Origin of the sequence: Burkholderia cepacia (genome assembly GCF_029962485.1) — a bacterium.
GTDB lineage: Bacteria > Pseudomonadota > Gammaproteobacteria > Burkholderiales > Burkholderiaceae > Burkholderia.
Map to the genome: position 1 here is coordinate 570192 of NZ_CP073638.1, position 109962 is coordinate 680153.

The window sequence follows — 109962 nt, forward strand, 5'->3', positions numbered from 1 at the left end:
AGTCGTCGAAGCCGTCCGACGTTGCCTATACGCTCGATTTCTTCGTCGGCGCGCTGCATGCGCAGCTGGCCGCGCTCGGAATCGGGCCGGCCGTGCTGCTCGGCAACTCGCTTGGCGGCGCGATCGCGCTGAAATATGCGCTCGACTACCCGGACGAAGTCGACGGGCTGATCATGATGGCGCCGGGCGGCGTCGAGGATCGCGACACCTATTTCCGGATGGAAGGGATCCAGCGGATGGTGAAGCTGTTCACCAATCGCCAGATGAATGACGACACGATGCGCGAACTGCTGACGTTGCTCGTGCACGATCCGGCGATCGTCACCGACGCGCTCGTCGCCGAGCGGATGAAGGTGTGCGTCGAGCAGCCGACCGAAGTGCTGTCGACGATGAGCGTGCCGAACCTGACCGGTGCGCTCGGCGACCTGCGCTGCCCGATTCTCGGTTTCTGGGGCACGGACGATCGCTTCAACCCGGTCGGCGGCGCGCTGAAATTCCTCGAACACTGTCGCGACGCGCGCTTCGTGCTGATGAACCGGTGCGGCCACTGGGTGATGGTGGAACACGCCGATTATTTCAATCGGGAATGCCTCGATTTTCTCGCGACGCGGAATACGCGATAACGCAGGATGCCCTTGAAGGCCGCCGCACATGCGAGCGGCCCATCTGAATCTACGGAGACACCATGAAACTCATCGAAGAACTGTTCGACCTGCGCGGCAAGGTGGCCGCGATCACCGGCGGCGCGCGCGGCATCGGCGCGGAGACGGCACGTACGCTGGCCGCGGCCGGCGCAAGCGTGGCCATTCTCGACGTACTGTCGCAGCCGGCCGAAGCGCTGGTCGAGGAAATTCGCGCGCAGGGCGGCCAGGCCGCGTTCTGGTCGCTCGACGTGACGCAGGAAGCCGACGTGGGACGCGTGTTCGGCGAGATCGTCGCGCGCTTCGGGCGCCTCGACGTGCTCGTGAACAACGCGGGCATCGAAGGCCACAACGTGCCGACGCACGAGCTCACGCTCGCGCAGTGGCAGCGCGTGCAGGACGTGAACGTGAACGGCGTGTTCCTGTGCACGCGTGCGGCGATTCCGCATATCGATGCGGCCGGCGGCGGCTCGATCGTGAACCTGTCGTCGATGTACGGGATCGTCGGCGGCCCCGACGTGCCCGCGTATCACGCATCGAAGGCCGCGGTGCGGATGATGGCGAAGGTCGACGCGATGCTGTACGCGGCGAAGAACATCCGCGCGAACTCGGTGCATCCCGGCTATATCCGCACGCCGATGCTCGAGGACGCGTTCCGCCAGATGGGGCAAGACCCCGACAATGTTTTCGGCTATCTGCAGACGCACGTGCCGATGGCCAAGATCGGCAGCCCGCGCGACATCGCGGCCGGCATCCTGTATCTCGTGTCGCCGGCAGGCCGTTACGTGACGGGCGCGGAGCTCGTGATCGACGGCGGTTATACCGCGCGCTGACGCGGCTTTCGCACTACAAGGGAGACGCGCAGTTGAAAGTGCTCGTGGCAGTGAAACGCGTGGTCGACGCGAACGTGAAGGTCGGCGTGAAATCCGACCGGACCGGCGTCGACATCGCGAACGTGAAGATGTCGATGAACCCGTTCGACGAGATCGCGGTGGAAGAGGCCGTGCGGTTGAAGGAAGCCGGCATCGTGACCGAGGTGGTCGCCGTATCGGTCGGCGTGGCGCAAGCGCAGGAAACGCTGCGCACGGCGCTCGCGATCGGCGCGGATCGCGCGATCCTCGTCGAATCGAATGCCGGCGTCGAGCCGCTGGGCGTCGCGAAGGTGCTGAAGGCGCTGGTCGACAAGGAGCAGCCGCAGCTGGTGATCCTCGGCAAGCAGGCGATCGACGACGATTCGAACCAGACCGGGCAGATGCTGGCCGCGCTGGCGGGGTTGCCGCAGGCGACGTTCGCGTCGAAGGTAGTGATTGCCGACGGCCGTGCGACGGTCGCGCGCGAAGTCGACGGTGGTGCGGAAACGCTGTCGCTGCAATTGCCCGCGGTCGTGACGACGGACCTGCGCCTGAACGAGCCGCGCTACGTGACGTTGCCGAACATCATGAAGGCGAAGAAGAAGCCGCTGGAAACCGTGAAGCCGGAAGACCTTGGTGTGGACGTGACGCCGCGTTTGAAGGTGCTCAGCGTGAACGAGCCGCCGAAGCGCGCGGCCGGCGTGAAGGTGCCGGACGTGCAGACGCTGGTCGCGAAGCTGAAGACCGAAGCCAAGGTGCTGTAACAGGGAGCGCAACGAAATGACGATTCTGGTAATTGCGGAACACGACAACGCATCGATCAAGGCTGCGACACTCAATGCGGTGGCGGCAGCGCAGGCGCTCGGCGCAGCTGGCGGTGGCGACGTGCATGTTCTGGTCGCCGGGCACGGCGCGCAAGCGGCTGCGGACGCAGCGGCGACGATTGCAGGTGTGTCGAAGGTGCTGCTGGCCGATGCGCCGCACCTGGCAGACGGTCTGGCCGAGAACGTCGAAGCGACCGTGATGAACATCGCGAAGGACTACTCGCACATCCTCGCGCCGGCGACTGCCTACGGCAAGAACATCGCGCCGCGTATCGCCGCGAAGCTGGACGTCGCGCAGATTTCCGAGATCACGGCCGTGGTTTCGGCCGACACGTTCGAGCGCCCGATCTACGCCGGCAACGCGATCGCGACGGTTCAGTCGAGCGACGCGATCAAGGTCGTCACGGTGCGTGCGACGGGGTTCGATCCGGTGGCGGCCGAAGGCGGCAGCGCGGCGGTCGAGAAGATCGAAGCGGCAGCCGACGCAGGTAAGTCGCAATTCGTGAGCCGTGAAGTGACGAAGCTCGACCGGCCGGAACTCACCAGCGCGAACATCATCGTGTCGGGCGGCCGCGGTCTGGGCAGCGGCGAGAACTACACGAAGGTGCTGGAGCCGCTGGCCGACAAGCTGCAGGCCGCACTCGGCGCATCGCGCGCAGCGGTCGACGCCGGCTATGTGCCGAACGACTATCAGGTCGGCCAGACCGGCAAGATCGTCGCACCGCAGTTGTACATCGCGGTCGGCATTTCCGGCGCGATCCAGCATCTGGCCGGCATGAAGGATTCGAAGGTGATCGTCGCGATCAACAAGGATCCGGAAGCGCCGATCTTCAGCGTGGCCGACTATGGCGTGGTCGGCGACCTGTTCTCGCTCGTGCCGGACGCGGTCGCGGCGCTCTGACGATGCCGCTGTTCGAATTCAACGGGATGCGGCCGCGCATCGATCCGTCCGCGTATGTCGATCCGACCGCGGTCGTGATCGGCGACGTGACGATCGGCGCGCGCTGCTACATCGGCCCGCATGCGAGCCTGCGCGGCGACTTCGGTGCGATCGTCGTCGAGGACGGCAGCAATGTGCAGGACGGCTGCGTGCTGCACGTCGGGATCGGCGAAACATGCCGGCTCGGCGTGAACAGCCACATCGGCCATGGCGCGATCGTGCATGGCGCGACCCTCGAACCCGACACGATGATCGGGATGAACGCGGTCGTGATGGACGGCGCGACGATCGGTGCGACGACGATCGTCGCGGCATGCGCGTTCGTGAAGGCCGGTTACGACGTGCCGGGCGGCGTGCTGCTCGCGGGCATGCCGGGCCGCGTCGTACGGCGGCTGAGCGACGCGGAGATCGAAGCAAAGGCGAACGGCACGCGGATCTATCAACAACTGGCGGCGGATTGCCTGAGGACGATCAGGCAGATTGACGGGTGAGCGGAAGGTGCATCTTTCGCGCACGCCGGTCAATCGGGACGATACCCGATCAATTGCGTGACACGTCGCCATTGGCTTAAGATCGGCAGGAGTTCACCACACGCGTCCAGCACCAATGAAAAAGAGCATGAGCCTGCGGGTCGCCGTCATCGCCTCTGCCGTTGCGGCATTCAGCATCTACATGCACATCGACCAACTGATCAGCGGCTGCATGTGGGTCAGGGGCCGTCAGCGCTGCAGTTTCGAAAACAGCGCGAATTTCGAAGGCTGGATGAATCTCGACCTGCTGGTCACGTGTTGCTGGGTCGCCACCGCGGTGGTCGGATGGATGACGTTCGCGCAGTCGGGGAAGCAGCAGGATTCGTGATCGGCGAGGGTGCCCGGAACGGCGGCGCTGTCAATCCGTGACAACGATCGTCAACGCCGCGCAACGGCGCACGGCCGGCGGCGGCCGTGCAACCGGAGCCGTCAGAACCGCGTGCGGATTCCCGCGCCGTAGGTGCAACCGGCGGACAGGTTCGACACGTGGTCGTACAGATATCCCGCATACACGTCGGTGCGCTTCGACAGCGGATAGTCGTAGCTGACCGTCGCCGTGCTGCGTGCCTGGTCGAGCGCACTGTTGTCGCGCGAATACGCGTAAGACACGAGGATCCGACCGAGACCGACCGGAATCGTCACGCCACCCTGCAGCATGTTCACGTGGAAATTGCCGCCCGCGAGCGTGTTGCCGAGGTACGTGTACTCGCCGAACAGCTTCACGAAGCGCAGGTCGTACGATGCGCCGAGCTGCGCGGCCGTCTGGCTCCGGAAGCCCTTCAGCAGCTTGCCGAGATCGCCCGGCGCTGAACTGAAGTTCAGGTACTGGTAGACGGCCCCGATTGCCAGTGCACCGCGCGTGAATTGCGCCTGCGCCGCGAATTTCTTTGCGCCGTTTTCGCCCGGCTGGTTGCCGAGCGCGTACATGGCCGCGCCGCTCAGTCCACCGAAATCCGGCGTCGAGTACTGCACGGCGTTGCTCCATGACGTGCCGCCTGGAATGCCCTGGCCGGTCGGGAAGCCGGGATAGGTGCCGAGGCTGGAATACAGCTGCACGATCGTCGGCGAGAATGTGAACGACGCATAGAACGGATTGAACTTCGCCGATTGCAGATAGAGCAGACTGCTCTGCCGCCCGAGCGCGAGCGCGCCATACGGCGACGCGATACCGAGGTACGCGTTGCGGGAAAACGTCGGGTCGCCGTCGAACGAGCCGAACCGGCCGTTCTGCGGGCGGAAGAAGCCCTCGATCGCGAACACGGCCTTGTAGCCGCCGCCGAGATCCTCCTGGCCGCCGAATCCCCAGAACGAAGTCGACAGCCCGCCGCCACCCAGTTGCGCGGCGCCCGAGTTGCCGGGCACGCGCTGATAGCCGGCCCAGGCGTCGACGATGCCGTACAGCTGCACGGTCGACTGCGCATGTGAGTTGGCGCCGGTTACCAGCGCGGCGACGGGGGCGGCGAGGCGGACCATCCGGTTCAGCTTGGCGATACAGGTGCGTTTGATCGGCATGATGGATTCTCTTCACTCTTTCTGACGGCGAGCGGAAGCCGGCGCCGCGAACGAAGCGTCGGTGCCGGGATGCAAGGGGGGAGAGGCGCGGAAGCCGCGCGGGAACCGGTGTGCGGCCAAGCCGCGACACCGGCCGAAGCAAGGGCGCTAGTTGGCGCGGTGCTCCAGCGAACGGCGTTGCAGCGATGCCGTCATGCCCTTGGCCTTCCTGAACAGGAAGAAATAGAGCTTGATGTACTGCCCGACCAGGATCGCGTTCATGAACGTGCCTTCCCGGATGAATTCGGGCTTGCCGAGGAAAGCCAGGCCGATCGCCGCGCTGACGAGCAGCAACGTGCAGTCGAAGCTCGTCTTGATGTCGCCCCAGCGCCAGCCGGTGCGCTCGAAGATCGCGTTGACGAACATGTCGATCGGCATCAGCACGAGGTTCGCGCGGATCATCAGGAACAGGCCGAACGCGAGCAGCGCATCAGCGAACGCGAGCAGGCCCAGTTTCGGCAGGTAGTCCTGGAAGCCGATCGAGCGCGTCAGCATCAGGTTCAGGTCGAGGCAGCTGGCCAGCACGAACGCGGGAATCAGCGACGCGAAGTGCTTCGCGCGGAAATCCTTGCGCAGGACCAGGAACGTGAGGAACAGCATGAACAGCTCGAGCATGAAGTTGTAAGTGCCCTGGCTCAGCGGCCGGTAGACGAGCGTCATCGTCCGGGTGAGACTGCTTTGCGGCGAGATGCCGATGCCGGCACGGATCGCGAAGCTGATGCCGAGCGTGAGGATGTAGATACCGACGACATAGGTGATCCAGCGCCGGGTGAGGCTGCCGGTATCGATGACTTCCGCTTCCCTTGCATGGTGCGCCATGGTGGTCCCTTGGTTGTCTTCGTGTTGCCGCGCGTGTCGGTGCGCCGGGGTGGCGGCGGTGCGATGCGCTGTCGTGGGGAATGCACGAAGGTATACCGGGCGAAGGTGCCCGTGCCATCCGCGCTTCCCATAGCCGGCGGGGCTCGTGGGCGCCCGCCGGTCGTCTCCTCCTGCCGGCCCGCGTCAGGCCATGAAGCCGAAGCGGTCGAGCGAGATGAACAGCGTCAGCAGCTTGTTCACCACGGGTTCGCCCTCGTTGCGGTTGCCCAGCGCTTCGAGTGCCTGGTCGATCGAACGCGTCGCGCCGAGCAGGTCGGCGAGGCTCATGTTCGCCATCACGCCGTAGATGTCGAGCGGCAGCACGGCCTTCACGGTCTTGTCGTCAGTAACGATGCAGCCGCCCACATACGAATCGACTTGCCGCAGGCAATGACACATCTCGTCGCTGTCGTTCCCGACCACGACGAAGTACGCCTTCGGCGCCGGCCAGAACGTTGCCACCGCGCCGCGCTCGATCGACACGCCCTTGAACAGCCCGTTGACGACGTGACGCTTGCCGTTCGCGTAGCGCTGCACGACCGCGATGCGGTTGAGCGTGACGCCGGCCACCTCGGGCACGACCTTGCCGTCGCGCAACGGCACCCACACTTCCTGGAAGAACTTCTCGTGGCCGCGCCCGTACACGTCGAACAGGTAGACCTTCGCCTGCGTGCCGTCGTCGGACACTTCGAGCGGCACGAGATCCAGTTGAGCGGGCGTCAGGTCGCCGAGACCGGGCACCGGTTGCTTCACCATGCCCGAGTAGTCGACGTTGGCCTGCTTCAGCAGCTTGCGGTCGCGAGCGACCAGTTCGCCATCCTTGAACACGTAGCGGGGGTTGATCTTCGACAGGCTGTCGGTCAGCACGATATCGGCGAAGCGGCCCGGCGTCAGCGACCCGAAGCGATTGTCCATCCGGAATGCGCGCGCCGTGTAGAGCGTCGCCATCTTGATCGCCTGGATCGGATCGATGCCCATCTCGGCACACAGCGACACGATCCAGTCCATGTGACCCTTGGTCAGCAGGCGGTCCACCGAGATGTTGTCCGCGCACAGCTGGAAGTTCTCGGACGGCCATTTCCGCTTGACGATCGCGCGCAGCATGATCTTGATCACCTCGGGGCTGCCGACGCCGAACTTGATCTGCGTCTGCAACCCGTAGCGCACGCTCTTCTCGATGTCGTCTTCCTTCCACACGTCGTGGTTCGCGAACGCGCCGATCGCCGGCATGTAGTTCAGCATCATGTCGGACAGCGCCGTCACGCCCCAGTGCGTGTTCATGAAGCCGCCTTTCGCGCGGCCCAGCGCCGATTTGCGGAAGTCGTCGTCGTTGCCCACGCTGTAGGTCAGGTGCGCGAGCTCGCCGAGGCCGATCACCGGGTCCATTTTCAGCAGCGCGTCGGTCACGTCGACCGACGTCTTCTTGCCCGGTGCGAACGCGAACACGCGATACGGCAGGCGGTCGTGATCGCGGAACAACTGCTCGGTGGCCGGCACGGCCTCGGCGCCGGCCGCGCTGACGAAGTCGAGGCATTCGGAGAAGATCGTCGTTGTGCCGCACGGCACGATCGCCTCGGCGAACGCGGCCGGGTGCGCGAGTTGCGCATCGAAGTGGATGTGAGCGTCGATCAACCCGGGGATCGCGTACAGGCCTTCGCCGTCGAACACCTCGCGTACGCGGATCGCGGTTTCGTCGGGGTTCAGCGCGACGATGCGCTTGTCGTACACGAGGATCGAGCCCTGGTAGACCGTCTCGCTATGCACGTCGAGGATGTTCAGATTCTTCAGCAGGAGATCGGCTTCCTTCTTCCCGTTGAGAATGTCGAAAATCGCGCGCACCTGGTCGTAGTGGGCCGCAACCTGGTCGCGTTGTCCCGCGGTGCCGGCCGTTCTCTCGCTGACTGCTTGGTACATGACTTGTCTCGCTTTATCGGTTGGTTTGAACCTGCTTTTGCGCCGCAACAAACGCGGTCGCCGCAGCGTGCGCGTACCGGCCGGGCGGTGCCATCGGCCCACGAACGCGACAGGAGTCATGAAAACCGATGTCACCGTTTCTAAAAAGCAGCGTTTTTTGCACGGAGCGTGCGCTTTTCGAGTACGCTTTGCCGACTCCAGGAGACCGGCGACCATGCTCCATTCACGATTGCTGCGCTACATCGACGAAGTCGCGCGGTGCGGCTCGATCCGCGCGGCCGGCGAGAAGCTTCACGTCGCGCCGTCCGCGATCAACAAGCACGTGCTGCTGCTCGAAGAGGAAATCGGCGAGCCGCTGTTCGAACGCCTGCCGCGCGGGCTGCGGCTGACGCCGGCCGGCGAGATCCTGCTGGCCCACGTGCGCAGGACGATGTCGGAATACCGGCAGGTCGAGGCCGAGATCCGCAACCTCAACACATTGCAGAAGGGCGAGGTGATCATCGCGACGGTGACCGGCCTCGCGAGCGGGGTCGCATCCACCGCGGCCGCGAATTTCTGCGCACAGCATCCGCACATCAAGATTTCGATTCGCGTGATGTCGGTGCGCGAGATCGCCGATGCGCTCGCCAGCGGCGAAGCCGACCTGGGTCTCGGCTTCAACCTGGCGCCGTCGCCGCAGCTCGAAAGCCTGTGGGAAATGGATACGAGCCTCGGCGCGGTGATTTCGCCGAAGCATGCGCTCGCGCGAATGGAATCGATCCCGCTCGCGTACTGCGCGTCGTATCCGCTGATCTTTGCCGATCGTTCGATGCTGATGCACGGCATCGTCGCCGATACGTTCGAGGAGGCGGGCATCGACGTCGAGCCGGCGTTCCGGACCAATTCGATCGAGACGATGAAGCGGCTTGCGGCCGCGAGCGAAAGCATCGCGTTCCTGAGCAAGTTCGACATCGCGGAGGAATACCGGCAGGAGAGCCTGACGTACCGGCCGATCCGCGATCGCGCGTTCAGCCGCAACGTGCTCGCGCTCGTGCGCCGCGAAAAGCACGGCCGCGGGCCGGCGAGCCTGCTGTTGGCCGAGGAGATCATGGCGATTCTCGGCGAGATGAGCGGTTGAGCGCGGGGCATGCGGCGAGAAGGGTGCCGCGGCAACCATTGTGATTTTTCCTTCGATGCCCGGATAATGATCCGGCGTCGCGCTCGCGGCGCGAACGGAGGCTCCCATGCAATTTCCGACGGGATCGGTGGTCGCGCTCAGTTCGGCTGCCGCGACGATGTTTTCGCTGGGCATGCTGTTTCTCGGTTACTGGGGTTTGCACGAGGCGCTGCCCTGGCGGTTCGGCGACTACGTCGTGATCGTGCCCGCGCTCGCGGGTTTCGCGTGCCTGGCCAGTGTGCCGTTTCTCGCGACGTCGCCGATGAAAACGCCCGACGACGAGTCGCGGATGTTCGTCGCGCGGCGCGTGTTTCTGTGCGGCGCGAGTCTGGTCTGGTGTGCGATCGTCGCGTCGCTGCTCGTTTGAGACCGGGGTGGCGAGGCGGTGGCCGGAGCGACGTTGCGGGCGCGTGTCGGCGCGTCTTGCGCGTGGCCGGCACGCAGGGTTTTCACGCCGCCCTTCCTGCTTTGATTTCCCCATTGCGTGCACTAGATTCGAAGCGTTTACGTGTCACCGAGCGCGAGGTGGAGTCATGACGCCGTGGGAGATTCAGGGTACCGAAATGATCAGTTGCAATTGCTCATACGGTTGCCCGTGCCAGTTCAATGCATTGCCGACCAACGGCAATTGCGCAGCGATGGGCGCGCTGTCGATCGACAGCGGCCACTACGGCGACGTGGTGCTCGACGGCGTCAGGATCGCGGTCGTGTTCCAGTGGCCGGGCGCCGTTCACGAAGGCCGGGGCAAGTGCCAGCCGATCGTCGACGAACGGGCCAGCCCCGAGCAGCGCGATGCCGTGCTGAAGATCATGACCGGTCAGGATACCGATCCATTCGCGACGATGTTCTCGGTGTATGCGTCGACGCTCGAGCACGCGTTCGATCCGATCTTCACGAAGATCGACTTCGACGTCGATGTCGATGCGCGGCGCGGCCGGATTCACGTCGAGGGCGTGTTCGACGCGACCGGCGAACCGATCCGTAACCCGGTGACGGGCGACGAGCACCGCGTGCGGATCGACCTGCCGAACGGGTTCGAATACGAGCTGGCGGAAATCGGCTCGGGCACGGGGCGCTCGCAAGGCAACATCGCATTGAATCTCGACGGCACCTATGCGCAGTTCGCGCGGCTGCACCTGAACAACCACGGACTGATCCGGCATCGCGTCGCGGCATGACTCCGTTCGACTTCTGGCTCGGTCGCGAGCGCGTCATCACGCTGCTCGCGATGGCCGCACTCGTCGGCGTGTGCTGGTTCTACGTGTGGACGGGTGCGGGCACCGGCATGTCGGCGCTGGACATGACGACGTTCGCGCTTTTTCCGCATCGTCTCGCGGACGACATGGGCCGCATGGATCCGTCGCTGCCGACCGTGATCGCGATGTGGTGGGTGATGATGATCGCGATGATGACGCCCGGTGCGGTGCCGCTCGTGATGCTGTACCGACGCGTGCTGCGGCATCGCGGCGACAACGCTTCGCGCTCGGCGTTCACGTCGGTGTCGCTGCTGGCCGGCTATCTGACCACGTGGCTTGCGTTCTCGGTCGGTGCGGCGCTGCTTCAGGCGATGTTGCAACCGGCCGGATTGATCTCCGCGATGATGCTGTGGTCGAAGAGCGCCATCCTTTCGGCGGTCGTGCTGGCGCTGGCCGGGCTCTATCAATTCTCGCCGCTGAAGCGCGCGTGCCTGCGGCAATGCCGAGCGCCGGCCGCGTTCCTGGTCGCGCACTGGCGTCCGGGCATCGCGGGCAGTTTCCTGCTCGGCGTGCGTCATGGCGTGTACTGCGTGGGGTGCTGCTGGCTGCTGATGGCGCTGCTGTTCGTCGGCGGCGTGATGAACGTCGTGTGGATTGCCGCACTGTCGCTCCTCGTGTTCGCGGAAAAAGTCCTGCCCGGCGGCGAACGCATCGGCCGCGCGGTGGGCATCGTGCTGATCGCGTGGGCCGGTGTGACGTTGATCGTGTGACGGGCGACAGGGTGAGGGTCCGGGTTGAAGACGCCCGCGGCACGCTTACGATCGTGAAGCTTGTTAAGCGGCCGTGACGCGTGACGCTATTCGTCGTGATCCACGAACACCTTGTTGGCGCCCGCCTTGTACAGACGCTTGCCGAGTTTCGGGTAGTCGCACACGTCGTGTTCCGGCCGATCGCCGGCGACGATGTAGACGAGCGGCAGGTCGCCGGTATTGACCATCGTGTGCGCGGGGCCGCCGCGCGGGAATCCCATGAAGTCTCCCGGGCCGACCGGACAGGTCTGGCCGTCGATGGTTGCCTCGCCGAATCCGGATAGCACGTAGAGGCATTCCTCACCGTACAAATGCCGGTGATATTCGGTCGATTCGTGCCCCGGCATCAACGTCATCAGATGGAAGCCCAGTTGCGTGAGCCCGGTGGCGTCGCCCAGCGATCGCTTCAGGCGGACGGCATTCGCGTTCAACGGATGGACGGAATGCTCCGGTTCCATCGCCGCGATATCGGCGGCGGTCAGGATTGCTCGCGGGTTGTTCATCGTTTGTCTGGTCCGGGGATCGGAGCGCCGAGGGCGCGGATAGTGGAGATGTTGGGGCAGGTTTCGACGATAGCACCGTTGAGTGCGCTCGAAGGAGAGCGGAGACGCGATGCATCGTCATTTGTCGCGCGGTGCTACGTAACACCGGATTCGTGTTACGGAAGCGTTACTGGAACGTAAGGTACGCGCACGACGATAGATTGGGCAACCGCGCCGTGGATCGTCCGTGCAAGGCCCGCCGGACGGCGCGATCCGATGCGATGGCCGGATCGTCAGCGGTCCTGATGGCGATGGCACGGTAGATGCTTGCTGGAAGCACGACGTTAAACAGCTGACGGGGACTTCCATGCACAATCATTTCATCAAGGCGAATGGCGCGCTTGCCGCCATCGCTGCGGCGTGCGCGCTGGCGGCGTGCGGCGGCGGCGATATTTCGGCGCCGACACTGCCGGGCAACAACATCGCGACGAGCACGAGCGGGACCAGTGGCACGAGCAGCAGCGGCACGAGCAGCAGTGGCACGAGCAGCAGCGGTACAAGCAGCAGCGGCACGAGCAGCAGCGGTACGAGCAGCAGCGGTACGAGCAGCAGCGGTACAAGCAGCAGTGGCACGAGCAGCAGCGGTACGAGCAGCAGCGGTACAAGCAGCAGTGGCACGAGCAGCAGTGGCACAAGCAGCAGCGGCACAAGCAGTAGCGGCACGAGCAGCAGTGGCACGAGCAGCAGTGGCACAAGCAGCAGTGGCACAAGCAGCAGCGGCACGAGCAGCAGTGGCACGAGCAGCAGCGGTACGAGCAGCAGTGGCACAAGCAGCAGCGGCACGAGCAGCAGTGGCACAAGCAGCAGCGGCACGAGCAGTAGCGGCACGAGCAGTAGCGGCACAAGCAGCAGCGGTTCGAGCAGCGGCACGCCGGGCACGAACGGCATCATCAGTTCCGTCGGTGGAGTCGTCATGGCCGCGGGCACGACGATCAACGGCGTGACGCCTCCCGTCGGCAAGGACGTGACGGCCGGACTCGGCAACACGGTCACCGGCGCCGGCACGATCATTCGCGATACCTCCAACGCGGTGAGCAACGGGATCGGCCAGATCGGCATCGCGTCGAATCCGGTCGGTACGACCGTTGCCGGCCTCGGCTCCATCGTCAGTTCGACGAGCAACCCGGTCACCGGTCTTAGCCAGACCGTGAAGGCGCTCGGTACGGGGCCGCTCGCGCCGCTGGCGCCGATCACGGCGCCGGTCGGCGGCCTGCTCGACACGGTGGCCGGTGGTCTCCAGGGGGCCGGCGCGACACTCGGTTCGACGCTGTCGTCGGGCCCGGTGCAACAGGTAACCCAGTCGATCAGCAACGCGATCACGCCGCTCGTCACGACCACCGGCCAGCTCACACAGCAGATCGGCACGGCGACGGGCCTCGGGCAGCCGGTCGCCGGCCTGCTCGGGCAGGTTGGCGCGGCGATCACGTCGGCGGGTGTCAAAGTGACGTCCGCGTCGTCGCAGCCGCTCGTCGGCGCCGTCGGCCAGGTGGTTTTAGCGGTCGGCAACACGGTGACCAATGCGGGCGGCCTCGTGAGTCCGAAAGGCGCGAACGGCGGCGTGCCGATTTCCGGTTTGGTGACCAGCGTCGTCGGCGGCATACCGGCAACCGTGGTGAACGGGCCCGGGGCCGGTACGGGCGGCGGTACGGCGTCGGGCGGCGCGGGCAATCCGCTCGCGCCCGTTACGTCGCTGCTGGGTGGCTTGCTGGGTGGCGTCGCCGGCAAGTAGCCGGGGCGCGTCGATCGTCCCGGGAAAGGCGGGTCGCCGGCTGCCAGCCGGCGACCGGCAGGTCATCGCCACTCACGGCTCTCGTGGCGCAGTTGGCCGTCCGTCCGGTGGCGGTCGACGCGTCAGCCGCGGTTGCCGTCGAGCTTCGACGGCGGCCGCGCCAGCCCGCGCACCGGCACTGGCGTCGACATCACGATCGACGTGCGCGTTTCGCCGTACAGGTTGATGCGTTCGATCAGCTGTTCGAGATGGGTCATGCTGGTTGCGACGAACCGCATCACGTACGAATCCTCGCCCGTCACGTGACGGCATTCGACGACTTCGGGAATCGACTCCAGCAACTTGAGGAATTTTGCCTTGGCCGGCTGCGGCACCGTGATGCCGATCAGCGCGCTCACCGGGTAGCCGGCCGCGGCCGGATTGATCCGCGCCGTGTAGCCCTCGACGACGCCGGACGCCTCGAGGCGCTTCACGCGCTCCGTCACCGCCGGCACCGACAGGTGAACCTGGCGCGCGAGCTCGGTATAGCTGATGCGGCCGTTGGCCTGTAGCAGCGCCAATACCTTCCAGTCCAGATCATCCATCGCGGCGGGATTTTTTAAGGTGGAGCGCCTATTTTTCCTTAAAAACCGCATTCAGCGGTGACCGGACTTTCCCTACGATGCCTGTTCAACCCGTTGCATGTCGCAAGGAGCAGGCGATGCTGTTCATCAAGTCCGTCATGATGGGGCTGTCGATCGCGGTGCCGGTCGGCCCGATCGGCATGCTGTGCATTCAGCGCAGCATGAGCCGCGGTTTTCAGGCAGGGTTCGCGACGGGCATCGGCGCCGCGTGCGCCGATGCGATCTACGGCCTGCTCGGCGCGCTGGGCATCGCGGGCATCGTCACCGCATTCCCGATGCTGACCGTTGCCCTCAAGATCGGCGGCGGCGTGTTTCTCGTGTGGCTCGCGTGGTCCATCGCGCGCCAGCCGCCGGCCGTGGCCGCGCTGCAACGCGACCTGCCGCGCACGACCGTTCTGCGTGATTTCCTGACGACGTTCGGCCTGACGCTGTCGAACCCGATGACGATCCTGTCGTTCGTCGGGATTTTTGCGGCGCTCGGCCCGCTATCGGGCTCGCACGAAGGCGCGATGCGGCCGGCCGTCGAGTGGATGGTCGCCGGCGTGTTCGTCGGTTCGGCAACCTGGTGGCTGTGCCTGAGCGGCGCGACGGCCGCGCTGCGCACGAGGATGTCGTTCGCGTTCATGCACGGGTTGTCGCGCGTGTCGGCCGCCGTCATCGCGGTGTTCGGTGCGATCCAGCTGGTCGCGGGTATGCGCGGCCTTGCCTAGTCCCGAAGCGGGCTGCCGTTCGGTCGAACGCCTTCAACCGCTTGCAATGCCCGCACATGCGCCAGCACGAAGCGCGTGATCTCCTGGCTCAATTCGATGTCTTCCGGCGCGCCCATGAACCCGCCGTGCGGCATCCCTTCGAACACGTGCAACTCGGTCGGCACCTGCGCGCGCCGCAACGCGCGATGCAGGCGCACCGCGTTCGACAGGAACAGGTCGCGTGTACCGCTCTGGAGGAATGTCGGCGGGAAACCGGCCGAGAAATCGCCGAACAGCGGCGACAGATACGGATGCGCGAGATCGGCGCCGTTCGCGTAGAGCAGGTTGTTTGCCATCAGCGAAGTCGGCAGCACGACGTCGACGAGCCGGTTGGTCTCGAAGCTGTCACCGGATTCGGTCAGGTCGGCTTCCGGCGACAGCAGTACGAGTGCGGCCGGCAGCGGCAAGCCTTCGTCGCGGGCGCGCAGCACCATCGCAGCCGCGAGATTGCCGCCGGCCGAGCGGCCGCCGACGACAATGTTCTCCGGCGCGTGGCGTTCCAGCACGAACGCATAGGCCGCGATGCAGTCGTCGAGCGCGGCCGGATACGGATGATCGGGTGGCATGCGGTAGTCGACGCCGTAGCAGCGCATGCCGAGCCGGTCGGCCTGCATCTGCGCGCCGGCGCGGCACGCGGCGCCGCCGCCGACGATCAGCGCGCCGCCGTGCAGGTCGATGTACGCGCACTCTTCGGACACCGTTGCTTCGGGCGTCGCGACATGCACGTCCGCGTGGCCGGCCCGGATCGTCTCGACGCTCGAACGCAGATACCCGGCGAGCTTCTCGACGGCGGCCGCGTAATGCTCGTCGGCGGCCGCTTTCACGCGCATCCACGCGTCGACGTCGTCCGGCGCCGGCATCACGTGCAGCGCATTCAGCGGCACGCCGTCGTTGCCGACCAGTCGTTGCAACGCGGCTCGCGCTTCGTCGCTGATCGAGGCGGGGAAGGGCACGACACGGCTCGGCAGCACGACGCCGTCGGGTTTCTCTTTCATCGCTTGAATTCCATCCGGCGCGTCATGCGGCCGAAGGCCAGTGGCGCAGCATCACGTCGAGCGCATCGAGGCTGCGCGACCACGACGCGTCGGAATCCGGCGCGCTGTGCGAGAAACCGCCGGCGCTTTCGAGCGTCACGTAGCCCATGAAGAAGCCGCCGAGCAGGCGGATCGCATGGGCCTGTTCGGCTTCCGGCAGGTCGTAGCTGCGCAGCACGGCCGAGGTCATCCTGACGAGCCGGCCACCCGCGCTCTCGGCGGCGCGCGCTGCGCTCACCGGATGGCGCGCGGCCGCGAAGCGGCCGGGATGCGCGCGCGCGTAGTCTCGATAGACGTTCGCGAGCGCGGCCAGCGCGTCCTTGCCGGTGCGGCCGGCCAGCGCGTCGGTCGCACGGTCGGCGAGCTCCTTCAGCGCGAACAGCGCGATCCGGCTCTTGAGGTCGTCGAAACTCGGGACGTGGGAATACAGGCTGGCCAGCCTGACGTCGAAGTGTCGCGCGAGCGCCGCGCCGGTGAGCTGCTCGAAGCCGGTTTCATCGGCGAGCTGCGCGCCGGCTTCGACCAGCTTGTCCACGGTAATGCCGGCACGTGCCATGACGAATGCTATGCAGATTAGTCAAAAAACTAATTCTATTAGTTTTTGCTGCGATGTCAATTTCCCGTGCGTGCCGGTCGTGTCGAGATGTAGTGCTGGCATACGATTGCCGGTCCGCGGTAGACGCTTCTCGCCGCGCATGGGCGTGGCGGATGTCGCGGTGTGGCGACGAAATCGTTCTGCGCGGCGGGCGCCTCCAAAATCATCGGGGCCCGGCATGTCCGCCAAAAGGACGTCGGGATATCAACCTGAACGCGTTCTGACCAAAGGCTCGCATGGTGGTGCCCCATTCGTTGAATTTGATTTTGACCGGATTGTTGAATTCGTTCCGAACAAGCGCGTCTACGTTGATCATACTTGGCGGGTGGACGGGGCTCGGGTGGCAAAAGCGGAAGTTCGTCCCGAGAACGGGATAGGCAACAAGATGATATCTGTTGTCGCTCGGATCGCTGATGTTGGTTCTGTCGAAGGAAAAACAGCCGCGCTGGGCGTAGTATATGAAATCAGCCAGATAAGCTTGTTCATCAAAAACGTAGTCTTTCTCTGTCGACTCTTCCCATAAGGCTCTTTTCAGGGAGAATATTTCCCTGATGGCCGGATTGATTTGAAATTCAAATAAATTTCTTTCCGGCAGGTTTCTTAGAATTCTTCTGTTCTTGTCGTGCGAATGATCTTCGAATATCTGCCTCGGAATATTGGCGTCTCCCGCCGTGGCAATGTGAATTTTGGTAAGGCATCGCTCGCAATGAAAGGTAAAGAAGAGGTCGAAGTCGAATTCTGACGAGTTCATAGTTCTTTCCCGAATATTTTCGTGCAATTAGGGCATCTTGGAATGTTCTCCAGCGTGCGTGGGCGAATTGCGGGAGTGAACTCTATTTCGTTGACCGTCAGGTTGCGATTCGCGGAAAACAAACCGTTCGCCGATTTTACTTCCGCGCATTTCCCGATAATGTTTTTTGACCCGGTGAGATTAGAGGTCTTGCCGATTTTGCCAAGCTGGCTCAGCAGGCTTGCGACTTCCCGGACAGGGTTGTGCAATACCTTGTGTGATGTACCGAAGCAATACGATTTTGAGCTTCTGCCGGCAATGGTGCATGCCACCAGCTCGCCCGGAGAGTATTTTTCCTTGAATCCCTCGGATTTTATGAGCTGCGCCTGAGCTAGATTGATCTCTTCCTTGTATTTTATGCTCTTGTAGCGCAGAATTTTATATAGTGATTCAATCGATCTGTGTTTTAATTCAAGGTAGTGAGACTTGTCAAATGATTCGTTTATTTCCTTGATTCTTTGGCGTAGCTTTTTGGCGCGTTGCTTCATTGGAAAATCCTTGGTTCCCGTAATAGTTGTGAAAGTATGAGGTGCCTGCGCTTCGAACCTGCGATGTTCCCCGTGGGCCGTATCGTGTCATCTTGAACCCGAGAGACTATGAAATAAAAATCCAATGTTGTCGATAATCAAATCCATCCGGGATAATCTTGCCGGGATCGGCGATCCCAGGTTGGCCGTCGCCGAGCGCCCGCGCGGTTCGCGCGTGACAGCCGGGGCACCGACGTACTCGGGATTTCGGGCTTGGTGACCGCTGGAGCACGGTCGCGCCGATGAACCTTCTCACCGACATGGGAGCCAACATGGCCAATCGGTCCTATCTCTACAGCCTCGGCAACCGGCCGACGTCCTATGAGGATCGCCCGGAAACGATTTCCGGACTGTCCGAATGGGCCTATGACGTGCCGTTCATGTACCGGTTGCTCATGTCGTGCGACCCGCGGCTGTGTGCGTCCCTTGTCTCGGATGGGCTGGACGGCGAAACCATGCCGCTGCATGCCATCAGCAGCCCGTTCCTTCCCGGGTTCGAGCGGGTCACGAAATTCGTGGCGATCCTCAGGATACTGATTGCACGGCAGACGGCGCCCGAGCCGGCTGTGCCGGCAGAAGAGGCTACAAGATCGACGTTCGCGGAACGGGTGCGGCGCTGGGTAGGGCGGGCGCCTGCGCCGCCCGCTCCAAAAACGGTGACGGCGGCGCTTCCGGTCGCTTCCGGACATTTATCGGCCTGGCTGGACGAGACCATCGCTTTTCTGGAGCAACATCGCGACCAGTATCTGCTGCTCGAAACCATCGAACTCGATCTGATGTCCGAAAGCGATCCCGATGCATTGCGGCGGCTCGTCGAAGCAGAGATTGACCGCTGCCTTCGCGTGGGCGCTGCGTTCGATGCGCTGCCGAGCGATCCCGAGGCGGCTGCACGCGTCCTGCAGCGTGCAGGGGCCGAACGGACCGGCGCGCCGCTGGACGCTTTTTTCGGCCTGCGCTTTGACGACGATTGCGACAGCACCCGTACGCGAGCCACCGAACACCCGCTCGGGCTTCAGTGGAGCGACGAGTTGTATTTCTCGCTATTCAACCGGGATCAGTTCGCGGCGAGCCGGAGCGCGCCGGATTGACGCTGGCGGTCATCTGGAAAGCCCGTCAGAACGTATAACTGACCTTCCCGAACGCAGTCCGCCCGAGCGTGTTGTAGCCGTACGCGGTCATGTATTGCCGGTCGAACAGGTTCGACAGCGTGGCCGACACCGTCAGGTGTGAATTGATCCGGTACGACGCGCGCAGGTTCACGCTCAGGTACGACGGCAGGTACGTCGTATTGGCCGGATCGTCGAACGTCGTACCGCCGTAGTTCAGCGACGCACCCGTGCTGAGCGCGTGCAGGCGAAGTTCGTCCCACGTGTGGTCCACGTTCAGGCTGACCGTCTGGCGTGGTCGGCGGTTCAGCCAGCTGTCATTGGTTTCATCCTGCGGATTCAGGATGCCGATCGCGACGCTCACCGGCGTGTAGCGGCCGATCGTCCCCTTGTACGACAGGTCGATCCCGTGGATATGCGCGCGGCCGATGTTAATCGGCGAATACGTCGCCGGGTTGTACGCGATCAGGTTGTTGACGCGCGTGTCGTAGATCGCGGCGGAGAACGTGCCGTACGACGTGTTGGCGTCGAGTGCGGCCTCGACCGACGTGCTGCGTTCCGGGCTGAGGTTCGGATTGCCGTAGCCGGGGTAGTACAGGTCGTTGAAACTCGGCAGGCGGAACGCGTTGCCGTACGACACGCGCGCCGTGTAGACCGGCGTGATCGCCCACGACAGCGCGGCATTGCCGGTGTTCACGCCTTGCCCGGCGATGATCTCGCGACGCCCCGCGAGGAACATCGTGACGCTGCCGAGCGTGGCCGACTGATGCAGCGAGAACGCGGAGTCGTTGCGCGTCGGTATGCCGCCGGGCGCGTCGATCGGCAGGAATGCCTGTTCGCGCGTGAAGTCGTACGCGAGCTTGCTCTCGCCGGACAGCGGCAGGCCGAACAGGTGGAACCCGCGCTCCTGATGGGTCAGGGACGTCGACGTGCTGATGCGCTGCGAATTGATCTGGTCGGTCGGGATGGACGGATCGCTCGCGTAGAGGAACTGGCGATCGTTCGCATAACCGAACGACTGGTCGAACTGCGTATCGGGCGTGATGTCGAGATGGAACGCGAGACCGGTCGTCAGTTGGTGATCAAGCTGGCGGTTCGCATAGCCGCTGTTGTCGTAGGACAGGTCGGAGCGGTGATACAGCGCGAACGTCGAGATCGACCAGTTGTCGCGCGCGTAGCCGAGGCGCGCGTCGAGATCCTGCGCGTGATACGGATTGCGGCCGTCCTCGTGATATGGCAAGACGGGCCGCGTCGAATCGATGCCGGCCGTGTTGTACGAGTGCAGGCCAAGCGAGTAGGTGAGCCCGCCGAGCGCGGCGAGCGGGCCGGTCGACGGCACCGTACCCGACGTGCGCAGCTGCGTGTCGAATGTCTTGTTCGATCCGCCGCCGAACGACACGGTGGTCTGGTTCGGCTGGTTCGACGAGCGGCGCGTGAACAGTTGCACGACACCGCCCATCGCGTTGGCGCCGAACGACGCGGCGGCCGGCCCCGAAATCACCTCGACACGTTCGAACGCTTCCGTCGGCAGGTCGGCCCACGGCGCGATGCCGGTAGTCGGCGAGCCGATCCGGATGCCGTCGATGAACACGGCGACCTGGCTCGCTGACGAGCCGCGGATGCTGACCGATGCGGAGGAGCCGGGGCCGCCGGTCTGCGAAACGGTCACGCCGGGCAGCATCGCAAGCGCCTGCGTGATGCTCGGCTCGCTCGGCGACAGGCGGTCGAGATCGGTTCGCGTGAGTACCTGGGTCGACGCATAGCGGCCGTCGAACGATTCGGGCAGGCGACGCGTGTCGGTCACGCTGATCGTCGGCAGGTCGACGCTTTCCGCTGGCTGGGCGGGCGGCTGGAGCGCGGCGTCGCCGGCGGCATGGGCGATCGGGACGAGCAGCGCGGAGGCGGCGGACGTGGCGAGCAGGTAACGAATATTCATGAGACAGCGAGAGAAAGCGCGTTGCGCGTACGGCGATCGTGAGCGGACGGCGGGCAGGTTGCGCGTGCCGACAGCGTGTCGGTGCGACGCTTCCGGCAGGGAAGCGGATTCGGGAACGAAGGACATCTGACGGATCCTGAGGTCGGTTCGTCCATGCAACGGGCGGCCGCCAGCGGCGGTGCTTGCACATCGGGACACCCCGCCCGGTGCGGCTGCTGGACCTCGGGTCGATGGCAGGTCTCCTGGCTCGCGGGTCGTCATCCGTGCAGGCCTTCCCGGTTTCCCAGTGGCATGCAGTGGCACGGATTCGCCGCTCACAGTTGCGGGGGCAGCCGCAGATTCGAGGCGTTGCCCCTCCTGCGTTCCCTTTTGATCCCATCTCTGGGAACCATCGTAGGGCGGAACAATAGCATCAAAATATCGCAAAATCCACCAAAGCCACGACAGGCGGGGGATTCACGGGTATTCGTGATTTTTCAACCACGTCAAAGATCTGCAGAATTCGTCAAAATCCGGCTATCATTTACGCCAAAATTACGCCGGGCGAAAGGATGGCAAGTTATAGAAAACGAGGCAAGACGTGGCGCGCTGAAGTAGCGCGCGGGGGCATCCGAGAGTCCAGCACGTTTGACACCAAGGCTGATGCTATCGCATGGGCGACGAAGCTCGAGGCAGAGATCGATGCAGGGAAGCGTCGATCCTACTCCAAGATTCCCAAGACATTGTCCGATGGCTTCGATGAGTATCTGGAGAAGGTGTCGCCAGGTATGGGCAAGCACGAATGGAATAAGCAGCGTCTCAAATTCTTCCGGGAATCCATGGGTGATATCGTCGGCGAGTTGATGCGGGCGATCAAGCCTGAGGCGATCAGTGTATGGCGCGATTCGCGGTTGAAGGTGGTGAAGCCTTCGACAGTAAATCGTGATCTGAATTTGCTGTCTGCCGTGTTCTCGGCGGCGAAAGACGATTGGAAATGGATTCACTCGAATCCGGTTCATGAGGTAAAGCGACCTCGGAACCCCCCGTCACGCGATAGACGCGTTCCGGAAGGTGACGCGGTCGCGATGTGTGGCGCATTAGGGCTCACCAACGATTGTCGTATCGAGAAGAACGAGCACTACGTCGCACTGGCATTCTTGCTGGCCCTCGAAACTGCAATGCGACAAGCGGAGATTGTGAATCTCACGTGGCCAAACGTGCATTTCGAGGCGCGCTATGTGCATTTGCCAAAGACGAAAAACGGGGATGCCCGTGACGTTCCGCTGTCGATACGCGCGATGGAGTTGCTGCAGCGGTTGCCGCGGATTGAGGGAGAGGAGCGGTGCTTTCCGATCAAGCAAGCGAGAGTCGACTACTTGTGGAGAAGCAACCGCAACAGGCTCGCAAAGAAAATGCCGGGGATCGCTGATTTAAATTTTCACGATTCGCGGCATGAGGCAACGACGCGACTGGCCAAGAAGCTGCATGTGCTGGCGCTCGCAAAAATGATCGGCCACCGGGATCTGAAGTCGTTGATGATCTACTATGACGAAACGGCGGCCGAACTGGCGGCACGACTAGACTAACGGGACAACGTTATGGGGCGAGGTACTAGGGTGATCATAGGCGCCGGCGTTTTGATCGGCGTGTTGTGCGCTTGTATTTCCGGCGTGATCCAGTACAGCGATGCCTGGAACGAAAGCAAAACGTGTTCTGCTGGCCAGATGGATTGGGATCGCGCGACCAGCGTTATCGCCGGTTTGAAGGGAAGGACCGTGCAGCAAATGAGCGACGACGAGTTGCGTTCCGCGTATCACGCGTACTCGGTAACGAAGGTCGCCCGACCAGTGTGCGCGTCGGTAAAATTCCTCCCAATCTCGGGTGTCGCCGCACTGGTGGGCATCTCGGTCTTTATCGCACTGTTCATATGGCTCCACCTCATCTGGCTTGCCTTTCGTGCGTACAACAAGTTGATGTCGAAGTTGAAATGACGGTGGGGAGGGCTCGCTCCGGTTAATCGGTTTTCCGGCGCCGGCCGGGCCGTGGCGTCGGCAGCGTGCCGCGATTGCACCGTGCCCATTCGAGTACGTCACTCGCGAACCAGCGGCGCTGCGCCTGCTGGCTCTCGACCGGCCGGATGCCGGCCGGAAAATCCTTGCGGGAGACGACTCGTAGCTCGACGGTGGCTTTCGACAGGCCGAGCCATTTTGCGATTTGTTCGGTGCTCCACAGCGTTTCATCGAGCCTCTTCGGCTGCTCGAGCGCCGCGACTAGCCGGCGCAGCTCGGGGACCAACTGCTGCAGTTCGCTCATGTCCATTATTGGGGTGCTCCTGTGCTGGCGGCGTCGATCGGGTTGTCCGGGTGATCGCCCAAAGGACGGGTTGTCCCTGGCAGGGAGCGGGCAAGTACGGCGTCGACAGCTTTCCGTGCGGCGTTCAGTTTGTCCGATTGCCAGCCTTCGTCAATCGGTCCCATGTCATCGACATGGCGTAGCGTTTCGATCGCCGCGAGTGCGGCTTGCGCATTGATAGGCGCAGGCTGTTCGGATGCGGAAAAATTGGAAGCTTGCATTTGCGTGGTCATAAAATCTCCAGATGTTCAGTGCGTTCGGCAGGTCGACGTGGTCGCTCCGCGGTATTTTTTCGGGCTAGAAAGGCACGTCAGGGTCGTCGGAGGGCGGAACGTGGGGAGGATCGGAGGCCGGGTGGCATGGCTTGGGCTTGCGAAATGCGCGCACACGAATGCGGATCATGTCCTTCCCGGTCATATCGCGGACGTCGAGCAAATCGCGAAATGCCTTGTATCTGGCTTTGCTGCGGGTGCTCGCGGTCACCGTGAACCAGGCTTCGTATTCGAACTCGTCGCGCCACGGCGGGAGGCAACGCCACTCGCGCAGTACCGGCGCGTCGACGAGCTCGCCGTATTCGACCTGGTCAACGGGGTGATAACGGCGCTCCTCTTCGCTCTTGTCGCCATCGATGACGACGCAAAGATAATGGCCGTCCGCGTTCACGATGATCCCAGGCTCGCCGTAGCATTTCACCTGCCGGCCGCGCTCGGCCGGTACGCCGTAGTGTTTGCGGATGTATTCGAAGCTCACTTAGCCCTCTCCGATTTAGCGATAGGCACCGGCCGCACTTGGCCTGTCTTCAGGTTGATGAACGCACCGCACCACGTCAGGCGCGCATGCCGGAAGAATTCCCACAGGATCGCGAGCCCCTGCGTTACGACTGCCTGATTGATGAATAGCTCTTGTCGCTCGAGCGCTTCGGCGAGGCTGCAGCTGGGCGTGTCGTCTTCGGGAATCGTCGTGTCGATCAGCTCGGGCAGCACGTCGTACGGCCAGCGCAGCGGCGTACTGCCGGCGACATTCTTGGTGTTGCCAGTCACGTTTTTGTGTGCGCCGAACAGCACCTGTGCGTCGCTCGCTCGGTTTCCGAGATCCATCACGTAGCAATTCGACGCGCGCAGGGTCGGCTCGAGCTTCGCGCGAGCGGCCGCGCTGTCCACGCACATGATCGTGAGCGCGGGCGCGCCGCGCACAAGTTCGTCCGGGCCGGCATGCACAGGTCGGCCGCACCAGTCGATGCCGAAGAATGCGTTGATGCGGTGAACGAGTACGACGCTTTTGTGCAGGCCGATGTCGGCGGGGCTGAACATCTGCCGGCCGACGTTCGCGCTACTGATCGTGTCGGCGTCGAACGCGGTTACGTGCAGGCCGGGATGGCCGAGCTCGACAAGCGCATGATTGAGCCGTGCGAGGCCCGTCAACATTTGCGAGCCAGTGCCGCCGCATCCGATCAAGGCAACCGTGACGCGCCGATCGCTGAGAAAGCGGGCCGGTGTCGTGTGGTGGGTCATACCGTCCTCCACCATGGCGCGCCGACGTCTCGACCGATCAACGCGGCGCATTCGGTAATCGCGCGGCGCGTCGCGCGCTCGCGTTCCATCTGCTGTGCGGCGACATCGTGCCGCGCATCGATGTCGTCGTGGGTGAAGTGGCGAAACGCGCCTGCGCCAGCGTGCGCGGTTACGTAATCAGCGAAGTGCGTCACGTCGATGCGGGCCGCGCTCGACAGCTCGAACGCGTCGGCGCGCGAGCCGATCGAATCGAACGCGCGCCACGTGGCGGTTGCGTGCGGTCTGACGTGGATTGCGGTGCAGTCGCGGACTGTGTGGCGCGTCGTTTCCCACCCTGCGGCGCGCGCGGCGAGTTCGAGCATGTCGAGTTGGTTCATGCGGCTTTCTCCGTCGACGGAAAAAATGCCTGTACCGGCACGCGCAGCGTGATCATCTTGCCGAGTGCGCACAGGCGGAACGCAACGCTCGGATTGGCCGTGCCAACGCCGCCGATCACGCCGGCGATCTTCACTTCGCCGGCATCGTCTGCGTCATCGGTCGCGCTGAAGCCTGCCGGGCCGGTGCCGTGGCTGTGAAGGTCGAACGCGAGGCTCTCGTCGTCGGCCAGGGCCGGACGATTGATAGTGATCGCGGTCGGCGTGGAGCTGGTCACTTCGACTTCGCGGTACACCAGTTCCTTGCTCGTCTCGTTCCAGACGATCCACGCGGCATGCTCGTTCGGCGCGGCGCCGGCGGCGTCGGTTGCGAACCGGCGAAGGTGCGGCTCGGCGGCGCTGATGCGCCCGAACGCGAACTCGATTTTTGCGTCGATCGAGCCGTACGGCGGACGTGGGCGGGCGCCTTCGATCGGCACAACCTGTTGAATCAGGTGCAGCCACGGGCGGCGGATCTCGACGAACAGGCCTTCGGCCGCGAGCAGGAAGCGGTGGCCGACGTCGAGCAGCGGCGCGAATTCCGCGTGACGCGGCACGGTCGCCACCGGCGCGCTATCGAACAGTGCATTGTCGAGTGCGATGTTCTCGTCGTCGGCCCGCGCGGCGATCGCGCGGTGCTGGCCGGCGGTGACTTCGTCGGCAACGGCGCGCGTGAACGTCGACAGCGCCTTGCCGAGCTGTTCGAGTACGGCGCCTGTGGTGGTTTCGAATTCGGCTTTGATGGTTTCAATTTTGCTCATGACGATTAGCTCCGTTGCGTGATTTTTTTAATGGCGGCGGCGACGGTCATTTCGCTGCTGACTAGCCGCTCAGTGGGAAATTCGGCACCGTCGAGCAGCTCGACCCATAGGTCGGCGGCGCTGCCACCGTTGATCAGCTTCGGGGCGTTCGGGTGCGTGAATCTGCTGCGAAAAAACTCATCGGCTTCGTATTGCTCGATTTCTGCGAGCGTGGGGTTAGCTGCGATGTCCACGTTGCCGGTGCAAATCCGGCCGTCGGTGCTCACGTTGAAGTAGGGAGCTTGGTAGACCTGCGTGCCGGGCTTCGGTCTGCAGTTCTCTGCGAGCGCAAACACGTAGCGAGATTCCCCTCGAGCGACGAACAGCAATGCGGGGTGGTGCGTGACCGCGGAGCGTTGGCCGATCGGCGGCCTGGCTGAGAACCAGACCTGGCGCTGCGCGGCCGGCGTCCACCAGGCGACGACACCGGGGGCGGTGAAAATCGCCCGCTCGTGAATGAATCCTTCATGCCCGACCTGCTTTGACGCCGCGGCGACGAATTCGGCCAACTGCGCGCGCGTGACCGGTGTCCCGGCCATTAGCGTCGGCGCGCCGTCGACCACGCGGGCCGAGTGCTTCGTGACGTATACCTGGCTGTCGTGTGCGTTCTTGTAAATCAGCAGGGCAGAGTGCAGATCGAGCGACACGTCGCCGTTCCCATAAACATCGACGCGGCTCATACGCGCACCTGTACCTTGACGGGTTCGCCGTCGATATCCGATCCGTCGGGAGTCGAGATCAACATGACCAAATGCGAAACGGCCTTGGCGAGCGCCGCGGTGTTGCGCATGCGATCAAGCCACGTTCCGAGTGCGCGACCATTGGTGGAAATGTGGAGTGCTGCGCACGACTCAGGGTCGCCGCACTGCATTTCACCTTGCCAGAAATCGTCAAGAATGCGTCCGAGGCCGTCGCCCTGATCCCAGGCGAGGATCAGTGAATAGTCCAGGCAGTATTCGCTCGTATCCTTCAGGTCGACGCGGGCAAATGGGCCGCCGGTGGTGATCGTCTGGTGGATCGCATCGCACGCATCGATGACAGCCCAGGCGACGAGATTCGTGTCGTAATAACGGCGTACCTCGGATGCGTCAAGCACGCGCTCTGGCGTGATGGCCCACGCTGGCGCGCTCGCGAAGAACTCGGCACGCCGCGGAACGTCGATGTGGTCGAGGAACTCCTGATCGGAAAGCACCGGATCACCTGGCGCGGAGTTCATGTCGCGAAGGTCGTCGAGTGCGGCAACTTCGTCTTTGTTGCTGTACCAGTACATGTATTCGGCTAGCCCCATCGCCTCCTGCGGCGTGCACACTGACGGTAAATAGTGGTGGCAGGCCTCGTACAGAACTGAAAGCACGGTTTGGCCGAGGCCCGGTTGAATCGATTCGAGGCGTCGAATGCCCGAGCCAATGAATCTGATCGGCCCGCTTCCCGCTCCTTCGGCCGTCGTAATACGTACGATCGCGGTGTCGGTCATGTTGTCCGCGTCTGAGATCGCGAGGCTCCAGTCAAACGTACCAATATCGCTGGTGATTTCTTTCCATATGCGCGGCATCGCATTCAACGCCAAATCGCTTTCAGTCGACGAGTCGTCGAGCTTCGCGGCGTCAGCTTCACTAAGCTGTCGGCCGCGAAGCAGCGCCAGCGATAACCTGCGCATGAAATCGGCATCGTCGCCGATCGTGTAGCGCGTCGGCACATCAGGCGCGATGCGGGGTAGGGTGAGCGGTGCAGCGATCATGGCAGCAGCGGAACCAGTGTCGACGGCAGGCGCAGGAGTTCGGCCTTCCCATCGTTGGTCGAGGCTACACGCGCCACGCTGCGCGCGAGCGGTGCGTCATACTTGCCGATCGCGGTCGGCAGGCGCTGGCCCTGATTGAGCGTGTCGGCGCGCAAGCGCTTTCGAAGTTCGCGGAGTGTCATTTCGGTTGCGGGCAGTAGCGTGCATGCAGCGCGTTGATGAACGCGACTTCTTCGTCGAGCAGCGGGCATACGTGCGCAGTGCTGAATCGGTCGAGTTCGGCGAGGTAAGCGCACACGGGGTGCGGAACGATGCAGTCGACTGCGCGTATCTCGTCGAGCTTCCGGCGTGCGTCGTCGAAGTCGATCGGAGTGGCATTCACGATGCCGACAGCGATGCCCGCGATGTAGGTTCGTCCGTCTTCGCCAGTGGATATTTTGAGCGTGTAGTCGCCGTGCTTGACGGGGCTATTTCCCTTCGTGCCGACGGCCCGCCGGAACGTGTAGACGTTGCGGTTGGCCTTGATGAGCGGTCCCTCGATTTCAGCGTTCGTCAATTCGGGATAGGTCTGCGAATAGAAGTCGCGGACCTGTTGCAGCGTGAATGCCGGCGCAGGGTCGGCGAGCTTGGCGCCGTTGTACGAGAATTCGCGTGCGAGCGTTTCGATTTGCATGTCGTTGTCTCCGATCAGTACATATCGACGCCATCGTCGGCGGTGTCCGCCGGGTCTTCGTCGTGGTCCTCACGAACAGCGTCCGGATCCCCGGGGCCGTCGACGTCCGGGCGATCTTCGCGAGTGTCCGGCGGAGTGTCGTTATCGGTGATGGTCATCTGCCGCGGATCGGTTTCGCCGATGCCGTCGCTCGGCGGAGGGGCATCAGCGCCGCCGGCCTTCGCGGCTTTCGGCGGACGACCGCGGCCGCGCTTGCCGGGGGTGCCGGCCGTGTCGCCGTTGTTCGGCGCGGGAAGCACGGGCGCGGAATTCGGTTGATTTGCGGCGGCGCATGCGCGCGCCTGATCGAGCAGCGACGTTGCGCCGGGCTCGTACACCTCGACCGCAGCGGCGAATTCCGCGTCGAGTTCGGCCGGCGTCGCGAGCAGCGACAGCGGCCAGCGCTGCTTTTCGCCCTTGCCGTTCGGCATCGGCGTAACGTTGACGCGAAGGCTTTCCGGTCCTTCCGCCGTGATCAGGATGTTGATGCTCGTTGTCTGTGCGAGCGCGTGCAGTGACGTAAACAGGGACATGCGATTACCTCTCAGGTGAAGTCAGGCCGCGAGGCCGTCGTAATTGCGGTCGGCGAAATCGGTATCGCCGGGGTAGCGGTTCGAGCCGTCGGCCCGATGCCAGCAAAATAGGGAGCCGCGCCGGTGCGGGAACCAGTAGCCGGCGCAGTCGCAGCGCATGCGTGCCGTATTCCGGCGATTCATCCAGTGGTCGACGCGGTATTTCCGACGGTTGCACGTGCGGCAGGCCGGAAGGAGCGTGTAGCGGTCGGGGTGGCGTCGCAGGCAGCGGCGCGCGGCGCAATGCGTGCAGCGAACGTGGCAGCGCGGCATCGATCAATCCTCCGCGTCGCCGGCCTGGAGGCGTTTGATGTCCGCGCGCGTAGCTGCGCGGCGCCGTTCGCGGGTTTCGCGAGCGCGCGCCGACGATTCGAGCGCGTCACGCACGCTGGCGCGCTGGATCGCGGTGTCGAAATCGCCGCGCATGTGCAGGAGTTGCCACTCGATGCGCAGCAGATGGGTTGGCAGGTGAGCTTTGTGCATGGCCGGCTCACGCGCAGTAGGTGCTCGCGCACGACGCGTCCGGTGCTTCGTCGCTGTATGTCCACGCGACACAACCGAAACCGACCGCGAGCCAAAGCAGCACGATTTTCCAGAGGGGCATGGGCTTGTTCATGCGCACCTCAAATTCCGAATGCGGGGGCGATCGCGCTGGCGATCAGGTAAAGAACGACGAGCGCGACAAGCGGGTGCCAGTCACGCATCTGCAGCGAATGCGACTTAAGCCGGGTGAATTCGCTGCATTGGATCAGGATGTTAAGCATCGGAACCTCGCCTAGTTCGTGCGCGGCAACGGAGCCGCAACGAGCCAAATTTAAGCACACTTAACTGCTGGGTGCAAAGAAAATTTAGTGTGCTTAAGTTGACGGGCGATCTGGAGTGCGGGCATACTGTTTATCCATACAGTATTGAAAGCGGTTTGTAGAAAAAGACTGAGGGTGCGCTTCGATGAATGGTGACGAAGGAAAGGGCGGGGGCCGTATTAATCCGGGGGATCTGGCCGTGATCGCCCGATGTGCGAACGAGGCACATATCGGGCTTATGGTGCGGGTGATGGGTCCGCATGCAACGCCTGACTACGACTGGGATGTCGAGTTGCTGGGCATGCCGGTAGAGGGCTACGCGGCCGGGCATGACCGCGTAGGGGTGTTCAGGTGCGCGGCGGTTTTCGACTGGAACCTAGGACGCTTGGTGGGGTCGGCGCGTTCAAATCGAGTAGTTCGCCGCGAGCCCGTTCATGCATAGCAAGGACCGCTTTCAATGGTCCGTGTACCGCCGTGACCGCTAGCTCGGTCATGCCGAGTGCGATTGCGCGCTTTAAGTCTGCATAGAACGCTTGCAGCTCTTGTGGCATGTCGTCCTGGGCGTCCTTCATCGGCCCGCGCTTTTCCCACAACCATTCTGGCCGGACGCGGAGGAAGCGCGCGACGCCAAAAATAGGCGCGGCCTTCAGATTGTCCACGTTGACTTTGCCGCTCGCCCATTGCGAAACAGCTGACGGGGAAACACCAGCTTTCGCGGCGATTTCCTTATCGTCAATTGACGATCCCAATTCCGCCTCACGAAGTTCCTTGGCGTACCTGAGTCGTCCTACGAAGGTGTCTAGGTCGTTCATTTCAGCAGGCTAAACCTTGGCAAGTAAGAGCACTTCACTTTTGAAATTAAGTGTGCTTAAATTCGGCCCATGGAAAACGACCTGCGCATCGCATACGCGAGCGAAATCATTGATCGATTGGGCGGGACCGGGGCGGCCGCTGCTCTCTTCGAGATCGACGACGCTGCCGTGTCTCAGTGGCGGCGGAACGGTATCCCGAAGCCGCGGATGCAGTTCATTTCTGTTGCGCGGCCGGACGTACTTGTTGGTCTGGGTTCATGCAATGGCTCGGATCGGGCCGGCATGCACGAGCGTCAGTCACGTGGTCTTGCACGAGTAGGGCCCGGGATGCGTCGCAGGCCTGCCGCATAAATGCAGCGAACGAACTTGCGTCCTTCGACTCGTTCAGGGCGCGCTGGATGGCGTCGCGCATGTGTCGTTTGAGTTGTGGTTTCGGCGTCGCTGTTGCGTGCTGAATTCTGAATTTCTGCATTTTCATGATGATGCTCCGTTTGGCGATGGGGCAATTCTCTCGAAAACGCTGGCACGTTAACAGGATGAAATTCGGTGAAATTCAAGGGGAAATTGTGACTCACCAAAACAGCCAAACGGCGTGGATTGATGTGCTTTACGCGTCAGTGTTGAAGACGCCGGGCAAGGTCGAGGATGCCGCGCGCTATTTGACAGATCGGCGCGGCGTCCGCATTACCGGCGAATCGCTTCGGCTCAGGTTGCGTGAGGCCTGCGATACGCGTCTCTCCGGTGAAATGTTCGAGCTCCTGGTCGAGTGGATGCTCGACAAAAACCAGCCGCATGCGCTTGACGCGGTGCATGCGTTCAACGCTCGATTCGGTCTCATTTCGGCTGAAACGCCGACGGCAACGGGCGCCGACAGCGTACGTGCCTTGCTCGATTCGGCGCTTACGGTCAGCGCGAAGGCTGGCAGTCTTGCTGAAGATGTTCGGCGCGCATCAGATGATGGCGTGATCGACCGGCGAGAGGCCGAGGCGATCGAGCGATCCGGGCGAGCAGCGCAGCAGCAAATCGAACAAACGATCGCAATCGCAAAGAACGCGGCGAATCATTCCCGGCGCCGCCGCGGATCGTAATCAATATATTCCCGGAGGTTTTCCAAATGGGCGCACACGACCCATTGGACACGCACGCCCGCACGTCGGCCCCAGAGGCCGAACAAAGCATCCTTGGGGCGCTGTTGCTTGATAACGGCGCGCTTGAGGAAATTGCGGGCATCGTCTCCGAGGTGGATTTCACGATCGGCGAGCATGCGCTCGTGTTCAAGGCGATCCGCGAGCTGATTCAACGTGGTGCAATCGCAGATGTGGTGACGGTGTTTGAGCGGTTGCATTCCGTTGATGCAAAGGTCGATCAGCCGCTCGCATTCTTGAATGACCTGGTGCACGCAACACCTAGTGCGGCGGGCGTTCGGCATTACGCGGAGATTGTCCGCAACCGCTCAATTTCGCGGCGGATGCTGCGCGTGTCCGAACGGCTGCGAGATGCCGTATTGAAACCCGGCGGCAAATCACCCGTTGAACTGTTGGATCTCGTGCAGGGTGAGCTATTAAAGATCGCGGATACGAGCAGCGCGGCCGAAGATGAATTTCGGCCGATCTCGGCTGCTCTGACGTCCGTAATTCAGCGGATCGACGAACGTTATCACGCGGGCGGTGCTGCGCAAATTGGCGGGACCGCAACGGGATTTGTCGATCTTGATCGCCATACCGACGGCATGCATGGAGGTGAGCTGATCGTGGTTGCAGGTCGCCCATCAATGGGCAAGACCTCGTACGCGATGAACATTGCGGAGCATGTTGCGGTCGAGCTTCGTTTGCCGGTCGCGGTGCTGTCGTTGGAAATGCCTGACGACCAGCTGGCGACCCGGATGCTTGCCGGAACATCACGCATTAACCAGCACAAGCTTCGAACGGCGAGTCTGCGTGACGACGATTGGTCGAGGTTGACGCACGGAACGCAAGTCCTCGTTGATGCGCCGGTATACGTGCTCGACAGCTCTTCCATCACGCCCCTGCAGTTCAAAGCAAAGCTCCGCCGTTTGCAGCGCGTCGTCGGCAAGCTCGGCTTGATCATCGTCGACTATCTGCAACTGATGTCGGGGGACGGAGGAGCGGGCGAGAACCGCACCAGCGAGGTGTCGCAAATATCGCGCGAGTTGAAAAAGACAGCCAAGGAGTTCGATGCGCCTGTAATTGCTCTGTCACAGCTTAATCGCGGGCTCGAGCAGCGCCCGAACAAGCGTCCGATGATGTCCGATCTTCGCGAGTCCGGTGCTATCGAGCAGGACGCAGACGTAATTCAATTCATTTACAGAGACGAGGTGTACAACCCGGATAGCGCGGACCGGGGAACCGCAGAGCTAATTATTGCAAAGCAACGGAACGGGCCACTTGCCACAGTGCGATTGGCATTCCGAAATGAATTGGCGAAATTCGAGAATTTTGCAGAACCCACGGGGGCATATTGATGGCGGGAGTGCCAACATCATTTACCTGGCGACGAGCGATGACCGCGAGCGACTTGCCGAGCACGACAAAGCTCGTGTTGTTCGTCATTGCGGAATACGCCAGCTCGATTGACGACACGTGCTGGCCGTCGATCGATCAGATCGCGGAGCGCGCTACGTTGTCGCCGCGTGCAGTCACGAAGCATCTTGACGTAGCGGAAACGGAGGGCTGGATCAGGCGATGGAAGTCGCGAAAGAACGGTCGGAAGTGGGCGCACGGCCACTATCGACTGACGGTGCCCGAGGTCGTCGCCAGGCGCGCGCGCGATGACCTGAGCTACGACATTGCGGGTGCGCAGGCGAATGAATCGGAACGACGTTCCTGCAACTCCGGGGAGTTTGACGAACCACGTTCCGAAGATGCGCAAGAAATAGGCAATTTGGAACCACGTTCCGGTAACTCGGGCGAGTTAGTGGAACCAGGTTCGCGTGATGCACAGGAATTAGGCAGTTCAACGTCAGATTTGGAGAGTTACAGGAACCACGTTCCAACTAACTACCCAATGAATAGAAATAACGAAGCCTTATCTCTCTCTCAAACGTCGTCGGTATACCAGGGTGGCGAGGGTACAGGCAGAGAGGGAGATCGTCAAGAGGGCGTCGAGACGCTTGCGGCATGGATGGCCCGCCGACTTCGCGACAGCGATCCAGGTGCGGGTGAGCCCGACCATCGCAAATGGGCGTCGGACGTTGACGAGTTGCTTGCCGACGGCTTCGAGCCACAGCAAATCGTGAAGCTGTGGGCGTGGGCGTTGCAAGACGGTTTCTGGAAATCCGTGATTCGTTCGCCGGCGAGGCTGCGAAAAAACTGGGACCAGGTTAGGGCAAAGCGAAACCAGTCGTCCAAGCGTGAGTGGCAACCGTCGCCGATACAGGCACAGGACGATCGACGCTGTGCGCACGTTGGCGAAGACGGCGAGCGGTGCGTCAACGCGGCGACATCCATTCTCGGCGCGGGCTCGGCGCGTCGTGGCTACTGCCGGCTGCACGTCGGCCTTTACGAAAATTGATGCGGGGGATGCATGTCGATTAATAAGCGATTGGAAAATTGGGCCCGCGCGCAGCGGAACGGTGGCGGTGGAGACGGCGGTGGCGATTCGCTCGTCGCGAGCATCTACTTTCCGTCGGTCGGCGGGCGGTCGATCGATTCGACGCTCGATCTCGAGGATGCGAACAAGGTCGAGGTCGCGGTGCGCAAGCTGATGCCACTGGATCGCAAACTGCTGCAGATGCACTACGTCTGGAGTAAGCCGCCGTTCGTGATCTGCCGTCGGCTCGGGCTCAAGGTGCGGCCGACAACGATCTTCGATTTTGCGCTATCGCACGCGCGTCGCGCCGTAGAGGAGAAGCTCGTGCAGCCGGCGCCGCGATACGTCTCGGTGCAGACGATCATCGATAAGATTGCGGAAGGTGTTGCGGAATCGAAATAGCTGTTCTACACTTCGTTCCACAATTTGATCCGGTGAGTTTTACCGAGTGCGTGCGGCCTTTGCCGGACCGTCGCTCGCCCGGAAGAATCCAAAGCCTCGACTGCGAAAGCGTCGGGGCTTTTTGCATTGGGCTCTCGAAAACGTGATGCCAAAGGGGAATCCATGAAACGACTCTATGCGCGCCTGGTCATGTGGTTGGCGCGGCCGGTGCTCGACTATATCAACGAGCGTAACGCGGCATTGTGCAGCCGGATCGACGCGGCTCGCTCGGACGCAATCAACAATGCGGCCGCGATTGCTGATGAGCGGAACGCGCGACAGGTCGCAGATGCGGCCCTGAAGATGCAGATCCCGGTGCAGCCTCGCGAGTTCTGAATGCCGAAGAAAGCACCGACGCAGTGTCGGCATTACGGATGCGGCCGACTGGTCGCGACGCCAGGCTATTGCGCCGAGCATGCGAGCGAAGCGGTCGGTTGGCAATCGGATCGCTTGCGCGGATCTCGGCACGCCCGCGGCTACGGAACTGCGTGGACGAAGCTGCGGCGCGAAGCGCTGGCGCGCGACAACGGGCTCTGCGTGCCGTGCCGGAAGAAAGGCCGGATCGCGCGCGCTGTCGCGGTTGACCACGTCGTGTCGAAGGCCGAAGGCGGAAGCGACGAGCTGACCAACTTGCAGTCGATCTGCAAACCGTGTCACGACGCCAAGACGTCGACGGAGGCAGCGCGCGGGCGTGGTCGACGGTGACTCGGCGCGGGCCGCCGCCCCGAACCGAGGGGGGGTGGTTTTATTTTTTCGGCCCCTTGCTCGGGACCGAACGTTCAGCCGCATTTTTTCGCGGACCACTTTTTGAAGAGGGGGGGGTTAAGACAGCCGCCCCATAGAGCCGATCGCGCAACGCGATATGAGTTTTTCGTCGGCTCACTTACGGGAAGCCTCACATGAGTCCGAATCAACCGTTTGCCGACGTCGGCGGTGCCGACGAGTCGCGCGCGTCGGGCGGCGGCGTTGGAAAGGCGATCGAATCGCCTCCGCCGCCGCCCGGGGTGCATTTCGAGTCCGCGCACCGCAAGGTGTGGGATTACCTCTGTCTCGCGCTGCGTGCGGAGGGCGTGCCGCACCGCACTGCTGGCGTTGCGCTGTCGATCGTGTGCGTTGACTTCGTCCGGTGGGTGAAGGTCGAGCTGCAACTGCGCGACTTCGAAAAAATCAATCACGGATCGTTCATGGTGCAGACGCCGAACGGTCATACGCAGCCGCATCAACTCTATTACGCGGCGAAGTCGCTGAAAGAGGGGCTGCTCAAGTGTCTACCGGAAGCCTGCCTGACGACGCCGTCGATGCTGATCGCGAAATCGAAGATCGAAGATCCGAACCCACAGGACGACCTGTTCGACCAGCTGCTCAATCACGCGCGCTCGAGGCCGACGAGCTTGCCGGTCTGACGCCAGCCGTTCGGCATCGTTGGGACGTCGAGTATGGCCTGCCAGTGTTGCGCGGCGAGATCGTCGTCGGAGAGTTCGCATTCCTCGCGGTAAAGAGGCATTACGACGATCTGATCAACGGCGCGGCGCGCGGCATCGTATTCAGTGCGCCGCATGCAGCACACATCATTGACTGGATCGAGAAGCAATTCCTGCACATCAAAGGCGCGCTGGCTGGTCAGGCGCTCGTGCTCGATCCGTGGCAGCGGTTTTGGACCGCGGTCATGTACGGATGGCGACGCGCTGATACAGGGCTGCGCCGCTTTCGGACGGGATACGAGGAGGTCGCGCGCAAGAACGGTAAGTCGACGTGGAAGGCAGGTCAAGCCGACTATCTGTTTCTGATGGACGGAGAGCCAGGCGCAGAGGTGTACACGATCGCGACTACTCGCGAGCAGGCGATGAGCGTTTTCAAGCCGGCGCTCGACAACTATCGTCGTCGATGCCGGCGATCGAAACGGCTGGCGCGGTCGGTCAAGGTGTACGACGGCACGAATCAAGAGCGGATCGTATTCGGCAGCAGCGTATTTAAGCCGCTGCCGGCGAACGCAGAATCGCTCGATGGCTTGAATCCGTCGGTTTGTATGGTCGACGAGTTACATGCGCACAAGACGCGGGAAGTGTGGGACGTGATGGAGTCGGCGCTCGGTGCGCGGCTTCAGCCATTGATCTCGGCCATCACCACGTCCGGCTACATCCTCGACGGGATCTGCACAGAGATACGCGGCTATCTCGTCATGATCCTTCGTGGCGACAAGATCGACGATAGCTTTTTCGGCTACATCTACACGCTTGACGATGACGACGATCCGTTCGACGCGGCTGTCTGGATCAAAGCGAACCCGAGCCTCGGCAGCGCGAAGACGGTCGAATACATGCGTGCGCAGGCAGCGAAGGCGGCCGAGCTGCCGAGCGCCAAGGCGAACTTTCTCACGAAAGACCTGAACGTCTGGGTCAACGGAGCATTGAGCTGGTTCGACATGCAGGTTTGGGATCGCTGCGGTGCGCCGTTCGATCCGGCAATCCTCGCCGGCCGGCGTTGTTTCGGTGGGCTTGACTTAGCCAGTACACAGGACTTGAGCGCGTTCGTGCTCGTCTTTCCTCCGTACGACGCCGACGGCGATATTGTCGAAGAGCTTGGCCCGGACGGTGAGTGGTATTTCGTCGCGCATATTTTTGCACCTGAGGCGAAGGTAAATACGCAGGAGGGTAGCGACGCTGCGCCGTATAAGAAGTGGGCCGAGCTCGGATGGTTGACTGTCACACCTGGTGCGGTGACTGACTATTCGGTCATTCGAGACACGATCATCGGTGCATGTCAGAAATTCAAGGTGCAGGACATCGCGTTCGATCCTTGGAATGCAACGCAGATCGTGAACGAATTGCTCGAGGTCGATATTCCGATGGTGCAGGTGCAGCAGAACATGTCAGGGCTGTCGCCAGGCGCGAAGCAGCTCGAGCGACTGGTGTACGGCGGCAGCATGCGACACGGTGGAAATCCGGTAATGCGCTGGTGCGCGAGCAATGTGACGTTGATGCTTGATTCGAACGACAACATTCGGCCTGACAAGAAGAAGTCGCGGCCGAACGGGCGTATCGACCCGATCGTTGCCGCATGTATGGCCACGACTCGGGTGGTGACGTACCTGCCTGAATCCGCTCCGGAAATCTACATCCTATGACGAACGCAACCAACGGTGCGCCGCGCGCGAACGCGAGCGGGTCGCGCATTTTGAATCAATGGAACGCTGACCGGCAGGCGGCGAAAGTGAGCGCCGCCGCTGTGTCGACGAGTCAGATCGTACCGGGGACCGACGCATTCGATTGGATGACGGGTCTACAAATGCCCGGCCGTGCGGTTAGCGAGCGAGGGGCGATGAGCGTCGCGACCGTCTATTCGTGCGTCACGTTGATCGGGGGCGCCATCGCAGGGGCACCGTTGGTTGAGTATGCGCGTGGTCCGAACGGGTTGCTGCCGGCCGAATCCGAATATTGGGAGCGGCTGAACGAGGAGATGCATCCGCGTTGGTCGGCGGCGGTCGGATGGGAGTATGGCGTGCAGGGGCTCCTGTTGCACGGAGACTTGTTTTCACGCATCCATCGCGTGACGCCTTGGTCGTCGCGAATCGAATCGATCGAGCCGCTGCATCCGCTGTCGGTCTGGCCTGACCTGGTCAATGACCGTCTGGTGTACAGCTACATCGACCCAAGCAGCAACAAGGTCGAGGTGGTGGACCAGGACGACATGATTCATGTGCCTGGACCTGGTTTCGATGGTCGGCGGGGAATGTCGCAAATTCGCGGCGCACTACGCAACCCGGTCAATGTGTCGTCGTCCGCTGGCGCGTTGATCGATTCGATGCTGTCGGACAATCTCCGGCCGGATCTCGTTATTAAGGCAGAGCAAAAACTCGACGAGGCGGATATCAACCTGCTTCGCAAGAAGTGGCTGGAACGATACAGCGGACTGCACAACAGCAATGCGCCCGTGGTGCTTGGCAAGGGCATGGATATCAAGCAGATCACGATGTCGGCGGCCGATGTGCAACTGATCGAAAACCGAAAGCTAACCGACGACGATATCTGTTCGGTGTTCGGCGTGATGCCGCACATGATCGGGCGATCGGACAAGGGCACGACGATCGGCACGACGGCCGAGCAGCTCGCGAAACATTTCGTGAAATATACGCTTGGCCGGCACCTCACAAAAATTGCGCAGGAAGTGAGCCGCAAGGTGGTGCGAAAGCCGAAGCACTCGATTCAACACGACTACACGGCGCTCGAGCTGGGCGACATGAAAGCGATGTTCGAGGCGTTCCGAATCGCGCTCGGCCGAGCCGGCGAGCCGGGATGGATGTCGCAAAACGACGTGCGGCGCCGGTTCAGCATGCCGCCGGCCCCGGACGGGGACAAACTTAATTCAGGGACTAAAGATGCGACGAAACCGAATCCTCCAGCTGCTGAATGACAACCGCGCTGCGCCGCGAGCGTTCAGCGTGAAGGCGAGCGACGACGGCACGGTTGCGACTGTCTACCTTTACGACGTGATCGTGACCGACGATTGGTGGGGCGGCGTCTCCGCGCAGTCGTTTGTGCAGGCGCTCGCCGGGATCACGGCCGATACGATCCACCTTCGGATCAACAGCCCGGGCGGCGACGTGTTTGCCGCACGCGCGATGGAAACGGCAATTCGCGGCCATTCCGCGCGAGTCATTGCGCACATCGACGGCGTTGCCGCGAGCGCGGCTAGCTTCGTGATGCTGGCCGCTGATGAGGTCGAAATCACGGACGGCGCGTTCGTGATGATCCATAACGCATGGACGTTCGCGATGGGAAATGCGGACGATCTGCGCGAATCGGCGAAGCTGCTCGACGCTGTCGACGCGTCGCTGGTGCGAACCTACGCGAAGGAGACGGGGCAAAGTGAGGACGATATTTCCGCATGGATGGCTGCCGAAACGTGGATGTCATCCGACGAAGCTGTACAACGCGGTTTTGCTGATCGGCTCGCGGGTGCAGGCGCGGATGCGCAGGCGTCCGCGTGGAATCTCTCGGCGTACGAACGGGCGCCGAACGCGGCACATGCGCAGCCGCAGCCGCGTGCTCCTGGCGCGTTCGCCCCGCCGGAGCCGCAACCGGAGCAGCCGCAGGAGCCGAAGCCGGTTCCGAATGCGCCCGCTGCTGCCGCGGATATGGAAGCACTGCGCCGCCGGCTGGAGCTTGCACAACGTTCGTGACGCGTTCCCGCGTCGATTCAAAGGGCTGCCTTCGGGTGGCCCTTTCTTTTTCTGTCGATGGAGACTGTATGGCTATTGCAATTCAAGCACTGCGGGAGCGTCGCGACGCACTCGCGAAAAATCTGAACGCGTTGCTCGAAAACACCCCGGGCGACAAGTGGGGCGCCGATCAACAAAAGGCGTATGACGAAGGTCTCGCCGAGATGGATCGCGTTAGCGCCGAAATCAAGCGTCATGAAGGGCTGATGAACCGGCTCGCCGAAGACGCGCTCGCGGGCAATCCCGAGGGGCTGATCAATGCGCACGTCAGGACGCCGGGTGCACACGAAGGCGAATCGCGAGCGATCCGCACGTTCCTGCGCCGCGGCGTGCTGGCGCTCACCGACGAAGATCGTGCGCGTATGCTCGCACGGCAGACTCCGGAAATCCAGAATGCCATGTCGACGGGTGACCCGGCGGCCGGCGGCTATACCGTCGCGCCCGAGTTCTACCGCCGGTTGTCGGAGGCACTGAGGGCATTCGGCGGCCTTCGCCAGATCGCTACCGTGCTGTCGACAGGGACCGGCGCATCGATGACGTTCCCGGGTACGGATGCGACGACGGAAGAGGGCGAGATCGTCGACGAGAACGGGGAAACGAGCGACAGCGATACGAAGTTCGTCGCGAAGTCGCTGGAGGCGTTCCGGTACTCGTCGAAGTCGATCGCGCTGTCGATGGAACTGCTGCAGGACAGCATGTTCGATCTCGAAAGCTACATCATCCGTCTGCTGTCGACACGCATCGGTCGGATCACGGCGCGGCACCACGCGAAGGGCACCGGCAACAAGCAGCCGGTTGGGCTGCTGACGGCGGTTGGTACGGGCGTTACGGTGTCGGCGCCGAACCTGATCACCTACGACGACCTGATCGATCTCGAGCACAGCGTCGACCCGGCTTATCGCGTGCGTCCGAGTTGCGGGTATGCCATGCACGATCAGATGCTGAAGGTCGTTCGCAAGATCAAGGACGAGCAGAAGCGACCGATTTTCGTGCCGGGCTACGAGCAGGGTAATCCGGGTGGCGCGCCGGACCGTTTGCTCGGCCGGCCGATCACGATCGTGCAGGAATACGACGTGCCCGAGGCGGGCGCCAAGCCGCTGACGTTCGGTGACCACTCCGAATACATCGTGCGCGAAGTGATGGATCTCACGATGTTCCGCATGACGGACTCGCGCTACACGCTGAAGGGCCAGGTCGGTTTCGTCGGCTTCAACCGCCAGGGCGGCAACCTGATCGACATCGGTGGCGCCGTGAAGGCGCTGAAGATGGGCCAGGCTGCGGCGCCGCAGGGCTGATGAACGGGGCCGCCACATTGTGGCGGCCGAACATTCAACGCGAGGAATAGATGGCCGACCAGTTGGCATATCCGCTGCGTATCGCGGCGGGCCGCGTCGACGTTTTGAAGCGGCCCGCCGAGGAGGCGATCACGCTCGATCTGGCGCGAGAGCATTGCCGCATCGACGGTGACGACGAGGACGTACTGCTGAAGGGGAATATCGTCGCTGCGCGCGAAGCGCTCGAGGGGGAATTGTCCCGCCCGCTGCTGCCGCAAGAGTGCCGGGTTCGGATTGATTCGTTTCCGCCGGATCGGGTTCTGTTGTGGAACGACGTGATCGAGATCATCGACGTGTCGTATACCGACGACGCTGGCGCGCGGCAGGTGTTGCCGCCGGCGGCGTACCGCGTGATGGATCGGGCGTATCTCGTGGCCCGGAAGGCGTTCCCGTACGGAGAAGACGTGCAGGTACGGTTTCGTTGCGGAGCATTCGAGACTCCGGACGCCGTGCCCGAATCGCTTATTGCGTGGATGCTGCTGCAACTCGGCACGTTGTCCGAGCATCGCGAATCGGAGGTCGACGGCACCGTGAGCTCGCTTAGTGAAGATTTCACGAACCGGCTCATTGGGCGTCACGCGATCGTCAGCATTTAGCGAGGACAGTATGCGTGCGGGAAAACTGAACGAGCGGATCGTGATCGAGCGCCGAAGCGGTGAGGTAAACGAAAACGACGAGCCATTGCCGGATGCGTGGGTCGAGCATTCGAGGCCCTGGGCGGACGTGCTTTTTCTCAACGGGAAAGAGCACGTGGTTTCCGGCGCTGTTCGTGGCGCGGCCATTGCTAGCATGCGCATTCGCTATCGCGCTGGTATCGATGAGCAGATGCGCGTGCGCTACGACGGTAGGCTGTACGACATAACGGCGGTTCTGCCGGCGCGCAAGCGCGGGTATCTCGATCTATCCGTGAAGGTGGGGGAAAAGTATGTCTAGCGTACAGATTCTGGGGCTGGCCGATTTGCGGGCCGATTTCGAGAAGCTGGCGAAAGCACAGTCGACGAAGGCGTTGCGGCGCGCGACGGTGGCCGGTGCGAAGGTGATTCGAGACGAGGCGCGCGCGCGGGCACCGAAGAAAACCGGGAAGTTGCGTCGAAACATTGTGTCTGCCGCGCTGCGGCAGAAAGATGCGCCGGGCTTGGCGACGGCCGGTGTGCGTGTCCGCACGAAGGGCAAGGGCGATTCGCCCAGCAACGCGTTTTACTGGCGCTTCGTCGAGCTCGGCACACAACGTATGCGGGCGCAGCCGTTCGCACGACCGGCGTTCGACGCGTCGATCGGCCAGGCCGAGGGCGCGATTCGTACCGAGATCGTGCGCGCGATCGACGTGGTGCTCGGGGGTGGCCGGTGAGTGCTCTCGTTATCCGCAATGCGATCGGCACGGTTGGCGCCGCGAAGGGCTATGTCGGCGCCGCCGCAGCGGCAGCGAAATCGCCGTACTACGTGGTATCTCGCGTGAGCGGCGCGCGCGACATGGCGATTGGCGGTGCGACCGGCGGTAAATCGGGCGTGTTCCAGGTGGACGTCTACGCCAGCACGTACACGGACGCTGACGCGCTCGCCGACAAGGTAATCGATCGCGCGTACGCGGCCGAGCAGTTTTCTGTCGGTGGGGTGAACGACCTGCCGGACGACTTTTCGAGCGATTCCGGTGATTTCCGGGTGAGCCTCGAAATATCCGTTGAATTCTGACGGAATCCGCTGTGTGTACGGCCCGCCTCGAGCGGGCCTTTATTTTTTGTGAGGGGCTTATGGCCGAGAAGAGCAAGCGCATCAAGGCGCAAGGTACGAAGGTCGAGATCTCGAAAGCGTCGTCGGCGAACCTTGACGACGACAAGCTCGATTTCGTTGATCTCAACACGACGAGCAAGACGATCAACTGGCAAGGCGGGCAATCGTCGGAAATCGACGCGACGACGCTCGCGAGCGACGAAAAGGAATCCGAGCTGGGCCTGCCCGATCCGGGCGAGTTTTCGGTCGACGGCAACTATTCGTCGGACGACGCCGGGCAGCTGATTCTGCGCGCTGCGCGTGGCACGGGTGACAAGTACGTGTTCCGCGTGACGTTTCGTGACAAGTCGCAATTCCTGTTCATCGGCATGGTGCGGCAGTACACCTGGTCCGCAGGCGTCGACGGCATCGTGACGTCGACCTACAGCGTCCGCGTCAGCGGAGCGCCGAAGGAAGTGCCGCCGCCGGTCGTACCGGCGGGCTAAACGATCTGAAAACGTAAGGAAACAGTGATGACGAAAAATCCGATGGTCGCTGGCGCGCTGCGCGCCGCGATTCTCAACCCGCTGACCGGCTGGCGGCACGAGCTGGTGCAGGTGCTGGAATGGGGCGACGTCACGGTCGCCGTGCGCGAGCCGTTGCTCGAAGACCGTGCATTCTGGCTCGAGCCGCTTCGCCTCGCTGCCGGCGTCGAGCCGGGCGACGACGAAGAAACCGCTCGCGCCAAGTATGCGGCGGTCCGCCCGGACGAGCACGTGCTGGCCTCGGCGCGGCTGTTCGTGCGCGTGCTCTATGTCGAGACGTCGGCCGGCTGGCGCCGCGAATTCGACGACGGGGCCGCGCGCGAGGTCGCGTCGGCATTCGGCGCCGCGCACGAACGCATCGTCAGTACGGCGCTCGAGCTCGGCAACATGAAAGTCGACGCGGAGGGCGATGCAAAAAAACTCTCCGCCGAAATCCCGATCTCCGACTCGAACTGACGTTAGCGCTGCGGCTCGGCAGGACGCTTGCCGAGCTGCGTGCGGTTATGTCGACCGCGGAATTCGCCTTGTGGCAGGCGTTCGATTCCGAGTCGCCGATCGCCGATGATCGTTACGACCTTCATGCCGCGATGGTCGCGTCAGCGGTGTTCCAGGCGCAGGGTGCGAAGGTCAAAGTGGCGGACATGATGCCGAACTGGTCGGGCGAGTCGACCGAGGTTCAGGAGGTCGCCGACGATCCTTTCTTCGCAGGCCTAATGAGATTGGTAAAGTAGGCGGATAGGAAATATGGGAACGAGTCTCCGCGAGCTGATCGTCAGCGTTACCGCGAATACGACCCAGTACGATCGACGCATGCAGCAGCTTGGGTCGACGGCCAGCGGCTATTTCAATGTGGTCCGGGATGGGGGCCGGGCTGCTGATGCGGCGTTCGCGTCGAACGCATCGAGCGTGCAGGTGACGGTGCGTGCGATCGAGGCCGCGCGCGGATCGCTCACGGCATATGCTCAGGCTGCTGCAGCAGCGTTCGGTGTGCACCAACTGATCGAGTATGCCGACGAGTGGACGAACCTGAGCAATCGGCTCAAGATCGTCACGCGGGATCAGATCGATTTCGCGATCGCGCAAAACGATGTGCTTCGCATCGCACAAGCAACGCGGCAACCGCTCGACGCGACGGCCGAGCTGTATCAGCGGATCGCAAACAATACGTCGCACCTCGGCCTGTCGATTAAGCAGGTCGGCCCGTTGGTCGAAACGATCAGTAAGGCGGTTGCGCTCTCGGGTGTGTCGGCCGACACGGCGCGCCTCGGTATCGTTCAGCTGGGTCAGGCGTTTGCGTCCGGTCAACTGCGCGGGCAGGATCTGAAGAGCGTGCTCGAAGAACTGCCGGGCGTTGCTGACGCGATCGCCCGCGGCATGGGTAAGGGCACGTCCGAGCTGAAGTCGCTGGCCGAGGACGGCAAGCTGACCGTCGAGAACCTGATCGACGCGCTGAAGAACGCCGGGTCGAGCACTGACGCACTGTTCGGCAAGGTGGACATGACCGTCGGCCAGGCGATGACGCGCCTGCAAACGGAAATCGTCGCGTACGTCGGGCACGCGAACGAGGCGACTGGCGCGAGCGCGAAGCTGGCACAGAGTGTTGTCTATGTCGCCGAGCACCTCGACGATATCGTGACGATCAGCGCATCGCTTGCGGCCGGCCGGATCGGGGTCTATTTCGCACAGACCGCTGTGGCCGTCAGTAAGTCGGCGATCGCGTGGAACGCCGAGCGGCAGGCGCTGCTAGCCAAAGCGCAGGCGGAAAACGCGGCCGCGCTCGTGACGATCGCGAAGGCGCAGAGCGATCGCGACGCGGCGGCGGCGAAGCTGCAGAACGCGCAGGCGGCGGAAGTCGCGGCGACGGCCGAGCTGGCCGGCATGCGCGCGATGCGGGAGAGCCTCGCGATGCAGTCGGCGCTGACGGCCGGTTCGATCCAGTACACGCAGGCGAAGCTTGCCGAGGCGCGTGCGATCGAGGCGAGTGCGGTCGCGCAGGTGGCGACGGCGCGGTCGAGTCTCGCGAACAGCCAGGAGATCGGCACGCGGATCGCCGGCACGCCGTACGCGGCGGTGATTGCGCGGGAGACGGCGGCGGCGCAGGGCGAGTTGGAGCGCGCCGAGGCATCCCTCGCGCTGGCGCAGCAGCGCCGTGTGGCGCTGGAGGCTGCGGCGGCCAAGGGCACGGTCGACCAGACGCGCTACGCGGCGGCGCTGGCCGAAACCGAGAAGGGGCTCGCGGTCGCCGAGCGCGAGGTCGCGGCTGCGACGCTGGCTCGCGAGCGGGCCGAGCGCGGCGCGACGGCGGCGACGGCGGGCCTTGCCGCGGCGACCGAGCGTGCGGCGGTGGCTCAGACTGCCGCCGCGCGCGCGGGCTCGCTGATGCGCACGGTCGGGTCCGGATTGCTGTCGGTGATGGGCGGCCTGCCGGGCATCATCGCGACGGTTGGCACGGTGGCGCTCGGCGCCGCGGTCAACTGGTTGGTGTTTCGCGATCACGCTAGCAGTGCGACGTCGAGCCTGATTGACATGCAGGCGCCGCTCGACCAGATCATCGAGAAGTACCGGCAGCTGTCGCCGTTGCTGCAGGAGGTCGAGCGCAACCGGGCGAAGCAGGCGCAGGCATCGGCGCGCAGTGACGTGTCTGACGCGTACAGTGGCCTTGCGGCGCGCGCATCGCAGAGTGTCATCGTGCCGGGAATTGGTGACAGCGGGCCGATCGTTACGGACGAGAATCAGGTCGCGCTCGATCGGTTCATCGAAGGGCTGAACCGGGTCAAGACTGAAAATCTCGGCGTCGACGAGAAGTCTCGCGAACTGGCTCGCTTGGTTGGTGTCTTTGTCGACGCGACGAAGGGCGGCGACGATCTTCGCGCCGAGCTGGTGCAGACGGCGTCGGCAATCGACACGGCCGGCGCTGCGGCGGACAAGGGCACGCGTACGCTAGCCGCGATGGATGCCGCGGCGCGCGGTGCGGCCGACGGTATTCGATTGCTCACCGAAGAAAACAATTTCTTCGCGGGCGGCATGGCGGCCGAGGCCTGGAACAAGTACGTCGAAAAGCTGAAAGAGGCCTCCGACGTCATCGGCATGACCGCGCAGCAACGCGCCGAATACGAAGCGAAAACGAAGGGCGCGAATACGGCCGAGGCCCGGCAGGCCGGTTTGATCGCCGGGCGCGCGGACGCGTACAAATCGCTCGAGAAAGCGATTCAGGACAAAGACGCGAAAGCCGAGGCCGGTGCGCGGCGGAATATCGACAATCTGACGCGCGAGCTCGCGCTGATGAATCAGCAGATGGTCGTGGCCGGGGCGCTCGCCGAGTTTCAGGCGGATCTCGTCAGCAAGAAATTTGAGAAATTCGGGTTCAACGCTGACGCGGCGCTCGCGGCTGCTGCGGCGCGCGGCAAAAAGGCGTTCGACGACACGGTGTCGGATTCGGCTGGCCAGGTCGCGCGCATCGGCGTCAACGCGCCGGGGCTCGCGCATAAGAGTCGGTCCGGTGGATCGCGCGCCGAGCCTGAAAGCCAGCGCATGCTCGACAACATTGCGCAGCGCATCGCTCAGCTGCGCGTCGAGGCCGTTGCAACCGACAAGCTCACGCAGTCGGAGAAGGATCGGATCGGGTTCGATCAGAAGCTGACCGACCTGGCCGCGAAGCGTACGAAGCTGACCGACGGCGACAAGAGCTTGATTCGTGACCAGGCTGCAATTCGCGCGGCGTACGACCGCGCGGTGCAGCTGGAGAAGGAGGTGCGCTATCACGAAGCGATCAACAAGCTGAAGGAGCGCAGCGCGCAAATCGACGCGGAGCTGGCCGACTACGCGTCGGAGCGTCAGCGCGAGGTCGAGCGCGAGCTGGCCGCGATGCCGATGGGTGACAACGCGCGCGAGCTGAACCAGGCAACGAGTCGCGTCGGTGATGAATTCCGGCGCCGGCGCGACGATTTCACGAAGGGTGCGCGGAAAGACGGCACGCTCGGCTCGCCGGAGTATCTGGCCGAGATCGACCGTATCAACCGGGCCGAAGCCGATCAGGTCGAGCGCGAACGTGGGTATGTCGAGCAGCGACTCGCGGTGCAGCGCGACTGGCGCGTCGGCGCGAGCCGCGCCGTGGCGCTGTATCAGGAGTCGGCTGAGAACGCGGCTGGTCGATCCGAGGAAGCATTTACGAGCGCATTCCGAAACATGGAGGATGCGGCCGCGTCATTCGCGACGTCAGGCAAGGTGAATTTCCGAGGGCTTGTTGACAGCATGATCGCGGACCTTGCGCGCTTCTATGCGCGGGCTGGGCTGTCCGCTGTTATCGGCTGGGGCAGCTCGGCGCTCGGGTTCGATACGGGTGGCACAGGCGGATTCAGTCCGTCGTCGTTGCTCGGTGGTATGGCGGGCGGCCTGTCGAACGCCTTGGGTGGGGGCGGCGGCAATGCGTATCAGTTTCACCTCGCCAGTGGCGGTCGGGTTAGCGGCCCAGGTACGTCAACGAGCGACAGCATCCACGCGTGGCTTTCTGACCAGGAGTTTGTGGTGAAGGCCTCGGCGGTGCGCAAGCCCGGCGTGCTTCAGCTGCTCGAGGCGATCAACAGCGGGCAGGATCTCGGCTTCGCGAAGTTTGCGAACGGTGGGCTGGTCGGCGGTGGATCGGCCGGCGGTGGCGCGCTCGGCGCACCGGGCGGAGGAATCGAATTGAATATCCCGGTGACGATCGACGGCGGCACGGGCAACGCGACGCAGATGATGGCGAGCGCCGAGTTCGTGAAGAAGCTCACGCAGATGGTGCAGGCGCTGATCGCGGTCGAGAGTCGTCAGGGTGGCGCGCTCTGGAAACTGAAAAACGGGATGGGGTGATGACCGACACATTTATCTGGTCGCCGACGGTCGAGGGATTCGGCGGCGATACCACGCTGCGTGTGCGAAAGGCGCAGTTTGGCGATGGGTACACGCAGCGAGCGGCCGACGGCCTCAACAACCGGCAGACGCCGTACAACCTTCGATTCGTGGGGAAGGCCGAGAAGATCTCGGCAATCTTCGAGTTCCTCGATAAGCATGCCGGCGCGGTGTCCTTTTTCTGGACGCCGCCGCTTCGGCCGCAGGCGAGATTCGTGTGTGAGAAGTACACCGAGCCGGTGAAAAACGGCAATGTGTACACGATCACGGCACAGTTTGAACAGACGTTTGCACCATAGGGTGAGAGATGCCACAACTTCAAAAAGCAAACCTCGGAGTCGCACCTAGTGGTGCGGGTGGGGATGATCAGCGCACTGCAAACATGCGGTTCAATGCCAATGTCGACGTCTTGTCTGCCTGTGTTGCGCTTGGCTACGCAATTCTCAACGACAACACCACGCTTCAACCGAGTCAGGTAGGAGCCCGATTCGGTTTGAACATGGGTGGCGGCGGGAAGGTCGTCAAGTTTCCGCTTGCCTCGTCCGTGTCTTTGAACGCTTGCATTCATTGCTTCAACGTTGGCCCGCCGGTGGCGATTGGTTTTCAGGGCAGTGACGGATCGCCAATCAAACTGCTTAACACTGGAGATTGGGCGACATACGTTGCAGACGGCGGCACCTACTGGCATGTGGCGGAGCGCGGAAAAATGCTCTGGGACGAAGCCGTTGGCGGCAATCTCACTGTTGGCGGTTCTCTGTCTGTCGCCGGGGGTGTCGCAGGTAACGTCGCAGCGAGTGGCAAAGTTGGGGGCTTCAACGGTGCGAATATTCTGCTTAACGGCTCGGGGGAACTGGGGAATATCGGCTGGGCGTCGAGTGGCTTGGGTGTGGTTCAGGGGGGGTATGCAGAAGGAATCTTTTTCTCAAACCTTGCGCCGATCACGTCGGGAAACTATGTGTTGGATTACGCCGATTTGATTCCCTGCGCCCCACGATTGGCGTTGAACCTGTCTGCGGAGCTTAATGCTCAAGGCATGACCCAGGGCCAAGCGCGGATCAAGATTGAGGCGCTAGATGCATCTAAGTCGATGTTGTCGGAATTGGGATCGATTGCGGTGTCAGCAGGTACAGGCGGATGGCAATACCGTAGCGTAACGGTTACAACTCCGGACAATACCGCGTACATCCGTGTCGCTAGAATTGCAGACTTCGCCCCCCGTGCGCCTGCATACAGTTGCAGCATACGAAGGATCAAGGTTGAAAACGGATACGCAGCATCGCTGTACTCTCAAGAGGCGAGCATCGCCTATCTTGCAGGCGCGCCGGTGTTTTCCGGGGTTCCAAAGTTCGGCTCGTATGCGCCGTGGCACAGTGGGAACTTGGATCTAGCTAATTTCGCGGCCCTGGCGTCTAACCAAACGTTCACAGGCACGAACACATTTCAGAAATCCATAGTTTCGAGCTTCACACCCGCTGACTATAGTTCGTTGTTTTACGCATCAAAGATCACGGGGTATGCGTTTAATGATTGGAACAAGTCGTCAGCCGTGGTTCTGGTCGAGTGTGGTAACAACGGATCAGCGTACCAACTTCTGCGCGCACAAAAAGCTGGAGAGCGAGACCTATTCGCGCTGTCCGCTTATGCGGGTGGGTCTTCTACGAGCGTACCCTCGGTAGCGTTCACATTCTCTAGGACGATTAACGCCTTTCAGTTCTGGGACGGCGGCAATGCGACGTTCACCGGCAGCTTGTCGCAGGGTTCCGACTACCGGATCAAGACGTCTGTAGAAGATATCGATGCCTCAGTGGCATACGAGGGTGTGCGCCGCTTGCGCTTTGTTGACTACCTGAAAACTACCAACGTCGGAGAGGGCGCAAATCGCAGGATCGCGGGCGTGATTGCGCACGAGGCTCAGGGGGTGTTCGCGAACGTTGTCAATGGTGAAAAGGACGCCGTCGAGGATGATGGACGATTGAAGCTCCAGACAGTGGACTACACGGGGCTTGGCATCTACATCGGCGCGGCTGTGCAGCACATGGCGACATTGATTGAATCCCTCAAGGCGGACGTCGTGAAGCTCCGTGCCGAGGTGGCGATTCTCAAGGGGAGTAGATAGCGTTATGCCTATTGCGGCGGATGTACAGCAACTGGAGCCGGGGCGTCGTATCGAGCTGTTCGAGGTCGACTGCACGGAGATCGGCGGTGACGCGTTGCGCTTTCACGGGCATCTGCAGTCGACGTCGATCGTGTGGCAGGGCCTTGAATACAAGCCGTGGTCGATCCAGGCGGCAGGCTTCGAGCGGACATCGGCCGCTCGGCAGCCGGCGCCGACGCTGACGGTGGGCGACATAAACGGCACGATCACCGCGCTGTGCGTTGCGCTCGATGATCTTGTCGGCGCGAAGGTGTACCGCCGGCGCACGCTGGCGAAGTACCTCGACGCGGTGAATTTTCCGGACGGCAACCCGACCGCGGACCCGAATGAGCAATGGCCGCCTGAGCAGTGGCGAATCGAGCAGAAGAGCGACGAGCAGCCCGGCGTGCAGGTGGAATTCACGCTGTCGTCGCCCCTTGACTTCGGTGGGCAGCAGGTGCCCGCGCGCCAGATCGTCGGCACGTGCCAGTGGCGCTATCGCGGACCCGAATGCGGCTATGCCGGCATGGTGTACTTCGGCAAGAACGACAGGCCGGTGAGCGATCCGGCGCTCGATCGCTGTAGCCAGAAAGTCAGCGGATGCGAATGCCGGTACGGCGTGAACAACCCGCTGCCGCACGGCGGCTTTTTGTGCGACACGCTCGCCTAGACCGCCGATCAACCTCTCTTTATGGACCCGCCACTCGGCGGGTTTTTTTATGGACGAACGAATCAAGCAGGCGATCGCGGAGCACGCGCTCGCCGAGTACCCGCGTGAGTGCTGCGGGTTGATCGTAGAAGCCGCTTCGGGAGACCTGTATGTGCCAGGGCGGAATGTCGCTGCGGTGCCGACCGAGCGATTCGGGCTGGCGGCAGAGGATTACGCGGATGCGGAGGACATGGGCGAAATCGTCGCGATGGTGCACTCGCATCCAAACGGGACGGCGCAGCCGAGCATGGGTGATCGCGCGATGTGTGAGCGCGCCGGCATCCCGCGGTGGGTGATCGTCTCGCTCGGCGTGCAGGCCGACGGTGCGATTGGCATCGACAACTGGTGTGAGTTTGGGCCGAGCGGCTACGTTGCGCCGCTTTATGGTCGGGAATACGTGCACGGCGTGCTCGATTGCTACTCGCTGGTGCGTGACTGGTATCTCGCCGAGCGCGGGATCGCGCTGCCTGATTTCGAGCGCAAGGATGGGTGGTGGGCCGATGGGTATTCGAACCTGTATATCGCGCACTACCAGGACGCGGGCTTTCTCGATATGGGGCGCGACGCGCAGCTGGAGCCGGGCGATGTGCTGCTGATGCAGGTCCGAAGCAAAAACGGCGTACCGAATCACTCCGGCGTGTATCTGGGTGACGGCATGTTCGCGCATCACATGTACGGACGACTGTCGTGCCGCGCGGTGTGGGGTTCGATGTGGAGCGAATGCTGCACGACAGTGCTGCGTCATGTCGGAGGTGCGAAGTGACGGAGACGCTACGGGAGGTGAGGCTTTACGGGATCGCTGGCACGCGATTCGGTCGGGTGCATCGCCTGGCCGTCACGTCGACAGCGGAGGCCGTGCGCGCGCTGTCAGTCTTGATCCCGGGCTTTCGGAAATTCCTGCTCGACGCACGCGACAACGGGCTGACGTTTGCGGTATTCAACGGCCGACGAAACCTGAGCGAAGACGATCTCGGTGCGCCGGTCGGCGGCGATGCGATCCGGATTGCGCCGGTGATCGTCGGCAGCAAGAGCGGCGGTCTGTTCCAGACGATTCTGGGCGCGGCGCTGGCCGTGGCCGGCTTTGTGTTCAGTCAGCCGACGCTGATCGGCCTGGGTGTGTCGATGGCGCTCGGTGGCATCACGCAGATGCTGAGTCCGCAGCAGGCCGGGCTCGCCGGTGTGGCCGACAACGGCAAGTCGTATTACTTCAACGGAGCGGTGAATAGTGCCGCCGAAGGCGAGCCGGTGCCGCCCGTGTACGGCGAGATGGTCGTCGGATCGAAGGTTGCCAGCTCGGGCATCTACACAGAGGATCAGGTGTGAAAAAGGTCTACGCGGAATCGGGTCCGAAGCGGATTAACGGCGCGAAGGGCGGTGGTGGTGGCGGTAGTGGCGGCGAATCGCCGGACAACCTGCACTCGATCGCGCGTGCGAAGGTGCTCGACATCATTTCCGAAGGCCCGATCGTCGGCCTGGTGAAAGGCATGCGGTCGGTATACCTCGACGGCACGCCGATCCAGAATTCCGACGGGTCGGTCAACTTCCAGAATTACAGCGTCGACGTTCGCACGGGCACGCTCGACCAGGAGTTCATGCCGGGATTTCCGGCGGTGGAGCGCGAATCCGCCGTAGGCGTGCCGCTGGCGTCGGATGCGCCATGGGTGCGCCAGGTGCAAAACACGCAGCTGACGGCGGTTCGTATTCGATTCGGCGTGCCGGCACTCCAAAAGAGCGATCCGACGACTGGTGTGTTTGGCTATCGGGTCGAGTACGCGATCGATTTATCGGTCGACGGTGGTTCTTACGCGCAGGTGCTGTCGACGGCATTCGATGGCAAAACAACATCGCTCTATGAGCGCTCGCATCGGATCGAATTGCCGCGTGCAAAAACCGGCTGGCTGGTGCGCGTGCGGCGCATCACGCCGAATGCTCACAGTTCGCTGATCGCAGACACGGTGAATATCGAGGCGATCACGGAGGTGATCGATCGCAAGATGCGGTACCCGATGACGGCGCTTGTTGGCATGACGTTCGACGCCCGGTCATTTTCACAGGTACCGGTGCGTTCGTATCACGTGCGCGGCCTGATCATCCGTGTGCCGTCGAACTACGATCCGGAATCGCGGGCGTATTCGGGCGCGTGGGACGGGACGTTCAAGCCGGCGTGGACGAACAATCCGGCTTGGATTTTCTACGATCTGCTGCTGAACGATCGCTACGGGCTCGGCAAGACGGTCGACGCGTCGATGATCGACAAATGGGGGTTGTACGAAATCGCGCGTTATTGCGACGTCATGGTGTCCGATGGAAAAGGCGGCGTCGAGCCGCGCTTCACGTGCAACTGCGTGATCCAGTCGGCGGCCGACGCGTACAAGGTGCTGCAGGACATCGCCAGCGTGTTCCGTGGCATTTCGTACTGGGGGCCGGGTGCGGTGGTCGCTTCCGCGGACATGCCGTCCGATCCAGTTTACGTGTACACCGCGGCGAACGTAATTGATGGGGCGTTCCGGTACGCAGGGAGCGAGCGCAAGACGCGATATACGGTCGCTCTGGTCAGCTACAACGATCCGTCGAACCAGTACAAACAGGCGGTCGAGTACGTGCCGGACGACGACGGCATCGCGCGGTATGGCGTCATCAAGACGCAGGTGACGGCGTTCGGTTGCACGTCGCAGGCGCAGGCGCACCGGCTTGGCCGGTGGCTTCTCCTGACGTCGCGCTATGAGTCGGGCACGGTGTCGTTCAAGGTCGGGATGGATGGTGTGCTGGTCGGCCCGGGGCAGGTGATCGCGATCGCCGATACGCGGAAGGCTGGCCGTCGCATCGGCGGGCGCATTCGAGCGGTGGCCGGCAACGTTGTCACGCTCGACAAGGCGCCGACCGTGGCGCCCGGTGACCGCTTCACCGCGATTCTCCCGTCCGGTGTTGCGCAGTACCGTTCGGTGAAGTCTGTCGATGGCGACGTGCTCACGCTGGCCGATCACTTCCATGCGGACCCGGTGCCAGGCGCGGTGTGGATGCTGGAAAACAGCGACGTCGCGGCGCAGCTCTACCGCGTTGTCAGCGTACAGGAGGGGGACGACGACGGCCGTATCGAGTACACGATCACGGCGACGATGCACGAGCCGGGGAAGTACGCGGCAATCGACGACGGTGCGCAGATCCAGCAGCGGCCGATAACGGTCGTGCCGCCGTCGGTGCAGGCGCCGCCGGCCAACGTGCGAATCACCACGTATTCGGCGGTCGACCAGGGTATTTCGAAAACGACGATGGTCATCGCGTGGGATGCTGCGAACAACGCTGTCACGTACCTGCCGGAATGGCGGAAAGATAACGGTGAGTGGGTGACCGTACCACGTACGGGTGGGCTGCAGGTCGAGGTGCCCGGGATTTATCAGGGGCGCTACGTTGCGCGGGTGCGTGCGCAGAACGTGATGAATGTTACGTCGTTGCCGACCGTCAGCGTGGAAACGCAACTGACGGGAAAGACGAGCCTCCCGCCGGCCGTCGTGTCGCTTAAAGCGGCGGGCGTGGTCTACGGCATTAACCTCGCTTGGGCGTTTCCGGGTGACGGTACGGCTGGCGACACGCAGCGCACTGAAGTGTGGTACAGCCGCACGTCGAACCGTGCCGATGCAATCAAGCTGTCGGATTACGCGTATCCGCAGGCGTCGACGTCGATGCAAGGCCTTGCTGTCGGCCAGGTGTTTTATTTCTGGGCGAGGCTCGTCGACACGACCGGGAATATCGGCCCATGGTTTCCGGCGAATGGTCCCGGTGTGCAGGGGCAGCCGTCCGCGGATCAAAGCGAATACGAGAAATATTTCGCGGGTCAGATCTCGCACTCGGCGCTCGGCGAGGATCTGAAGAAACCGATCGACGCGATCCCCGGGATTCAGCAGGGCGTCGCGGACAACGCAACCGCGATCGCGAAGGAGGCGGCGGACCGGGCGACTGCAGTTGCGGGCGAGGCGCAAGCCCGTGCTGACGCCATTTCAAAGGAGGTGAAGGATCGCACGGATGCGATCGCGAAGGAGGCGAAGGATCGCGCTGATGCGGTTGCCGAGGAGGCGCGACTGCGTGGTGCGGCCGTGACATCCGAGCAGCAGGCGCGGCAGGCGGCCGACACGTCGCTCGGGCAGCGAATCGATACCGTTTCGGCGAGCGTCGGCGACGCGGCTGCGGCCATTAAGCTGGAGGCGACGGCGCGTGCCGACGCTGACGGTGCGCTGTCTACTCGCATCGATACCGTCGTTTCGAAGGCAAATGACAATGCCGCGGCGATCACGTCGGAAGCGACGACTCGTGCCGGTGCCGATACCGCGCTCGGCAAGCGGATCGATACCGTGACTGCGGATGTCGGCACGAACAAGGCAGCGATTACGGCCGAGCAGCAGGCGCGCGCCGATGCCGACGGTGCGCTGTCGTCGCGAATCGATTCTGTCGTAACGAAGTCGAACGACAACTCGGCGGCGATCACGTCGGAGGCGACGACACGGGCGACGGCGGACACGGCGCTCGGCAAACGCGTGGATGCCGTGACGGTCGACGTCGGCGCGAACAAGGCGGCGATCACGGCTGAACAGCAGGCGCGAGCGGATGCGGATACTGCGCTCGGTAAGCGTGTTGATGCCGTCACGGCGACGGCCGGCGGCAACTCGGCGGCCATCGTCGCAGAGCAGACCGCGCGTGCGGCCGGCGATAAAGCCAATTCGGATTCGATCACTTCGCTAAAAGCGACGGTCGACTCCAATACGGCGGCCATTCGTCAGGAAGCGTCGGCACGAGCTGATGCCGACTCGGCGCTTGCGAAGCAGGTCAGCCAGGTATCGGCGCAGATCAGCGGGCCGATGGCGGGCGATACGGGACTTGCGGCCGGTTCGACGCAGGTTATGGCGGGCGTCTACTCGGAGCAGGCCGCACGTGCCGAGGCGGATATGGCGCTCGCGCAGCGGCTCGACACGGTTACAGCACAGCTGAAGTCAGGGCAGGCGAATCTGTTCGCGGGCATTCAATCCGAATCCCAGGCGCGAGCGGATGCCGACAGTGCGCAGGCCTCGCAGATCACGACGGTGCGCGCGCAGGTGAACGAGAGCGCAGCGGTGGTCCAGACAGTTGCGCAGTCGTACGCCGATCTGAACGGACGCGTTTCAGCGTCGTACCAGATCAAGACGCAAGTCACGACGGACGGCCGCACTTACATCGCAGGCATCGGCGTCGGCATCAATAACGACAGCGGCATTGTCGAGTCGCAGGTGTTGGTGTCGGCGCAGCGCTTCGCGGTCGTAGACCCGAACAACGGTGGATCGTCGATCGTCCCGTTCGTGGTTCAGGGTGGACAGGTGTTCTTGCGCCAGGCACTGATCGGCTCGGGCTGGATCACGAACGCGATGATCGGTAGCTACATCCAGTCGGACAACTACATCGCAGGGCGGCTGGGCTGGCGGATCGACAAGAGCGGTTGGTTCGAAATTAACGCGTCCGACGGTAGTGGGAATCGACTGGTGCTCGACGGTAGCAGTGTGCGTGTCTATGACGGTAACGGCGTGCTTCGCGTGCGCATGGGGATGTGGTGATGACGGCCGGACTTCAGATTTTCGACGGCGCCGGCCGTCTGATCCTCGATGCTAAATCGCGTGCGGGGCGGGTGGTCGGCATTGCATGGACGGGTGGTGGAAATGGGAGCGTTGCAGCCGACATGTCCGGCGGGGAACCGTTCTGGGCATTTATGCCGGCCAGGATCTTCTATCGCGTATCCGGCGCAGAACCGTCGCCCGTCGTTTCAATCGACAGGTTTGGCATCACCTGGTTGTACAGCGGTAACGCAAGCGGCTCCAATGCGTATACGCAGGTGCCCGGGTGGATCGTTTATGGAGTGTATTGATGCCCGCAGGATTTCAGGCGTTCACGGATACGGGGGTGTATCAGATTGATGGATCGACGCCGAACTATCAAATGGTGCAGGCGATGTCGGCCCAGTCGGTGGATACGTCGCTGCGACTTGCGGTGAACGATGCAGGAAAGCCGTTCAACGCGACGCTACCCAGCGTGGCGTTTACGTTCAACGCAACGGCGGGGCCGATGTACGGCGTGTACGCGGCGGAGGGTGTTGGCATCACGATCTGGAGCACGGATGTCGATAGGACTACGTACACATTAAGATTTATTACGGAGCGGCCATGCACCGTTTATTTCTTTCAATTCGACCAGGTGCCGACAGTATCAGGGAATTTCGGGCTTCAGGTGTTCAACAACCAAGGCCGACTTATCGCCGACTCGTCGAAGCCGTTTCTGCGAGTGCTTGACGTCATCTACAACGAGTATTTGCCGGGGGTCGGGTGGGATACGTTGGGTGCGCCTGGGGCGGCCTGGGATTCGCGGTCATATGGTGTGCCCGTCATCGTGTCTGGAATCTACCCGGTCCGCCAGGCGTGGAGCTATGACCCGGCAGGTGTCGAGCTGAGTTCGATTCGAGTTAGCGGAAGCACGGTGTCGTGGGGAACAACTATGTACGGAGGTGGGAGAAAGCCGAACTGGTCGGGGTTTCGAGAGCAATGGCATTCGCGCTTCATGGTGCTGGATGCGACAGGGATTTTGTGATGGGCCGCCAAGTTGGCGGCCTTTCTTTTTACAAGGCGGGAAACGGGGAGCGGTAATGCAAGAGCACGAAAAGACGATCTTGGAGTTGATTCTCATGGGCGGACTGATTGGCATTGCGAAAGTTTTGGTGGGGAGCGAGCAGCTGACGTTTCGACTTGTGGCCGGGCGTGCGGTGCTCGGTTCGGCGACGTCGATGGTCGCGGGCTTGGCGCTGTTGCAGATCCCGGATCTGCCGCCGATCGCGCTGCTCGGCATGGGAAGCGCGCTCGGCATCATCGGGTCGCAGTACCTCGAGGCACTGCTGCGACGGAACGCAAAACGAATGTTTGGGGGAAAGTGAATATGACGAGTCTCACGGCACATTTCACGCTCGAGGAGTTGACCGCGAGCGACACAGCGCGCCGGCGCGGTATCGATAACACGCCGTCGGCCGCGGTCACGGCGAATTTGCGGCGGACGGCCGAAACGCTCGAGCGCGTGCGCGACGTGCTCGGCGGGCGCCCTGTGATCATCACGTCGGGCTACCGAGCTGCGGCGCTCAATCGCGCGGTCGGCGGGGTTCCGAGCAGCGCGCATCTGTCGGGCCTGGCCGCCGATTTCGTGTGTCCGAAGTTCGGCACGCCGCTCGACGTCTGCCGGGCAATCGGCGCGTCGACGATCGAGTTCGATCAGCTGATCCAAGAGGGTACGTGGGTGCATATCGGCCTCGCGCCGATCGGCACGAAGCCGCGTCGACAGGTGCTGACGGCGTCGTTTGGTGCGACGAGCACGACTTATTCGGAGGGGCTATGACCTGGTTCGATCCGCGCATCTGGTTCGCGATCGTAGCTGCGGTGGTCATCGGCGCCGCGGCGGGGTATTTCAAGGGCCATCGCGACGCCGACCAGTCGCACACCGTGGAAACACAAGCGCAGCGAATTCGCGAGCTCGTCGGCGAGCGCGACGAAAGCGACCGTATCGCGCGCGAACAACAGGGGAATGCTGAAGATGCTTCGAAAAAACGTGATCAAGCGCGCGCTAATGCTGCCGCCGCTGCTACTGCTGCTGACGGCCTGCGCCGGCAAGTCGGCGAGCTTGTCGCCCGCGCGCACGATTCCGCCGCTTCGGCCGGAGGCGCGACAGCCGGCGGCGCCCTCGATCTGCTTGCCGACATGTTCGGCCGGACTGACGAGGCTGCGGGAGAGTTCGCGCGAATCGCTGACGACCGGGGTATTGCCGGGCGGCAGTGCGAAAGCGACTACGACGCGCTGACCAGCGCGGCGCCGCGCTAGAAACAGGGCGGCCGAGGGGCGTGCGGTAACACGACCCTCGGCCGCTTTTCCACTGTCTGAGCCAGTGAATCAGCCAAGGCCCTGAATACCTACGTAGGCGGGCCGGATTCTACACTAAGTTTAAAAACGGCTTTCACAATGGCAAATCCGATTATTCCGTGGATCGGCGGCAAGCGCCGCCTTGCAGACCATCTGATCCCGCGCTTTCCTGCGCACGATTGCTACGTCGAGGTATTCGCGGGCGGCGCTGCGCTGTATTTCATGCGCCCGCCGGCAAAGGTCGAGGTGATCAACGACGTCAACGGCGAGCTGATCAACCTGTATCGCGTCGTGCAGCATCACCTCGAGGAATTCGTGCGGCAGTTCAAATGGGCGCTAACGAGTCGGCAGGTGTTCGAGTGGCTGAAGCAGACTGCACCCGAAACGCTCACCGACATTCAGCGTGCAGCGCGCTTCTACTATCTGCAAAAAAACTGCTTCGGCGGGATTGTGCACGGGCAGACGTTCGGCACGGCGACCACTGCGCCGCCCGGCCTAAATTTGCTGCGGATCGAGGAAGAGTTGTCTGCAGCCCACTTGCGGCTTGCGAGTGCATACATCGAGCGCCTGGATTGGGCGGATTGCATCGATCGCTATGATCGGCCGCACACGTTGTTCTATCTGGACCCGCCGTACTTCGAAACGCGGGGATACGGCGTTGATTTCCCGTTCACGGAATACGAGCGTATCGCCGATCGCCTGCGCAATATCAAGGGCCGCGCCGTGGTGAGCCTGAACGACCATGAGGACATTCGACGCGTGTTCGATGGATTCCACATCGAGACGGTGCCGCTTCAGTACACGGTGGCCGGCGGACACAAAAGCGTCGACCGGAACGAATTGATCATCTTCAGCTGGGATGACGCGGCGCACCCGGCCGGTCTGTTCTAACTTTGGCCCGCGCTTGCCGCGGGCTTTCTATTTCCCGAAAGCGTAATCGATATGTAAAATCGTCGATCCGGGGATATAACAACTTCCGACCTGAGAACCACAATGAAAAAAACTTTGATTGCTGCGGTATTTGCCGGGGTCGCTCTTTCGGCCTGTGGTGGTGGTGATGACTCGTCGACGCCGGCCGCATCCGGTCCCGCGATCCGGCTTGCATATTCGGGGGCACCACTGGTCGCGACACAGCGTGCACGCGTAATGGCAGCTGCGCCGGATGTGTCGAGTGCGGCGTCCGCTCCGGATCCGTCTGCAGGCGACGTGCAGCCAACGATCACCGCGCTTCAGAATGCATTCAAGGCGAGGGGCGCCGACATCGCGGTCTATCCTGGCGTCGTCAACGGCTCGAAGCTGCACGACATCGTCATGAGTGAGAATGGCGGCGTAGGGCCGACTGACGCTGAGATTGCGAATTCGAAAATCAACATCAGCGAATGGGCGCTGGTGTACTTCGAGCTCGACGATATGTCCGGATACATCGATTCGGCCCAGCGGAGCGCCGAAGTTAGTCAGTTCAAGCGCGACCTGCAGGTGTACGGCGCGCGCGAATATCTCAAGGGGCGAGTCATTTTCGCGGCTCGGCCGATCGTGTCGTGTGCGGGGCCGAAAGAGGTTCGAACTGTCAACGGCGATGGCATGGTGATGGTGAACACGTATAAGCCGACGTCGCAGGTACTGTACGAGGTAATTGAGGGTGCCAGCATCGAAGGGTTGGTGTCGCCCATTGGTGGAATTTACAGGCCCGATGTTTCCCATATGGGCGCTGACTGCAGCACGCCCGACCAGACGGTGCGAGATGCGCACCTGGCCAGCATTGCTGATCCTCTGGTCGATCGGTACAAAGTCGCGCTCGACACGATCAACAAGTGCAAATACAACCCGTCGGCCATTCCGGAGGGTGACCGGTCGGCACAGTGCTGGGGTATCGAGCCGGTGAAGAAGTAACAGCTACTGGGCGCTCCGTTGACTGATCACATCATCCCGGCGCGCCCCTTTTCTTTCCGGAGAAGGTGGCGCAGCTCCTGAAGTTTCCCGTTGCCGCCGCCTAGCTCCCCGCGGTCCTCGATGTTCTTGTCGACGTAGTCAAACCACTCCTGCACCGTATCCAGCGATTTCCGAAGGGCGAGGATTTCAAGGATCAGCCAGCGTACCTGCAGGTCCGTGTACTCGCGCCACAGGGCGCGCAGCTCGGCATCGGACGGAGCGTCAAACTCCGGCATCGTAGGCTTGACCTTGAAGCGCGGATCCGTGAGCGGCACGCGATTGCGATCAATCCGTGTGGCCTCGATCGGCGTGCATGAGCCCAGGAAAACGGACCTCGGATCTTGATCGACCCAAAATTCGAATTCCTGCTTTGTGAGCTCAACCGGAGTCCGTAGGCGGTTCTTGTCGCCTTGGAATCCGTATTCCCAGATGTAAGCCCACTGCGGCTTGATCACGTCGCCACCACTGTATAAAAACACAGTATATTTCGCGCTAAGCTATCCTCGTCAAGACCAGAAAAATGGGGACAGGATATGTGCACAAACTACGTCGCGCCGGGAGAAGATCCAGGGTTGAGTGAGCTCAAGATCGACAGCTTCCGCGACCTGTACCGCTGGACGCCGTGGAAACCCGAGATCTACCAGGACTACGACGCGCCGATCGTCGGCTACGTCGACGGGCAGTTCAAGCCCCTAATCGCAGGCTTCGGCTTCTGGCCGAGTGCGCTCCAGAAGGCAAACATCAAGAAGGCGAAGGAGCAGGGGCGCAAGGCGCCGCTCATGCGCACCACGATGAACGTGCGCGACGACAACCTCGGGAAATCGCCGTTGTATGGGCCCGCCTGGCGCGCCGGCCGGCGTTGCTTGATTCCGGCGCTATCCGTGGTCGAACCGTCCTATCCTGACGCGCGCCAAGAAGCGAATGGCGACTGGGTGCTCGGGTCGTGCGTGTGGCAGAAAATCGGCGTGGTCGATCGGCCGACGATGTGTGTCGCCGGCATCTGGCGCACGCTGACGAACCAGGACGGCTCCGAGCATCACGTGATGTCGATGATCACCGTCAACGCGGACGGCCACCCGCTGATGTCGCATATGCATAAGCCGGGCGACGAGAAGCGATCGGTCGTGATCCTGCGGCCGGACGACTGGGAGGAATGGCTCACGACGTCGAACATTGAGGCCGCGCGCGCGATGCTGCAGCTCTATCCGGCCGACGAGATGTACGCCGAGGCGAAGTGATTCGGCCTTACGCCAAAATTACGCCAAATAAACGGGAAACGGTTATCTGGTAAGGCTCGCGGGGGTTGAATGTATCCCATCTCTGGGAACCATCAGCGCGCAAGGGTAATGGCGTGCGCTCGGGCGCGTCAATTGCCGCGCCGCGCGGGGTGCGAAAAAACGTCATTACCCGGCAATCGCTTTCCGAATCCTTTCTCTTATGCGCCGGTGCCGCGTTTCTTGTCTGAAGAATCGGGATGACCAGGCGTCATGCGATCGCGCCTGAACCGGCTCGGCGCGACGCCGGTCCAGCGCACGAACGCGCGCCGGAACGCCTCTTCGCCGCCGAAGCCGAGATACGCGGCCACGCGGGTAATCGGCCAGTCCGTCTCGTACAGGCATCGTCGGGCCGCATCGGCCACGCATTGTTCGCGCAGCACGTGATAGCCGCTGCCTTCCGCCGCCAGCCGCCGCCGCAACGTCGCCTCGCTGACGCCGAGCCACGCGGCCAGCTCCGCAAGCGCCGGCAGCGCCTGTTCGCGCGCGAGCGCCGCATCGAGAAAACCGCGCACCTGCTGCGCCCATGACACGACGGCCGGCGGCGCATCGATCAGACGAAACGGGAAGTCGACGAGAAACGCGTCGAGTTCGCCCGGCTGCCGGATCACGCGGCAATCGAGCCGCGTCGCATCGAACGCGAAGCCATAGGTTTTCCGGCCGACGTCGACCGGCGCGTTGAACAGCCCGAGCAGCGGCACCGCGTCGTCGCGGCGCGGATGGCCGAGCCACACGTCGGTCGGCCGCAGCGGCTGCCCGATCAGCCAGCCGAACAGCTGCAGATAGCAGAACAGCCCGGTCAGGTCGACGAGGCATGCGGCCGGGCTGCGCGTGCGCCGCAGCGAATCCATCCGGAACGTCGCACGCCCGTCGCGTACCGCGAGCGACAGCACGCCGGCGCGCGGCGTCAACATCTCGCAGAAGTCGCGCGCGCAGCGGATCGCGTCGGCGAGCGTCGCGCAGCTCAGCAAGCAGCGGCACATCAGGTCGACTTCCTGCTTGCGCATCGGCGGATGGCCGTCGCCGCGCGCGACCTGCGCCTCGAGCCGCTCGATCGCGTCGCGGTACAGCGCGACGAAGCCGCCCGGGGTCGTCGCCGCTTGCGGCGCGTGCGCGGCGTGGTCGGCCGGAGGCGCGCCGCTGCGCGTGAGTTCGTTCAGCAGGCGTGCGCCGAGACCCGGCAGCACGCGTCCGCTCGCCGGCAATACACGCTGTTTCATGAGTCTCCCGATCTGATCGTTGCGACAGGGGCCGGTGAGCGGGCCGGTAGGGGTTCGCGAGCAGCCCCCACGCAAGAATGCTATCCATGCCGGCCGCCTTCGGCCTCGCCGGAACGGCGTATGCCGGCCATGCATCCCGACCCGAACGACCACGGACGACACGCGAATGATCCAGATCGTAGACGAAATCACGCTCGCGCCCGAGCGCATTCCCGACGTGCTCGCGCTGCTGCGCGAGCGCTACCTGCCCGGCCATGCGGCGCGCGGACTGACGGCGGCCGGCCGCTGGGTGTCGCCGCCCGTTGCGGTGCCGGGGCAGCCGAGCACCCTGTGGCTGACGTGGCAGGTCGACGATGCGTATTCCTATTACCGGATGCGCGCCTTGACCGATGGCGACGTGGTTGCGTTCTGGATGGCCGTCGACGGGCTGTGCGATGCGCGCCGCCGCCACGTGATGACGGACGCCGACTTGCCGCTGCCCGCGCTGACGGAGGTCGACCATGCGGCATGACACGGCACAGGTATTCGTTTCGGCCGATCGCGACGCGGAAGCGATCGAGCACGCATTGCGCGAAGCCGCGCACGCGCTGCCGGGCGCAAAACGCGTGGCGCTCGCGCGCAATCTCGAAGGCTGCTGGGGTGCGGGCGACTACACGCTCGACGTGCTGCGCGATGAACGGGTTGTCGATTCCTCCGCGGAATTCGCCGCACTGGCGCAACTGCCCGGCATCGCGCGCCTCGACCGTGCAGCGTGCCGCGCGATCGGCGGCGGCCTGCGCGAGCCCGCGTTGCGCGACGGCATCTGGCGCACGTTGATGTTGCGAGTGCGCCCGCAGGCAAGCGAAGCACAGGTCGCGTTGCTCGAGCACGAGTTGCTGCGGATGCCCGCGTTCATGCCGGGCATCCGCAACTGGCGCCTGAACCGGATCGAAACCCCCGGCGCATGGACGCACGTGTGGCAACAGGAATTCGCGCAGGTCGGCGATCTGCTCGGCGAATACCTGCTGCATCCGTATCACTGGGGTTGGGTCGACCGCCGGTTCGATGCCGAAAGCCCCGACTGGACGGTCGATGCGATCTCGCATGCGTTCTGCCCGCTTGCATCGAGCCTGCTGGCCGACACCGCGGCGTGACACGCCGCGCACACCCCAACGACAACACCTCTGGAGACATGAAGATGCGAGCGCTTCTGATCGACCGCGTCGGTCATTCCGACGCCTTACGGCTGGCCGACGTACCGGCGCCGAAACCGGGCCCCGGCGACGTGCTGATCCGCGTCGCGTACGCGGGCGTCAATCCCGCCGACTGGAAATGCCGCGAAGGCTACCTCGGCGCGTTCATGCAGTACACGTTCCCGTTCGTGATCGGCTTCGACGCGGCGGGTGTCGTCGCAGCGGTCGGCGATGGCGTCGACGGCTTCGAACCGGGCATGCGCGTGTTCGCGCAGACTGACGTCGGCGCGGGGCGCTGGGGCGCGTATGCGGAATACGTCGCGGTGCGTCACGACTCGGTCGTGCGGTTGCCCGACGCGGTGAGTTTTGCGGAAGCGGCCGCGACGCCAACGCCCGCGCTGGCCGCATGGGCCGGCCTGTTCGATGACGGCGGGCTGCGCGCGGGGCAGACCGTGCTGGTGCACGGCGGCGCGGGCGCGGTCGGCACGTTCGCGATCCAGCTGGCCGCCGAGGCCGGCGCGCGCGTCGCGGCGACGTGTTCGGCGCGCAATCGCGACACCGTCGAATCGCTGGGGGCGGGGATCGCCATCGACTACCGCGGCGAGGACATCGCCGCAGCACTGCGCGCATGGGCGCCCGACGGCGTCGATCTCGTGCTCGATGCGGTCGGCGGCGACACGCTGCCCGATGCGCTCGACCTGCTCGCGCCGGGCGGCACGCTCGTGAACATCTTGACGCTCGCGGCGGGCGATGCCGAGCGGCTGGCCGCTGCCGGCGCCGAAGCCGCGCGTCGCGGGCTGAACGTCGCGCTGACCTACAGCCGGATGCCGAGCGGCAACACGCTCGCGTCGATCGCCGAACGGCTCGGCCGGCGCGCGTTGCGCGTGCCGCGCTTCGACAGTTTCCCGCTCGAACAGGCGGCCCGCGCACTCGATCTCGTTCAAACGGGCGAGGCGAAAACCAAGCTCGTGCTGCACGTTGCGGATATCGCGGGCTGAACGACACGCATCGAAATGACTGGAGACATCATGACCGACACCCCATCCCGGATCCTGGCCGGCAAGTGCGCGCTCGTGACGGGCGCGAGCCGCGGCATCGGCCGTGCGATCGCGCAGCGTCTCGCGTCCGAAGGCGCGACCGTCGTCGTGACCGCGCGCAGCCTTACGCAATCGGCGACCACCGCCGGTACGCTCGCCGAAACGGTCGCGGTGATCGAACAGGCCGGCGGCCGCGCGATTGCGCTCGCGGCCGACCTGTCGAACGCGGCCGAGCGCGACGCGCTCGTCGGACGCGCGGCGCAAGCCGCCGGCGGCCTCGACATCCTCGTGAACAACGCGGGCGTGGCCGATTACGCGTGCGTCGACGCGATGCCGATGACGATGTTCGACACGACGATCGAACACTATCTGCGCATCCCGTTCGCGCTGGCGCAAGCCGCGATCCCGCTGATGCGCGCACGCGGCGCCGGCTGGATCGTCAACGTCGGCTCGGTGACGGCGCTGCCGCCGCTGCGGCCGTTCGACGATTTTTCGCGCGCGGGCGGCGCGACCGTCTATGCGGCGGTGAAAGCCGCGCTGTCGCGCTTCACGCAGGGGCTCGCGGCCGAACTCGAAGCCGACGGAATCGCGGTGAATCTCGTCGCGCCGAGCACGGCGATCCGCACGCCGGGCGCCGCGCGCTACATCCCCGAAGGCTATCCGACCGAGGACGTCGCGTATCTCGCCGAAACCGCGCTCGCGCTGTGCAGCCTGCCGGCGCGCGAACGCACAGGCCTCGTCACGCACAGCCTGCATTTCCCGCTCGCGCAGCAACTCGCGGTGCGTTCGCTCGACGGCCGCACGCCGCTGCCGCCGCCGGCGATTCCCGCGTATGCGCATCCCCTCATCGACCCCACAGGACTTTGACTGACATGACGAATTCGATTCGCTTCGACGGCGGTACCGCCGTGATCACCGGCGCGGCCAGCGGCATCGGCAGCGGGCTCGCACGCCACGCGGCCGCGCTCGGCATGCGCGTCGTGCTGGCCGATCTCGATCCGGCGAAGCTCGACGCCTTTGCCGCGACGCTCGATACCGAGGTGCTGTGCGTGCCGACCGACGTGAGCCGGCCGGAGGCCGTCGACGCGCTGGCCGAAGCCGCATGGCAACGCTTCGGCGGCGTCGACCTGCTGTTCAACAATGCGGGCGTGATGGCGACCGGTTTCAGCTGGGAAATCACGCAGGAACGCTTCGAGCGCAGCTTCGCGATCAACGTGCACGGCGTGCTGAACGGGATCCGCAGCTTCGTGCCGCGGATGCTCGAACGCAACGTGCCGGCGCGGATCGTGAACACCGCGTCGGTCGGCGGCTTCCTGCCGAGCCCGCTGATGTCGCCGTATTCGGCGACGAAGTTCGCGGTGGTCGCGCTGACCGAATCGCTGCATGGAGAACTGAAGATGCTCGGCGCGCCGGTCGGCGTGTCGCTGCTCGCGCCGGGCCCCGTGCAGTCGGGGATCTTCAACGATCCGTTCGGCGCCGCGCACGACCGGCCCGAGGTGCAGGGTTTCGTCGACACGATGCGCTCGATGCTGAACGCACACGGGCTCACGCCCGACGCGTTTGCCGAGCGGGTGTTCGACGGCATTCGCGCAGGGCGCTACTGGTTGATTCCGCAACCGGAGACGATCGACGGCGCGCTGCAGCGACGCACCGACGACATCCTGGCCGCACGCGATCCGTCGCTGCCGTCGTTCTGAATGCCGGCGGGACCGGGCGCGGCAGCGGCGCCCGGCGCGCGCCGTTACATGTGCGTGCCGGCGTGCGTGCGGCCGCTCGGGTCGCCGCCACGATCGGGCGGCGTATTGTTCTGATCGATCTTCGCGAGCACGAAGCCGGCGTGCGGCAATGCGCCGGGCGAGCGGTGCAGCGCCTGCGCGACGGCGTCGTGCGGCGATGCGGCGGGGAAACCGGAGGACGTCGCGCCCGGTTGAGCGAACGCCGAAAGGGAGGCTGCCGCCAGGGCGGCGGCGACGATCGCGTGCATGTTCATGGTGGCTCCTTCACGACTGACTACGGGACAACGTAATCAGTCTAGGGCGCGAAACTTAACGCGTCGTGAAGGCGCAACGGCGCACGGATGACAGGATATTCATGTGCGCCGCGACGCTCAGGCCGGCGTCGACACCAGTGCGCAGAAGTTCTCGAGATCCACGTTGCCGCCGCTGATCACGACGCCGACGCGCTTGCCCTGCAGCGCGTCCTTCATCCGTCGCACGGCAGCGAATGACAGGCAGCCGGTCGGCTCGACGACAATCTTCATACGGGTAGCGAAGAAGCGCATGCAGTCGACCAGTTCCGCGTCGGTCGCGGTCAGGATGTCGTCGACGTCGCGGCGGATGATCGGGAACGTCAGGTTGCCGAGGTATTGCGTCTGGGCGCCGTCGGCGATCGTGCGCGGCGTGTCGATCCGGACGATCGCGCCCGAGCGGAACGACTGCTGGCCGTCGTTGCCGGCTTCGGGCTCGACGCCGTACAACGTCGCGTGCGGCGACAGCGCGCGCGTGGACAGCGCGGTGCCCGACAGCAGCCCGCCGCCGCCGAGCGGCGCGAACACCGCGTCGAGCGGGCCGACTTCGTCGAACAGCTCCTTGGCCGCCGTACCCTGGCCGGCGATCACGTCCGCGTGGTCGTAGGGCGGGATCAGCGTGAGCCCGTGTTGCTCCGCGAGATCGCGGCCGATCTGCTCGCGGTCCTCGGTGTAGCGGTCGTAGGTCACGACGTTGCCGCCGTAGCCGCGCGTCGCGGCCATCTTCGCGGCCGGCGCATCCTGCGGCATCACGATCGTCGCGGGAATGCCGAGGATGCGTGCCGACAGCGCGATCGCCTGCGCGTGGTTGCCCGACGAGAACGCGACGACGCCGTGGCGGCGCTGATCGGCGTTGAAACGCGACAGCGCGTTGAAGGCACCGCGGAACTTGAATGCGCCCATGCGCTGCAGGTTCTCGCACTTGAAGAACACCTGCGCGCCGAGCGCTGCGTCGACCGTTCGCGACGTCATCACCGGCGTGCGGTGCGCATGGCCTTCGAGCCGGGCCGCGGCCGCGGCGACGTCGTCGTACGTGGGGAGAGTCGGAGAGTTCATGGTTGCTCGAGAGTCGGAAAGGTCAGTCAACTGGAAAGCGGCGCGCCTGGTTTACTTCGCATCGTTGTAGACGGTCGCGCGCGAGACGCCGAGATGCTGCGACACGATCTCCATCGCGCGGCGCACCTCGAGGAAGCCGTCGGCCTTCAGCGTCTGCAGCAATTCGCGGCGCTGGTCGGTCTTCAGTTCGCGCGGCGTCGTCGCGAGGCGCGTCGCGAACGCGTCGATGCGCTGCCGGATCGCGTCGGCGCCGGCCGGGTCGAGCGTCTCGACGACGGTCTCGCCGTCCGTGCGGCAGAACTGGTTCAGCATGCCCTGAAAGCCGCGGAACAGCGTGACGTCGGCATTCAGGCACAGCGCGGCCACGTAGTGCCCGGTCGAATCCTTGATGCCGATCGATGTGCTTTTCGCGGTGCGGCCGTCGGCGAAGCGGTTCGGGTAGTTCGCGAGCACCTGCGGGAAATCGTCGTCGGCGATGCGGGCGAGGCCGAGTTCGGTCGCCGGATCGCCGACCGCGCGCCCGGACAGATTGTTGTGGATCGCGAGGATCGCGTGCTGCGGCGTGCGCAGGTCATGCACGACGACCTCGGTGAACGGCGCGAACATCTCGCCGAGCCCTTCGGCGATGCGCTGCACCTGCTCGATCAGCGACGCCTGCTCGGACAGCGGTGGTGTGCGGTGCGTGGTCATGCGTCTTCCCGGGGCGACGTTGCGTCGGTCGTTTCCGGCCGCGTGATGTCGGCCAGCAGAGGCCGGGCGATCCGCACATAGTCGGCCGAGTCGAGCACGACCGAGCGGTCGAGGCGGCCCGCGTTGAAGGCGATCTCGCCGTTGCTTTCGACCAGTGCGGGATCGACGACGAGCGTGACGTTCGCGCCGAACACGAACGGCGGCACGGCGCCCATCACGCAGCGCGTGACGGCGGCCGCGACGTCGGGCGATGCGAGCGTCGCCTTGCGGCGGCCGACGGCATCGGCGACCTTGCGGAAGTCGATCTTCAGGTGACCGGGAATCACGGCGAGTGCGGTGGCGTCGCCGCCGTCCTTGAACGTGCAGAGCATCGCCTTCGCACCCTGTTCGGGGCGCGTGCCGCGGATCGCGGCGATTACGTCGGATTTACCTTCCGCCGGATGCTCCAGCACGCGGAAACGCGCACCGGACGTATTCAGCAGATCGCAAAGCGTGTCGAAAACGGGAGAGTCGTTCATGTCGCTCCGGGCGGGAGAGGGCGCATCGTGGTGCACGGGGAGCGAGCGCACGGCTCGCTGTCGATGAATTGTCCAAGTATAGACGTTCTGTCATGGGCTGTGGCAACGCAGGTGCTGCCGCCCCCGGCCGCTCTCCAACTGCGAAAGGCCTTTTCACATTGCGAAATCTGCGCGGAATTCCGGTCGCGCCGCCTTTCCGCCGCTTGAAAACTTGTTTTGCATCGCAAAATCGCTTGGCTATCTCATTGAAAAACAAGGAAAATTTATATCTTATGTCTTATATAAGACTTGATGGAAAGCGCGCCGGACAGGATTAATATTGAGTCCATGCAGTTCGCTTCGTCACACGAAGCGGGCACGCTGAACCCTTTACTCAAATGCGCTTCGTTCCCAGGAGATTGACATGTCCCAGTACCAAGACGACATCAAGGCAGTGGCTGGCTTGAAGGAAAACCACGGCAGTGCGTGGAATGCCATCAGCCCCGAGTACGCCGCTCGCATGCGTGCCCAGAACAAGTTCAAGACGGGCCTGGACATCGCGAAGTACACCGCGAAGATCATGCGCGCCGACATGGCCGCGTACGACGCCGATCCGGCCAAGTACACGCAGTCGCTGGGTTGCTGGCACGGCTTCATCGGCCAGCAGAAGATGATCTCCATCAAGAAGCACTTCAACAGCACCGAACGCCGCTACCTGTACCTGTCGGGCTGGATGGTCGCCGCGCTGCGCTCGGAGTTCGGCCCGCTGCCGGACCAGTCGATGCACGAAAAGACGTCGGTCAGCGCGCTGATCCGCGAGCTGTACACGTTCCTGCGCCAGGCCGACGCCCGTGAACTGGGCGGCCTGTTCCGCGAGCTGGATGCGGCGAAGGACGCAGCTGCCAAGGCTGCGATCCAGGAAAAGATCGACAACCACGTCACGCATGTCGTGCCGATCATCGCCGACATCGACGCGGGCTTCGGCAACGCGGAAGCGACCTACCTGCTGGCCAAGCAGTTCATCGAAGCGGGCGCCTGCTGCATCCAGATCGAAAACCAGGTGTCGGACGAGAAGCAGTGCGGCCACCAGGACGGCAAGGTCACGGTGCCGCATGAGGACTTCCTCGCGAAGATCCGCGCGATCCGCTACGCGTTCCTGGAGCTGGGCGTGGACGACGGCATCATCGTTGCCCGTACCGACTCGCTGGGCGCCGGCCTGACCAAGCAGATCGCCGTGACGGCCACGGCGGGCGACCTGGGCGACCAGTACAACGCGTTCCTCGATTGCGAAGAGCTGTCGGCCGACCAGCTGGGCAACGGTGACGTCGTCATCAAGCGCGACGGCAAGCTGCTGCGTCCGAAGCGCCTGCCGAGCAACCTGTTCCAGTTCCGCGCCGGCACGGGCGAAGCGCGTTGCGTGCTCGACTGCATCACGTCGCTGCAGAACGGCGCCGACCTGCTGTGGATCGAAACCGAAAAACCGCATATCGCGCAGATCGGCGGCATGGTCAGCGAGATCCGCAAGGTGATCCCGAACGCGAAGCTGGTGTACAACAACAGCCCGTCGTTCAACTGGACGCTGAATTTCCGCCAGCAAGTGTTCGACGCGATGAAGGCCGAAGGCAAGGACGTTTCGGCCTACGACCGTGCGCAGCTGATGAGCGTCGAGTACGACCAGACGGAACTGGCCACGCTGGCCGACGAAAAGATCCGCACGTTCCAGGCCGACGCATCGCGTGAAGCGGGGATCTTCCACCACCTGATCACGCTGCCGACGTACCACACGGCTGCGCTGTCGACCGACAACCTGGCCAAGGAATACTTCGGCGACCAGGGCATGCTGGGCTACGTGGCAGGCGTGCAGCGCAAGGAAATCCGTCAGGGCATCGCCTGCGTGAAGCACCAGAACATGTCGGGTTCGGACATCGGCGACGACCACAAGGAATACTTCAGCGGCGAAGCAGCGCTGAAGGCGGCGGGCAAGGACAACACGATGAACCAGTTCTGATCATCGTCGGACCCGAAGCACAACGCCAGCCCCTCGGGGCTGGCTTTTTTTTATCCGCTCGATCCTGGTGCGTTATCCGCGCACGGCCTTTACGACGTACTGGCTCGTCGGCACGACATCGATCTTGTCGAAATCGATGAAGCGTCCGCAGCTGTCCATCATTTCAGCCACGTTGCGCTGGAACTTCTCCTCATCGCCGACCGCATCGAAGAACGCATGCGGATCGGTCATTGCCGCAGCCGGGAAGCACTCCTCGACGATCGCGTCGTAGACGGGCGCCGCATGCGTGAGCGCGCGCACGACGACGTTCTGCACGTACAGGAAATTGTCCTGCGTATCGATCGCGACGCGCGTGTGATGACCGTGCCACACGTCGAGCCACGCTTCGTGCGTGAGACGCGGCGGGCGCTTGAGAAATGCGAGCTGCGAGAAGCCGGTCGTGCGTTCGCCGGGCCGCGCGGGGAAGCGCGTGTTCGGAATCGGCTGAGACTCGGTGACGAGATACGCGGCCATGTGCGGGACCGCCGCGCGCACGGCCTCGTCGAACGGCTGGCGGAACAGGGCGTTCGCGCTGTCCATCCACACCGCGACGATCCCGTCGATGCCCGGGTGCGTGTTGGTCTGCTTCAGGCCGGCGGCCGGCGCGACATCTTCATCGACGACGTTCACCTGCACGCCGTGCGCACCGAGCGACAACAGCTTGTCGGCGAGTTGCGCGCGTACCGTGCGACTCCACTGGTCGGGCGCGGCCTGCGCATCGCGCCACAACACGTAAATGACTTTCTCCATTGCTCCGGCTCCAGAGGGGAATGACGGGATCGGCGGCGTGGCCGCCGGGGTTCAGGAAGTGGTTTCGGGCGATCCGGCCGCGTGATGCGCGTCCGGCGCGAACCGGTTCGCGGTCAGCGTGAACGACGGCGGGATCGGCGACGTGACGGTTTCGAACAGCCGCTCGTGGCGCGTCGCGTGAATACGCCACACGCCGTCGCGCTTCACGTACTGGTCGTCGTAGAACGCGGTGCCGTGCAGCAGGTAGTTATCCTCGAGATTGATCGCGTGATCCTCGAGAAACCACACGCCGCACGCGTGATCGGCGGACACCAGCGTGAGCTCCGGGTGATGGCCGTGATGCATCGTCAGGAAGGTCGGCTTGCCGATCAGGTCGCGCAGGCTCGACACGAACGCGTCGCGACCGTCGTACGCATAGCGGCCGCCATACAGCCGTGCCTCGCAATCCTCGGTCAGGCAATCCGCGAGCAATGCCCAGTCGTGCGTATCGACCGCGCGGAAATACCGGTACTTCAACTGTCGGATCTGCTCGTACTCGTGGAGCGTGCGGGTCGTGTCGTCCATCGCCGTGTCTCATGGTGGTGTCGTTCGATGGTAGGAACGAAGCCGCCTGCATCACATCGTCTGTTCGGACGAAACCCTCATGCGCGAACCGCCGGATTAATCCGAACGGGTGATGGCCGACGCGTCGCGCGGCGGTAACGTGGCATCGACGCGGCCTTCGAACCGCGCCAGCACCGAACAAGGAGACGGGATGACCCTCATCGAATCGCTGGAAACGCGCATGCGCCGGCTGGAAGACGCCGACGCGATCCGCCGGTTGAAGGCGCGCTACTTCACGTGCTGCGATCGCAAGGATCCGCAGGGCATGCGCGACTGCTTCGTGGCCGGCCCCGTGCAGATCGACTACGGGCGGATCGGCACGTTCGACACGCGCGATGCGCTCGTCGACGTGTTCGAGCAGCTCGGCTGCCATCCGCACATCGTCGAGATGCATCACGGCGTGAATCCGGACATCGCCGTGATCGACGACACGCATGCACGCGGCACGTGGGGCCTGCACTACCAGATGATCGACACGAACGCGCGCACGCTCACGCAGCTCGGCGCGTATTACGACGACGCTTACCGGAAGGTCGACGGCGAATGGAAGATCGCGGCCACGCGCTGCGTCGTCACGTCGACGCTGTCGGCCCGCTACGAAGGCGACGCACCGGGCGTGCTGTTCGCCGGCGCGCAGCCGCCGGCCGCCTGACGCACGCGAAACGCCACGGTCGTGGCGGATATTTCACAGGAGACATCGAACATGACACAGAACCAGGATGCGCCGGTCGCCGTCGTGACGGGCGCATCGCGCGGTGCGGGCAAGGGCATCGCGCGCGCGCTCGGTGCGGCCGGCATGACCGTCTTTGTGACGGGCCGTTCGCAGAACGAAGGTGATGCGCCGCTGCCCGGCACGATCCACGAGACCGCGCGCGAGATCGACGCGCTCGGCGGCCGCGGGATCGCGGTGGCCTGCGATCACGCGGACGACGCCCAGGTGAAGGCGCTGTTCGAGCGCGTCGAGCGCGAATCCGGGCGGCTCGACATTCTCGTCAACAACGCGACCTACCTGCACGACCAGTTGATCCTGCCGGGTCCGTTCTGGGAGAAGTCGCTCGATCTCGTGAACATCCTCGACGTCGGGCTGCGCTCGGCGTATGTCGCGAGCTGGCATGCGGCACAGCTGATGGCGAAGCGCCGCAGCGGGCTGATCGCGTTCACGTCGTCGTTCGGCGCGAGCTGCTACATGCACGGCGCGGCGTACGGCGCGCAGAAATCCGGCGTCGACAAGTTCGCGAAGGACATGGCCGTCGACCTGAAGCCGTTCGACGTCGCAACCGTGTCGATCTGGATGGGCCCGCTGCGCACCGAGCGCACGACGCGTGTGTGGGAAGAGCACCCGGATCTCTACAAGGAGTTCTCGCTCGTCGCCGAAAGCCCGGAGTTCACCGGCCGCGTGATTCACGCGATTCACGGCGATCCGCAGCGGATGGCGCTGTCGGGGCAGGTGCTCGTCGGCGCGGAAGCCGCATTGCAGTACGGGATTGCCGATCTCGACGGCAAGCAGCCGCCGTCGTATCGCGAACTGCTCGGCGGGCCCGTGCAGGCCCATCCGGCAATCGTCGCCTGAGGAGCGCACATGGGCATCCTGAAGGGCAAGGTCGCGCTCGTGACGGGCGCGGGGCAGGGCGTCGGCCAGGGCGTCGCGCATGCGCTCGCGGCCGAGGGCGCGCACGTCGCGGTGGTTGGCCGCACGCGCGACAAGCTGCTCGCGACCTGCGAAGCCATTCGCGCACGCGGCGGCGTGGCGGAGCCGTTCGTGTGCGACGTGATGGACGCCGCGCAGATCGCGCGGTGCGTCGATGACGTCGTCGAACGGTTCGGCGGCGTGCAGATCCTGATCAACAACGCGCAGGTCGTGCCGCTCGGCCGCCTGCTCGACGTGACCGACGCGGATTTTCTGGCGGGGCTCGAATCGGGGCCGATCGCGACGCTGCGGATGATGCGTGCATGCCATCCGCACCTGAAGGGCGACGGCGTGATCGTCAACTTCGCATCGTCGGCCGCGGTGCGCTGGGATGCGTCGGGTTACGGCGCCTACGCGGCAACCAAGGAAGCGATTCGTGCGCTGACGCGCGCGGCTGCATGCGAATGGGGCACGGACGGCATCCGTGTGAACGCGGTCGCGCCGCACGCGCTGTCGCCGGGCCTGAAGGGCTGGGTCGATGCGAATCCGGAGGAAGCCGCTGCGTTCTTCCGCACGATTCCGCTCGGCCGTGTCGGCGACTGCGAGCAGGACATCGGGCGCGCGATCGTGTTTCTCGCGAGCCGCGACGCTGCGTACCTGACGGGCGCGACGCTGCCGCTCGACGGCGGGCAGGCGTACTGGGGCTGACGGCGCACGGCGTGTGTCAATCATGAATTCGGCGGCCGCGCGCATGCATGCGCGTGGTGGCCGGCAAACCGGAATCGAGGCGAGGACGACATGGGTCGACTGGATGGAAAGGTAGCGATCGTCACGGGCGGCGCGCGTGGCATGGGTGCGGCGACGTGCAGGCTGTTTGTCGAAGAGGGCGCGCGCGTCGTGATCGGCGACGTGCTCGACACGGAAGGCGAAGCGCTCGCGCGCGAACTTGGCGATGCGGCGCGCTTCATGCGGCTCGACGTGGCCGACGAAGCGAGCTGGGTGCGCGTGACGGAGGCGACCGTCGAGCAGTTCGGCCGCATCGACGTGCTCGTCAACAACGCGGCCGTGCTGACCTTCGGCGGCATCACCGAGCTGTCGAAACGCGATTTCGAACGCGCAGTGTCGATCAATCTGGTCGGCACGTTCGTCGGTATTCGTACGATCGCGCCGCACATGATCGCGCAGAAGAGCGGGTCGATCGTCAACATCTCTTCGGTGGACGGACTGCGCGGTGTGAACGCGCTGGCCGCGTACGTGTCGAGCAAATGGGGCGTGCGCGGGCTGACGAAGGTCGCGGCGCTCGAACTCGGCCACCAGGGCGTGCGCGTGAATTCGATCCATCCGGGCGGCGTGAACACCGCGATGTCGAATCCGACCGGCGCGCCGCTCGAGGAGATCAACAAGCACTATGCGAACGTGCCGCTGCAGCGTGTCGGCTTGCCCGACGAAATCGCGCGCGCGACGCTGTTCCTCGCGAGCGACGAAGCGTCGTATTGCAACGGCGCCGAACTGGCCGTCGACGGCGGGATGGCGGCGGGCGCGTATTACCCCGGATTGCCCGGCGCGCCGTTTTGAGCGTGGGCGTGTATCGGGCATTCGATCAGGATGTTTGTGTACGCAACCTAATTCAGGGTTTGCCTGAGTAGCGAAAACGTGAATTCGCCCGGCGCGCATTCGCGTTTGCATCACGCGGGCGCGGCACACCGAAATTGCCGCGCCCGTGAAACCCACAGCCGGCGGCCATCCCGGCCGTTTCGTCCCCAAAGCGCGCGTGATGACGCGGTAAAAAAAGACCTGCCCGCAACGCGCGTGCCGGCCTGCCGTCACAGTTGTTTCTTGTTGCAACGCAACGCCCGTCCAATAACGGCGATGGTATGCTGGCCGGAATGGAGTTGTATGGCAGGTTGCTTGCATGGCGAAACTCGCGTTCGCACCCTCTAACGAGACGTCACCTTCTCTCGCACGCATCGCGGCATCGACGCGCGCTCCGCTCGCGCGTCCCGTCCTGCGCGCTGCTCCCCCCTGCGCTCCAATCGCATACCCCATCTCGCGGGCTCGTCCCGCAACCCCCATCCCCGCCCAATAATCTGGAGACATTCCCATGTCGCAAAACACCATGGCCGAAGCAACACACGGCCCGCTGATCGCTCCACCGGCTTTCGTCAAACATCGCAAGCTGATCGACTGGGTGTCGCGCATCGCGGCACTGACGGAGCCCGAGCGCGTCGTGTGGTGTGACGGTTCGCAGGAAGAAAACGATGCGCTGTGCCAGGCGATGGTCGATCAGGGCACGCTCACGCGCCTGAATCCTGCGAAGCGCCCGAACTCGTATCTCGCGCAATCCGATCCGTCGGACGTCGCGCGCGTCGAGGATCGCACGTTCATCTGCGCGGCATCGCGCGACGACGTCGGCCCGACCAACAACTGGATCGAGCCGGCCGAAATGCGCGACACGCTCAACGGGCTGTTCCGCGGCTCGATGCGCGGCCGCACGCTGTACGTCGTGCCGTTCTCGATGGGCCCGCTCGGCTCGCCGATCGCGCACGTGGGCGTCGAACTGTCCGACAGCCCGTACGTCGCGGTGAACATGCGGATCATGACGCGCATGGGTCGGGAGGTGTACGACGTGCTCGGCGAGGACGGCGAATTCGTGCCGTGCGTGCACAGCGTCGGCCATCCGCTCGAAGCCGGCCAGCAGGACGTGCCGTGGCCGTGCAACCCGGTCAAGTACATCGTGCATTTCCCCGAGACGCGCGAGATCTGGAGCTTCGGCTCGGGCTACGGCGGCAACGCGCTGCTCGGCAAGAAGTGCTTCGCACTGCGCATCGCGTCGACGATGGGCCGCGACCAGGGCTGGCTTGCGGAACACATGCTGATCCTCGGCGTGACGTCGCCGGCCGGCAAGAAGTATCACGTCGCGGCCGCGTTCCCGTCCGCGTGCGGCAAGACCAACTTCGCGATGCTGATCCCGCCGCAGGGCTTCAACGGCTGGAAGGTCACGACGATCGGCGACGACATCGCGTGGCTGAAACCCGGCCGCGACGGCCGCCTGTATGCGATCAATCCGGAAGCCGGCTTCTTCGGCGTGGCGCCAGGCACCGGCGAGAAGACCAACCCGAACGCGATCGCGACGCTGACGAAGAACGTGATCTTCACGAATGTCGCGCTGACGGAAGACGGCGACGTGTGGTGGGAAGGGCTGACCGACACGCCGCCCGCGAAGCTGACGGACTGGCAGGGCAACCCGTGGACGCCGGAAACGGCCAAGGAAACCGGCCGCAAGGCCGCGCATCCGAATTCGCGCTTCACGGCGCCGGCTGCGCAGTGCCCGTCGATCGACGGCGACTGGGAGAACCCGGCCGGCGTGCCGATCGACGCGTTCATCTTCGGCGGCCGCCGCTCGACGACGGTGCCGCTCGTGACCGAGGCGCGCGACTGGGTCGAAGGCGTGTACATGGCCGCGACGATGGGCTCGGAGACGACCGCCGCCGCGGTCGGCCAGCAGGGCATCGTGCGCCGCGATCCGTTCGCGATGCTGCCGTTCTGCGGCTACAACGTCAGCGATTATTTCGCGCACTGGCTCAAACTTGGCAAGCAGCTCGAAGCGGCAGGCGCGGCGCTGCCGAAGATCTACTGCGTGAACTGGTTCCGCAAGGATGCGAACGGCAAGTTCGTGTGGCCGGGCTTCGGCGAGAACATGCGCGTGCTGAAGTGGATGCTGGATCGTCTCGAAGGCACGGGCGGCGGCGGCGAACATGCGTTCGGCGTATCGCCGGCGTACGAAGACCTGCACTGGGACGGCCTCGATTTCACGCGCGAGCAGTTCGATGCGGTGACGTCGATGAACGCCGATGAATGGCGCGAGGAGCTGAAGCTGCATGCGGCGCTGTTTGACATGCTGAAGCTGCGTTTACCGGCTGAAATGACCGATACGATGAAGAAGATCGAGCAGCGCCTCGGCGCCTGACGATCCGGATCGACAACGACGTCCCGCCGCCGGCGCGCAGCATGCCGGCGGCGGGACGTTTTTGCATCCGCGCCGCTTACTGCGCGCTGCAATGCGCGACGACTTCGTCGACTGCGCGTTGCACGTCGCCGCGCCGGTAGCGCAGCAGCGCGATGTCCGCTGCATCGGGCTCGTACGACACGACGTTGCCGCGCCCCGTGTAGATCGCCATGTCGGGCAGCAGCGGATGCTCCTGGTCGAGCGACGGCACGTCCTGCGGGTTGCCGGCCGCGCGGAAGAACGCCGCGAAGTAGTCGGCGAAGCTGAGATTCTCGTCGCCGACGAGATACGCCTTGCCCGCTTCGCCGCGCTGGAGCGCACCCCAGATCGCTTCCGACAGCGATTGCGTCGAGATGAAGTTGCTGCCGCCGGCCGGCCCGTACACGGGCAGCCCCGCGAACTGACCGAGCGCATAGCCCGTGTATGCGGCGAACATCTCGTTGCGCAGCCCCGGCACCGACCCGACGACGAACGGCGCATTCACGCTGCACACCGCGAACGACGGCGTCGCGAGCGCCCGTACGCGTTCGTCGGCGAGATGGCGCGAGCGCACGTAAGGCACCGTGTCGACGAGCGCCGGTGCGACCTGCGGGTAGAAGCTGCCAACCAGCACCGCGCGTGTCACGCCCGCGTCGCGGGCCAGCGCGAAGAAGCGCGGCACCGCGTCGACGTTCGCGCGTTCCCAGTGCGCGGCTTCGTCGGTGCCGGGCGGCAGGTGGCGGATGTCGTTGCCGGCCGCGAACACGACCGCGTCGAACGGCGCGAGATCGTCGCGCGTGAAGTTGCCGGCCACGTAGTCGCGTTGCAGCACGTCGAACTGCGCGAGCGCGCTGCCGGCCGCGGGTGGCTTGCGCGCGGCGAGCGTGATCTGGTTGCCCTGCGCGTGCAGGTGCAGCGCGGCATGGCCGCCGATAAGGCCGGTACCGCCGACGATCAGGATCTTCATGGAGTCTCCGATGGCGGCGCGAACGCGCCGCGTGAAATGAACAGGCGAGCGGTGCCGCTCAGAAATTGAAGCCGTTGCCCGTGACGACGGGCATGTTGGTCCAGAAGCCGTTCGGGTCGCGATACCAGCCGGCCGCCGCGAGCGCGCCGCCGTCGACGTGCAGCGTCGTGCCGGTGACCCACGCGGCGAGCGGGCTCGCGAGGTACAGCGCGGCGCCCGCGATATCGCCGGCCGCGCCGAAGCGCCCGAGCGGAATCCAGCGCGGGATATGACTGTGGTGCTCGGCTGCGACCATCGCGCTGACGGGCACCTGCGGCGTCTCGGTGGTTTCCGGCGCGATCTGGTTCACGCGGATGCCGGCCGGCCCGAGTTCGAGCGCGAGGCTTTTCGTGAAACCGGTCAGCGCGGCCTTGAACGACGCATAGACGGTGCAGTTCGGGATCGCGCGGAAGCCTTCGATCGACGATACGCCGACGATGCTGCTGCCCGCGCCGCGCTTGCGCAGCAACGGCAGCATCGCGCGCGTGACGGTGAACACCTGACGCAGGTTCACGTCGAACAGCCGGTCGATGTCGTCGTCGGTGCAGGTGTCGAACGGCTTCGCGATCTGCAGGAAATCGCCGACGTTGTTGACGAGCACGTCGAGGCCACCGAAGCGCGCGTCGATGGTCCGCGCGAACGCGTCGACCTCGTCGCGGCGCGTGACGTCCACGGTGCCGACGAGTGCGTCGACGCCGGCCGCTTCGAGCGCCGCCCGCACTTCCTGCGCGCGCGCCGCGTCGATCTCGGCCACGGCCACGCGCGCGCCGGCCGCGCCGAACGCTTCCGCACAGGCGCGGCCGATGCCCGCGCCGCCGCCGGTGACCAGTACCGTCTTGCCGGTGAATGAAATCATCTTGGGACTCCTTTGAATGGAAAGGCGTCGGGCCGCGTTACAGCGACGACACCAGTTGTGCGTTGTCGATCCGCAGTTCCGCGCCGTTGACGAAACGCGATTCGTCGGATGCCAGGAACAGCACGAGATTCGCGACGTCCTGCGGGTCGCACATGCGCGCCATCGGATCGCTGCCGATGCCGAGCGCAGCCGGGTCGAGGTCGGGCATCAGCGCCTGCGTCATCGGCGTCCAGATCCCGTCCGGATGGATCGAGTTGCAGCGGATCCGGTAGCCGCTGCGCTTGCAGTGCACGGCGACGCTGCGCGCGAGCGCCGTCACCGCGCCTTTCGAGCCGGTGTACGCGCACATCATCGGCAGCCCGCCGAGCGCGGCGACCGACGACATCATCACGATCGAGCCCGGCGTGTCGTTGCCCTTCATCGCGCCGATCGCATACTTGCAGCCGAGGAAATAGCCGTCCGCATTGGTGCGCATCACGCGCCGCCACGTGTCGAGGCTCGTGTCCTCGATCGAGCCGACCGGGCAGATCGCCGCGTTGTTGACGAGCACGTCGAGGCGGCCGAAGCGCTCGAGCGTCGACGCGATCGCGTGCCGCCAGCCATCCTCGTCGGCGATGTCGTGGCGCACGAATAGCGCCGCATCGCCGATCTCGCGGGCGAGCGCGCGGCCCGCGTCTTCGTCGATGTCCGTCAATACGACGCGCGCGCCTTCGGCGGCAAGCAGCAGCGCATCCGCGCGGCCGACGCCGCTTGCCGCGCCGGTGACCAGCGCGACCTTGTTTGCGACTCGATTCATGGTCGGTCGATATCCTTTGTGAGTGAGGGAAGACGGGTATTCATGCGGCGCCAGGCGCACGGCCGGCCTTGATCGCATCGAGCGCGGCCGCGCCGTAGATCTGCGCGATCGTGTCGTCGACGCGCGGGTTGGTGCGCAGTTCGTGGCCGCCGTCGACCGCGAAGCTCTGGCCGGTCACCCAGCCCGACTCGGGGCCCGCGAGATAGCGCACCGCATGCGCGATCGCTTCCGGTTCGCCGAGCGTGCCGAGCGGGATCTGTTCGAGAAAGCTGTCGATGAGCGCCTGGTTGTCGAACATCGGCGCCGTGGCTTCGGAACGCGTGAGGCCCGGGCGTACCGCATTCACGCGGATCTTCGCGCCGGCCAGTTCCTCGGCCGCGCCGCGCACGAGCGCTTCGAGCGCGGCCTTCGCGGTGCAGTACGCGGACAGCCAGCGGAAATTGATCTGCGCGGCCGTCGACGAGATGCAGACGATCGCGCCGCCGCCGCTGTCGGCGAGCCGCGGCGCCGCATGACGGATCGCGGCGAACGCGCTGTGCAGGTTCAGATCGATTTCCGCGCGAAAGCTGTCGGCATCGTGCAGCAGCAGCGGCCGGAAGCCGGCGCCGCCGACCGTCGGCACGACGATGTCGAGGCGGTTGTCCAGCGCCCATGCGCAGTCGAGCGCGGCCTGCAGGTCGCCTTCGTCGCAGGCGTCGCCCGCATGAATCGCGACGCGGCTGCCGGGCACGGCGTCGGTCAGTTGCCGTTGCGCGCGCTCGAGCGCGTCGTGGCGGCGGCCCATCAGCACGACGGCCGCGCCGTCGGCGACGAGCGCGTGCGCGCAGGCCGCGCCGATGCCACCGGCGCCGCCGGTGACGAGCGCGGTGCGGCCGATGAGGGGGAGGGGCGTGTGCATCGTTCAGCCCTCCAGCGGCAGGTCTTGCGACCAGTCGAGGTGCAGCGTGCGCGCGGCGAAGCGCCACGTGCTCCCGTCGAACACGCAGCGGTCGCGATAGCGCACGCCCCAGTCGAGTTTTCGCTTCACGCCGTCGCGCACATAGACGTGGCATGCAACACAGTAGGTCTCGACATCGGCCTCGCCGCCGTCGAGCGTGACGAGCTGGTTGTGCACGTGATGCTGGGTCGTGTCGTAGCGCTCGATCACGCGCATGCCGGCGACGATCGCGTCGCGGTCGTCGAAGCGGAAGCCGGGGCCGGTCAGCGTGGCATCGGTGGTGAAAAGCGCAGTGAGACGCGGCCAGTCGCGCCGGTCGACGGCTTGCGCGTAGCGGCACGCAAGGTCGTACAGCGCGTGGCGGGGATTCGAATCGGTCATGCGGTACTCCCGTGGCAGAACGGAAAGAGTCGGTCGCGTCGCGAGTGCGGACGCGGCGGCATTGCGACGTCGAGGCGAAGGTTCGCATCGGACCGATAGCGACTCATCATCCATACGGAGCAGGGCGAGGGTCGGGGAAAACACCGGGGTCGGCGGCCGTGCGCAACGCGATGCGGCGGCAATGGTGCGGCGCAGCGTCCGAAGTGAGGCATGCGTCTGATGATTGGCGTGGCGGGCCGGCAAAGGCCCCCGACACGTCGCGGTTGCTCGCTGCAGGCGAATTCGGTCACGACGATGCTGCGCCGCCGCACGGCATACAACTTCCGCTCAGCGTTTGCCCCTAGTCGAAATGGACGATGGCCGGCGGCCGGGCGCTGGCTACCGTGCAGTCATCCGGTGCCGCAAGCGATGCGCGCCGGATACGAACCGCATCAGCGGGCAACCGGAGGGGACGACGATCATGAGACTGACGACTCGCAAACTGTGCGTACTGGCGATGGGCACGTTCGCTGCCATGGCGATGGCGCGATACGGTGCCGACGAGGTCCCGTCGCCGCCGTACGCGGCCGGCATCCTGCAGTGCCGCTCGGTCGATCCGAATGGTTTGCCGACCGGGTGCGTGCCGATCGATCCGTCGCACTTCGGTTTTGCCGCGTTGCGCGGCATGTGATGCGGGCGCGGCCGTGCGCCGCGCAGGACAGGTGCCGTCGCCGAGCCTGGGGCGCCGTCATTGCATGCGGCGCCCGATCGCGCTGGCGGTTCGGCTTCACATCGTTTGACTTCCCCCGAGCAGGACATCGCGCGCGGCATGCGTTCGCACTGCCGTGTGCCCGGCAACCCGCCGCCACGGCCGCCGCTTTCCGCAAATCCCTTCACGCTGACCCAATCCTCATGTCATCCGACTATTCCCTGACTCGCCCCTTGAACCTTCGCGACGTGCATCGCTGGGATGCCGAACATGACGTCGTGATCGTCGGCTTCGGCGCGGCCGGCGCGTGCGCGGCGATCGAAGCCGCGAGCGCCGGCGCCGACACGCTGATCGTCGAACGCGCATCGAGCTACGGTGGCACGAGCGCGCTGTCGGGTGGCGAGATCTACCTCGGCGGCGGCGGCGGCACGCCCGCGCAGCGGCAGGCCGGCTTCACCGACGACACGGAGGATCTCTATCGCTACCTGATGCTCGCAGGCGGCCGCGACGCCGACGAGGCGAAGGTGCGCCTCTATGCGAACGAGAGCCTCGCGCACCACGACTGGCTCGTCGCGCAGGGCCTGACCTACAAGAACACGTTCATCGCCGAGCGGATCGTCGAACCGGAAACCGACGACTGCCTGATCTGGTCCGGCAGCGAGGAAGCCTGGCCGTTCAGCGAGGCCGCGAAACCGTGCCCGCGCGGCCACACGCCGCAATGGCCGGGCTGGGGCGGCGGGCAGATGCTGATGCGCGTGCTGGCCGAACGCGTGGCGGCGCTCGGTGTCGCGACGCGCTACGACACGCGCGCGCTCGCGCTGATCGTCGACGATGGCGGCGCGGTGCGCGGCGTCGTGCTGCGCGCCTACGGCGAGACGGTGTTCGTGCGGGCGCGCGGCGCGGTGATCCTGTGCGCGGGCGGCTTCGCGATGAACCGCGACATGGTGCGCAGGCACGCGCCGCAATTCCTGCGCTCGGACGAGCCGATCGGCAGCCCCGGCGACGACGGCTCGGGCATCCTGCTCGGCCAGAGCGCGGGCGGCGCGGCGATCCACATGGACCAGGGTTTCGTCAGCCTGCCGTTCTATGCACCCGAATCGCTGATCAAGGGGATCTTCGTGAACGCGCGCGGCCAGCGCTTCATCAACGAGGACGGCTATCACGGCCGTACGGGCCATCACGCGTTTCACCAGGCCGGCGATCGCATCTACCTGCTGGTCGACCAGGCGACGTACCAGGAGCCGCCCGCGATCGCGCGGATCGGCATCGCGGCGGCCGGCGAAACGTGGGAGGAAGTCGAACGCGACCTGCAGATGCCGGCCGGCACGCTGACGGCGACCGTCGACGTGTACAACCGCCATGCGGCCGAAGGCGCCGATCCGCTGTTCCACAAGGCGAAGAAGTGGCTGCAGCCGCTGATCGAGCCGCCGTTCGTCGCGCTCGATTGCCGGATCGACTACGCGTTCTACCCGCACTTCACGCTCGGCGGGCTCGACACGCTGCCGACCGGGCAGGTGCTCGACGCGGCGCGCGCGCCGGTGCCGGGCCTCTACGCAGCCGGCCGCACGACCTGCGGGCTGCCGCGCTGGGGCGCCGGGTACAGCTCCGGGCTGTCTCTTGCCGATTCGACCTTCTTCGGCCGGCAGGCCGGCCGTCACGCCGCGCAGGCGGGGCGCGACGCATTGCGAAGCGCGGCCTAGCGCCGCCGGACTTGAAACGGACGACGCCCCGGGCAAGCCATCGCATTGCCCGGGGCGTCGTCGTTTCAGTCGGTCAAGCGGCTAACCGGCCTTCAGCCGAGATCGAGCGCGTTCGTCAGGTCGCCCGGCGGCGTCGCGCCGCGTGCGGCGAACGCCTTGTTGCGCACGACCACGCCGTCGAGCGGCGCGAGCCCGTGCACGCGGCTGATGAAGCGCAGGATCGAGTTCGTGTCGTACAGCGTGTGATCGACGAAGCCCTTCTTCGCGAACGGCGAGATCACGAGCGCGGGAATCCGCGAACCGGGGCCCCAGCGGTCGCCGACCGGCGGCGCGACGTGATCCCACCAGCCGCCGTTTTCATCGTGCGTCATCACGATCACGGTGTTTTCCCATTGCGGACCGCGCCGGATATGGTCGATCACGGTCGCAATGTGACGGTCGCCCGATTCGATGTCCGCGTAGCCCGCGTGCATGTTCAGGTTGCCCTGCGGCTTGTAGAACGTGACGGCAGGCAGGCGGCCGGCATCGATGTCGGCGATGAGGCGATTGGTCGACGGCTCGTCGCCGAGCCCCGCGTCGCGCAGGTGCTGGCGGCGGGCTTCCGTGCCCGGCGCGTAGTTCACGAAGTAGTTGAACGGCTGGTGGTGGTACTGGAAATCCGGCACGGTGCCCGTATCGCGATGCTCGAGCGCGTACTGCCACGCGCCGCTGTACCACGCCCAGTCGACGTTCTTCTCCGACAGGCGGTCGCCGATCGTCGCATAGCCTTGCGGCGGCATCACGCGATGGTCGTCCGGATCCGCATACGCGGCGTTGCCCGGGTCGGGCGGCGGCACGTAGCTCGGCTGGTACGGCGGCGCCATCGTGTTCACGCCGTAGCCGTCCGGCGTCAGCGGGCCGTCGGCCGCGAACTTCGGCGGGCCGTCGAGCGCGGACGCGGGCGAATCGTCGGCCAGCTTCAGGCGTGTGCCGGCCGGATCGTCGCCTTCGACCTTCGACAGCAGTTTCGCCGCATGCGGATGCTTGTGCGCGTCCGGATACAGCGGCGGCTGCGCGGAGATCAGGAACATGTGGTTCATCCACGAACCGCCGAAGGCCGCCATGAAGAAGTTGTCGCACAGCGTGTATTGCCGCGCGAGGTTCCACAGCCGCAGCGAATCGGCCGAGTTGCGGTAATGGCCCATCACGAGGCCGCCCGAATCGGCCCACGCCGCGAACTGGTTGTTGCGGCCGGCCGCGATCTGCATCTGGTTCTGGTAGAAGCGGTGCCACAGGTCGCGCGTGATCACGCCGTTCGGCAGCGGCTTGCCCTGCGCGTCGGCGATCCGGAACGGCGCATTGGGCAGCTTGTCGATGTCGCGCTCGGCGATCGCATAGCGCTTGCCGTCCACTTCCTGCGCCTGCGGCACGAGCCCGCCCCAGATCTTCGGCAACACGGGCAGCGGCGTCTTGCCGTCGCGATCGAGCTGCTGCGCGTGTTCGGGCCGCACTTCGCCGAGCGGATGCTGCACGCCGGGGAAATCGCCGTACAGGTTCGCAAAGCTGCGGTTTTCCGCGTAGATCACGACGATGTGGCGCACGCGCTGGCGCAACGCTTCATCGATGCGCTGGTCGGCGGCCGAACGCGGCGCGCTGCCCGCGGTGGTTTCGCAACCGCCGAGCGCAACACCGGCACCGATAGCGGCGAGGCCGCCGAGTACGCGGCGGCGGTCGGGGTCGGCGGGAAGGTCGTCGGGGCGATCGGGGGTGTCGGTCACGTCGTGGGCTCCTCGAATGGGCAGGTGGGCGGTGTCGTTCGATGCGCGGCGGCGTCGCTCAGGCTGCCGCGATGCGTGACGGAATGCAATGCCGGGCGTCGCTCGGAAAGTGCGGGCGACCGAATTGTCATAAAAATGTCACGAACGCGACTATAACGCGGCGAGTGCCGCGAATGAAAGCCGTTTGTCGGACGATTCGACTCGCGCGGCGGGCGATGCGGGACACGCGCGCGCGAACTAGACTGAATTCAGGGGCGGCGCGTCACGGCGTGCCGCCCGGGCGAGGATCGCCCGGCGGCGCCGGCCGACGGCGTCGCCGCGGCGTCGTCGATGCGACGCAACGAGGCGACACAGCGAGGCGATGATGGCGCGGATGGATGCCGTTTTCGCATGGCCGCCGATGCCGCGTGCCGGTTGCGCACGCGTGCCCGCATGAGCGCACGCAGCGCAGCACGAGGCCGGCCCGATGCCATGGACAGGAAATTCGACTACCCGGGATTGCTGATCGCGGCGGGCTTCTTCGTGTTGTTCGCCGCGCAGTTGCTGATGCTGCACCCGACCTCGGCGTCGATCGCGTACAGCGATTTCCACAAGCTCGTCGCCGCGCGGCTCGTCGACGATCTCGAGGTCGGCCCCGCGTCGATCTCGGGCACGCTGAAGATGCCGCAGGCCGGCACGATGCTGCCGGCATCCGAAGCCGCGGCCGTACAGCAGGCGGGCGCACCGTGGCGCTTCACGACCAACCGCGTGACCGACGAGCGCCTGACCGACACGCTGACCGCCGCCGGCATCCGCTATCACGGCACGCCCGACACGGGCTGGATCGCCGCGCTCGCGTCGTGGCTGCTGCCGCTCGTGCTGTTCGTGTTCGTGTGGAACATGATGCTGCGCAAGCGCGGCGGGCTGCAGGATTTCACCGGAATGGGCAAGAGCCGCGCGCGCGTGTACGTGCAGCAGGAAACCGGCATCACGTTCGACGACATCGCGGGCATCGACGAGGCAAAGGCGGAGCTGCAGCAACTCGTCGCGTTCCTGCGCAATCCCGACCGCTACCAGCGGCTCGGCGGCAAGATTCCGAAGGGCGTGCTCGTCGTCGGCGCGCCGGGCACCGGAAAGACGCTGCTTGCGCGCGCGGTGGCCGGCGAGGCGGCCGTGCCGTTCTTCTCGATCAGCGGCTCGGCGTTCGTCGAGATGTTCGTCGGCGTCGGTGCGGCGCGCGTGCGCGACCTGTTCGAGCAGGCGCAGCAGAAGGCGCCGTGCATCGTGTTCGTCGACGAGCTCGATGCACTCGGCAAGGTGCGCGGCGTCGGCCCGATGTCGGGCAACGACGAACGCGAGCAGACGCTCAACCAGTTGCTCGTCGAGATGGACGGCTTCCAGGCCGGCTCGGGCGTGATCATCATGGCCGCGACGAACCGCCCGGAAATCCTCGATCCCGCGCTGCTGCGGCCGGGCCGCTTCGATCGCCACATCGCGATCGACCGGCCCGACGTGAACGGCCGCCGGCAGATTCTGGGCGTGCATGTGAAGCGCGTGAAGCTCGCGGCCGAGGTCGACCTCGGCGAGCTCGCGTCGCGCACGCCGGGCTTCGTCGGCGCCGATCTCGCGAACGTCGTCAACGAGGCCGCGCTGCATGCGGCCGAACTCGGCAAGCCGGCGATCGGCATGGCCGACTTCGACGAGGCAATCGACCGCGCGCTGACGGGGCTCGAGCGCAAGAGTCGCGTGATGAACGAGCAGGAGAAGCTGACCATCGCGTATCACGAAGCCGGTCATGCGCTCGTCGCGGAAAGCCGTGCGCATTGCGACCCGGTGAAGAAGGTGTCGATCATTCCGCGCGGTGTCGCGGCGCTCGGCTATACGCAACAGGTGCCGACCGAGGATCGCTACGTGCTGCGCAGGAGCGAACTGCTTGATCGTATCGATGCGCTGCTCGGCGGGCGTGTCGCGGAAGAGCTCGTGTTCGGCGATGTATCGACCGGCGCGCAGAACGATCTCGAACGCGCAACCGCGATGGCGCGCCACATGGTCATGCAGTACGGGATGAGCGAAAAGATCGGGCTCGCGACGTTCGACGACGGCGATGCGCGCCAGGGCATCCCCGGCGCATGGCATCCGGGCGACGGCCGCTGCAGCGAGCACACGGCACGGATGATCGACGACGAAGTGCGTACGCTGCTCGCGGATGCGCATACGCGGGTCGCCGCGACGCTCGGCGAGCGCCGCGATGCGCTCGAGCGCATCGCGCGACGGCTGCTGCAATGCGAGGTGCTTGAACGCGACGCGCTGCAGGCATTGATCGACGGGCGCGTCGATCCGTCGTCCGCCACATCGGCTGCGCCCGGCGACGAAGCCGGCGCGCGTGGCGGGACGATCGAAACGGAACAGGCGTCCGCGGTCGAGCGCGATTTCGTCGCGTACGGGCGGCCGCACGAACCCGATCGCTGAACGCGCCGCGCCAATCAGTGGCCGGCGTGCGCCGACGTGTCGACGCGGTGTGCTTTCTTTTCCTCTGTCCTGCCACGGAGTCGCCATGAGCGACGCGCACGCTTCGATGGATGTCGTGCAGCAGGCGCGCTTCTGCTTCGAAGTCACGTTTGCCAGCGCGACGCTGTCGCCGGTGCCCATCGACGAACCGCCACCGCTCGGCGAAGGGCGCGGGCACTCCGGTTTCGTTCGACGTGTGGGTTGTGAACGGTGCACCGCTGGAATTCGCGGCGACGGATGCGTGACGCTGCGTCAGCGCATCACGACTCGGCCGCGGCCGCGACTTCGGCCGCTTCGGCAAGTGCGTTGAGAAAGCGCGTGCGCCACCAGTGCACGTCGGTCTTGCGCACGATCGCCATCAGCGCCGAGTGACGCTGGCGGCGCTCTTCGAGCGGCATCGCGAGCGCGCGCTGGATCGCTTGCGCGGTGCCTTGCGTGTCGTACGGATTGACGAGCAGCGCCGACTTCAATTGTTCGGCCGCGCCCGCGAAACGCGACAGCACGAGTACGCCCGGATCGGCTGCGTCCTGCGCGGCGAGGAATTCCTTCGCGACGAGGTTCATCCCGTCGCGCAGCGGCGTGACGAGCGCGACGCGGCTCGCGCGATAGAGACCCGGCAGGCGCTTGCGTGCAACGGTGCGGTGAATGTAGCGCATCGGCATCCATTCGAGTTCGCCGTAGTCGCCGTTGATCGCGCCGCACAGGCTGTCCATCTCGCGACGCAGGTCGTCGTATGCGCCGAGATCCTCGCGGCTCGGCGCGGCGATCTGGATCAGCGTCGCGCGGTCGCGGTTCTCCGGATACTGTTCGAGCAGCTCGCGGAACGCATGCACACGCTGCGGCAGGCCTTTCGTGTAGTCGAGCCGGTCGACGCCGACGAGCAGCTGGCGGCGCGAATATTCGTCGCGCATCCGTTCGAACATGTCGATGCCGTCGCGGTCGCGCGCGAGCGACTCGAATTCGTCGACGTTGATGCCGATCGGGAACGCACCGGCCGACAGCGTGCGGCCGAACGCGTGCAGGCGGCCGTCCGGCAGCCGCGCGGCGCCGGCTTCCGCTTCGACGTAGTGCTCGAAGTGAAGCAGGTCCGATTCGGTCTGGAAGCCGACGAGGTCGTACGCGAACAGCGAGCGCATCAGCCATTCGTGTTCCGGGATCGCGGCCATGATCGGCGGCGGCGGCATCGGGATGTGCAGGAAGAAGCCGATCGGATTCGTGCAGCCCATCGCGCGCAACTCGGCCGCGAGCGGAATCAGCTGGTAGTCGTGGACCCAGATGGTGTCGTCGGGCCGTAGCAGCGTGCGCAGCTTGCGCGCGAACAACTGGTTCACGCGCCGGTAGCCGTCGGCAAAACGCCGATCGAATTGCGCGAGATCGAGCCGGTAGTGAAACACCGGCCACAGCACGTTGTTCGAATAGCCGAGGTAGTACGCGTCGTAATCCTGCGGATCGAGATCGATCGTCGCAAGCTGGATGCCGCCGACATTCTGGATCTGCACCTCGTCGCCATGCGTGGGCTGATCGTCGCCGCCGCGCAGCCTGCCGCTCCAGCCGAACCATACGCCGCCGGTTTCCTGCAGGCTGTCCTTCACGGCGACCGCGAGGCCACCGGCCGCGGCTTTACGGGGATCTGCGATGCGATTGGATACGACGACGAGTCGGCTCACCAGCTCTCCTGACGATTGTTGGGGGAAAGGTTCGTGCGGCCAAGGCGCGAGAAGCAGACGCCGCCATCGGCGCGCGGTGCGCGTTGCGATGGGGCCGCAATGCGAACGGACGGGAGTCAGGGCACGCGATTCGCCGTCCGAACGGGGAGTGCTTTTTTAAGCATACTCGCCATTCGTTCGTTTTAAAAGTCTGTATCAGCGAGCGGTGCGAGTGCGAATGCAGCGCGATTTCCACGACGGCGATATGGCATCGCGCGATACACGGGCGGGATCGAAATTTGCGCGACGCGGCAAACGCAGTGTGCGCAATGGCGTGCGGAGAAGCTACATGTACGCGTGCCGTGACTGCGCGGCGCGAATCGGCGACGCGCGACGGCGCGCGTGCATGCGGGGCGCGCCGAACGACGACGATACGCAGCTGCATCGCGTGCCACGCGCGGCCGCGCATCGCGCGGTGCGCGCATGCGGAACGCAGGCAGGCAAGCGAAACAGCGTGCGCATCGTCGTCTCCTGGTCGTGCCGGTTACACGGCGGCCGGCTGCCAGTGATGCGTGCCGGTTTCGTGCGCATGCGTACCGGCCGACGTCGCGTGCGTACCGGACGGCATCCGGAATGCCGCTACCGTTTCGGACAGCTCGCGACCCTGCGCCTCGAGCGACTTCGATGCGGCCGCAGCCTGCTCGACGAGTGCCGCGTTCTGCTGCGTCGTCTCGTCCATCTGCGTGACCGTCAGGTTCACCTGGTCGATGCCGCGACTCTGCTCGGCCGATGCGGCCGCGATCTCGCCCATGATGTCCGTCACGCGCGCGACGGCCTGCGTGACGTCGGACATCGTCTTGCCGGCTTCGCCCGCGAGCGCCGAACCGTCCTGGATCGTCTGTACCGACGCGGAGATCAGTTCCTTGATTTCCTTCGCTGCCGTCGACGAGCGCTGCGCGAGACTGCGTACCTCGCTCGCGACGACCGCGAAGCCGCGGCCCTGTTCGCCCGCGCGTGCGGCTTCGACGGCCGCGTTCAGCGCCAGGATGTTGGTCTGGAACGCGATGCCTTCGATGATGCCCGTGATGTCGGCGATCTTCGAGGAGCTTTGGCCGATTTCCGTCATCGTGTCGACCACGCGGCCGACCACCGAACTGCCGCGCTGCGCGACATCCGACGCATTCGCGGCGAGCGTGCTCGCCTGCTGCGCGTTCTCCGCGTTCAGTCGCACCGTCGACGTGAATTCTTCCATCGTCGCGGCGGTTTCCTGCAGCGACGCGGCCTGTTCCTCGGTGCGCTGGCTCAGATCGAGGTTGCCCGACGCGATTTCGCTCACCGCGTGCGCGATGCTGTTCGACGAATCGCGCACACGTCCGACGATGCCGATCAGCCGCTCATTCATCGTCCGCAGCGCTTCGAGCAGGTCGCGCGTTTCGTCGTTGCCGCTGACCTCGATGCGGCTGCCGAGATCGCCGTTCGCCACCGTGCGCGCGACGTCCACGGCCGAGCCGATTGGCACCGTGATCTTGCGCGTCAGCCACAGGCCGCCGGCGACGGCGACGGCGACCGCGATCAGGCAGATGCCGGCCAGCAGGTTGCGCTCCATCGTGTAGCGGTCCGCGAATTGCTGTGCGATCGCGAGCTCGCGTTCATGCGTATAGGTCGCGTATGCGTCCGTCGCGCGCACCAGCTGCGCGAGCAGCGGGCGGCAGTTGTCGTCGATGTCGGCGGTCGCTTCGTCCTTCTTGCCCGCCTGTGCGAGCCCGACGATGCGCAGCGCGACGGGCCCGTAGTTGCCTTCGATGCGCACGATGTCGCCCACCAGTTCGCGCGCGCGATCCGAGGTGTCGGTCGCGTTCGCCATCATCTCCTTGAGCTTCGCGAGACGTTCCTGCACGTCCTTGTGCGCCTGGTTCACTTCGGCGAGTTCGACCTCGACGTCAGCCGGTTTCGTCACGAGCACGAGGTTGCGCGCGGCGATCGCGCGGCGGTCGACTGCGGTGCGGATTTGCTCAGACAGGTTCGCCCGCGCGTTGATGCCGTTCATGTAGCGTGAAAACTCGGCATTCGTATCGGACAGTGCCTTGAGGGCCATGCCCGACACGATCACGACGACCGCGGCGAGCAGGCCGAAGCCGCCTAGGAGTTTTGTTTTGATGCTCATTCTGGCGATTTTCACGTTGTGCCTCTGCGCGAGTGGTTGGCAAATGGAATTTATTTTTCGACCAGATACGGGCTCGTGCCGGCATTAACGGGTATACGGGATGATTCTTTACCCTTCGCAAACCCTGATATTAGTTTTTTTAGCGCTGAAAGCGTTGTCAGGTGGGCGTTCTTGATCCTGATCAAAAAACCGAAGGTCGCCCGTGATTCAAGGGTTTATATGTGAAACTTGAAACCGGTTTTATTGATGAAGCAAAAAACGTCTTTTTGCTAATAATCGTCTGATGATTTTGTTTTGATTTATCGGTGAATGCCGGAATTTCGTTTTCGGCGAATCCGGGAAGGGTGCCGATATGGATGTTCGGCGCGCGTCGCCTGATTGGCGCGATGGGTGAATGAGCGGAAACGGGCGCGCCACGTCGGCGCGCCGGACCAGCCCGCGGCGGGCGCCGCGAGCCGTACAAGGGTCAGAACGTGGTGCGCAACCCGGCCATCACGCTGCGGCCGCCTTCGGGCGCGAAGCCACGCACGACCGACGTCGAGTAGCGGATCTCCTGGTTCGTCAGGTTGTCGCCACGCAGGTACGCGAGCCAGTGCGTCGGGCCGACGCGGAACTTGTAGGTCAGCATCACGCCGAGCGACGTGTAGCCGTCCGTCGAGAAGTCGTTGTCGGGCACGCGATGCTGCGACCAGGCGTGCGTGACCTGTGCGCGTGCGCCGAACGGGCCGTAGCCGTAGTCGGCCGCGAGCGTCGCGCGCAGCGGCGCGATGCGCGGCAGCGGCTGGCCCGTGTCGACGTTGCGCGCATGCGTGTAGTCGGCCGTCAGTTCGAGGTCGACCGTGTGCCCGCGCCGCGAGAACGCGCGCCATTTGCCGTCCAGCTCGACACCGTAGAACTCGGCGCGCACGCCGCGATAGATCGCCTCGTTCAGCGAGCCGTCGGTGCCGGGCGTGACGGGGTCGCCATCGTCGTCCACGACGCGGCCCGTGTTGTACTCGGTCAGGTAGTTGGAGAAGCGGTTGTAGAACACGCCGACGCTGCCGCGATTCGGGCCGCTCGCATAGCGCAGCGACAGGTCGGTCGACACCGCTTTCTCCTTCGATGCATTCGGGTTGCCGATCAGGAACTGGCCGGTCGCATCGTGCGGGCCGTTCGAATACAGCTCGTAGAAGGTCGGCGCGCGTTCGGTGTACGCGACGTTCGCGGCGACCGACCATACCGGCGTAAGCGAAAACAGTGCGCCGGCGGACAGGCTGCCCGCGTTGAAGTCGCGCGCCTGCGCGCCCGCGAATTTCTCGACGCCGGCCGGATCGGGGTCGACCTTCACGTGCTCGAAGCGGCCGCCGAGGCTCAGCTTCAGTGCGGGAACGACCTGCCATTCCTCGAGACCGAACAGCGCGACGCTGTTCGTGCGGGTGGACGGCACGAGCATTTCGTCGCCGAGCGCGGAGAAGGTGTTCTGGCCGAACTGCACGCCGATCGCGCCTTCGAACGGGCCGATCTTGCGGTGCCGCGCCTCGATGCGCGCTTCGTAGCCGCGATTGCGGAAGGTGGTCGCCGTCTCGCCGTTGTCGACTTCCTTGTGGCGGTAGTCGGTGTACGCGAAATCGAATTTCAGCTTCGTGAACGGCCCGCTCAGGTTGCGCACCTCGGATGCGAACGCGAGGCGCTCCTGCCGCATCCGCAGCCGCACGTCGCTTTCGGCAACCGAGCCGTAGTTCGATTCGTAGCCGCTGTACGACAGGCCCGCGAAGCCGTCGGCCCAGGTATACGACGCACCGACCGCGCCGCCGTGCACACGGCCATCGCTGTTCGGCACGTTGCCTTCCGGCTGCGGCGTGTCGGGGCCGTCGAGCGCGCGTTGCTGGCTGCTGCGCGCGTAGCCGGGAATCCGCAGCTTGCTCGTTTCGCGGTCGAACGCGTCGACGTGGAACGCGAAGCGGCCGTTGCCGCCTTCGACCTGCGCAGCACCGGCGCGCACGGAATTCGCGCCACCGTAGCGCGCGTCGAGCGCACCCGTCACGCCCTGGATCGCTTCGCGCGGAATCCGGTTGTCGATCGTGTTGACGACGCCGCCCACCGCGTTGCCGCCGTACAGCAGCGCGGCCGGGCCGCGCACGATTTCGACGCGTTCGATCGACAGCGGATCCTGCGGCACCGCGTGGTCGTACGACAGCGACGACGCGTCATAGGCCGCGACGCCGTTCTGCAGCAGCCGGATCCGGTCGCCATCCATCCCGCGGATGATCGGGCGGCCGACCATCGGCCCGTAGGTCGTGGTCGACACACCGGGCAGCCCGTTGAGCGTTTCGCCGAGCGAATCGGCCTGGCGGCGCGTCAGCGCATCGCCGGAGAGCTGCACGGTCGGCGCGATCAGTTCGGTGTCGCCGAGCGGGTTCGCGGTCACGAAGATTGGCGCGAGCGGCGTGCTGGCCGGTGCCGGGCTCGACGACGCGGGCGTATCGGCTTGCGCGTGGGCGACGGCGGCGAACAGCATCAGCGAAAGTGACGAGAGTGGGCGAAGCGTTAAACGAGGGAGGTCGCGCATGGTCGGTGAATCGGTTGGAATCGGATCGGATAACGAGCGATGCGGGTCACCGCTGGATACGATATATTGTTGCGTCATTGACGCGCAGTGACCCGATGGAACATGGCTCGGCGAGGCTTGGCCACCCACAGTGGAACGGCGTAAGGCGGACGAGCACCCGAAATGATATGTTATATCATTTCAAATTCCAAGCCGACTGGCAGGTTCTCGTCGGGTTTCTGTCGGATCGGTGAAAAGGGCGGTTGGAGCGGAGGGGCGACCGCGGGAAACGGGCCGGGGAACGCGCCAGGCGGATGAGGCGGGCGGAGACGTTGAAGAACCTGCACGACGAGACTGTGATAGATTTCCGGCGCGGCCAATGTGCCGCGAACGTTCTCAGGGCGGGGTGAAATTCCCCACCGGCGGTAATCGCGCGATTGCGCGTAGCCCGCGAGCGCTTGCCGGCACGCATGTGCACGGCAAGGTCAGCAGACCCGGTTCGATTCCGGGGCCGACGGTTAAAGTCCGGATGAGAGAGAGCGGGGTTCGTTGCGTACGCAAGGTACGTGGCTTGTCCCTGTGCGCCCATTCAACTCACACAGGACCCATCGATGACCCAACTTGCTTCCCCCTCCCAAACTGCTGCTCCGCGGATCGCTTTCGTCCAGTCGTGCTGGCACAAGGAGATCGTCGACCAGTGCCGAAACGCGTTCGTCGACGGGCTCGCCAACGCGAACCTGAGCCAGGCGGATTGCGACTTCTTCGAAGTGGCAGGCGCTTTCGAGATTCCGCTGCATGCCAAATTGCTCGCGAAAACCGGCAAATACGCGGCCATCGCGTGCGCCGGCCTGGTGGTCGACGGCGGTATCTATCGCCATGACTTCGTCGCGCAAGCGGTGATTTCCGGCCTCATGCAGGTGCAGCTCGAAACCGGCGTGGTGGTGCTGTCGGCGGTGCTGACGCCGCATCATTTCCACGGCGCCGAGCATGTCGCGTACTTCCACGAGCACTTCCTCGTGAAGGGCGCGGAGCTCGCGCATGCGTGCGTCGATACGATCGGCAAGGTCGCGGCGCTGAAAGCGGAACCCGTGGTCGCCGCGATTGCGCAGGCTGCCTGACGCCGTGCGGAGTGCCTGCCGCCGCGCGATGAATGGCGTCGCGCGGCGGCGTGGCGGTCAGCTTTGCATCAACATGAAAATCGAATCGGAAACGCGAGTCGCAATCGCTTTAGATTGATGCCGGTGCGAGCCCGTTGCGGCGCGGGAACGTGCCGCTCAGCGCTCCGCCGGAAACCGGTCCTGCAACGCGTGCAGCCAGCGCGCGACGACATCGAGTTCGTCGTCTGAAAACCCGTCGCACAGCTTGCCGTTCAGTTCGCGCAGCAGCACGCGTGCGCGCTTGAGCGCCGCGTGGCCCTCGTCGGTCAGGTACAGCCGTGTTGCGCGGCCGTCGTCCGAGTCGGCATGACGCGTGATGAGACCGGCCTTTGCCATCCGGTCGGCGAGCCCTGTCATCGCGGACGGCGCGAGCTGCAGCGCGGCGCCGACTTCGCCGATCAGCGCGCCATCCTGCCTGGCGAGACAGAACAGCGCGCCGGCCTGCGCGGCGCTCGCGCGCGTCTCGGTTTCGGCCTTGCGGTCGATCCAGCGCTGCACGCGCCGCTGGCCGATGTTCAACATGAAAAACAGTCGTCGGTCTTCGCTCAAGCTGGGTTCCCGGCTGCGATGGAAAGGGAGGGACGGCTCGCGTTGCGTGGCGTGTCGAGCGCCTGCGCGAGCCAGTCGGCCACGTCGGGCCACAGCACGGTGCCGGGCCGGCTGCGAAAGAAGCCCATGTGTCCGACCGGGCCGCTGCCCGCCGCGTGCGGATCGATCTGGCGGCGTTCGACCTTCGCGCGGGTCAGATAGCTTACCAGCAGCCCGATCGCAGCCGGGTTCGCCCATGGATCGTCGTCGAAACCGAGCGCGAGGATCGGCAGCTGCTGTTTCGAGAAGCGCTCGGCCGCGCCGAGCGTCGGATCGTCGAAGAAATAGTGCGGCAACGTCGTCCAGCGGCTCCATTCGCGGAACACGCCGGCCGGCAGATCCTCGCCGAGCCCGAGCCGCTTGCCGGGTACATAGCCGAGCAGCGTGGACATCAGCGGGCCGAGCACACGCAGGATCAACCGAACCTTCAGGCGTTCGGCCGCCTGCGCGATCAGCCGTGTGCTGCCCGCGTGCGCGGCGACGAGCACGGCCGCGCGCAGGTGCGGCGTGGCGGCGGACAGCCCGATCGCATGCCCGCCGACACTGTGGCCGACCGCCAGCAGCGGCAGCCCGTCGTACGCCTGCCGTGCCCATGCGGTCGCGGCGCCCACGTCGAGTTCCATCCAGTCACGCATGCGCGACTTCAGCGCGGCCAGGCGCGAGGGCCGCGATGCGCCGATGCCGCGATAGTTGTAGGTCAGTGCCGCGAAGCCGCGTTCGGTCAGGAAGCGCGCGAAGCCCGCATACAGCCGCTCGGGCACGGCCGTCGCCGGATGGATCAGCACCAGCGCGCGCGGCGCGGCGTCCGGCGACCACAGCGTGCCGTGCAGCGTGTAGCCGTCGGCGGCGGAAAACTCGATGGGTTGGGAGGTCATGGCCGTCCTCGCTCGGGTAGTTATTTCGTATGCGAAATATAGTCCGTGATTTATTTCGTGCGCGAAATATCTATCGAGGAATCATTCGAACGGCAGGCGGCGCAGGCCGATGGCGAACACGGTGCAATTGCGCTCGCTTCATAAAATATTTGCATCTTTGCAAAGCAGAATATTGCGTTTGTCTCATGAAGCCGATCGACGTATCTTCACCGGTTCCATCCGGTCCGCCGGCCGTCGCGCACGGCGGACCACGCGGCGCCGCCATCGCGCGGCAGCCGGCCAACCTTCCGGGAGATCATGTTGTCGAGCCGAATCGTCACGGCGCTCTTGCTGGCGCTTGCCGCTCAGCCGGGCCTTGCCAAGGACACCGTCACGCTGCGCGTCGGTGAGCAGAACTACTTCAACATCCAGGCGTCGATGGAGGCGTCCGGCGTGCTGAAGGACCTGCCTTACACGATCGAGTGGAAGCACTTCCAGGCCGCCGCCCCCGTTGCCGAAAGTCTGAACGGCAACGCGATCGACGTCGGCTTCCTCGGCGATTCCGCACTGCTGACGCTGGCCGCGCGCGGCGCGCCGGTCAAGGTCGTCGCGGTATCGCGGCAGAGCCTCGACGGCGTCGCGATCCTTGTGCCGAAGAATTCGCCCGTGCGCACCGTGGCCGACCTGCAGGGCAAGACCATCGCCGTATGGCGTGGCGCATGGAGCCAGCAACTCGTGCTGCGCGCGCTCGAACACGCGGGCTTGCGCGCCGATTCCGTCAAGTACGCGTACCTGATGCCGATCGATGCGACCAACGCCTTCGCGAACGGCTCGGTCGACGCCGTGTCGCTGTGGGAACCGTTCGTCAGTACGCTGGCATTGCGGCAGGGCGCGCGGCCCGTGACGACCGCACAGGGGCTGATGCCCGCACTGAGTTTCGTCGCCGCGAACGAGGCGGCCGCGTCGGGCAAGCGCGCCGAGATCATCGATTTCCTACGGCGCGTGGTGGCGGCGCGTCAGTGGGTCGACAGCCATCCGCGCGAGTACGCGGACCTGTGGGCGAAGCGCGCGAAGCTCGAACCGGACGTCGCGTACCGCTGGCTCAACCACGCGAAACAGCGCGTCGGCCCGGTCGACGACACGGCAGCGAAGGATGCGCAGAACACGGCCGACTTTCTGCACAAGGCCGGCGTGATTCCGGCCGCGTACGACACGTCGAAGCTGCTCGACCGCTCGTATGCGGGCGCATTCGCCGTGCCAGCGCAGAAGACGGCCGCCGCGCAGTGACCGTGCGTCCGTTCCCCCGATTCCCGATCGAGTCACCCGAGGACACTTCGCCATGCCAGTCGACATCATCGGCATGATCACCGCGACACCCGGCGCGGAGGTCGACGTACCGGGCGGCGCGGCCGTCCAGCCCGACTACGTGCGCCGCTTCGCGCAGGCGCACGAGGCGGCCGGCTTCGACCAGGTCCTGGTCGGCCATTTCAGCAACGCGGCGGACGGCTTCATCGTCGCGTCGTTCGCGGCCGCGGCGACCGAGCGCATCCGCATCCTGCTTGCGCACCGGCCGGGCGTGATCGTACCGTCGGCCGCCGCGCGGCAGATCGCGACACTCGATGTGTTCAGCGGTGGCCGGCTCGCGCTGAACGTCGTGTCGGGCGGCGACGATGAAGACTTGCAGCGCGACGGCGATTTCGTGCCGCACGATGCGCGCTACCGCCGCACCGGCGAATATCTCGACGTGCTCAAGCGGATCTGGCTGGCCGATGCCCCGGTCGATCACGACGGCGCGTTCTATCGGCTGCGCGGCGCGTCGCCGCTCGTGAAAGGCGCGCAGCGGCCCCACGTGCCGATCTATTTCGGCGGGTCGTCGCCGGCCGCGCTGGCGGTCGCGGGCGAGCATGCGGACGTCTACATGACATGGGGCGAGCCGCTCGACGCGGTGCGCGAGCAGATCGCCCGCGTGCGCGCTGCCGCTGCGCCGTTCGGGCGTGCGCCGCGCATCAGCGTGTCGTTCCGGCCGATTGTGGCGGACACCGAGGCGGCCGCATGGGAGAAGGCCGAGGCGATCCGTGAACGCGTGCGCGCGGCGCGGATCGCGAACGGCCAGCCGATCGCCGGTCATGCGCCGCAGAATGCGGGATCGCAGCGGCTGATGGCCGCCGCCGCGCAGGGTGACGTGCTCGACGAGCGGTTGTGGATGGGTGTCGCGAACCTGACCGGCGCGCGCTGGAATTCGACCGCGCTGGTCGGCACGCCGGAACAGGTCGCACGGGCGCTCGGCGCGTACTACCGGCTCGGTGTATCGACGTTCCTGATTCGCGGGTTCGATCCGCTCGACGATGCGCTGGCCTACGGGCGCGACCTGATTCCGGCGATTCACGCGCAGATTGCGGAACTCGACCGGTATCAGGCGGCCGTGCCGGCGTAGACAAACCACCAGCAAGCCGAATCGCCCCGGCATTTCCGTCGCGGCATGCCGGGGCGCTCGTCGTCGGTTTTCAGAACGACGGCAGCCCCGGCGGATTGGTCTCCGCGTGCGCGATCGCCTCGCTCTGCAAGTCCCAGCGCGCAAGCGCTTGCCCGTAGCGGCCGTTGCCGATCAGCGCGTTCGTCGCGAGCGTCAGCGCCGGTGCGAGCCCGCTGCCACGCCGCGTCGCGATCGCGACATCGGCATTGTTGGGCCAGCCCGCGTTGACGACGCCGACCCGGCGGATCTTGCCGCTGCGCGCGGCCTCGTACGCGAGCGACGCATTCGGGTTCAGCTCCGCGTCGGCGCGGCCCGACAGCAGCGCGATGCGCGCCGTTGCATCGTCGTCGAAATAGAGCAGCTCGGCCGGCTTCAGCCCCTGTGCAACGTTGCGCTTGCTCCATTCGAGCAGGATGCGCTCCTGGCTCGTGCCGGCGCCGGTGATGATCCGCAGGCCCGCGATGTCCTTCGGCTCGGCGATCTTCGCGATCGGGCTGCCGGTGCGCACATAGAAGCCGTGCAGCCCGAGCCGGTAGGTCGTGAAGTCGTATTTCTCCTTGCGCTTCTCGGTCACGCCGACGTTCGAGATCACCGCGTCGTACTTGCCGGACGTCAGCCCGAGCGGCCAGTCGGCCCATGCGATCGGCACGAGCGCGAGCGTGCGGCCGAGTGCGTCGGCGACGAGCTGCGCATAGTCGGGATCGGCGCCGACCACGGTGCGCGCGTCGGTTGCGTACGTCGACACGGGCGGCGCATGCGGAGAAATCGCGACCGTGAACGCGCCGTCGCGTACCCAGCGGTAGGCGGCTGCCGCGCGGATCGCCTCGTCGTCGCGATCCGCGCGCAGGCGGCCGGCCTGGCGCGGGTCGAGATCGGCGGTTGCCGCCGCCGCATGCGCGGCCTGCCACGGCAGGACGGTTGCCGCGGCCAGCGCGGCCGAGATGAACTGGCGCCGGTCGGTCATCGCGTGGCTCCTCGCAGGTTGGAAGCGGCGCGCATCACAGCACCCGCGACAGGAACGCGCGCGTGCGCGGATGCGACGGCGCGTCGAGCACCACGGCCGGCGGCCCGGCCTCGACGACGCGCCCGCGCTCCATGAACAGGACGTTGTCCGCGACTTCGCGCGCGAAGCCGATCTCGTGCGTGACGATCACGAGCGTCGTGCCCGAGCGCGCGAGTTCCTTGATCACGTCGAGCACTTCGTTGACGAGTTCGGGATCGAGCGCCGACGTCGGTTCGTCGAACAGCAGCACCTTCGGACGCAACGCGAGCGCCCGCGCGATCGCGACGCGCTGCTGCTGGCCACCCGACAACTGGCGCGGGTACGCTTCGGCCTTGTCCGCGAGGCCGACACGCGCGAGCAGCGTGCGTGCGGTGCGTTCGGCCGCATCGCGCGTCACGCCGCCGACCGCGATCGGCGCTTCGATCAGGTTCTCGAGCACCGTCAGGTGCGGGAACAGGTTGAAGTTCTGGAACACCATGCCGACGGCCGTGCGCCGCTTCAGCACGTCACGCTCCTTCAGCTCATGGAGCACGTCGCCGTCGCGGCGATAGCCGATCAGTTCGCCGTCGATGTCGATGTAGCCGTCGTCGACGCGTTCGAGATGGTTGATCGTGCGCAGCAGCGTCGACTTGCCGGAGCCCGACGGCCCGACGATCACGGTCACGCTGCCGCGCGGCGCGACGAACGATACGTTGTCGAGCACGCGCTGCATGCCGAACTGCTTCGACACGCCGTGCACGGCTACCTCGCCGCCGGTGCGCGGCGCGGCGGCAGCGGCGGTATCGGCGCGGGCATCGCTTGCGGCCCGCGCGATCGATGCCGCGCGGCGCGACGTGGCACGCCGCCACAGTGCGCCGATGCGCGCGAGCGCGAACGTGAGCACGGACGGCGGCGGATTGCGCAGCGCACCGCGTGCATAGTGCCGCTCGACCTGCACCTGGATCGCCGACAGCACGGTCAGGATGATCAGGTACCAGACGGTCGCGACCATCAGCAGCGGAATCACTTCGAGGTTGCGCCGATAGATCACCTGCACCGTGTAGAACAGCTCCGGCATCGCGAGCACGTAGACCATCGACGTGCCTTTCGCGAGCGTGATCAGGTCGTTGAACGCGGTCGGCAGGATCGCGCGCATCGCCTGCGGCAGCACGATCCGCGTGGTCTGGCGGCCGCGCGGCAGCCCGAGCGCGGCCGCTGCTTCGAGCTGCCCCTGGTCGACCGCGAGAATGCCGCCGCGGATCACTTCCGAGGAAAACGCCGCGTGGTTCAGCGTGAGGCCGAGTACGGCCGCGAGGAACGGGCTGATCAGCTCGGTGGTCGGCGCCTCGAACCACACGATGTCGGTAAACGGCACGCCGAGTCGCACGTGTTCGTACAGGTAGCCGAGGTTGTTCAGGATCAGCAGCAGCACGATCAGCGGAATCGAGCGGAACAGCCACACGAAGGTCCATGCGCTGGCGGACAGCAGGCGCGAACGCGACAGCCGCGCCAGCGCGACGAATGCGCCGAGCGCGAAGCCGAACACCGCGCCCAGCAGCGTCAGCACCAGCGTGCGCGCGAGCCCCGACAGGACCGGCGGCGACAGGAACCATTCGGCGAATACCGGCCAGCCCCATTGCGGGTTGCCGAGGATCGAATGCAGCGTGATCGCGATCAGCACGAGCGCGAGCACGGTGCCGGCCGTGCGCGACCGGTGGCGCGCGGGCACGATCCGGAAACGCGTGCCGGCGTCGCGCGCGCCGGGGGAAGAGAGCGGCGGCAGTGCGCCGCCGAGATGGGTCGTGTCGCTCATGTCGTTGGTAATCCTCGAATCTGTCGGGCGGGCGCGCCGCGCACGGGCGGCGCGGTGGCGTCAGGCGTGCGCTTCGGCCGCCGTTTCGTGCGGCGCGCCGGGCGCCGCGTGGCGGCTTGCCTTGCGCGGCAGGCCGAGGTGGTCGCGCAGCGTCGCTCCGGGCAGGTCCCGGCTGTAGCGGCCGCGCGCCTCGAGCGCCGGAATCACGAGTTCGACGAAATCGTCGACGCCTTGCGCCTGTACCGGAAAACCGAGGATGAAACCGTCGCCGGCGCCGGCGTCGTGCCAGCGGATCAGCTCGTCGGCCACGTGCTCGGCCGTGCCGATGAAGTTCGGGCGCGGCGTGGCGACCGCCAGCGCCGTCTCGCGCAGCGACAGGCCTTTCTGTTTCGCGTCGGCCTTGATGCGGTCGGTGGTCGAACGGAAGCTGTTGCGTCCAAGCTCGCCGAGTTCGGGGAACGGCGCGTCGAGCGCGTACTGCGTGAAGTCGTGGTGGTCGAAATAGCGGCCGAGGTACGCGAGCGCCTCGTCGATCGTCAGCAGGTCGCGGATTGCCTGGTATTTGTCTTCCGCGTCGGCGGCCGTGCGGCCGACGATCGGCCCGACGCCGGGGAAAATCTTCACGTCGCCGGCTTGCCGGCCGTGCTCGATCGCGCTCTGCTTCACGCGCCGTGTGAACGCGGCCGTTTCCTCGATCGACGGCGAATGCGTGAACACGGCATCCGCGTACTTGCCCGCGAGGCCGATCCCGGTGTCGGACGAGCCGGCCTGGAAGATCACCGGCTGCCCTTGCGGCGAGCGCTGGATGTTCAGCGGGCCCGCGACCTGGAAGAAACGGCCGTGGTGATCGAGCGTGTGGAGCTTGTCGCGATCGAAGAAGCGGCCGGTCGCGCGGTCGCGCACGAACGCGTCGTCGTCCCAGCTGTCCCACAGGCCCTGCACGACGTCGAGGTATTCGTCGGCGATCTCGTAGCGCAGTTCGTGATCGGGATGCGCCTTGCCGAAGTTCTTCGCGGTGCCTTCGAGCGGCGTCGTCACGACGTTCCAGCCCGCGCGGCCGCCGCTGATCGCGTCGAGCGATGCCAGTTGGCGCGCAACCGTGAACGGCTCGCTGTACGACGTCGAGATCGTGCCGGCGAGCCCGATCTTCTTCGTCGCGACCGCGAGCGCCGACAGCACGGTCAGCGGCTCGAAGCGGTTCAGGAAGTGCGGGATCGACTTCTCGTTGATGAAGAGGCCGTCCGCGACGAACGCGAACGCGATGCCGGCGGCTTCCGCCTTGCGCGCGACACCGATCGCGAAGTCGAGGTTGATGCTGGCGTCCGGCGGGTTGCTCGGATGCCGCCAGGCGTTCATGTGGCTGCCTGCGCCTTGCAGCATCAGGCCGAAGGGGATCGATCGTCGGGTCGTCATGGGAGCGTCACGCGTTCTGGTCAGGGGAGAAGGAGCGGTCGGCCGCCAGGGCCACCTGCAACGGCGTGGCCGACAGTGCGCCGCCGAGCCATTCGGCCGACGCGAGCCGCGCCGCGTAGTCGGTTACCGGCGAATCGATCACGAAGGCATCGACGTCGAGCCGCCGGCTCAACGTGTCCAGCGCGCGGTGGATGCGCTCGGGCGTATCGGCCAGCACGGTTGGGCGCAGCTCGTCGATCCGGTAGTCGGACGCGCCGCTTTGCCGTGCGAATTCGGCGGCCGCTTGCGCGCTGGCGAGGTTGAAACTCTGGCCGCCCGCGAACTGCAGCTTGAAGATCTTCAGCGGCCCGATCAGTTGCTCGGCCGCGTCACGCGTCGGCGCGGCGACCGCGTACAGCGCGACGAGCGGCTTCGCGCCGCCCGCGCTGCGATAGGCTTCGAGCGAACGTTCGAGATTGGCGTCGTCGCCGTTGAAATGCCCCGCGTAGCAGAAGCGCCAGCCGTTGCGCGCGGCGAGCGCGCCGCTGTCCGGCGAGCCGCCGAGCAGGATGCGTTCGGGCGGCTGCGGCGGCACCGGCATCGCGACCGCGCCGGCCAGCGGATGATCTTCGGCAACGCCCCAGCCGAGAAAGGCGTCGAGCTCCGCGAGCTGGCCCGCGAAGTCAGGCTTGCGCGCCTTGTCGTGAAACCACTGCAGCGCGCGCGTGGTCAGCGGCAGCCCGCCGGGCGCCTTGCCGATACCGAGGTCGACCCGGCCCGGTGCGAGCGCGGCCAGCAGCTTGAACGTCTCGGCGACCTTGAACGGGCTGTAGTGCTGCAGCATCACGCCGCCCGAGCCGACGCGGATGCGCGACGTATTGGCGAGCAGGTGCGCGACGACGACTTCCGGCGCCGAACTCGCGAAGCCCGGCGTGCCGTGATGCTCGGCGACCCAGAGGCGTTCGTAGCCGAGTTGTTCGGCGCGCTGCGCGAGCGTCGTCGTGAAGCGCAGCGCGTCGGCGGCGGTCGCGCCGTCGGCGATCGGACTCTTGTCCAGCAGCGAAAGCGAATAAGACATGATGGGCGGCGTTCCTGCCTGGGAGTGAAATGAGCGTGGATGGACGGTAGGCCGGCGCGGCGCTCAGCTCTTCGGCAGCCCCGGCGGATTCGTGCGCGACTGGTCGATCGCTTCGGACGCGAGGTTCCAGCGGTCGAGCACCTGCTGGTAGCGGCCGGTCTTGATCAGCCCGTTCAGCGCGACGGTCAGCGGATCGGCGAGCCCGCTGCCGCGGCGCGTGGCGATCGCGATGTCGGCCGTGCGCGGCCAGCCGCCGCTGATCGCGCCGACGAGCCGTGTCTTGCCTTGCTGCGCGCTCTGATAGGCGAGTACCGAGTTCACGCTGAACACCGCATCGGCGCGGCCCGACTGCACGGCGACGATGCGCATCGCCTGGTCGTCGTAGTACTGGATCTGCACGGGTTTCAGCCCGTGCGCGACGTTCTCGCGGTCCCACGCGAGCAGGATCTTTTCCTGGTTGGTGCCGGCGTCGGTCACGATGCGCAGCCCCGCGACGTCCTTCGGTTCGCGGATCGCCTGGATCTTGCTGTCGTTGCGCACGTAGAAGCCGACCTGGTCCTTGCGATAGGTCGAGAAATCGAGCTTCTGCTTGCGTTCCTCGGTGACGGTGACGTTCGAGATTACCGCGTCGACTTTCCCCGATTCGAGCGCGAGCGGCCAGTCGGCCCATGCGAGCGCGACGATCTTCAGCTTGCGGCCGAGGCTGTCGGACACGAGCTGGCCGATGTCGGCGTCGAAGCCGATCACCGTGCGCGCGTCGGTCGCATACGAGCTGATCGGCGGCAGGCTCGGCGCGATGCCGATCGTCAGCGTGCCGGGCTCGGCGAACCTGAACGACGCGGGCACCGCACGCTCGACCGCCGCGTCGGCCGCGCCGCGCGGCCGGCCGCGCTGCTCGGGGCTCAGGTCGAAGGTCGCGGCCGCTGCTGCGGCGGCGAAGGCGGTCAGGCCGATCAGCGCGGCGGCCAGCGTGCGTACGGTACGGGAAGAAAGCGGTACGGCTCGGTGCATGAAGACGTCCTGTCGTGGAAAGCGGAAGAGGCGAGGTGAAAGGCGGGGCGGTGTGCCGTCAGCGCGACAGCACCGGTTCCGGCACCGGTGCCCACAGGTCGGCCAGTGTCGACGTGCGCGACGGATCGACGAGATCCTTGCCGAAGCGCAGGTGGAAATACGCTTCGGGGGCGATCGACGAATCGAACAGCCGCGTATAGCCGGTGCGGTCGTACAGCGCCCACGCTTCAGGCTGGCGAAAGCCGGTGGTCAGGTAGAGGCGGCGGTAGCCCTGCTGCGCGGCGCGCAGTTCGAGCGCTTCGACGATCAGCCGCGCGAGGCCCTGACGGCGCAGGTCGGCGTGCGTCCAGATGCGCTTGAGTTCGGCGGTCTGCGCGTCGTAGCGCTTGAACGCGCCGCCGCCGATCGTTGCGCCGTCGCGCAGCAGCAGCACGAACGCGCCTTCGGGCGGCGCGAACAGTTCGGCCGGGTAGCGCGCGAGTTCGTCGCGGGCAGACGCGCGGCTGTCGGGGCGGTACGCGTCGTAACGGGTCGAATACTCGTCGATCAGCGCGTCGATCAGCGGCTGCGCGCGGACGTCGAGCGGTGTCGTGTCAATGATGCGGTCGTTCGTGGCCATGGGCATCGCGGAGAGCGCACGATGCGGACGTTCCTGGCGGGGTGCGGGCACGCGGCCCGTCCGGTCTGTTCCGTTATCGCGACGCAGTTGTCGTGATGGCGGCGGCCGCTGCGCATCGTGCGATGCCGGTGGCGCGCCGCCGCCGTTTCGAACACGTTAGCGGCGCGGCCGGCAAAGGCGAACGAAGCAATTTCGATAAGGATTTCGCGGGAGGCGTCAGAAGGCTTGCAGCGGGAGTGGGGTGAGGTTAGGAGGCGGCAGCAGGCACTTGAACTTACGATATCCTTCAATGGCCGACGCTCGCGGATGATGTGCCGATACGCGTGCCGTCCGTCCCGGTGCGAAACGTGGCGGCAATACCGGCACAACGAAAATGGCTGGCTCAAATCCGGTGATAACCATTCCAACAAGGGCAACACAATGATGACTTCCAGCGATGGCCTGACCAGTCCGGCGCGGCTGCTGCGACTCGCCTCATGGGTGATTGCGATCGTCTTCGCCGTATTTCTGAACATGCTCGGCAGTCTCGTGATTCGCGACATGGCGTTCGCCCCGAGCGGCGGGCCGCCCGCCATCGAGCAATTCGCCGACGCACCGACCAAGGCGCGACTGGACGCGGCGCGGCGCGATCTGCAGGCGCGGCACGACGCGCTCGCCGAGAAGGCCGGCGCGATGGAGGTGGCGCATGGACGCGCCGCGAAGGAGTACGCGGCCGAGAAGGAAAGTTTCCGCAACTGGCTGGCAACCCGCTCGGTGACGGGGGACAGTGCGCGGGACCCAGACCTTCTGGCGAGAACCCGCAAGCTCGATACGCTCCAGGCAGTGGTGGTCGACTGGCAGCATCAGATCGACGCGATCGGCGACCAGCAACGGGCACTGGCATCGCAGCAGGCTCAAGTCGACACGCAGACTGCCGACGCGGACGCCGCAGCCGAAAAGCGCTTCGACGCGGCGACCCGGCATTACGAGTTGCAGGTATTCGGGCTGCGGCTTGCGCTGACGCTGCCGATACTGCTGATTGCGATCTGGTTGTTCATCCGCTACCGCAAGGCGCGCTACTGGCCTTTCGTCTATGGCTTCGGCCTGTTTGCACTGAGCGCGTTTTTCATCGAACTGGTCCCGTACCTGCCGAATTTCGGTGGTTATGTCCGGGTCCTGGTCGGCATTGCGCTCACGGTATTCGCCGGCCTCTACATGATGAAGGCCTTTCAGCGTTATGCCGAACGCAAGCGGCTCGAATTGCAGCAGGATCAGGGGGAACGCGCACGCACGATCGGATACGAAAAGGCCGTTCGCTCACTCGAGAAAAAGCGCTGCCCGTCGTGCGACAAGCAATGGAATCTCGGTGGCGACGACTCCACGTTCTGCGTGCATTGCGGATTGCGGCTCTTCAACGTATGCGGATGCGGCGGCCGGAATTTCTACTTCTTCCCGCATTGCCATCAATGCGGTGCGCCGCAGGGAAACGAGGCGCCGGCGTCATCCGATTGATGGCTGGCGTGTGAGCCACCCGCAATCGCGCCGGCACCGGCCCGCGGCCGCGTCGGCGCGTCGTCGATGCCCATTGCTGGCCGCGAGCGCCCGGCCGCGACCCGCCGCCACAGCGACGATCGTTGACCGCGACGGGGTTCAGGCCGCTGCCGCTTTTTGAATCGCGTCCTGCTGATCGCCACCCAGGATCTCGACAAGATGGGACAGCATCTGCGCCAATTCACCCGTCATCAGCGTGACGTCCGAGTCGAAACGTTCATCGTCGTTCTGCGCGGTGGGATCGGCCGCCTCCTTGATCACGTCGAGCGGCGTGACACGCTTGATCGTCAGCGACGGCGTCAGCACGAAGGAGATCCGGTCATTCCAGGTCATCGCGAGGCGCATGCATTGTTTGCCGGCCTCGATGTGCCGGCGCATGTCGTTGGCTTCCAGCGCGTGGCCGACGTATCGCACGGTGGCGCCGCCTTCGCCGCTCGAGCGCAACTCGGCGTCCTGGTCCACGGTGAATCCGCCCGGCGCCTCGCCGGACAGCAACCAGTCCGTCATCGCGGCGACCGGCGAATACGCCACCTGAACGCCGGCGAGCGGCAACTGATCGATCGATTTGACGAGCAGGCCGAGA

General features: G+C 64.9%; 118 protein-coding genes and 2 riboswitches (2 of these 120 running past the window's edge). Of the genes, 66 read left to right on the forward strand and 52 right to left on the reverse strand.

The features are described 5' to 3' along the window. The 6 genes from KEC55_RS19010 to KEC55_RS19035 all read left to right on the forward strand — a co-directional run. Positions 1–623: the 3' portion of an alpha/beta fold hydrolase gene (locus tag KEC55_RS19010; RefSeq protein WP_282509601.1), read on the forward strand. 214 nt of this gene lie to the left of the window's left edge; the window shows 623 of its 837 coding nt (coding positions 215–837); the start codon falls outside the window, past its left edge; the stop codon is at positions 621–623. Positions 624–685: 62 nt separating this feature from the next. Next, positions 686–1474 carry an SDR family NAD(P)-dependent oxidoreductase gene (locus KEC55_RS19015; RefSeq protein ID WP_176045511.1) on the forward strand — a complete coding sequence of 263 codons (789 nt, stop codon included), beginning with the start codon at positions 686–688 and terminating at the stop codon, positions 1472–1474. A gap of 32 nt (positions 1475–1506) precedes the next feature. Further along, complete coding sequence (locus KEC55_RS19020) at positions 1507–2256, forward strand: electron transfer flavoprotein subunit beta/FixA family protein (RefSeq protein ID WP_282509603.1); 750 nt, start codon at positions 1507–1509, stop codon at positions 2254–2256. A 16-nt stretch (positions 2257–2272) separates the two neighbouring features. Further along, positions 2273–3217, forward strand: a complete 945-nt coding sequence (locus KEC55_RS19025) for an electron transfer flavoprotein subunit alpha/FixB family protein (protein WP_282509605.1) — start codon at positions 2273–2275, stop codon at positions 3215–3217. A gap of 2 nt (positions 3218–3219) precedes the next feature. Continuing rightward, positions 3220–3747, forward strand: a complete 528-nt coding sequence (locus KEC55_RS19030) for a transferase hexapeptide repeat family protein (RefSeq protein ID WP_282509607.1) — start codon at positions 3220–3222, stop codon at positions 3745–3747. Between the two features lie 115 nt (positions 3748–3862). After that, positions 3863–4114: a hypothetical protein gene (locus KEC55_RS19035; RefSeq protein ID WP_282509609.1), complete on the forward strand. Its 252-nt coding sequence runs from the start codon at positions 3863–3865 to the stop codon at positions 4112–4114. Between the two features lie 101 nt (positions 4115–4215). Here KEC55_RS19035 and KEC55_RS19040 read toward each other — a convergent pair whose 3' ends face one another. The 3 genes from KEC55_RS19040 to KEC55_RS19050 all read right to left on the reverse strand — a co-directional run bounded on the left by KEC55_RS19040 (position 4216) and on the right by KEC55_RS19050 (position 8109). Further along, complete coding sequence (locus KEC55_RS19040; RefSeq protein ID WP_282509611.1) at positions 4216–5298, reverse strand: porin; 1083 nt, start codon at positions 5296–5298, stop codon at positions 4216–4218. Between the two features lie 147 nt (positions 5299–5445). Further along, positions 5446–6156: a YczE/YyaS/YitT family protein gene (locus KEC55_RS19045; RefSeq protein ID WP_282509613.1), complete on the reverse strand. Its 711-nt coding sequence runs from the start codon at positions 6154–6156 to the stop codon at positions 5446–5448. 183 nt (positions 6157–6339) lie between these two features. Beyond that, a complete protein-coding gene (locus KEC55_RS19050; protein WP_282509615.1) occupies positions 6340–8109 on the reverse strand; it encodes an adenine deaminase C-terminal domain-containing protein in 1770 nt (589 codons plus the stop codon). A 214-nt stretch (positions 8110–8323) separates the two neighbouring features. Here KEC55_RS19050 and KEC55_RS19055 point away from each other — a divergent pair, with 214 nt between their 5' ends. The 4 genes from KEC55_RS19055 (at position 8324) to KEC55_RS19070 (ending at position 11231) form a co-directional block, all read left to right on the forward strand. Further along, on the forward strand, positions 8324–9226 hold the full coding sequence (locus KEC55_RS19055; protein WP_282509617.1) for a LysR family transcriptional regulator: 903 nt from the start codon (positions 8324–8326) through the stop codon (positions 9224–9226). Between the two features lie 106 nt (positions 9227–9332). Then, positions 9333–9632, forward strand: a complete 300-nt coding sequence (locus KEC55_RS19060; RefSeq protein WP_282509619.1) for a hypothetical protein — start codon at positions 9333–9335, stop codon at positions 9630–9632. Between the two features lie 166 nt (positions 9633–9798). Then, positions 9799–10443, forward strand: coding sequence for a DUF1326 domain-containing protein (locus KEC55_RS19065; protein ID WP_282509621.1), 645 nt, complete (start codon positions 9799–9801; stop codon positions 10441–10443). Then, positions 10440–11231: a DUF2182 domain-containing protein gene (locus tag KEC55_RS19070; protein ID WP_282509623.1), complete on the forward strand. Its 792-nt coding sequence runs from the start codon at positions 10440–10442 to the stop codon at positions 11229–11231. Before KEC55_RS19065 ends, KEC55_RS19070 begins: the two co-directional genes overlap by 4 nt. Before the next feature lie 86 nt (positions 11232–11317). Here the strand turns inward: KEC55_RS19070 and KEC55_RS19075 are convergent, their stop codons facing one another. Continuing rightward, entirely contained in the window at positions 11318–11773 is a 456-nt protein-coding gene (locus KEC55_RS19075) for a cupin domain-containing protein (protein ID WP_282509625.1), read from the reverse strand. A 346-nt stretch (positions 11774–12119) separates the two neighbouring features. Here KEC55_RS19075 and KEC55_RS35135 point away from each other — a divergent pair, with 346 nt between their 5' ends. Continuing rightward, entirely contained in the window at positions 12120–13541 is a 1422-nt protein-coding gene (locus tag KEC55_RS35135) for a collagen-like triple helix repeat-containing protein (RefSeq protein WP_432626311.1), read from the forward strand. 122 nt (positions 13542–13663) lie between these two features. On the opposite strand, the gene KEC55_RS19090 is transcribed toward KEC55_RS35135, so the two are convergent. Continuing rightward, positions 13664–14125 (reverse strand): Lrp/AsnC family transcriptional regulator, encoded by a 462-nt coding sequence (locus KEC55_RS19090; protein WP_282509630.1) that lies wholly within the window; start codon positions 14123–14125, stop codon positions 13664–13666. 116 nt (positions 14126–14241) lie between these two features. Here KEC55_RS19090 and KEC55_RS19095 point away from each other — a divergent pair, with 116 nt between their 5' ends. Beyond that, entirely contained in the window at positions 14242–14874 is a 633-nt protein-coding gene (locus KEC55_RS19095) for a LysE/ArgO family amino acid transporter (RefSeq protein ID WP_282509632.1), read from the forward strand. On the opposite strand, the gene KEC55_RS19100 is transcribed toward KEC55_RS19095, so the two are convergent. From KEC55_RS19100 to KEC55_RS19115, 4 genes are all read right to left on the reverse strand, one after another. Continuing rightward, positions 14871–15908, reverse strand: a complete 1038-nt coding sequence (locus KEC55_RS19100) for an alpha/beta hydrolase (protein ID WP_282509634.1) — start codon at positions 15906–15908, stop codon at positions 14871–14873. The two genes, KEC55_RS19095 and KEC55_RS19100, sit on opposite strands and share 4 nt — an antisense overlap. Positions 15909–15930: 22 nt before the next feature. Continuing rightward, a complete protein-coding gene (locus KEC55_RS19105; protein WP_282509636.1) occupies positions 15931–16503 on the reverse strand; it encodes a TetR/AcrR family transcriptional regulator in 573 nt (190 codons plus the stop codon). Positions 16504–16705: 202 nt separating this feature from the next. Then, a complete protein-coding gene (locus tag KEC55_RS19110) occupies positions 16706–17293 on the reverse strand; it encodes a hypothetical protein (RefSeq protein ID WP_282509638.1) in 588 nt (195 codons plus the stop codon). Next, positions 17290–17820, reverse strand: a complete 531-nt coding sequence (locus KEC55_RS19115; RefSeq protein WP_282509640.1) for a hypothetical protein — start codon at positions 17818–17820, stop codon at positions 17290–17292. The genes KEC55_RS19110 and KEC55_RS19115 overlap by 4 nt, the downstream gene beginning before the upstream one ends. A 281-nt stretch (positions 17821–18101) precedes the next feature. Between KEC55_RS19115 and KEC55_RS19120 the strand changes: the two genes are divergently transcribed. Beyond that, the gene (locus tag KEC55_RS19120) at positions 18102–18947 is read left to right on the forward strand and encodes a hypothetical protein (RefSeq protein ID WP_282509642.1); all 846 of its coding nucleotides are present in this window, start codon (positions 18102–18104) and stop codon (positions 18945–18947) included. Between the two features lie 25 nt (positions 18948–18972). On the opposite strand, the gene KEC55_RS19125 is transcribed toward KEC55_RS19120, so the two are convergent. Further along, positions 18973–20901, reverse strand: a complete 1929-nt coding sequence (locus tag KEC55_RS19125; protein ID WP_282509644.1) for a TonB-dependent receptor domain-containing protein — start codon at positions 20899–20901, stop codon at positions 18973–18975. Positions 20902–21116: 215 nt separating this feature from the next. Next, a riboswitch (cobalamin riboswitch) is annotated at positions 21117–21309 on the reverse strand. A 143-nt stretch (positions 21310–21452) separates the two neighbouring features. On the opposite strand from KEC55_RS19125, the gene KEC55_RS19130 reads away from it, so the two are divergent. Further along, the gene (locus KEC55_RS19130; RefSeq protein WP_282509646.1) at positions 21453–22466 is read left to right on the forward strand and encodes a tyrosine-type recombinase/integrase; all 1014 of its coding nucleotides are present in this window, start codon (positions 21453–21455) and stop codon (positions 22464–22466) included. Positions 22467–22496: 30 nt separating this feature from the next. Then, positions 22497–22871 (forward strand): hypothetical protein, encoded by a 375-nt coding sequence (locus tag KEC55_RS19135; RefSeq protein WP_282509648.1) that lies wholly within the window; start codon positions 22497–22499, stop codon positions 22869–22871. 22 nt (positions 22872–22893) lie between these two features. Here the strand turns inward: KEC55_RS19135 and KEC55_RS19140 are convergent, their stop codons facing one another. From KEC55_RS19140 to KEC55_RS19215, 16 genes are all read right to left on the reverse strand, one after another. Then, the gene (locus KEC55_RS19140; RefSeq protein WP_282509650.1) at positions 22894–23193 is read right to left on the reverse strand and encodes a hypothetical protein; all 300 of its coding nucleotides are present in this window, start codon (positions 23191–23193) and stop codon (positions 22894–22896) included. Between the two features lie 5 nt (positions 23194–23198). Further along, positions 23199–23465 (reverse strand): hypothetical protein, encoded by a 267-nt coding sequence (locus KEC55_RS19145; protein ID WP_282509652.1) that lies wholly within the window; start codon positions 23463–23465, stop codon positions 23199–23201. A 64-nt stretch (positions 23466–23529) separates the two neighbouring features. Then, a complete protein-coding gene (locus KEC55_RS19150) occupies positions 23530–23982 on the reverse strand; it encodes a hypothetical protein (protein ID WP_282509654.1) in 453 nt (150 codons plus the stop codon). After that, entirely contained in the window at positions 23979–24758 is a 780-nt protein-coding gene (locus KEC55_RS19155; protein WP_282509656.1) for a PRTRC system ThiF family protein, read from the reverse strand. The genes KEC55_RS19150 and KEC55_RS19155 overlap by 4 nt, the downstream gene beginning before the upstream one ends. Continuing rightward, a complete protein-coding gene (locus KEC55_RS19160; RefSeq protein WP_282509658.1) occupies positions 24740–25120 on the reverse strand; it encodes a hypothetical protein in 381 nt (126 codons plus the stop codon). Before KEC55_RS19160 ends, KEC55_RS19155 begins: the two co-directional genes overlap by 19 nt. After that, complete coding sequence (locus KEC55_RS19165; protein ID WP_282509660.1) at positions 25117–25917, reverse strand: PRTRC system protein A; 801 nt, start codon at positions 25915–25917, stop codon at positions 25117–25119. The genes KEC55_RS19160 and KEC55_RS19165 overlap by 4 nt, the downstream gene beginning before the upstream one ends. Positions 25918–25922: 5 nt before the next feature. Continuing rightward, complete coding sequence (locus KEC55_RS19170) at positions 25923–26636, reverse strand: PRTRC system protein B (RefSeq protein ID WP_282509662.1); 714 nt, start codon at positions 26634–26636, stop codon at positions 25923–25925. Continuing rightward, the gene (locus tag KEC55_RS19175) at positions 26633–27694 is read right to left on the reverse strand and encodes a PRTRC system protein F (RefSeq protein WP_282509664.1); all 1062 of its coding nucleotides are present in this window, start codon (positions 27692–27694) and stop codon (positions 26633–26635) included. Before KEC55_RS19175 ends, KEC55_RS19170 begins: the two co-directional genes overlap by 4 nt. Continuing rightward, positions 27691–27876 (reverse strand): hypothetical protein, encoded by a 186-nt coding sequence (locus tag KEC55_RS19180; RefSeq protein WP_282509666.1) that lies wholly within the window; start codon positions 27874–27876, stop codon positions 27691–27693. Before KEC55_RS19180 ends, KEC55_RS19175 begins: the two co-directional genes overlap by 4 nt. Continuing rightward, the gene (locus KEC55_RS19185; protein ID WP_282509668.1) at positions 27873–28367 is read right to left on the reverse strand and encodes a PRTRC system protein C; all 495 of its coding nucleotides are present in this window, start codon (positions 28365–28367) and stop codon (positions 27873–27875) included. The genes KEC55_RS19180 and KEC55_RS19185 overlap by 4 nt, the downstream gene beginning before the upstream one ends. 14 nt (positions 28368–28381) lie before the next feature. Next, the gene (locus KEC55_RS19190) at positions 28382–28939 is read right to left on the reverse strand and encodes a PRTRC system protein E (protein WP_282509670.1); all 558 of its coding nucleotides are present in this window, start codon (positions 28937–28939) and stop codon (positions 28382–28384) included. A gap of 21 nt (positions 28940–28960) precedes the next feature. Then, positions 28961–29098, reverse strand: a complete 138-nt coding sequence (locus KEC55_RS19195; protein ID WP_244109891.1) for a hypothetical protein — start codon at positions 29096–29098, stop codon at positions 28961–28963. Positions 29099–29254: 156 nt separating this feature from the next. Continuing rightward, positions 29255–29461, reverse strand: coding sequence for a hypothetical protein (locus KEC55_RS19200; RefSeq protein ID WP_282509678.1), 207 nt, complete (start codon positions 29459–29461; stop codon positions 29255–29257). A 140-nt stretch (positions 29462–29601) separates the two neighbouring features. Then, positions 29602–29742 (reverse strand): hypothetical protein, encoded by a 141-nt coding sequence (locus KEC55_RS19205; protein ID WP_282509679.1) that lies wholly within the window; start codon positions 29740–29742, stop codon positions 29602–29604. A gap of 386 nt (positions 29743–30128) precedes the next feature. Further along, positions 30129–30593, reverse strand: coding sequence for a helix-turn-helix domain-containing protein (locus tag KEC55_RS19210; protein ID WP_282509681.1), 465 nt, complete (start codon positions 30591–30593; stop codon positions 30129–30131). Positions 30594–30807: 214 nt separating this feature from the next. Beyond that, positions 30808–31071, reverse strand: a complete 264-nt coding sequence (locus KEC55_RS19215) for a hypothetical protein (RefSeq protein ID WP_282509683.1) — start codon at positions 31069–31071, stop codon at positions 30808–30810. A gap of 58 nt (positions 31072–31129) precedes the next feature. Between KEC55_RS19215 and KEC55_RS19220 the strand changes: the two genes are divergently transcribed. From KEC55_RS19220 to KEC55_RS19375, 32 genes are all read left to right on the forward strand, one after another. Beyond that, on the forward strand, positions 31130–31681 hold the full coding sequence (locus KEC55_RS19220; protein ID WP_282509685.1) for a phage regulatory CII family protein: 552 nt from the start codon (positions 31130–31132) through the stop codon (positions 31679–31681). Positions 31682–31707: 26 nt separating this feature from the next. Further along, positions 31708–33075: a replicative DNA helicase gene (dnaB, locus tag KEC55_RS19225; protein WP_282509687.1), complete on the forward strand. Its 1368-nt coding sequence runs from the start codon at positions 31708–31710 to the stop codon at positions 33073–33075. Between the two features lie 38 nt (positions 33076–33113). Further along, positions 33114–34124, forward strand: a complete 1011-nt coding sequence (locus tag KEC55_RS19230; protein WP_282509689.1) for a helix-turn-helix domain-containing protein — start codon at positions 33114–33116, stop codon at positions 34122–34124. 30 nt (positions 34125–34154) lie between these two features. Beyond that, complete coding sequence (locus KEC55_RS19235) at positions 34155–34544, forward strand: hypothetical protein (RefSeq protein WP_282509691.1); 390 nt, start codon at positions 34155–34157, stop codon at positions 34542–34544. Positions 34545–34706: 162 nt separating this feature from the next. Then, on the forward strand, positions 34707–34919 hold the full coding sequence (locus KEC55_RS19240; protein WP_282509693.1) for a hypothetical protein: 213 nt from the start codon (positions 34707–34709) through the stop codon (positions 34917–34919). Further along, a complete protein-coding gene (locus KEC55_RS19245; RefSeq protein WP_282509695.1) occupies positions 34920–35288 on the forward strand; it encodes an HNH endonuclease in 369 nt (122 codons plus the stop codon). A gap of 194 nt (positions 35289–35482) precedes the next feature. Beyond that, positions 35483–35986 (forward strand): hypothetical protein, encoded by a 504-nt coding sequence (locus tag KEC55_RS19250; RefSeq protein ID WP_282509697.1) that lies wholly within the window; start codon positions 35483–35485, stop codon positions 35984–35986. Positions 35987–36030: 44 nt separating this feature from the next. Next, positions 36031–37707, forward strand: a complete 1677-nt coding sequence (locus KEC55_RS19255) for a terminase large subunit (protein WP_282511344.1) — start codon at positions 36031–36033, stop codon at positions 37705–37707. Then, positions 37704–38993 carry a phage portal protein gene (locus tag KEC55_RS19260; protein WP_282509699.1) on the forward strand — a complete coding sequence of 430 codons (1290 nt, stop codon included), beginning with the start codon at positions 37704–37706 and terminating at the stop codon, positions 38991–38993. The genes KEC55_RS19255 and KEC55_RS19260 overlap by 4 nt, the downstream gene beginning before the upstream one ends. Continuing rightward, positions 38959–39762 carry a head maturation protease, ClpP-related gene (locus tag KEC55_RS19265; protein ID WP_282509701.1) on the forward strand — a complete coding sequence of 268 codons (804 nt, stop codon included), beginning with the start codon at positions 38959–38961 and terminating at the stop codon, positions 39760–39762. The genes KEC55_RS19260 and KEC55_RS19265 overlap by 35 nt, the downstream gene beginning before the upstream one ends. A 68-nt stretch (positions 39763–39830) precedes the next feature. Beyond that, entirely contained in the window at positions 39831–41096 is a 1266-nt protein-coding gene (locus KEC55_RS19270; protein ID WP_282509703.1) for a phage major capsid protein, read from the forward strand. Between the two features lie 50 nt (positions 41097–41146). Next, a complete protein-coding gene (locus KEC55_RS19275) occupies positions 41147–41731 on the forward strand; it encodes a head-tail connector protein (protein ID WP_282509705.1) in 585 nt (194 codons plus the stop codon). Between the two features lie 10 nt (positions 41732–41741). Further along, entirely contained in the window at positions 41742–42068 is a 327-nt protein-coding gene (locus KEC55_RS19280) for a phage head closure protein (protein ID WP_282509706.1), read from the forward strand. Next, positions 42061–42483 carry an HK97-gp10 family putative phage morphogenesis protein gene (locus KEC55_RS19285; RefSeq protein WP_282509708.1) on the forward strand — a complete coding sequence of 141 codons (423 nt, stop codon included), beginning with the start codon at positions 42061–42063 and terminating at the stop codon, positions 42481–42483. The genes KEC55_RS19280 and KEC55_RS19285 overlap by 8 nt, the downstream gene beginning before the upstream one ends. Next, a complete protein-coding gene (locus tag KEC55_RS19290; protein ID WP_198108073.1) occupies positions 42480–42824 on the forward strand; it encodes a hypothetical protein in 345 nt (114 codons plus the stop codon). Before KEC55_RS19285 ends, KEC55_RS19290 begins: the two co-directional genes overlap by 4 nt. A gap of 59 nt (positions 42825–42883) precedes the next feature. Beyond that, the gene (locus tag KEC55_RS19295) at positions 42884–43348 is read left to right on the forward strand and encodes a phage tail tube protein (RefSeq protein ID WP_282509714.1); all 465 of its coding nucleotides are present in this window, start codon (positions 42884–42886) and stop codon (positions 43346–43348) included. Between the two features lie 27 nt (positions 43349–43375). Beyond that, positions 43376–43843, forward strand: coding sequence for a phage tail assembly chaperone (locus KEC55_RS19300; protein WP_282509716.1), 468 nt, complete (start codon positions 43376–43378; stop codon positions 43841–43843). Continuing rightward, positions 43840–44118 (forward strand): phage tail assembly protein T, encoded by a 279-nt coding sequence (locus tag KEC55_RS19305; protein WP_348995892.1) that lies wholly within the window; start codon positions 43840–43842, stop codon positions 44116–44118. The genes KEC55_RS19300 and KEC55_RS19305 overlap by 4 nt, the downstream gene beginning before the upstream one ends. Before the next feature lie 13 nt (positions 44119–44131). Next, a complete protein-coding gene (locus KEC55_RS19310) occupies positions 44132–48232 on the forward strand; it encodes a tape measure protein (protein ID WP_282509720.1) in 4101 nt (1366 codons plus the stop codon). Beyond that, positions 48232–48570, forward strand: a complete 339-nt coding sequence (locus KEC55_RS19315) for a phage tail protein (RefSeq protein WP_282509722.1) — start codon at positions 48232–48234, stop codon at positions 48568–48570. Before KEC55_RS19310 ends, KEC55_RS19315 begins: the two co-directional genes overlap by 1 nt. Before the next feature lie 8 nt (positions 48571–48578). After that, entirely contained in the window at positions 48579–50387 is a 1809-nt protein-coding gene (locus tag KEC55_RS19320; RefSeq protein ID WP_282509724.1) for a tail fiber domain-containing protein, read from the forward strand. A gap of 4 nt (positions 50388–50391) precedes the next feature. Beyond that, entirely contained in the window at positions 50392–51075 is a 684-nt protein-coding gene (locus tag KEC55_RS19325) for a phage minor tail protein L (protein ID WP_282509726.1), read from the forward strand. A 49-nt stretch (positions 51076–51124) separates the two neighbouring features. Further along, positions 51125–51877 carry a C40 family peptidase gene (locus tag KEC55_RS19330; protein WP_282509728.1) on the forward strand — a complete coding sequence of 251 codons (753 nt, stop codon included), beginning with the start codon at positions 51125–51127 and terminating at the stop codon, positions 51875–51877. Continuing rightward, positions 51874–52437, forward strand: coding sequence for a tail assembly protein (locus tag KEC55_RS19335; protein WP_282509730.1), 564 nt, complete (start codon positions 51874–51876; stop codon positions 52435–52437). The genes KEC55_RS19330 and KEC55_RS19335 overlap by 4 nt, the downstream gene beginning before the upstream one ends. Then, complete coding sequence (locus KEC55_RS19340; protein WP_282509732.1) at positions 52434–56690, forward strand: phage tail protein; 4257 nt, start codon at positions 52434–52436, stop codon at positions 56688–56690. Before KEC55_RS19335 ends, KEC55_RS19340 begins: the two co-directional genes overlap by 4 nt. After that, positions 56690–56998, forward strand: a complete 309-nt coding sequence (locus tag KEC55_RS19345) for a hypothetical protein (protein ID WP_282509734.1) — start codon at positions 56690–56692, stop codon at positions 56996–56998. Before KEC55_RS19340 ends, KEC55_RS19345 begins: the two co-directional genes overlap by 1 nt. After that, complete coding sequence (locus KEC55_RS19350; RefSeq protein ID WP_282509736.1) at positions 56998–57714, forward strand: hypothetical protein; 717 nt, start codon at positions 56998–57000, stop codon at positions 57712–57714. Before KEC55_RS19345 ends, KEC55_RS19350 begins: the two co-directional genes overlap by 1 nt. A 55-nt stretch (positions 57715–57769) precedes the next feature. Further along, entirely contained in the window at positions 57770–58054 is a 285-nt protein-coding gene (locus tag KEC55_RS19355; RefSeq protein ID WP_282509738.1) for a holin, read from the forward strand. Between the two features lie 2 nt (positions 58055–58056). Continuing rightward, a complete protein-coding gene (locus tag KEC55_RS19360; protein WP_282509742.1) occupies positions 58057–58506 on the forward strand; it encodes a D-Ala-D-Ala carboxypeptidase family metallohydrolase in 450 nt (149 codons plus the stop codon). After that, a complete protein-coding gene (locus KEC55_RS19365) occupies positions 58503–58985 on the forward strand; it encodes a DUF2514 family protein (RefSeq protein WP_282509743.1) in 483 nt (160 codons plus the stop codon). The genes KEC55_RS19360 and KEC55_RS19365 overlap by 4 nt, the downstream gene beginning before the upstream one ends. A 138-nt stretch (positions 58986–59123) precedes the next feature. Beyond that, the gene (locus KEC55_RS19370) at positions 59124–59915 is read left to right on the forward strand and encodes a DNA adenine methylase (RefSeq protein ID WP_282509745.1); all 792 of its coding nucleotides are present in this window, start codon (positions 59124–59126) and stop codon (positions 59913–59915) included. A 102-nt stretch (positions 59916–60017) separates the two neighbouring features. Further along, the gene (locus KEC55_RS19375) at positions 60018–60914 is read left to right on the forward strand and encodes a hypothetical protein (RefSeq protein ID WP_282509747.1); all 897 of its coding nucleotides are present in this window, start codon (positions 60018–60020) and stop codon (positions 60912–60914) included. Positions 60915–60940: 26 nt separating this feature from the next. On the opposite strand, the gene KEC55_RS19380 is transcribed toward KEC55_RS19375, so the two are convergent. Then, positions 60941–61432 carry a hypothetical protein gene (locus KEC55_RS19380; protein WP_282509749.1) on the reverse strand — a complete coding sequence of 164 codons (492 nt, stop codon included), beginning with the start codon at positions 61430–61432 and terminating at the stop codon, positions 60941–60943. Positions 61433–61486: 54 nt separating this feature from the next. On the opposite strand from KEC55_RS19380, the gene KEC55_RS19385 reads away from it, so the two are divergent. Then, positions 61487–62191 (forward strand): SOS response-associated peptidase family protein, encoded by a 705-nt coding sequence (locus KEC55_RS19385; protein WP_282509751.1) that lies wholly within the window; start codon positions 61487–61489, stop codon positions 62189–62191. 197 nt (positions 62192–62388) lie between these two features. Here the strand turns inward: KEC55_RS19385 and KEC55_RS19390 are convergent, their stop codons facing one another. Continuing rightward, on the reverse strand, positions 62389–63447 hold the full coding sequence (locus KEC55_RS19390) for an AraC family transcriptional regulator (RefSeq protein WP_282509753.1): 1059 nt from the start codon (positions 63445–63447) through the stop codon (positions 62389–62391). A gap of 166 nt (positions 63448–63613) precedes the next feature. Here KEC55_RS19390 and KEC55_RS19395 point away from each other — a divergent pair, with 166 nt between their 5' ends. Genes KEC55_RS19395 through KEC55_RS19415 form a run of 5 tightly spaced genes read left to right on the forward strand, consistent with a single transcriptional unit; the run spans position 63614 to position 67353 of the window. Beyond that, positions 63614–63958 (forward strand): hypothetical protein, encoded by a 345-nt coding sequence (locus tag KEC55_RS19395; RefSeq protein WP_282509755.1) that lies wholly within the window; start codon positions 63614–63616, stop codon positions 63956–63958. After that, entirely contained in the window at positions 63948–64580 is a 633-nt protein-coding gene (locus tag KEC55_RS19400; RefSeq protein ID WP_282509757.1) for a Dabb family protein, read from the forward strand. Before KEC55_RS19395 ends, KEC55_RS19400 begins: the two co-directional genes overlap by 11 nt. Positions 64581–64624: 44 nt before the next feature. Then, positions 64625–65617, forward strand: coding sequence for an NADP-dependent oxidoreductase (locus KEC55_RS19405; RefSeq protein WP_282509759.1), 993 nt, complete (start codon positions 64625–64627; stop codon positions 65615–65617). A 30-nt stretch (positions 65618–65647) separates the two neighbouring features. Further along, positions 65648–66523, forward strand: coding sequence for an SDR family NAD(P)-dependent oxidoreductase (locus KEC55_RS19410; protein WP_282509760.1), 876 nt, complete (start codon positions 65648–65650; stop codon positions 66521–66523). Positions 66524–66528: 5 nt separating this feature from the next. Continuing rightward, positions 66529–67353, forward strand: a complete 825-nt coding sequence (locus KEC55_RS19415; protein ID WP_282509761.1) for an SDR family NAD(P)-dependent oxidoreductase — start codon at positions 66529–66531, stop codon at positions 67351–67353. Between the two features lie 44 nt (positions 67354–67397). Here KEC55_RS19415 and KEC55_RS19420 read toward each other — a convergent pair whose 3' ends face one another. The 4 genes from KEC55_RS19420 to KEC55_RS19435 all read right to left on the reverse strand — a co-directional run bounded on the left by KEC55_RS19420 (position 67398) and on the right by KEC55_RS19435 (position 69946). Then, positions 67398–67646 carry a hypothetical protein gene (locus KEC55_RS19420; protein WP_282509762.1) on the reverse strand — a complete coding sequence of 83 codons (249 nt, stop codon included), beginning with the start codon at positions 67644–67646 and terminating at the stop codon, positions 67398–67400. Positions 67647–67763: 117 nt separating this feature from the next. Beyond that, positions 67764–68738: a threo-3-hydroxy-L-aspartate ammonia-lyase gene (locus tag KEC55_RS19425; RefSeq protein ID WP_282509763.1), complete on the reverse strand. Its 975-nt coding sequence runs from the start codon at positions 68736–68738 to the stop codon at positions 67764–67766. Positions 68739–68789: 51 nt separating this feature from the next. Continuing rightward, a complete protein-coding gene (locus tag KEC55_RS19430) occupies positions 68790–69428 on the reverse strand; it encodes a helix-turn-helix transcriptional regulator (protein ID WP_282509764.1) in 639 nt (212 codons plus the stop codon). Beyond that, complete coding sequence (locus KEC55_RS19435) at positions 69425–69946, reverse strand: YbaK/prolyl-tRNA synthetase associated domain-containing protein (protein WP_282509766.1); 522 nt, start codon at positions 69944–69946, stop codon at positions 69425–69427. Before KEC55_RS19435 ends, KEC55_RS19430 begins: the two co-directional genes overlap by 4 nt. Positions 69947–70349: 403 nt before the next feature. On the opposite strand from KEC55_RS19435, the gene KEC55_RS19440 reads away from it, so the two are divergent. Further along, positions 70350–71933, forward strand: a complete 1584-nt coding sequence (locus tag KEC55_RS19440; protein ID WP_282509768.1) for an isocitrate lyase — start codon at positions 70350–70352, stop codon at positions 71931–71933. A gap of 72 nt (positions 71934–72005) precedes the next feature. On the opposite strand, the gene KEC55_RS19445 is transcribed toward KEC55_RS19440, so the two are convergent. Next, entirely contained in the window at positions 72006–72722 is a 717-nt protein-coding gene (locus KEC55_RS19445; RefSeq protein ID WP_282509770.1) for an EthD domain-containing protein, read from the reverse strand. Positions 72723–72773: 51 nt separating this feature from the next. Further along, positions 72774–73286, reverse strand: a complete 513-nt coding sequence (locus KEC55_RS19450) for a nuclear transport factor 2 family protein (protein WP_282509772.1) — start codon at positions 73284–73286, stop codon at positions 72774–72776. A gap of 190 nt (positions 73287–73476) precedes the next feature. Here KEC55_RS19450 and KEC55_RS19455 point away from each other — a divergent pair, with 190 nt between their 5' ends. From KEC55_RS19455 to KEC55_RS19475, 5 genes are all read left to right on the forward strand, one after another. Then, on the forward strand, positions 73477–73977 hold the full coding sequence (locus KEC55_RS19455; RefSeq protein WP_282509774.1) for a nuclear transport factor 2 family protein: 501 nt from the start codon (positions 73477–73479) through the stop codon (positions 73975–73977). Between the two features lie 51 nt (positions 73978–74028). Next, entirely contained in the window at positions 74029–74895 is an 867-nt protein-coding gene (locus tag KEC55_RS19460; RefSeq protein WP_282509775.1) for an SDR family NAD(P)-dependent oxidoreductase, read from the forward strand. Positions 74896–74904: 9 nt separating this feature from the next. Continuing rightward, positions 74905–75660 carry an SDR family NAD(P)-dependent oxidoreductase gene (locus tag KEC55_RS19465; RefSeq protein ID WP_282509777.1) on the forward strand — a complete coding sequence of 252 codons (756 nt, stop codon included), beginning with the start codon at positions 74905–74907 and terminating at the stop codon, positions 75658–75660. A gap of 90 nt (positions 75661–75750) precedes the next feature. Then, positions 75751–76527, forward strand: coding sequence for a glucose 1-dehydrogenase (locus KEC55_RS19470; protein ID WP_282509779.1), 777 nt, complete (start codon positions 75751–75753; stop codon positions 76525–76527). Positions 76528–77053: 526 nt separating this feature from the next. After that, complete coding sequence (locus tag KEC55_RS19475) at positions 77054–78919, forward strand: phosphoenolpyruvate carboxykinase (GTP) (RefSeq protein WP_282509781.1); 1866 nt, start codon at positions 77054–77056, stop codon at positions 78917–78919. Between the two features lie 76 nt (positions 78920–78995). Here KEC55_RS19475 and KEC55_RS19480 read toward each other — a convergent pair whose 3' ends face one another. From KEC55_RS19480 to KEC55_RS19500, 5 genes are read right to left on the reverse strand one after another with little or no spacing between them, the layout of a single operon-like run. Further along, positions 78996–79904, reverse strand: a complete 909-nt coding sequence (locus tag KEC55_RS19480) for an NAD-dependent epimerase/dehydratase family protein (RefSeq protein ID WP_282509783.1) — start codon at positions 79902–79904, stop codon at positions 78996–78998. Between the two features lie 58 nt (positions 79905–79962). Beyond that, on the reverse strand, positions 79963–80796 hold the full coding sequence (locus KEC55_RS19485) for an SDR family NAD(P)-dependent oxidoreductase (protein WP_348995894.1): 834 nt from the start codon (positions 80794–80796) through the stop codon (positions 79963–79965). A gap of 40 nt (positions 80797–80836) precedes the next feature. Further along, on the reverse strand, positions 80837–81595 hold the full coding sequence (locus KEC55_RS19490) for an SDR family oxidoreductase (RefSeq protein ID WP_262544769.1): 759 nt from the start codon (positions 81593–81595) through the stop codon (positions 80837–80839). A gap of 40 nt (positions 81596–81635) precedes the next feature. After that, on the reverse strand, positions 81636–82493 hold the full coding sequence (locus tag KEC55_RS19495; RefSeq protein ID WP_282509793.1) for an SDR family NAD(P)-dependent oxidoreductase: 858 nt from the start codon (positions 82491–82493) through the stop codon (positions 81636–81638). A 3-nt stretch (positions 82494–82496) separates the two neighbouring features. Further along, positions 82497–82913, reverse strand: a complete 417-nt coding sequence (locus tag KEC55_RS19500) for a nuclear transport factor 2 family protein (protein WP_282509795.1) — start codon at positions 82911–82913, stop codon at positions 82497–82499. 460 nt (positions 82914–83373) lie between these two features. On the opposite strand from KEC55_RS19500, the gene KEC55_RS19505 reads away from it, so the two are divergent. Both KEC55_RS19505 and KEC55_RS19510 read left to right on the forward strand, forming a co-directional pair. Next, positions 83374–83583 (forward strand): hypothetical protein, encoded by a 210-nt coding sequence (locus tag KEC55_RS19505; protein WP_006483048.1) that lies wholly within the window; start codon positions 83374–83376, stop codon positions 83581–83583. 221 nt (positions 83584–83804) lie between these two features. Next, the gene (locus KEC55_RS19510; protein ID WP_282509802.1) at positions 83805–85301 is read left to right on the forward strand and encodes an FAD-dependent oxidoreductase; all 1497 of its coding nucleotides are present in this window, start codon (positions 83805–83807) and stop codon (positions 85299–85301) included. A 92-nt stretch (positions 85302–85393) separates the two neighbouring features. On the opposite strand, the gene KEC55_RS19515 is transcribed toward KEC55_RS19510, so the two are convergent. Continuing rightward, complete coding sequence (locus tag KEC55_RS19515) at positions 85394–87058, reverse strand: acid phosphatase (RefSeq protein ID WP_282509804.1); 1665 nt, start codon at positions 87056–87058, stop codon at positions 85394–85396. Between the two features lie 471 nt (positions 87059–87529). On the opposite strand from KEC55_RS19515, the gene ftsH reads away from it, so the two are divergent. Continuing rightward, the gene (gene ftsH, locus KEC55_RS19520) at positions 87530–89506 is read left to right on the forward strand and encodes an ATP-dependent zinc metalloprotease FtsH (protein WP_282509806.1); all 1977 of its coding nucleotides are present in this window, start codon (positions 87530–87532) and stop codon (positions 89504–89506) included. Positions 89507–89805: 299 nt separating this feature from the next. Here the strand turns inward: ftsH and otsA are convergent, their stop codons facing one another. The 3 genes from otsA to KEC55_RS19535 form a co-directional block, all read right to left on the reverse strand. Further along, complete coding sequence (gene otsA, locus KEC55_RS19525; protein ID WP_282509807.1) at positions 89806–91212, reverse strand: alpha,alpha-trehalose-phosphate synthase (UDP-forming); 1407 nt, start codon at positions 91210–91212, stop codon at positions 89806–89808. Positions 91213–91735: 523 nt separating this feature from the next. Further along, positions 91736–93355: a methyl-accepting chemotaxis protein gene (locus tag KEC55_RS19530; protein ID WP_282509809.1), complete on the reverse strand. Its 1620-nt coding sequence runs from the start codon at positions 93353–93355 to the stop codon at positions 91736–91738. Between the two features lie 466 nt (positions 93356–93821). Beyond that, positions 93822–95852 carry a TonB-dependent receptor gene (locus KEC55_RS19535; protein WP_282509811.1) on the reverse strand — a complete coding sequence of 677 codons (2031 nt, stop codon included), beginning with the start codon at positions 95850–95852 and terminating at the stop codon, positions 93822–93824. 418 nt (positions 95853–96270) lie between these two features. Beyond that, positions 96271–96427, forward strand: a riboswitch (FMN riboswitch). A gap of 66 nt (positions 96428–96493) precedes the next feature. Here KEC55_RS19535 and KEC55_RS19540 point away from each other — a divergent pair. Further along, a complete protein-coding gene (locus tag KEC55_RS19540; RefSeq protein WP_282509813.1) occupies positions 96494–97000 on the forward strand; it encodes a 6,7-dimethyl-8-ribityllumazine synthase in 507 nt (168 codons plus the stop codon). Between the two features lie 156 nt (positions 97001–97156). Here KEC55_RS19540 and KEC55_RS19545 read toward each other — a convergent pair whose 3' ends face one another. Together KEC55_RS19545 and KEC55_RS19550 are read right to left on the reverse strand one after the other, a co-directional pair. Continuing rightward, positions 97157–97588, reverse strand: coding sequence for a MarR family winged helix-turn-helix transcriptional regulator (locus KEC55_RS19545; protein WP_176045464.1), 432 nt, complete (start codon positions 97586–97588; stop codon positions 97157–97159). Continuing rightward, positions 97585–98502, reverse strand: coding sequence for an alpha/beta hydrolase family protein (locus KEC55_RS19550; RefSeq protein ID WP_282509816.1), 918 nt, complete (start codon positions 98500–98502; stop codon positions 97585–97587). The genes KEC55_RS19545 and KEC55_RS19550 overlap by 4 nt, the downstream gene beginning before the upstream one ends. 297 nt (positions 98503–98799) lie before the next feature. On the opposite strand from KEC55_RS19550, the gene KEC55_RS19555 reads away from it, so the two are divergent. Together KEC55_RS19555 and KEC55_RS19560 are read left to right on the forward strand one after the other, a co-directional pair. Beyond that, positions 98800–99768: an ABC transporter substrate-binding protein gene (locus KEC55_RS19555; RefSeq protein WP_282509817.1), complete on the forward strand. Its 969-nt coding sequence runs from the start codon at positions 98800–98802 to the stop codon at positions 99766–99768. Positions 99769–99820: 52 nt separating this feature from the next. Beyond that, complete coding sequence (locus KEC55_RS19560; RefSeq protein ID WP_282509819.1) at positions 99821–100915, forward strand: LLM class flavin-dependent oxidoreductase; 1095 nt, start codon at positions 99821–99823, stop codon at positions 100913–100915. Positions 100916–100985: 70 nt separating this feature from the next. Here KEC55_RS19560 and KEC55_RS19565 read toward each other — a convergent pair whose 3' ends face one another. The 6 genes from KEC55_RS19565 to KEC55_RS19590 all read right to left on the reverse strand — a co-directional run bounded on the left by KEC55_RS19565 (position 100986) and on the right by KEC55_RS19590 (position 107849). Continuing rightward, the gene (locus tag KEC55_RS19565; protein WP_282509822.1) at positions 100986–101918 is read right to left on the reverse strand and encodes an ABC transporter substrate-binding protein; all 933 of its coding nucleotides are present in this window, start codon (positions 101916–101918) and stop codon (positions 100986–100988) included. Positions 101919–101952: 34 nt separating this feature from the next. Beyond that, positions 101953–103749: an amino acid ABC transporter permease/ATP-binding protein gene (locus KEC55_RS19570; protein ID WP_282509824.1), complete on the reverse strand. Its 1797-nt coding sequence runs from the start codon at positions 103747–103749 to the stop codon at positions 101953–101955. A gap of 60 nt (positions 103750–103809) precedes the next feature. Further along, complete coding sequence (locus tag KEC55_RS19575; RefSeq protein WP_282509826.1) at positions 103810–105162, reverse strand: LLM class flavin-dependent oxidoreductase; 1353 nt, start codon at positions 105160–105162, stop codon at positions 103810–103812. Positions 105163–105169: 7 nt separating this feature from the next. After that, positions 105170–106219: an LLM class flavin-dependent oxidoreductase gene (locus KEC55_RS19580; RefSeq protein WP_282509828.1), complete on the reverse strand. Its 1050-nt coding sequence runs from the start codon at positions 106217–106219 to the stop codon at positions 105170–105172. Between the two features lie 63 nt (positions 106220–106282). Further along, entirely contained in the window at positions 106283–107230 is a 948-nt protein-coding gene (locus KEC55_RS19585; protein ID WP_282509830.1) for an ABC transporter substrate-binding protein, read from the reverse strand. A gap of 58 nt (positions 107231–107288) precedes the next feature. Further along, complete coding sequence (locus KEC55_RS19590) at positions 107289–107849, reverse strand: GNAT family N-acetyltransferase (protein WP_282509832.1); 561 nt, start codon at positions 107847–107849, stop codon at positions 107289–107291. Between the two features lie 423 nt (positions 107850–108272). Between KEC55_RS19590 and KEC55_RS19595 the strand changes: the two genes are divergently transcribed. After that, entirely contained in the window at positions 108273–109340 is a 1068-nt protein-coding gene (locus tag KEC55_RS19595) for a hypothetical protein (protein ID WP_282511346.1), read from the forward strand. 138 nt (positions 109341–109478) lie between these two features. On the opposite strand, the gene KEC55_RS19600 is transcribed toward KEC55_RS19595, so the two are convergent. Next, on the reverse strand, positions 109479–109962 hold the 3' portion of the coding sequence (locus tag KEC55_RS19600) for a recombination-associated protein RdgC (RefSeq protein WP_282511348.1). The gene runs 440 nt beyond the window's last position; only the last 484 of its 924 coding nucleotides appear in the window; its start codon lies beyond the right edge, outside the window; the stop codon is at positions 109479–109481.

Excerpts from the sequence above, each read along its gene's own strand:
- KEC55_RS19015 (WP_176045511.1), top strand. The coding sequence starts at position 686 with ATGAAACTCATCGAAGAACTGTTCGACCTGCGCGGCAAGGTGGCCGCG.
- KEC55_RS19025 (WP_282509605.1), top strand. The coding sequence starts at position 2,273 with ATGACGATTCTGGTAATTGCGGAACACGACAACGCATCGATCAAGGCT.
- KEC55_RS19030 (WP_282509607.1), top strand. The coding sequence starts at position 3,220 with ATGCCGCTGTTCGAATTCAACGGGATGCGGCCGCGCATCGATCCGTCC.
- KEC55_RS19035 (WP_282509609.1), top strand. The coding sequence starts at position 3,863 with ATGAAAAAGAGCATGAGCCTGCGGGTCGCCGTCATCGCCTCTGCCGTT.
- KEC55_RS19040 (WP_282509611.1), bottom strand. The coding sequence starts at position 5,298 with ATGCCGATCAAACGCACCTGTATCGCCAAGCTGAACCGGATGGTCCGC.
- KEC55_RS19045 (WP_282509613.1), bottom strand. The coding sequence starts at position 6,156 with ATGGCGCACCATGCAAGGGAAGCGGAAGTCATCGATACCGGCAGCCTC.
- KEC55_RS19050 (WP_282509615.1), bottom strand. The coding sequence starts at position 8,109 with ATGTACCAAGCAGTCAGCGAGAGAACGGCCGGCACCGCGGGACAACGC.
- KEC55_RS19055 (WP_282509617.1), top strand. The coding sequence starts at position 8,324 with ATGCTCCATTCACGATTGCTGCGCTACATCGACGAAGTCGCGCGGTGC.
- KEC55_RS19060 (WP_282509619.1), top strand. The coding sequence starts at position 9,333 with ATGCAATTTCCGACGGGATCGGTGGTCGCGCTCAGTTCGGCTGCCGCG.
- KEC55_RS19065 (WP_282509621.1), top strand. The coding sequence starts at position 9,799 with ATGACGCCGTGGGAGATTCAGGGTACCGAAATGATCAGTTGCAATTGC.
- KEC55_RS19070 (WP_282509623.1), top strand. The coding sequence starts at position 10,440 with ATGACTCCGTTCGACTTCTGGCTCGGTCGCGAGCGCGTCATCACGCTG.
- KEC55_RS19075 (WP_282509625.1), bottom strand. The coding sequence starts at position 11,773 with ATGAACAACCCGCGAGCAATCCTGACCGCCGCCGATATCGCGGCGATG.
- KEC55_RS35135 (WP_432626311.1), top strand. The coding sequence starts at position 12,120 with ATGCACAATCATTTCATCAAGGCGAATGGCGCGCTTGCCGCCATCGCT.
- KEC55_RS19090 (WP_282509630.1), bottom strand. The coding sequence starts at position 14,125 with ATGGATGATCTGGACTGGAAGGTATTGGCGCTGCTACAGGCCAACGGC.
- KEC55_RS19095 (WP_282509632.1), top strand. The coding sequence starts at position 14,242 with ATGCTGTTCATCAAGTCCGTCATGATGGGGCTGTCGATCGCGGTGCCG.
- KEC55_RS19100 (WP_282509634.1), bottom strand. The coding sequence starts at position 15,908 with ATGAAAGAGAAACCCGACGGCGTCGTGCTGCCGAGCCGTGTCGTGCCC.
- KEC55_RS19105 (WP_282509636.1), bottom strand. The coding sequence starts at position 16,503 with ATGGCACGTGCCGGCATTACCGTGGACAAGCTGGTCGAAGCCGGCGCG.
- KEC55_RS19110 (WP_282509638.1), bottom strand. The coding sequence starts at position 17,293 with ATGAACTCGTCAGAATTCGACTTCGACCTCTTCTTTACCTTTCATTGC.
- KEC55_RS19115 (WP_282509640.1), bottom strand. The coding sequence starts at position 17,820 with ATGAAGCAACGCGCCAAAAAGCTACGCCAAAGAATCAAGGAAATAAAC.
- KEC55_RS19120 (WP_282509642.1), top strand. The coding sequence starts at position 18,102 with ATGAACCTTCTCACCGACATGGGAGCCAACATGGCCAATCGGTCCTAT.
- KEC55_RS19125 (WP_282509644.1), bottom strand. The coding sequence starts at position 20,901 with ATGAATATTCGTTACCTGCTCGCCACGTCCGCCGCCTCCGCGCTGCTC.
- KEC55_RS19130 (WP_282509646.1), top strand. The coding sequence starts at position 21,453 with ATGGCAAGTTATAGAAAACGAGGCAAGACGTGGCGCGCTGAAGTAGCG.
- KEC55_RS19140 (WP_282509650.1), bottom strand. The coding sequence starts at position 23,193 with ATGAGCGAACTGCAGCAGTTGGTCCCCGAGCTGCGCCGGCTAGTCGCG.
- KEC55_RS19145 (WP_282509652.1), bottom strand. The coding sequence starts at position 23,465 with ATGACCACGCAAATGCAAGCTTCCAATTTTTCCGCATCCGAACAGCCT.
- KEC55_RS19155 (WP_282509656.1), bottom strand. The coding sequence starts at position 24,758 with ATGGTGGAGGACGGTATGACCCACCACACGACACCGGCCCGCTTTCTC.
- KEC55_RS19160 (WP_282509658.1), bottom strand. The coding sequence starts at position 25,120 with ATGAACCAACTCGACATGCTCGAACTCGCCGCGCGCGCCGCAGGGTGG.
- KEC55_RS19165 (WP_282509660.1), bottom strand. The coding sequence starts at position 25,917 with ATGAGCAAAATTGAAACCATCAAAGCCGAATTCGAAACCACCACAGGC.
- KEC55_RS19170 (WP_282509662.1), bottom strand. The coding sequence starts at position 26,636 with ATGAGCCGCGTCGATGTTTATGGGAACGGCGACGTGTCGCTCGATCTG.
- KEC55_RS19175 (WP_282509664.1), bottom strand. The coding sequence starts at position 27,694 with ATGATCGCTGCACCGCTCACCCTACCCCGCATCGCGCCTGATGTGCCG.
- KEC55_RS19180 (WP_282509666.1), bottom strand. The coding sequence starts at position 27,876 with ATGACACTCCGCGAACTTCGAAAGCGCTTGCGCGCCGACACGCTCAAT.
- KEC55_RS19185 (WP_282509668.1), bottom strand. The coding sequence starts at position 28,367 with ATGCAAATCGAAACGCTCGCACGCGAATTCTCGTACAACGGCGCCAAG.
- KEC55_RS19190 (WP_282509670.1), bottom strand. The coding sequence starts at position 28,939 with ATGTCCCTGTTTACGTCACTGCACGCGCTCGCACAGACAACGAGCATC.
- KEC55_RS19195 (WP_244109891.1), bottom strand. The coding sequence starts at position 29,098 with ATGCGCTGCGACTGCGCCGGCTACTGGTTCCCGCACCGGCGCGGCTCC.
- KEC55_RS19200 (WP_282509678.1), bottom strand. The coding sequence starts at position 29,461 with ATGCACAAAGCTCACCTGCCAACCCATCTGCTGCGCATCGAGTGGCAA.
- KEC55_RS19205 (WP_282509679.1), bottom strand. The coding sequence starts at position 29,742 with ATGCTTAACATCCTGATCCAATGCAGCGAATTCACCCGGCTTAAGTCG.
- KEC55_RS19210 (WP_282509681.1), bottom strand. The coding sequence starts at position 30,593 with ATGAACGACCTAGACACCTTCGTAGGACGACTCAGGTACGCCAAGGAA.
- KEC55_RS19215 (WP_282509683.1), bottom strand. The coding sequence starts at position 31,071 with ATGAAAATGCAGAAATTCAGAATTCAGCACGCAACAGCGACGCCGAAA.
- KEC55_RS19220 (WP_282509685.1), top strand. The coding sequence starts at position 31,130 with ATGAAATTCGGTGAAATTCAAGGGGAAATTGTGACTCACCAAAACAGC.
- dnaB (WP_282509687.1), top strand. The coding sequence starts at position 31,708 with ATGGGCGCACACGACCCATTGGACACGCACGCCCGCACGTCGGCCCCA.
- KEC55_RS19230 (WP_282509689.1), top strand. The coding sequence starts at position 33,114 with ATGACCGCGAGCGACTTGCCGAGCACGACAAAGCTCGTGTTGTTCGTC.
- KEC55_RS19240 (WP_282509693.1), top strand. The coding sequence starts at position 34,707 with ATGAAACGACTCTATGCGCGCCTGGTCATGTGGTTGGCGCGGCCGGTG.
- KEC55_RS19245 (WP_282509695.1), top strand. The coding sequence starts at position 34,920 with ATGCCGAAGAAAGCACCGACGCAGTGTCGGCATTACGGATGCGGCCGA.
- KEC55_RS19250 (WP_282509697.1), top strand. The coding sequence starts at position 35,483 with ATGAGTCCGAATCAACCGTTTGCCGACGTCGGCGGTGCCGACGAGTCG.
- KEC55_RS19260 (WP_282509699.1), top strand. The coding sequence starts at position 37,704 with ATGACGAACGCAACCAACGGTGCGCCGCGCGCGAACGCGAGCGGGTCG.
- KEC55_RS19265 (WP_282509701.1), top strand. The coding sequence starts at position 38,959 with ATGCGACGAAACCGAATCCTCCAGCTGCTGAATGACAACCGCGCTGCG.
- KEC55_RS19270 (WP_282509703.1), top strand. The coding sequence starts at position 39,831 with ATGGCTATTGCAATTCAAGCACTGCGGGAGCGTCGCGACGCACTCGCG.
- KEC55_RS19275 (WP_282509705.1), top strand. The coding sequence starts at position 41,147 with ATGGCCGACCAGTTGGCATATCCGCTGCGTATCGCGGCGGGCCGCGTC.
- KEC55_RS19280 (WP_282509706.1), top strand. The coding sequence starts at position 41,742 with ATGCGTGCGGGAAAACTGAACGAGCGGATCGTGATCGAGCGCCGAAGC.
- KEC55_RS19285 (WP_282509708.1), top strand. The coding sequence starts at position 42,061 with ATGTCTAGCGTACAGATTCTGGGGCTGGCCGATTTGCGGGCCGATTTC.
- KEC55_RS19295 (WP_282509714.1), top strand. The coding sequence starts at position 42,884 with ATGGCCGAGAAGAGCAAGCGCATCAAGGCGCAAGGTACGAAGGTCGAG.
- KEC55_RS19300 (WP_282509716.1), top strand. The coding sequence starts at position 43,376 with ATGACGAAAAATCCGATGGTCGCTGGCGCGCTGCGCGCCGCGATTCTC.
- KEC55_RS19310 (WP_282509720.1), top strand. The coding sequence starts at position 44,132 with ATGGGAACGAGTCTCCGCGAGCTGATCGTCAGCGTTACCGCGAATACG.
- KEC55_RS19315 (WP_282509722.1), top strand. The coding sequence starts at position 48,232 with ATGACCGACACATTTATCTGGTCGCCGACGGTCGAGGGATTCGGCGGC.
- KEC55_RS19320 (WP_282509724.1), top strand. The coding sequence starts at position 48,579 with ATGCCACAACTTCAAAAAGCAAACCTCGGAGTCGCACCTAGTGGTGCG.
- KEC55_RS19325 (WP_282509726.1), top strand. The coding sequence starts at position 50,392 with ATGCCTATTGCGGCGGATGTACAGCAACTGGAGCCGGGGCGTCGTATC.
- KEC55_RS19330 (WP_282509728.1), top strand. The coding sequence starts at position 51,125 with ATGGACGAACGAATCAAGCAGGCGATCGCGGAGCACGCGCTCGCCGAG.
- KEC55_RS19345 (WP_282509734.1), top strand. The coding sequence starts at position 56,690 with ATGACGGCCGGACTTCAGATTTTCGACGGCGCCGGCCGTCTGATCCTC.
- KEC55_RS19350 (WP_282509736.1), top strand. The coding sequence starts at position 56,998 with ATGCCCGCAGGATTTCAGGCGTTCACGGATACGGGGGTGTATCAGATT.
- KEC55_RS19355 (WP_282509738.1), top strand. The coding sequence starts at position 57,770 with ATGCAAGAGCACGAAAAGACGATCTTGGAGTTGATTCTCATGGGCGGA.
- KEC55_RS19360 (WP_282509742.1), top strand. The coding sequence starts at position 58,057 with ATGACGAGTCTCACGGCACATTTCACGCTCGAGGAGTTGACCGCGAGC.
- KEC55_RS19365 (WP_282509743.1), top strand. The coding sequence starts at position 58,503 with ATGACCTGGTTCGATCCGCGCATCTGGTTCGCGATCGTAGCTGCGGTG.
- KEC55_RS19370 (WP_282509745.1), top strand. The coding sequence starts at position 59,124 with ATGGCAAATCCGATTATTCCGTGGATCGGCGGCAAGCGCCGCCTTGCA.
- KEC55_RS19375 (WP_282509747.1), top strand. The coding sequence starts at position 60,018 with ATGAAAAAAACTTTGATTGCTGCGGTATTTGCCGGGGTCGCTCTTTCG.
- KEC55_RS19385 (WP_282509751.1), top strand. The coding sequence starts at position 61,487 with ATGTGCACAAACTACGTCGCGCCGGGAGAAGATCCAGGGTTGAGTGAG.
- KEC55_RS19390 (WP_282509753.1), bottom strand. The coding sequence starts at position 63,447 with ATGAAACAGCGTGTATTGCCGGCGAGCGGACGCGTGCTGCCGGGTCTC.
- KEC55_RS19395 (WP_282509755.1), top strand. The coding sequence starts at position 63,614 with ATGATCCAGATCGTAGACGAAATCACGCTCGCGCCCGAGCGCATTCCC.
- KEC55_RS19400 (WP_282509757.1), top strand. The coding sequence starts at position 63,948 with ATGCGGCATGACACGGCACAGGTATTCGTTTCGGCCGATCGCGACGCG.
- KEC55_RS19405 (WP_282509759.1), top strand. The coding sequence starts at position 64,625 with ATGCGAGCGCTTCTGATCGACCGCGTCGGTCATTCCGACGCCTTACGG.
- KEC55_RS19410 (WP_282509760.1), top strand. The coding sequence starts at position 65,648 with ATGACCGACACCCCATCCCGGATCCTGGCCGGCAAGTGCGCGCTCGTG.
- KEC55_RS19415 (WP_282509761.1), top strand. The coding sequence starts at position 66,529 with ATGACGAATTCGATTCGCTTCGACGGCGGTACCGCCGTGATCACCGGC.
- KEC55_RS19420 (WP_282509762.1), bottom strand. The coding sequence starts at position 67,646 with ATGAACATGCACGCGATCGTCGCCGCCGCCCTGGCGGCAGCCTCCCTT.
- KEC55_RS19425 (WP_282509763.1), bottom strand. The coding sequence starts at position 68,738 with ATGAACTCTCCGACTCTCCCCACGTACGACGACGTCGCCGCGGCCGCG.
- KEC55_RS19430 (WP_282509764.1), bottom strand. The coding sequence starts at position 69,428 with ATGACCACGCACCGCACACCACCGCTGTCCGAGCAGGCGTCGCTGATC.
- KEC55_RS19435 (WP_282509766.1), bottom strand. The coding sequence starts at position 69,946 with ATGAACGACTCTCCCGTTTTCGACACGCTTTGCGATCTGCTGAATACG.
- KEC55_RS19440 (WP_282509768.1), top strand. The coding sequence starts at position 70,350 with ATGTCCCAGTACCAAGACGACATCAAGGCAGTGGCTGGCTTGAAGGAA.
- KEC55_RS19445 (WP_282509770.1), bottom strand. The coding sequence starts at position 72,722 with ATGGAGAAAGTCATTTACGTGTTGTGGCGCGATGCGCAGGCCGCGCCC.
- KEC55_RS19450 (WP_282509772.1), bottom strand. The coding sequence starts at position 73,286 with ATGGACGACACGACCCGCACGCTCCACGAGTACGAGCAGATCCGACAG.
- KEC55_RS19455 (WP_282509774.1), top strand. The coding sequence starts at position 73,477 with ATGACCCTCATCGAATCGCTGGAAACGCGCATGCGCCGGCTGGAAGAC.
- KEC55_RS19460 (WP_282509775.1), top strand. The coding sequence starts at position 74,029 with ATGACACAGAACCAGGATGCGCCGGTCGCCGTCGTGACGGGCGCATCG.
- KEC55_RS19465 (WP_282509777.1), top strand. The coding sequence starts at position 74,905 with ATGGGCATCCTGAAGGGCAAGGTCGCGCTCGTGACGGGCGCGGGGCAG.
- KEC55_RS19470 (WP_282509779.1), top strand. The coding sequence starts at position 75,751 with ATGGGTCGACTGGATGGAAAGGTAGCGATCGTCACGGGCGGCGCGCGT.
- KEC55_RS19475 (WP_282509781.1), top strand. The coding sequence starts at position 77,054 with ATGTCGCAAAACACCATGGCCGAAGCAACACACGGCCCGCTGATCGCT.
- KEC55_RS19480 (WP_282509783.1), bottom strand. The coding sequence starts at position 79,904 with ATGAAGATCCTGATCGTCGGCGGTACCGGCCTTATCGGCGGCCATGCC.
- KEC55_RS19490 (WP_262544769.1), bottom strand. The coding sequence starts at position 81,595 with ATGAATCGAGTCGCAAACAAGGTCGCGCTGGTCACCGGCGCGGCAAGC.
- KEC55_RS19495 (WP_282509793.1), bottom strand. The coding sequence starts at position 82,493 with ATGCACACGCCCCTCCCCCTCATCGGCCGCACCGCGCTCGTCACCGGC.
- KEC55_RS19500 (WP_282509795.1), bottom strand. The coding sequence starts at position 82,913 with ATGACCGATTCGAATCCCCGCCACGCGCTGTACGACCTTGCGTGCCGC.
- KEC55_RS19505 (WP_006483048.1), top strand. The coding sequence starts at position 83,374 with ATGAGACTGACGACTCGCAAACTGTGCGTACTGGCGATGGGCACGTTC.
- KEC55_RS19510 (WP_282509802.1), top strand. The coding sequence starts at position 83,805 with ATGTCATCCGACTATTCCCTGACTCGCCCCTTGAACCTTCGCGACGTG.
- ftsH (WP_282509806.1), top strand. The coding sequence starts at position 87,530 with ATGGACAGGAAATTCGACTACCCGGGATTGCTGATCGCGGCGGGCTTC.
- KEC55_RS19530 (WP_282509809.1), bottom strand. The coding sequence starts at position 93,355 with ATGAGCATCAAAACAAAACTCCTAGGCGGCTTCGGCCTGCTCGCCGCG.
- KEC55_RS19535 (WP_282509811.1), bottom strand. The coding sequence starts at position 95,852 with ATGCTGTTCGCCGCCGTCGCCCACGCGCAAGCCGATACGCCCGCGTCG.
- KEC55_RS19540 (WP_282509813.1), top strand. The coding sequence starts at position 96,494 with ATGACCCAACTTGCTTCCCCCTCCCAAACTGCTGCTCCGCGGATCGCT.
- KEC55_RS19550 (WP_282509816.1), bottom strand. The coding sequence starts at position 98,502 with ATGACCTCCCAACCCATCGAGTTTTCCGCCGCCGACGGCTACACGCTG.
- KEC55_RS19555 (WP_282509817.1), top strand. The coding sequence starts at position 98,800 with ATGTTGTCGAGCCGAATCGTCACGGCGCTCTTGCTGGCGCTTGCCGCT.
- KEC55_RS19560 (WP_282509819.1), top strand. The coding sequence starts at position 99,821 with ATGCCAGTCGACATCATCGGCATGATCACCGCGACACCCGGCGCGGAG.
- KEC55_RS19565 (WP_282509822.1), bottom strand. The coding sequence starts at position 101,918 with ATGACCGACCGGCGCCAGTTCATCTCGGCCGCGCTGGCCGCGGCAACC.
- KEC55_RS19570 (WP_282509824.1), bottom strand. The coding sequence starts at position 103,749 with ATGAGCGACACGACCCATCTCGGCGGCGCACTGCCGCCGCTCTCTTCC.
- KEC55_RS19575 (WP_282509826.1), bottom strand. The coding sequence starts at position 105,162 with ATGACGACCCGACGATCGATCCCCTTCGGCCTGATGCTGCAAGGCGCA.
- KEC55_RS19580 (WP_282509828.1), bottom strand. The coding sequence starts at position 106,219 with ATGTCTTATTCGCTTTCGCTGCTGGACAAGAGTCCGATCGCCGACGGC.
- KEC55_RS19585 (WP_282509830.1), bottom strand. The coding sequence starts at position 107,230 with ATGCACCGAGCCGTACCGCTTTCTTCCCGTACCGTACGCACGCTGGCC.
- KEC55_RS19590 (WP_282509832.1), bottom strand. The coding sequence starts at position 107,849 with ATGGCCACGAACGACCGCATCATTGACACGACACCGCTCGACGTCCGC.
- KEC55_RS19595 (WP_282511346.1), top strand. The coding sequence starts at position 108,273 with ATGACTTCCAGCGATGGCCTGACCAGTCCGGCGCGGCTGCTGCGACTC.